This is a genomic window from Ruegeria sp. AE4 (genome assembly GCF_056542185.1).
Genome location: NZ_JBQFZK010000004.1, coordinates 55143 through 169663, shown reverse-complemented (window position 1 = coordinate 169663; position 114521 = coordinate 55143). Strand labels below are relative to the sequence as shown.

The 114521-nt window shown below is 57.9% G+C and carries 110 protein-coding genes, 2 tRNA genes, 1 pseudogene and 1 riboswitch (2 of these 114 cut by a window edge); of the genes and pseudogenes, 66 read left to right on the top strand and 47 right to left on the bottom strand.

From position 1 onward, the window contains the following. Positions 1 to 799 carry the 5' portion of a shikimate dehydrogenase gene (locus ACR0EK_RS08850; protein WP_267364724.1) on the bottom strand. It extends 35 nt beyond the left edge of the window, so 799 of the gene's 834 nt are visible here — the first part of the coding sequence; its start codon is at positions 797 to 799; its stop codon lies off the left edge, out of view. Beyond that, complete coding sequence (locus tag ACR0EK_RS08845; protein WP_480967754.1) at positions 796 to 1395, bottom strand: Maf family protein; 600 nt, start codon at positions 1393 to 1395, stop codon at positions 796 to 798. Before ACR0EK_RS08845 ends, ACR0EK_RS08850 begins: the two co-directional genes overlap by 4 nt. Before the next feature lie 404 nt (positions 1396 to 1799). Here ACR0EK_RS08845 and ACR0EK_RS08840 point away from each other — a divergent pair, with 404 nt between their 5' ends. From ACR0EK_RS08840 to ACR0EK_RS08810, 7 genes are all read left to right on the top strand, one after another. Next, complete coding sequence (locus ACR0EK_RS08840) at positions 1800 to 2249, top strand: CopD family protein (protein ID WP_480486911.1); 450 nt, start codon at positions 1800 to 1802, stop codon at positions 2247 to 2249. Between the two features lie 122 nt (positions 2250 to 2371). After that, positions 2372 to 3643 (top strand): transcription termination factor Rho, encoded by a 1272-nt coding sequence (gene rho / locus ACR0EK_RS08835; protein ID WP_267364726.1) that lies wholly within the window; start codon positions 2372 to 2374, stop codon positions 3641 to 3643. Positions 3644 to 3674: 31 nt separating this feature from the next. Beyond that, positions 3675 to 4961, top strand: coding sequence for a tRNA uridine-5-carboxymethylaminomethyl(34) synthesis GTPase MnmE (gene mnmE / locus ACR0EK_RS08830; RefSeq protein WP_480967753.1), 1287 nt, complete (start codon positions 3675 to 3677; stop codon positions 4959 to 4961). 12 nt (positions 4962 to 4973) lie between these two features. Continuing rightward, positions 4974 to 6842: a tRNA uridine-5-carboxymethylaminomethyl(34) synthesis enzyme MnmG gene (gene mnmG / locus ACR0EK_RS08825; protein ID WP_480967752.1), complete on the top strand. Its 1869-nt coding sequence runs from the start codon at positions 4974 to 4976 to the stop codon at positions 6840 to 6842. Further along, entirely contained in the window at positions 6839 to 7459 is a 621-nt protein-coding gene (gene rsmG / locus ACR0EK_RS08820) for a 16S rRNA (guanine(527)-N(7))-methyltransferase RsmG (protein ID WP_480967751.1), read from the top strand. The genes mnmG and rsmG overlap by 4 nt, the downstream gene beginning before the upstream one ends. After that, positions 7452 to 8255, top strand: a complete 804-nt coding sequence (locus tag ACR0EK_RS08815; protein ID WP_209506882.1) for a ParA family protein — start codon at positions 7452 to 7454, stop codon at positions 8253 to 8255. The genes rsmG and ACR0EK_RS08815 overlap by 8 nt, the downstream gene beginning before the upstream one ends. A gap of 20 nt (positions 8256 to 8275) precedes the next feature. Continuing rightward, positions 8276 to 9172: a ParB/RepB/Spo0J family partition protein gene (locus tag ACR0EK_RS08810; RefSeq protein ID WP_480486918.1), complete on the top strand. Its 897-nt coding sequence runs from the start codon at positions 8276 to 8278 to the stop codon at positions 9170 to 9172. Here ACR0EK_RS08810 and ACR0EK_RS08805 read toward each other — a convergent pair. The 4 genes from ACR0EK_RS08805 to rph are packed head-to-tail and all read right to left on the bottom strand — an operon-like array spanning position 9162 to position 11986. Continuing rightward, positions 9162 to 9515 (bottom strand): YbaN family protein, encoded by a 354-nt coding sequence (locus ACR0EK_RS08805; protein ID WP_480898696.1) that lies wholly within the window; start codon positions 9513 to 9515, stop codon positions 9162 to 9164. The genes ACR0EK_RS08810 and ACR0EK_RS08805 overlap by 11 nt on opposite strands. A 2-nt stretch (positions 9516 to 9517) precedes the next feature. After that, on the bottom strand, positions 9518 to 10672 hold the full coding sequence (gene hemW, locus ACR0EK_RS08800; RefSeq protein ID WP_480898693.1) for a radical SAM family heme chaperone HemW: 1155 nt from the start codon (positions 10670 to 10672) through the stop codon (positions 9518 to 9520). Then, the gene (gene rdgB / locus ACR0EK_RS08795; RefSeq protein WP_480546076.1) at positions 10662 to 11276 is read right to left on the bottom strand and encodes an RdgB/HAM1 family non-canonical purine NTP pyrophosphatase; all 615 of its coding nucleotides are present in this window, start codon (positions 11274 to 11276) and stop codon (positions 10662 to 10664) included. Before rdgB ends, hemW begins: the two co-directional genes overlap by 11 nt. Next, on the bottom strand, positions 11273 to 11986 hold the full coding sequence (gene rph / locus ACR0EK_RS08790; RefSeq protein ID WP_267363729.1) for a ribonuclease PH: 714 nt from the start codon (positions 11984 to 11986) through the stop codon (positions 11273 to 11275). The genes rdgB and rph overlap by 4 nt, the downstream gene beginning before the upstream one ends. 112 nt (positions 11987 to 12098) lie before the next feature. Between rph and hrcA the strand changes: the two genes are divergently transcribed. Then, entirely contained in the window at positions 12099 to 13163 is a 1065-nt protein-coding gene (hrcA, locus tag ACR0EK_RS08785) for a heat-inducible transcriptional repressor HrcA (RefSeq protein ID WP_480898691.1), read from the top strand. Positions 13164 to 13173: 10 nt separating this feature from the next. Then, complete coding sequence (locus ACR0EK_RS08780) at positions 13174 to 13737, top strand: nucleotide exchange factor GrpE (protein ID WP_480494021.1); 564 nt, start codon at positions 13174 to 13176, stop codon at positions 13735 to 13737. A gap of 56 nt (positions 13738 to 13793) precedes the next feature. Here the strand turns inward: ACR0EK_RS08780 and mutS are convergent, their stop codons facing one another. Continuing rightward, entirely contained in the window at positions 13794 to 16409 is a 2616-nt protein-coding gene (gene mutS / locus ACR0EK_RS08775) for a DNA mismatch repair protein MutS (RefSeq protein WP_480898887.1), read from the bottom strand. 160 nt (positions 16410 to 16569) lie between these two features. Here mutS and ACR0EK_RS08770 point away from each other — a divergent pair, with 160 nt between their 5' ends. Both ACR0EK_RS08770 and ACR0EK_RS08765 read left to right on the top strand, forming a co-directional pair. Further along, positions 16570 to 18825, top strand: coding sequence for an NADP-dependent malic enzyme (locus tag ACR0EK_RS08770; RefSeq protein WP_480898885.1), 2256 nt, complete (start codon positions 16570 to 16572; stop codon positions 18823 to 18825). Positions 18826 to 18828: 3 nt separating this feature from the next. Continuing rightward, positions 18829 to 19701, top strand: coding sequence for a ribokinase (locus tag ACR0EK_RS08765; protein WP_480546075.1), 873 nt, complete (start codon positions 18829 to 18831; stop codon positions 19699 to 19701). Here ACR0EK_RS08765 and msrA read toward each other — a convergent pair. From msrA to ACR0EK_RS08745, 4 genes are all read right to left on the bottom strand, one after another. Further along, positions 19698 to 20369, bottom strand: a complete 672-nt coding sequence (gene msrA / locus ACR0EK_RS08760) for a peptide-methionine (S)-S-oxide reductase MsrA (protein ID WP_480898690.1) — start codon at positions 20367 to 20369, stop codon at positions 19698 to 19700. The two genes, ACR0EK_RS08765 and msrA, sit on opposite strands and share 4 nt — an antisense overlap. Before the next feature lie 256 nt (positions 20370 to 20625). Further along, positions 20626 to 20907 (bottom strand): SCP2 sterol-binding domain-containing protein, encoded by a 282-nt coding sequence (locus ACR0EK_RS08755; protein WP_480913727.1) that lies wholly within the window; start codon positions 20905 to 20907, stop codon positions 20626 to 20628. 79 nt (positions 20908 to 20986) lie between these two features. Then, entirely contained in the window at positions 20987 to 21391 is a 405-nt protein-coding gene (locus tag ACR0EK_RS08750; protein ID WP_480967761.1) for a DUF1810 domain-containing protein, read from the bottom strand. 32 nt (positions 21392 to 21423) lie between these two features. Further along, entirely contained in the window at positions 21424 to 22650 is a 1227-nt protein-coding gene (locus ACR0EK_RS08745; RefSeq protein ID WP_209506894.1) for an argininosuccinate synthase, read from the bottom strand. A gap of 178 nt (positions 22651 to 22828) precedes the next feature. Between ACR0EK_RS08745 and ACR0EK_RS08740 the strand changes: the two genes are divergently transcribed. Together ACR0EK_RS08740 and ilvA are read left to right on the top strand one after the other, a co-directional pair. Next, positions 22829 to 23554 (top strand): hypothetical protein, encoded by a 726-nt coding sequence (locus tag ACR0EK_RS08740; RefSeq protein WP_480967750.1) that lies wholly within the window; start codon positions 22829 to 22831, stop codon positions 23552 to 23554. Between the two features lie 58 nt (positions 23555 to 23612). Continuing rightward, complete coding sequence (gene ilvA, locus ACR0EK_RS08735; protein ID WP_480871286.1) at positions 23613 to 24839, top strand: threonine ammonia-lyase IlvA; 1227 nt, start codon at positions 23613 to 23615, stop codon at positions 24837 to 24839. On the opposite strand, the gene ACR0EK_RS08730 is transcribed toward ilvA, so the two are convergent. Further along, a complete protein-coding gene (locus ACR0EK_RS08730; RefSeq protein WP_480898681.1) occupies positions 24836 to 25165 on the bottom strand; it encodes an Hpt domain-containing protein in 330 nt (109 codons plus the stop codon). The two genes, ilvA and ACR0EK_RS08730, sit on opposite strands and share 4 nt — an antisense overlap. Positions 25166 to 25327: 162 nt before the next feature. Here ACR0EK_RS08730 and ACR0EK_RS08725 point away from each other — a divergent pair, with 162 nt between their 5' ends. Further along, positions 25328 to 26602 (top strand): PP2C family protein-serine/threonine phosphatase, encoded by a 1275-nt coding sequence (locus ACR0EK_RS08725; protein ID WP_480898678.1) that lies wholly within the window; start codon positions 25328 to 25330, stop codon positions 26600 to 26602. Here the strand turns inward: ACR0EK_RS08725 and ACR0EK_RS08720 are convergent. Beyond that, a complete protein-coding gene (locus tag ACR0EK_RS08720; RefSeq protein ID WP_480898676.1) occupies positions 26599 to 27042 on the bottom strand; it encodes an NUDIX hydrolase in 444 nt (147 codons plus the stop codon). The genes ACR0EK_RS08725 and ACR0EK_RS08720 overlap by 4 nt on opposite strands. A 76-nt stretch (positions 27043 to 27118) precedes the next feature. Here ACR0EK_RS08720 and hslO point away from each other — a divergent pair, with 76 nt between their 5' ends. The 8 genes from hslO to ACR0EK_RS08680 all read left to right on the top strand — a co-directional run bounded on the left by hslO (position 27119) and on the right by ACR0EK_RS08680 (position 36359). Further along, positions 27119 to 28105 (top strand): Hsp33 family molecular chaperone HslO, encoded by a 987-nt coding sequence (gene hslO / locus ACR0EK_RS08715; protein WP_480482504.1) that lies wholly within the window; start codon positions 27119 to 27121, stop codon positions 28103 to 28105. Continuing rightward, positions 28098 to 28694: a CoA pyrophosphatase gene (locus ACR0EK_RS08710; RefSeq protein WP_480898673.1), complete on the top strand. Its 597-nt coding sequence runs from the start codon at positions 28098 to 28100 to the stop codon at positions 28692 to 28694. Before hslO ends, ACR0EK_RS08710 begins: the two co-directional genes overlap by 8 nt. Continuing rightward, positions 28691 to 29845, top strand: coding sequence for a CCA tRNA nucleotidyltransferase (locus ACR0EK_RS08705; RefSeq protein ID WP_480898670.1), 1155 nt, complete (start codon positions 28691 to 28693; stop codon positions 29843 to 29845). The genes ACR0EK_RS08710 and ACR0EK_RS08705 overlap by 4 nt, the downstream gene beginning before the upstream one ends. 191 nt (positions 29846 to 30036) lie before the next feature. Beyond that, positions 30037 to 31875: an ABC transporter ATP-binding protein gene (locus ACR0EK_RS08700; RefSeq protein WP_480967749.1), complete on the top strand. Its 1839-nt coding sequence runs from the start codon at positions 30037 to 30039 to the stop codon at positions 31873 to 31875. Further along, positions 31872 to 33704 carry an ABC transporter ATP-binding protein gene (locus ACR0EK_RS08695; protein ID WP_480967748.1) on the top strand — a complete coding sequence of 611 codons (1833 nt, stop codon included), beginning with the start codon at positions 31872 to 31874 and terminating at the stop codon, positions 33702 to 33704. Before ACR0EK_RS08700 ends, ACR0EK_RS08695 begins: the two co-directional genes overlap by 4 nt. A gap of 39 nt (positions 33705 to 33743) precedes the next feature. Next, positions 33744 to 34973, top strand: coding sequence for a class I SAM-dependent RNA methyltransferase (locus ACR0EK_RS08690; RefSeq protein WP_480898663.1), 1230 nt, complete (start codon positions 33744 to 33746; stop codon positions 34971 to 34973). A gap of 21 nt (positions 34974 to 34994) precedes the next feature. Continuing rightward, positions 34995 to 35780: an ion transporter gene (locus ACR0EK_RS08685; RefSeq protein WP_480486945.1), complete on the top strand. Its 786-nt coding sequence runs from the start codon at positions 34995 to 34997 to the stop codon at positions 35778 to 35780. Between the two features lie 60 nt (positions 35781 to 35840). Next, positions 35841 to 36359, top strand: a complete 519-nt coding sequence (locus tag ACR0EK_RS08680) for a L,D-transpeptidase family protein (RefSeq protein WP_480486947.1) — start codon at positions 35841 to 35843, stop codon at positions 36357 to 36359. On the opposite strand, the gene ACR0EK_RS08675 is transcribed toward ACR0EK_RS08680, so the two are convergent. The 7 genes from ACR0EK_RS08675 to cysQ form a co-directional block, all read right to left on the bottom strand. After that, positions 36343 to 37794: a nodulation protein NodH gene (locus ACR0EK_RS08675; RefSeq protein ID WP_480967747.1), complete on the bottom strand. Its 1452-nt coding sequence runs from the start codon at positions 37792 to 37794 to the stop codon at positions 36343 to 36345. The genes ACR0EK_RS08680 and ACR0EK_RS08675 overlap by 17 nt on opposite strands. Before the next feature lie 6 nt (positions 37795 to 37800). After that, a complete protein-coding gene (locus tag ACR0EK_RS08670; protein ID WP_480967746.1) occupies positions 37801 to 39501 on the bottom strand; it encodes a DUF5927 domain-containing protein in 1701 nt (566 codons plus the stop codon). Beyond that, the gene (locus ACR0EK_RS08665; RefSeq protein WP_480967760.1) at positions 39498 to 40484 is read right to left on the bottom strand and encodes a glycosyltransferase family 2 protein; all 987 of its coding nucleotides are present in this window, start codon (positions 40482 to 40484) and stop codon (positions 39498 to 39500) included. Before ACR0EK_RS08665 ends, ACR0EK_RS08670 begins: the two co-directional genes overlap by 4 nt. Before the next feature lie 185 nt (positions 40485 to 40669). Beyond that, a complete protein-coding gene (locus ACR0EK_RS08660; protein WP_480967745.1) occupies positions 40670 to 41713 on the bottom strand; it encodes a glycosyltransferase family 2 protein in 1044 nt (347 codons plus the stop codon). Between the two features lie 7 nt (positions 41714 to 41720). Further along, positions 41721 to 42704 (bottom strand): UDP-glucose 4-epimerase GalE, encoded by a 984-nt coding sequence (gene galE / locus ACR0EK_RS08655; protein ID WP_480622657.1) that lies wholly within the window; start codon positions 42702 to 42704, stop codon positions 41721 to 41723. Positions 42705 to 42775: 71 nt separating this feature from the next. After that, positions 42776 to 43576 carry a 3-deoxy-manno-octulosonate cytidylyltransferase family protein gene (locus ACR0EK_RS08650; protein ID WP_480622656.1) on the bottom strand — a complete coding sequence of 267 codons (801 nt, stop codon included), beginning with the start codon at positions 43574 to 43576 and terminating at the stop codon, positions 42776 to 42778. Further along, on the bottom strand, positions 43576 to 44373 hold the full coding sequence (cysQ, locus tag ACR0EK_RS08645; RefSeq protein WP_480967744.1) for a 3'(2'),5'-bisphosphate nucleotidase CysQ: 798 nt from the start codon (positions 44371 to 44373) through the stop codon (positions 43576 to 43578). The genes ACR0EK_RS08650 and cysQ overlap by 1 nt, the downstream gene beginning before the upstream one ends. A gap of 122 nt (positions 44374 to 44495) precedes the next feature. On the opposite strand from cysQ, the gene ACR0EK_RS08640 reads away from it, so the two are divergent. After that, positions 44496 to 45320 (top strand): ABC transporter permease, encoded by an 825-nt coding sequence (locus ACR0EK_RS08640; protein ID WP_480909897.1) that lies wholly within the window; start codon positions 44496 to 44498, stop codon positions 45318 to 45320. On the opposite strand, the gene ACR0EK_RS08635 is transcribed toward ACR0EK_RS08640, so the two are convergent. Continuing rightward, positions 45317 to 45919: an alpha-ketoglutarate-dependent dioxygenase AlkB family protein gene (locus ACR0EK_RS08635; RefSeq protein WP_480967743.1), complete on the bottom strand. Its 603-nt coding sequence runs from the start codon at positions 45917 to 45919 to the stop codon at positions 45317 to 45319. The genes ACR0EK_RS08640 and ACR0EK_RS08635 overlap by 4 nt on opposite strands. Before the next feature lie 212 nt (positions 45920 to 46131). On the opposite strand from ACR0EK_RS08635, the gene dnaK reads away from it, so the two are divergent. The 13 genes from dnaK to radC all read left to right on the top strand — a co-directional run bounded on the left by dnaK (position 46132) and on the right by radC (position 57798). Further along, positions 46132 to 48039, top strand: a complete 1908-nt coding sequence (gene dnaK, locus ACR0EK_RS08630) for a molecular chaperone DnaK (RefSeq protein WP_480482473.1) — start codon at positions 46132 to 46134, stop codon at positions 48037 to 48039. Between the two features lie 74 nt (positions 48040 to 48113). Continuing rightward, positions 48114 to 49259 (top strand): molecular chaperone DnaJ, encoded by a 1146-nt coding sequence (gene dnaJ / locus ACR0EK_RS08625; RefSeq protein WP_480538354.1) that lies wholly within the window; start codon positions 48114 to 48116, stop codon positions 49257 to 49259. Positions 49260 to 49498: 239 nt separating this feature from the next. Further along, a riboswitch (TPP riboswitch) is annotated at positions 49499 to 49604 on the top strand. Between the two features lie 44 nt (positions 49605 to 49648). Next, on the top strand, positions 49649 to 50452 hold the full coding sequence (gene thiD, locus ACR0EK_RS08620; RefSeq protein WP_480898640.1) for a bifunctional hydroxymethylpyrimidine kinase/phosphomethylpyrimidine kinase: 804 nt from the start codon (positions 49649 to 49651) through the stop codon (positions 50450 to 50452). Further along, entirely contained in the window at positions 50449 to 51426 is a 978-nt protein-coding gene (thiO, locus tag ACR0EK_RS08615) for a glycine oxidase ThiO (protein WP_480898638.1), read from the top strand. The genes thiD and thiO overlap by 4 nt, the downstream gene beginning before the upstream one ends. Beyond that, positions 51410 to 51604 (top strand): sulfur carrier protein ThiS, encoded by a 195-nt coding sequence (gene thiS / locus ACR0EK_RS08610; RefSeq protein ID WP_209506920.1) that lies wholly within the window; start codon positions 51410 to 51412, stop codon positions 51602 to 51604. The genes thiO and thiS overlap by 17 nt, the downstream gene beginning before the upstream one ends. Before the next feature lie 2 nt (positions 51605 to 51606). Beyond that, positions 51607 to 52371 (top strand): thiazole synthase, encoded by a 765-nt coding sequence (locus tag ACR0EK_RS08605; protein ID WP_480486968.1) that lies wholly within the window; start codon positions 51607 to 51609, stop codon positions 52369 to 52371. Then, entirely contained in the window at positions 52368 to 52964 is a 597-nt protein-coding gene (locus tag ACR0EK_RS08600) for a thiamine phosphate synthase (protein WP_480486970.1), read from the top strand. Before ACR0EK_RS08605 ends, ACR0EK_RS08600 begins: the two co-directional genes overlap by 4 nt. Next, entirely contained in the window at positions 52961 to 53926 is a 966-nt protein-coding gene (locus tag ACR0EK_RS08595) for a HesA/MoeB/ThiF family protein (RefSeq protein ID WP_480538352.1), read from the top strand. Before ACR0EK_RS08600 ends, ACR0EK_RS08595 begins: the two co-directional genes overlap by 4 nt. An 18-nt stretch (positions 53927 to 53944) precedes the next feature. Then, the gene (locus ACR0EK_RS08590) at positions 53945 to 54880 is read left to right on the top strand and encodes an ABC transporter substrate-binding protein (protein WP_480486973.1); all 936 of its coding nucleotides are present in this window, start codon (positions 53945 to 53947) and stop codon (positions 54878 to 54880) included. After that, on the top strand, positions 54877 to 55551 hold the full coding sequence (gene tenA / locus ACR0EK_RS08585; RefSeq protein ID WP_480538350.1) for a thiaminase II: 675 nt from the start codon (positions 54877 to 54879) through the stop codon (positions 55549 to 55551). The genes ACR0EK_RS08590 and tenA overlap by 4 nt, the downstream gene beginning before the upstream one ends. Next, the gene (locus ACR0EK_RS08580; RefSeq protein ID WP_209506926.1) at positions 55548 to 56276 is read left to right on the top strand and encodes an ABC transporter ATP-binding protein; all 729 of its coding nucleotides are present in this window, start codon (positions 55548 to 55550) and stop codon (positions 56274 to 56276) included. The genes tenA and ACR0EK_RS08580 overlap by 4 nt, the downstream gene beginning before the upstream one ends. Beyond that, complete coding sequence (locus ACR0EK_RS08575) at positions 56273 to 57007, top strand: ABC transporter permease (protein ID WP_480898635.1); 735 nt, start codon at positions 56273 to 56275, stop codon at positions 57005 to 57007. Before ACR0EK_RS08580 ends, ACR0EK_RS08575 begins: the two co-directional genes overlap by 4 nt. Positions 57008 to 57042: 35 nt before the next feature. Then, on the top strand, positions 57043 to 57798 hold the full coding sequence (gene radC / locus ACR0EK_RS08570; protein WP_209506928.1) for a RadC family protein: 756 nt from the start codon (positions 57043 to 57045) through the stop codon (positions 57796 to 57798). A gap of 3 nt (positions 57799 to 57801) precedes the next feature. Here radC and ACR0EK_RS08565 read toward each other — a convergent pair whose 3' ends face one another. From ACR0EK_RS08565 to secA, 3 genes are all read right to left on the bottom strand, one after another. Further along, complete coding sequence (locus tag ACR0EK_RS08565) at positions 57802 to 59358, bottom strand: phosphate ABC transporter substrate-binding/OmpA family protein (protein ID WP_480898633.1); 1557 nt, start codon at positions 59356 to 59358, stop codon at positions 57802 to 57804. 24 nt (positions 59359 to 59382) lie between these two features. Next, a complete protein-coding gene (locus ACR0EK_RS08560) occupies positions 59383 to 60300 on the bottom strand; it encodes a hypothetical protein (RefSeq protein ID WP_480898630.1) in 918 nt (305 codons plus the stop codon). A 100-nt stretch (positions 60301 to 60400) separates the two neighbouring features. Further along, positions 60401 to 63118, bottom strand: coding sequence for a preprotein translocase subunit SecA (secA, locus tag ACR0EK_RS08555; RefSeq protein ID WP_480898627.1), 2718 nt, complete (start codon positions 63116 to 63118; stop codon positions 60401 to 60403). Between the two features lie 177 nt (positions 63119 to 63295). Between secA and ACR0EK_RS08550 the strand changes: the two genes are divergently transcribed. From ACR0EK_RS08550 to ACR0EK_RS08535, 4 genes are all read left to right on the top strand, one after another. Further along, on the top strand, positions 63296 to 64144 hold the full coding sequence (locus tag ACR0EK_RS08550; protein WP_480482443.1) for a peptidylprolyl isomerase: 849 nt from the start codon (positions 63296 to 63298) through the stop codon (positions 64142 to 64144). A gap of 5 nt (positions 64145 to 64149) precedes the next feature. After that, positions 64150 to 65376, top strand: a complete 1227-nt coding sequence (gene argJ, locus ACR0EK_RS08545) for a bifunctional glutamate N-acetyltransferase/amino-acid acetyltransferase ArgJ (protein WP_480967742.1) — start codon at positions 64150 to 64152, stop codon at positions 65374 to 65376. Beyond that, entirely contained in the window at positions 65373 to 65771 is a 399-nt protein-coding gene (locus ACR0EK_RS08540) for a (deoxy)nucleoside triphosphate pyrophosphohydrolase (RefSeq protein ID WP_480967741.1), read from the top strand. The genes argJ and ACR0EK_RS08540 overlap by 4 nt, the downstream gene beginning before the upstream one ends. Positions 65772 to 65881: 110 nt before the next feature. After that, positions 65882 to 66472 carry a hypothetical protein gene (locus ACR0EK_RS08535; protein WP_480967740.1) on the top strand — a complete coding sequence of 197 codons (591 nt, stop codon included), beginning with the start codon at positions 65882 to 65884 and terminating at the stop codon, positions 66470 to 66472. Between the two features lie 248 nt (positions 66473 to 66720). On the opposite strand, the gene ACR0EK_RS08530 is transcribed toward ACR0EK_RS08535, so the two are convergent. Beyond that, the gene (locus tag ACR0EK_RS08530) at positions 66721 to 67974 is read right to left on the bottom strand and encodes a class I SAM-dependent methyltransferase (RefSeq protein WP_480546051.1); all 1254 of its coding nucleotides are present in this window, start codon (positions 67972 to 67974) and stop codon (positions 66721 to 66723) included. A 161-nt stretch (positions 67975 to 68135) separates the two neighbouring features. On the opposite strand from ACR0EK_RS08530, the gene ACR0EK_RS08525 reads away from it, so the two are divergent. The 11 genes from ACR0EK_RS08525 (at position 68136) to ACR0EK_RS08475 (ending at position 80098) form a co-directional block, all read left to right on the top strand. After that, positions 68136 to 70109 (top strand): AMP-binding protein, encoded by a 1974-nt coding sequence (locus ACR0EK_RS08525; RefSeq protein WP_480546050.1) that lies wholly within the window; start codon positions 68136 to 68138, stop codon positions 70107 to 70109. A 234-nt stretch (positions 70110 to 70343) separates the two neighbouring features. Continuing rightward, positions 70344 to 71075, top strand: a complete 732-nt coding sequence (locus tag ACR0EK_RS08520; RefSeq protein WP_480773069.1) for a hypothetical protein — start codon at positions 70344 to 70346, stop codon at positions 71073 to 71075. Between the two features lie 99 nt (positions 71076 to 71174). Continuing rightward, a complete protein-coding gene (locus tag ACR0EK_RS08515) occupies positions 71175 to 71990 on the top strand; it encodes an ABC transporter ATP-binding protein (protein ID WP_480773070.1) in 816 nt (271 codons plus the stop codon). Positions 71991 to 72019: 29 nt separating this feature from the next. Beyond that, complete coding sequence (locus ACR0EK_RS08510) at positions 72020 to 73006, top strand: branched-chain amino acid ABC transporter permease (protein ID WP_267363929.1); 987 nt, start codon at positions 72020 to 72022, stop codon at positions 73004 to 73006. Between the two features lie 3 nt (positions 73007 to 73009). Then, complete coding sequence (locus tag ACR0EK_RS08505; RefSeq protein WP_209506939.1) at positions 73010 to 73267, top strand: hypothetical protein; 258 nt, start codon at positions 73010 to 73012, stop codon at positions 73265 to 73267. A 3-nt stretch (positions 73268 to 73270) separates the two neighbouring features. Next, on the top strand, positions 73271 to 74347 hold the full coding sequence (locus tag ACR0EK_RS08500; protein WP_480482437.1) for a branched-chain amino acid ABC transporter permease: 1077 nt from the start codon (positions 73271 to 73273) through the stop codon (positions 74345 to 74347). Positions 74348 to 74421: 74 nt separating this feature from the next. Further along, a complete protein-coding gene (locus ACR0EK_RS08495) occupies positions 74422 to 75705 on the top strand; it encodes an ABC transporter substrate-binding protein (protein ID WP_480474335.1) in 1284 nt (427 codons plus the stop codon). Between the two features lie 111 nt (positions 75706 to 75816). Next, the gene (locus tag ACR0EK_RS08490) at positions 75817 to 76650 is read left to right on the top strand and encodes an ABC transporter ATP-binding protein (RefSeq protein WP_209598951.1); all 834 of its coding nucleotides are present in this window, start codon (positions 75817 to 75819) and stop codon (positions 76648 to 76650) included. 19 nt (positions 76651 to 76669) lie between these two features. Beyond that, positions 76670 to 77887 (top strand): phenylacetate--CoA ligase family protein, encoded by a 1218-nt coding sequence (locus ACR0EK_RS08485; RefSeq protein WP_480506949.1) that lies wholly within the window; start codon positions 76670 to 76672, stop codon positions 77885 to 77887. Between the two features lie 122 nt (positions 77888 to 78009). Continuing rightward, the gene (locus tag ACR0EK_RS08480; protein WP_480898618.1) at positions 78010 to 79674 is read left to right on the top strand and encodes an ABC transporter permease; all 1665 of its coding nucleotides are present in this window, start codon (positions 78010 to 78012) and stop codon (positions 79672 to 79674) included. Positions 79675 to 79747: 73 nt separating this feature from the next. Further along, positions 79748 to 80098 carry a DUF2794 domain-containing protein gene (locus ACR0EK_RS08475; RefSeq protein WP_209598949.1) on the top strand — a complete coding sequence of 117 codons (351 nt, stop codon included), beginning with the start codon at positions 79748 to 79750 and terminating at the stop codon, positions 80096 to 80098. Here ACR0EK_RS08475 and ACR0EK_RS08470 read toward each other — a convergent pair. From ACR0EK_RS08470 to ACR0EK_RS08460, 3 genes are all read right to left on the bottom strand, one after another. Next, a complete protein-coding gene (locus ACR0EK_RS08470) occupies positions 80095 to 80832 on the bottom strand; it encodes a C40 family peptidase (RefSeq protein WP_480773072.1) in 738 nt (245 codons plus the stop codon). The genes ACR0EK_RS08475 and ACR0EK_RS08470 overlap by 4 nt on opposite strands. Continuing rightward, entirely contained in the window at positions 80829 to 82211 is a 1383-nt protein-coding gene (locus ACR0EK_RS08465) for a leucyl aminopeptidase family protein (RefSeq protein ID WP_480898614.1), read from the bottom strand. The genes ACR0EK_RS08470 and ACR0EK_RS08465 overlap by 4 nt, the downstream gene beginning before the upstream one ends. Positions 82212 to 82274: 63 nt before the next feature. Beyond that, positions 82275 to 82664: a hypothetical protein gene (locus ACR0EK_RS08460; RefSeq protein ID WP_480622696.1), complete on the bottom strand. Its 390-nt coding sequence runs from the start codon at positions 82662 to 82664 to the stop codon at positions 82275 to 82277. A 144-nt stretch (positions 82665 to 82808) separates the two neighbouring features. Between ACR0EK_RS08460 and ACR0EK_RS08455 the strand changes: the two genes are divergently transcribed. Next, complete coding sequence (locus tag ACR0EK_RS08455; protein WP_480898613.1) at positions 82809 to 83459, top strand: carbonic anhydrase; 651 nt, start codon at positions 82809 to 82811, stop codon at positions 83457 to 83459. A gap of 97 nt (positions 83460 to 83556) precedes the next feature. Continuing rightward, positions 83557 to 84093 (top strand): SRPBCC family protein, encoded by a 537-nt coding sequence (locus ACR0EK_RS08450; RefSeq protein ID WP_480898610.1) that lies wholly within the window; start codon positions 83557 to 83559, stop codon positions 84091 to 84093. 63 nt (positions 84094 to 84156) lie between these two features. On the opposite strand, the gene ACR0EK_RS08445 is transcribed toward ACR0EK_RS08450, so the two are convergent. From ACR0EK_RS08445 to ACR0EK_RS08425, 5 genes are all read right to left on the bottom strand, one after another. Beyond that, positions 84157 to 85074 (bottom strand): endonuclease/exonuclease/phosphatase family protein, encoded by a 918-nt coding sequence (locus ACR0EK_RS08445; RefSeq protein WP_480898607.1) that lies wholly within the window; start codon positions 85072 to 85074, stop codon positions 84157 to 84159. A 346-nt stretch (positions 85075 to 85420) separates the two neighbouring features. Next, positions 85421 to 86362, bottom strand: coding sequence for a class I SAM-dependent methyltransferase (locus tag ACR0EK_RS08440; RefSeq protein WP_480482420.1), 942 nt, complete (start codon positions 86360 to 86362; stop codon positions 85421 to 85423). Positions 86363 to 86575: 213 nt separating this feature from the next. After that, entirely contained in the window at positions 86576 to 87598 is a 1023-nt protein-coding gene (locus tag ACR0EK_RS08435) for an aspartate-semialdehyde dehydrogenase (protein ID WP_209598943.1), read from the bottom strand. A 103-nt stretch (positions 87599 to 87701) separates the two neighbouring features. Next, a complete protein-coding gene (locus tag ACR0EK_RS08430) occupies positions 87702 to 88733 on the bottom strand; it encodes a glycosyltransferase family 4 protein (RefSeq protein ID WP_480967739.1) in 1032 nt (343 codons plus the stop codon). Between the two features lie 21 nt (positions 88734 to 88754). After that, positions 88755 to 89927, bottom strand: coding sequence for an MFS transporter (locus ACR0EK_RS08425; protein WP_480482416.1), 1173 nt, complete (start codon positions 89925 to 89927; stop codon positions 88755 to 88757). 140 nt (positions 89928 to 90067) lie between these two features. Between ACR0EK_RS08425 and ACR0EK_RS08420 the strand changes: the two genes are divergently transcribed. Beyond that, positions 90068 to 91210 (top strand): DUF3095 domain-containing protein, encoded by a 1143-nt coding sequence (locus ACR0EK_RS08420; RefSeq protein WP_480898601.1) that lies wholly within the window; start codon positions 90068 to 90070, stop codon positions 91208 to 91210. A 4-nt stretch (positions 91211 to 91214) separates the two neighbouring features. Here the strand turns inward: ACR0EK_RS08420 and ACR0EK_RS08415 are convergent, their stop codons facing one another. Then, entirely contained in the window at positions 91215 to 91985 is a 771-nt protein-coding gene (locus tag ACR0EK_RS08415; RefSeq protein WP_480898599.1) for an HpcH/HpaI aldolase family protein, read from the bottom strand. Between the two features lie 188 nt (positions 91986 to 92173). Between ACR0EK_RS08415 and hpaR the strand changes: the two genes are divergently transcribed. Further along, complete coding sequence (hpaR, locus tag ACR0EK_RS08410) at positions 92174 to 92608, top strand: homoprotocatechuate degradation operon regulator HpaR (RefSeq protein WP_209506956.1); 435 nt, start codon at positions 92174 to 92176, stop codon at positions 92606 to 92608. A 601-nt stretch (positions 92609 to 93209) separates the two neighbouring features. Beyond that, positions 93210 to 93908 carry a fumarylacetoacetate hydrolase family protein gene (locus ACR0EK_RS08405; protein WP_480831938.1) on the top strand — a complete coding sequence of 233 codons (699 nt, stop codon included), beginning with the start codon at positions 93210 to 93212 and terminating at the stop codon, positions 93906 to 93908. Between the two features lie 3 nt (positions 93909 to 93911). Here the strand turns inward: ACR0EK_RS08405 and ACR0EK_RS08400 are convergent, their stop codons facing one another. Both ACR0EK_RS08400 and ACR0EK_RS08395 read right to left on the bottom strand, forming a co-directional pair. Continuing rightward, a complete protein-coding gene (locus ACR0EK_RS08400) occupies positions 93912 to 95123 on the bottom strand; it encodes a winged helix-turn-helix domain-containing protein (RefSeq protein ID WP_480898597.1) in 1212 nt (403 codons plus the stop codon). Continuing rightward, positions 95120 to 96145, bottom strand: a complete 1026-nt coding sequence (locus tag ACR0EK_RS08395) for a LacI family DNA-binding transcriptional regulator (protein ID WP_267366879.1) — start codon at positions 96143 to 96145, stop codon at positions 95120 to 95122. Before ACR0EK_RS08395 ends, ACR0EK_RS08400 begins: the two co-directional genes overlap by 4 nt. A 115-nt stretch (positions 96146 to 96260) precedes the next feature. Here ACR0EK_RS08395 and ACR0EK_RS08390 point away from each other — a divergent pair. Beyond that, positions 96261 to 96337: transfer RNA gene (locus tag ACR0EK_RS08390), tRNA-Arg, on the top strand. Between the two features lie 201 nt (positions 96338 to 96538). On the opposite strand, the gene arsJ is transcribed toward ACR0EK_RS08390, so the two are convergent. Genes arsJ through ACR0EK_RS08375 form a run of 3 tightly spaced genes read right to left on the bottom strand, consistent with a single transcriptional unit; the run spans position 96539 to position 99629 of the window. Then, positions 96539 to 97804 carry an organoarsenical effux MFS transporter ArsJ gene (gene arsJ, locus ACR0EK_RS08385; RefSeq protein WP_480967738.1) on the bottom strand — a complete coding sequence of 422 codons (1266 nt, stop codon included), beginning with the start codon at positions 97802 to 97804 and terminating at the stop codon, positions 96539 to 96541. Then, the gene (locus ACR0EK_RS08380; RefSeq protein ID WP_480506910.1) at positions 97801 to 98799 is read right to left on the bottom strand and encodes an ArsJ-associated glyceraldehyde-3-phosphate dehydrogenase; all 999 of its coding nucleotides are present in this window, start codon (positions 98797 to 98799) and stop codon (positions 97801 to 97803) included. The genes arsJ and ACR0EK_RS08380 overlap by 4 nt, the downstream gene beginning before the upstream one ends. Then, positions 98796 to 99629 carry an arsenate reductase/protein-tyrosine-phosphatase family protein gene (locus tag ACR0EK_RS08375; protein WP_480506911.1) on the bottom strand — a complete coding sequence of 278 codons (834 nt, stop codon included), beginning with the start codon at positions 99627 to 99629 and terminating at the stop codon, positions 98796 to 98798. Before ACR0EK_RS08375 ends, ACR0EK_RS08380 begins: the two co-directional genes overlap by 4 nt. Before the next feature lie 238 nt (positions 99630 to 99867). On the opposite strand from ACR0EK_RS08375, the gene ACR0EK_RS08370 reads away from it, so the two are divergent. Further along, positions 99868 to 99943: transfer RNA gene (locus ACR0EK_RS08370), tRNA-Thr, on the top strand. 54 nt (positions 99944 to 99997) lie between these two features. Continuing rightward, positions 99998 to 100428: pseudogene (gene tnpA / locus ACR0EK_RS08365) on the top strand (IS200/IS605 family transposase). Positions 100429 to 100485: 57 nt separating this feature from the next. On the opposite strand, the gene pncB reads toward tnpA, so the two are convergent. Next, positions 100486 to 101778: a nicotinate phosphoribosyltransferase gene (pncB, locus tag ACR0EK_RS08360; protein ID WP_480898592.1), complete on the bottom strand. Its 1293-nt coding sequence runs from the start codon at positions 101776 to 101778 to the stop codon at positions 100486 to 100488. Positions 101779 to 101942: 164 nt separating this feature from the next. Here pncB and ACR0EK_RS08355 point away from each other — a divergent pair, with 164 nt between their 5' ends. After that, entirely contained in the window at positions 101943 to 102476 is a 534-nt protein-coding gene (locus ACR0EK_RS08355; protein WP_480559275.1) for a hypothetical protein, read from the top strand. Here the strand turns inward: ACR0EK_RS08355 and pncA are convergent. Then, positions 102473 to 103066 (bottom strand): bifunctional nicotinamidase/pyrazinamidase, encoded by a 594-nt coding sequence (gene pncA, locus ACR0EK_RS08350; protein WP_480559277.1) that lies wholly within the window; start codon positions 103064 to 103066, stop codon positions 102473 to 102475. The two genes, ACR0EK_RS08355 and pncA, sit on opposite strands and share 4 nt — an antisense overlap. A gap of 97 nt (positions 103067 to 103163) precedes the next feature. Here pncA and trhO point away from each other — a divergent pair, with 97 nt between their 5' ends. Together trhO and ACR0EK_RS08340 are read left to right on the top strand one after the other, a co-directional pair. Then, positions 103164 to 104069, top strand: a complete 906-nt coding sequence (gene trhO / locus ACR0EK_RS08345; protein ID WP_480920465.1) for an oxygen-dependent tRNA uridine(34) hydroxylase TrhO — start codon at positions 103164 to 103166, stop codon at positions 104067 to 104069. Between the two features lie 65 nt (positions 104070 to 104134). After that, positions 104135 to 104647, top strand: coding sequence for a potassium channel family protein (locus tag ACR0EK_RS08340; RefSeq protein WP_480487029.1), 513 nt, complete (start codon positions 104135 to 104137; stop codon positions 104645 to 104647). A 3-nt stretch (positions 104648 to 104650) separates the two neighbouring features. On the opposite strand, the gene ACR0EK_RS08335 is transcribed toward ACR0EK_RS08340, so the two are convergent. Then, positions 104651 to 104980: a hypothetical protein gene (locus ACR0EK_RS08335; RefSeq protein WP_480487031.1), complete on the bottom strand. Its 330-nt coding sequence runs from the start codon at positions 104978 to 104980 to the stop codon at positions 104651 to 104653. Between the two features lie 187 nt (positions 104981 to 105167). On the opposite strand from ACR0EK_RS08335, the gene betB reads away from it, so the two are divergent. Together betB and ACR0EK_RS08325 are read left to right on the top strand one after the other, a co-directional pair. After that, the gene (gene betB / locus ACR0EK_RS08330; RefSeq protein WP_480898590.1) at positions 105168 to 106622 is read left to right on the top strand and encodes a betaine-aldehyde dehydrogenase; all 1455 of its coding nucleotides are present in this window, start codon (positions 105168 to 105170) and stop codon (positions 106620 to 106622) included. A gap of 119 nt (positions 106623 to 106741) precedes the next feature. Next, positions 106742 to 108109, top strand: a complete 1368-nt coding sequence (locus ACR0EK_RS08325; protein ID WP_480898588.1) for an MmgE/PrpD family protein — start codon at positions 106742 to 106744, stop codon at positions 108107 to 108109. Between the two features lie 58 nt (positions 108110 to 108167). On the opposite strand, the gene ACR0EK_RS08320 is transcribed toward ACR0EK_RS08325, so the two are convergent. From ACR0EK_RS08320 to ACR0EK_RS08300, 5 genes are read right to left on the bottom strand one after another with little or no spacing between them, the layout of a single operon-like run. Continuing rightward, positions 108168 to 110315, bottom strand: a complete 2148-nt coding sequence (locus ACR0EK_RS08320) for a hypothetical protein (RefSeq protein WP_480898586.1) — start codon at positions 110313 to 110315, stop codon at positions 108168 to 108170. Then, complete coding sequence (gene motA, locus ACR0EK_RS08315) at positions 110312 to 111181, bottom strand: flagellar motor stator protein MotA (protein WP_480484555.1); 870 nt, start codon at positions 111179 to 111181, stop codon at positions 110312 to 110314. The genes ACR0EK_RS08320 and motA overlap by 4 nt, the downstream gene beginning before the upstream one ends. 47 nt (positions 111182 to 111228) lie before the next feature. Further along, entirely contained in the window at positions 111229 to 111813 is a 585-nt protein-coding gene (locus ACR0EK_RS08310; protein WP_480484556.1) for a MotE family protein, read from the bottom strand. Next, on the bottom strand, positions 111810 to 112292 hold the full coding sequence (locus tag ACR0EK_RS08305) for a hypothetical protein (protein WP_480538299.1): 483 nt from the start codon (positions 112290 to 112292) through the stop codon (positions 111810 to 111812). The genes ACR0EK_RS08310 and ACR0EK_RS08305 overlap by 4 nt, the downstream gene beginning before the upstream one ends. A 9-nt stretch (positions 112293 to 112301) precedes the next feature. Further along, on the bottom strand, positions 112302 to 112799 hold the full coding sequence (locus tag ACR0EK_RS08300; RefSeq protein WP_480870884.1) for a flagellar basal body-associated FliL family protein: 498 nt from the start codon (positions 112797 to 112799) through the stop codon (positions 112302 to 112304). A 118-nt stretch (positions 112800 to 112917) separates the two neighbouring features. On the opposite strand from ACR0EK_RS08300, the gene fliF reads away from it, so the two are divergent. Both fliF and ACR0EK_RS08290 read left to right on the top strand, forming a co-directional pair. Continuing rightward, entirely contained in the window at positions 112918 to 114501 is a 1584-nt protein-coding gene (gene fliF / locus ACR0EK_RS08295) for a flagellar basal-body MS-ring/collar protein FliF (RefSeq protein WP_480898583.1), read from the top strand. Further along, positions 114501 to 114521, top strand: partial view of a FliH/SctL family protein gene (locus ACR0EK_RS08290; protein WP_480898580.1) — the 5' portion only. 576 nt of this gene lie beyond the right edge of the window; 21 of the gene's 597 nt are visible here — the first part of the coding sequence; it begins with the start codon at positions 114501 to 114503; the stop codon falls past the right edge of the window. The genes fliF and ACR0EK_RS08290 overlap by 1 nt, the downstream gene beginning before the upstream one ends.

Here is a 114521-nt window from a genome sequence, read left to right as displayed (position 1 = left end):
CTTCGGGGCGGACCCCAAACCATCGTTCAAACCCGGGAACGGCCTGATGCAGCAACATCCCAAGACCATCGACTGTGGTGCATCCGGCCTCCTCGGCAGTTTGCAGCAGGCGGGTTTTCAACGGGGCATAGACCAGGTCCGTTACCACGGCACCAGGCTGCAACCCATCCAACGGCACGCGCAGCTCTGGCTGGCCCTGCATCCCCAGTGAGGTCGTATTGACCACCAGTTCGGCATTTTCGATGACATTCCCCGCCTGAACCCAATCTACCACGCGAATGCGTTGGCCGAACTCTTCCTTCAGATGATCCGCGCGGGCGCGGGTTCGGTTGGTCAGCAGGATTTCCGGCACCCCGGCATCAGACAAGGCCTGCAAAACGGCACGGGCAGCACCCCCGGCACCAAACACAACCGCCGGGCCATCTTTCGCATTCCAGTCAGGTGCGCCACTGCGCAGGTTTTCCATAAACCCGTACCCGTCGGTGTTATCTGCATGTATCGAACCATCAGTTCGGAACACCAGTGTATTTGCAGCACCAATCACGGTTGCACGGTCAGAAACATGATCTGCGATCTTCAACGCCGCTTCTTTGTGCGGAACGGTCACGTTGGCCCCGACAAAGCCCGCTTTGGGCAGGGTTCGCAGCACTGTCTCCAAATCTGCAGAGGCGACGTCCATCGGGATATAATGCCCGGCAAGCCCATAGGTCTTTAACCAATGCCCGTGCAGCTTGGGAGAGCGCGAATGCCCGATGGGATGCCCAATCACTCCGGCCAAAGGAACCCGATTGTCCGTCATTGCTCGATCATCCCTTTGACAGCCAGAAAGTTGAGAAGCTCTAACAGGGGCATACCCAAAACGTTAAAATAGTCGCCGTCAATGGTGGCGAACAGGCGAACGCCTTCTTCTTCCAGCTTGTAGGCTCCGACGGCATGGCGAATGCTGTCCCAGTTCCGCGTAACATAGTCTTTCAGATAGGCATCGGAACTGGCCCGCATCCGCAAACGCACCTGCCCCACATGCCGCCAGATCGGTTCACCATCCTGATAGATCACAGCTGCGGACAAAAGCATGTGCCGCTTGCCGCGCATGGCTTTCAGTTGGGCCAGCGCCTGTTCCGGGGTTTCGGGCTTTGACAGCAGCAGCCCTTCGAAATCCAGCACCTGATCACACCCGATCACCATGGCGCCGGGGTTCTTGTCGCTGACCTTACGCGCTTTGATCTCAGCCAGCGTATCAGCAATATCGCGTGGTGAGGCATCCTCTGCCAGCAACGCCCTTTTGACCGCCTCTTCATCCACGCGCGCCGTTTGAACTGCAAACGGCACACCTGCGTTCCTTAGCAATTGCGCGCGAATAACAGATCCCGAGGCCAATAGAATGGGGACAGACATGTGGAAAACACCGTGTGCAAATTGATGAGAGTTCTGGAGTGTTTTGTATGGTTTTCCGGTTGACACGCAACCCCGGGAATTTTGTGGCAAAGATCCCCGAGTCGCTCAAATCTCATCCTGTCGGGACAAGGATAACTCCAACTCTTGGGATAACAGATCTATCCAGCGATACCCATCGGGTTATCCACAGATCAGATACGATGATTCAATATTAACTTATTGATTTAGATAACAATTTATTTATATCAACAGAATCACTGGCGATCTCAGATATTCTGTCCCCTTGGGGAAAACGCTAGGGTAAGAAAGTAATCCACGGATTTTTGGCACCCTACAAAACCATCATCCTTTTTCTTTTCTTTTTTTTTTATTAGGGAGAGTTCCGAACAACGTTCGGAGCCGGCATGACAGACCTTCTTTTCACGATTTACCCGTGGGTGAAGTCATTACATATCATGGCCGTGATCTCATGGATGGCCGGCTTGTTCTACTTACCCAGACTGTTTGTTTATCACGTCGAAAAAGCGCAGACCGTAGAGGGCGCGCAAGACATCTTCTTTGAAATGGAAGACAAGCTGCTGCGGGTGATCATGCGCCCCGCGATGGTTGTAACCTGGGTATGCGGGCTGATCATGGTGTTCACACCGGGGATCGTCGGATGGGATTTTGCATGGCCCTGGGTCAAAGGTGCGGGCGTGATCGCGATGACCTGGTTCCACCATTGGCTTATGGCCCGAAGGAAGGATTTCCTGGCAGGCCAGAATAAGCTCACTGGGCGGCAGTATCGCATGATGAACGAGGTTCCGACCATTCTGATGGTTGCCATCGTTCTGGCGGTCATTCTGAAGTTCTGAACGCCTGTTTGACTCCGAACGTCGCTGCGCTTATGTAGATCACAACACGCCCGTCCGGGCGGCGTATTTTCCGTACTGAAATTCCACTTCAAGCCGCGTTCTCAGCGGTGAAGGTATGTATCATGTCCAATGAATCCCTGAATCTGGCCGACCTGAAAGCCAAAAGCCCCAAAGACCTTCTGGCCATGGCCGAAGAGCTGGAGATCGAAAACGCCTCGACTATGCGTAAGGGCGAAATGATGTTCCAGATTCTGCGCGAACGTGCCGATGATGGCTGGACCGTCGGCGGTGATGGCGTACTGGAAGTGCTACAGGACGGGTTCGGCTTTCTGCGCTCGCCCGAGGCGAACTATCTGCCGGGCCCTGATGATATCTATGTCTCGCCCGATATGATCCGTCTGCACTCATTGCGGACCGGGGACACGGTCGAAGGCGAGATCAAGGCGCCGGATGAGAATGAGCGTTATTTCGCGCTAACCAAAGTCACCATGATCAACTTTGAAGATCCCGAAAAGGCCAAGCACAAGATCCTGTTCGACAACCTGACGCCTCTGTACCCGGATGAGCGTCTGAAGATGGAAATCGAAGACCCCACCATCAAGGATAAGTCAGCGCGCGTGATCGATCTGGTTGCGCCGATCGGTAAAGGTCAGCGTTCATTGATCGTGGCACCGCCGCGGACCGGTAAAACCGTGATCCTGCAGAACATCGCGCATTCGATCGAACAGAACCATCCGGAGTGTTATCTGATCGTCCTGCTGATCGACGAACGCCCGGAAGAAGTGACCGACATGCAGCGCTCGGTTAAGGGTGAGGTTGTGTCGTCAACCTTCGATGAGCCCGCAACGCGTCACGTGGCCGTGTCGGAGATGGTCATTGAAAAGGCCAAGCGTTTGGTCGAACATAAACGAGATGTTGTTATTCTTCTCGACTCGATCACAAGACTTGGTAGGGCGTTTAACACCGTTGTTCCGTCCTCGGGTAAAGTTCTGACCGGTGGTGTGGATGCGAATGCGTTGCAGCGGCCCAAGCGTTTCTTCGGTGCGGCCCGGAATATTGAAGAGGGCGGATCGCTGACCATCATCGCCACGGCGCTGATCGATACCGGCAGCCGGATGGACGAGGTGATCTTTGAAGAATTCAAAGGTACCGGTAACTCGGAAATCGTTCTGGACCGCAAGATTGCAGACAAACGCGTGTTCCCGGCGATCGACATCCTCAAATCCGGTACACGGAAAGAGGACCTGCTGGTCGACAAGGGCGATCTGGCCAAAACCTTCGTTCTGCGCCGTATCCTCAATCCGATGGGCACCACCGACGCAATCGAGTTCCTGTTGTCGAAGTTGAAACAGACGAAGACAAACGGCGAGTTCTTCGATTCGATGAACACCTGACACAGGTCTTAGACCCCAGCGAGGCCTTCGAATGGATACGATATTCGCCTTGGCCAGCGCGCAAGGCAAAGCAGGGGTGGCGGTCATTCGCCTCTCTGGCCCCGAAGCGCACTCCGCAGCCGCATATCTGTGCGGCGCGGAACTGCCCAAGCGGGGAATGGTCTTGCGCACCCTGCGGGATCAGGATGGATCACGACTGGATGATGGTCTGGTTCTGACCTTTCAGGCACCGGCAAGTTTCACCGGTGAAGACGTGGCAGAACTTCAGATCCACGGCAGCACGGCCTCGGTCAATGCGGTTCTGCGCTGTTTGTCGAACACCGATGGGCTGCGACTGGCGGACCCGGGTGAGTTTACACGCCGGGCCCTTGAAAATGGCAAGATGGATCTGACACAGGTCGAAGGCCTGGCAGATCTGATTGACGCGGAAACCGAGGCACAGCGTAAGCAGGCCCAAACCATTCTGGCCGGTGAGCTTGGCACGCTGGCCGAACGCTGGCGGCGCGATTTGATCCGCGCGGCATCGTTGCTGGAAGCTGTCATAGATTTCGCTGATGAAGACGTCCCCACCGACGTCACACCGGAAGTCCGCGATTTGACAAGCGGAGTTCTGGCAGATCTTCGTCGAGAAGCTGATGGGGTAAAGATCGCCGAGCGTATACGTACCGGATTTGAAGTGGCTATTGTCGGTCTTCCTAATGCAGGAAAATCAACCCTGCTGAATGCGCTTGCGGGGCGCGAGGCTGCGATTACTTCGGAATACGCAGGCACAACCCGCGACGTGATTGAGGTTCGAATGGATCTGGCTGGTTTGCCGGTGACATTGCTGGATACGGCCGGGTTGCGGGATACTGAAGATCACGTCGAAAATCTTGGGATCGAGCTGGCTCGAAAACGGGCAGATGCGGCGGACCTGCGTGTTTTCCTGGCTGAAGCACCGGAAGATCTCAGTGTGGCCATGCAGGATGGTGATATCCACGTTCTACCCAAAGCGGACTTACGAGAGGGCGCTGCTGAAGGTGTTTCAGGAAAGACAGGACAGGGGATTGACGCGCTTGTAGGCCAGATTTCGTGGGTTTTGAGTGATAGAACCACAACACATGGTATTGCCACGCGTGAGCGCCACCGCGTTGCGATGAACAAGGCATCGGATTCACTTGCTGCTGCGATCACGGTTCTGGAATCAGGCCCGGACCTGTATGATATCGCTGCGGAGGAGTTAAGAACCGCCATACGGGCACTTGAATCTCTGGTTGGCAGAATAGATGTCGAAACACTGTTGGATGAAATCTTCTCCAGCTTTTGTTTGGGAAAATAAGGATTGTTTCACGTGAAACATTCAAACTTTGATGTCATCGTGGTTGGGGCTGGTCATGCCGGTACGGAGGCTGCGCACGCCGCTGCCAGGATGGGTGCGAAAACCGCTTTGGTGACTTTATCCGCGACCGATATCGGTGTCATGTCCTGCAACCCGGCCATCGGCGGGTTGGGGAAAGGACATCTGGTACGAGAGATTGACGCGCTAGATGGTGTAATGGGCCGTGTCGCTGACCAGGCGGGTATCCAGTTCCGACTGCTGAACCGGAGAAAAGGTCCAGCTGTTCAGGGTCCCAGAACGCAGGCTGATCGCGCCTTGTACCGGGCGGCGATGCAAAACGAAATCAGCAATCAGGAAAACCTGTCCGTTATAGTTGGGGAGGTTGTAGACTTTCTGATGAACGGACACCGTGTCGCCGGTGTCGTGCTCGGAGATGGGTCGGAAATTCACGCCAAAGCCGCTGTTCTGACTTCCGGAACCTTTCTGCGCGGCGTCATCCATATCGGCGACGTGTCACAGGCTGGCGGACGGATGGGAGATCGCCCGTCAATAAAACTGGCCGAGAGGTTGGATAGCTATAACCTTCCGCTGGGACGCTTGAAAACCGGCACACCGCCGCGTCTGGATGGGCGTACGATCGACTGGTCGGGTTTGGAAAAACAAGACGGGGATGAGGACCCAACCTTGTTTTCTTTCCTGTCAACATCGGTTGTCGCGCCTCAGATTTCCTGCGGTATTACACACACCAATGCAAAGACGCATGAGATCATCGAAGCAAACCTCTCAAAATCGGCGATGTATGGCGGCCATATCGACGGCATAGGTCCAAGATATTGCCCTTCGATCGAAGACAAGATTGTGCGCTTTGCAGATAAGGACTCGCATCAGGTTTTCCTTGAGCCCGAAGGCGTTAATGACCACACGATTTATCCCAACGGTATTTCAACGTCACTGCCTCAGGACGTGCAGTTGGAATATGTTCGGTCGATCAAAGGGCTTGAAAAGGCAAATATTCTGCAACCGGGCTATGCGATTGAATATGATTATGTGGACCCTCGTATCTTAACCGCGTCCTTGTCGCTACCCGACGTTCCGGGACTATATCTGGCAGGGCAGATCAACGGAACCACAGGATATGAGGAAGCCGCAGCACAAGGGATGGTCGCCGGCCTCAATGCGGCGCTGGATGTACTGGGCCGCGAACCGGTCATTTTCACCAGATCAGACAGCTATATCGGCGTGATGATAGACGACCTGACGACCCGTGGTGTGGCTGAGCCGTATCGAATGTTTACCTCCAGGGCTGAATTCCGTCTGTCTTTGCGGGCAGACAATGCCGATCAACGGTTGACACCGATTGGGTTGGAACTTGGTTGTGTCGGAGAGAAGCGACAGGCACATTTTGAAAAGAAAATGAGCCAGCTTGATGCCGCGAAATCCAAGTTGACCGCACGCACATACACACCCAAGGAAGTTCTTTCGGCTGGGATCAACGTCAACCAGGATGGAAATCGCCGAGATGGAATGGCGATTCTGGCATTTCCGGATACATCCTTCGAGGATATGTTCCGTCTGATACCTGATCTACAAGATGTTGACGTGGCGATCCGGCTTCAAATCGAACGCGACGCGCTTTACGCAAACTATATCGATCGGCAAAAGCGCGATGTTGAGGCCATGAAGCGGGATGAATCCTATGTTATCCCACGTGGGTTTGACTACTTTGGCTTGGATGGGCTGTCTTCTGAGATGAAGCAAAAACTGTCGCAGGCCAAGCCGTCGAACATAGCGCAAGCAAGCCGTGTCGAAGGTGTTACTCCGGCTGCCTTGACCCTTGTCCTGGCGAAATTGCGCCGCGATCAACGAGCACGCCAGGTATGACGGTCGATTATTCCAAGTTTGATGGCTTGAATGTTTCACGTGAAACATTTGAGCGTCTGAAAACCTATGTTGATCTGGTGAACCGCTGGAACCCCAGGATAAATCTTGTTTCGCGCAATAGCCTGGAATTCATTTGGGATCGGCATATTCTGGATTCTGTCCAGGTTTTTCGATGCGCTGAAACGTTTGACACCTGGGTGGACCTTGGCAGTGGCGGCGGGTTCCCCGGGATGGTGTGCGCCATTATTGCGGCCGAGGAAGTTCCGGCCGCCAGTTTCTCTCTTGTGGAAAGCGACCAGCGAAAATCGGCATTTCTGCGTAACGTTGCCCGTGAATGTGGCGTGTCGTGTAAAGTGATTTCCAAGCGGATTGAGGTGGTTGAACCCCTCGGCGCAAACATCGTTTCGGCGCGCGCGCTGGCGGATTTGCGTACATTGTTATCATTTTGTGACAGACATTTAGGTGAAAACGGGACCGCGCTGTTGCCCAAAGGTGCAAACTGGAAAAAAGAGCTGGATGAGGCGCGTGAGGAATGGAATTTCGATGCTGAGGCCATTACAAGTTTAACTGAACCTCAGGCCGTTATCCTTAAGATCAAAGGAGTATCACGTGGTTGATCTGTCTCGACCGTCCGGACCCCGGATAATAGCGGTTGCCAATCAGAAGGGCGGAGTAGGGAAAACAACCACAGCGATCAACCTGGCGGCCGGACTGGCCGAAGCTGGTTGCAGGGTATTGGTGGTTGACCTCGATCCACAAGGGAACGCATCCACCGGATTAGGGGTCGAAGATCGGGATTGGACCACTTATGACCTCATTCTGGACGACGCGCCTTTGGAGGCAGTGGTTCAAGAGACGGAGATCGAGAACCTTTTGGTTGTCCCTGCAACGGTTGACCTGAGCTCGGCGGATATCGAGCTGATTTCCAACGAAAAACGCAGCTATCTTTTGCATGATGCGCTGCGTCAGACGGCGGTGGACGCGTTTGAGCTGGATTTCATCCTGATTGATTGCCCGCCGTCACTGAACCTCTTGACGGTAAACGCGATGGTTGCCGCCCATTCTGTCCTAGTGCCGCTGCAAAGTGAGTTCTTTGCGCTGGAGGGTCTTTCGCAATTGATGCTGACAATTCGGGAGGTTCGGCAAACCGCGAATCCAGACCTGAGAATCGAAGGTGTTGTGTTGACCATGTATGACAACCGCAACAACTTGTCCCGCCAGGTCGAAAAGGATGCGCGTGACAATTTGGGCGAGATGGTTTTTAAAACAAAGATACCCAGGAATGTGCGGGTCAGCGAGGCGCCATCCTATGCGCTGCCGGTATTGCAGTATGACTCGGGATCACTTGGTGCGATGGCGTATCGGCATCTGGCCCGTGAGATCATGCATAAGAACAACAAGACCGCAGCATGAGCGGTGGAGAGGAGGCCGACATGAGCACCAGGAAAGCGAAATCCAGAGGGTTGGGCCGCGGATTATCCGCACTCATGGCGGACGTTAATCCAGAGGCGGGCAACCGAGTACCATCTGACGTGCGCAGACCTGATCTGAAGGTTCCGATTGAAAAGCTGAAGGCAAACCCAAATCAGCCGCGACGCACATTTCAGCCCGAACAATTGGATGAGCTTGCCGCGTCGGTTCGGGAAAAAGGTATCATCCAACCCTTGATCGTACGTCCAACAGGGGTCGGAGAATACGAAATCGTCGCTGGTGAACGCCGGTGGCGGGCTGCTCAGATGGCGCAGCTGCACGAGATCCCTGTGATTGTGCGCGAATTCGATGATACCGAGGTACTGGAAGTTGCGATCATCGAAAACATCCAGCGCGCTGATCTGAACGCGGTGGAAGAGGCCGCCGGATACAGGCAGTTGATGGATCGCTTTGGCCACACGCAGGAAAAGCTTGCTGAGGCTTTGGGGAAAAGCCGCAGCCATATTGCGAACCTGTTGCGGCTTTTGTCTCTGCCAATTGACGTGCAAACTCTTGTAATTGAAGGGAAATTATCGGCTGGTCATGCGCGGGCGCTGATTACGGCGGAAAATCCCTCGGAATTGGCAAAACTGATCGTCAAGGATGGTTTGTCTGTGCGCGCGACCGAAGCGCTGGTCAAGAAACAGCAGCAGGGCGACACTGCACGACCTGCTCCCAGATCCAGAAATCTGGATGCCGGAAAAGATGCTGATACGCGCGCGCTGGAAAAAGACCTGTCCGCTATTTTGGCCATGAAAGTCTCGATCAACCACAAGGCGGGAACGGAATCCGGTCAGGTTGTTCTGACGTATGAAAACCTGGATCAGCTTGACGATCTTTGTGCAAAGCTCAGCCGTTAGGGCGCGTCCAGATAAATATCAGGACGCCGCCCAGAACAATGACCTGAAGGATCAGCACGAAGGGCGGAACGGATAAGAGCAAAGACACTCCTAAAACGGCGGCGACCGACAGGGTTGCTGCCGTTTTTGCGGCCGGGCGTATTGCGCCCGAACTCTGCCAATCCAGTATCATTGGCCCGAAAATCCGGTGCGACAGAAGCCAGTTGTGCAACCGTGAAGAGGATCGCGCAAAGAAAAACGCTGCCAGCAACAAAAACGGAACCGTTGGAAGAAGAGGCAGAACAACCCCAATCGCGGCCATCGCAACGCAAAGCAATCCCAGCCCCGCCCAAAGATACTGCATATCTAGCCCATCAATTCCCGGATTACAGCATTCAGCACGGCGCGCCCCGCTGGTGTTGCTCTGAGTCTGTTGTTATCACGTTCAATCATATTAATGCCGACCAGATGGTCCACGGTTTCGTCTGGAAGTGGACGGTCCGACAGGGCCTCCCACCTATCTACATCTAGTCCTTCTGAAATCCTTATGCCCATCATAAGGTATTCGTTCGCCTGATCTTCAAGCGAAAGGACATAGCGTTTCTTTTCTCCGCAACCCTTCGTGGCGGCGTCAAGCCAACGTTGCGGGTTCAGATGGGTCTCGGTCGCGTGTTTTTGACCATCCACAGTAATCCGCCCATGAGCGCCGGGACCAATGCCGACATAATCCCCGTAACGCCAATAGACCAGATTGTGCTGCGACTCTGCACCGGGGCGGGCGTGGTTGGACACCTCATAGGCGGGCAGGCCGTGTTTCTCGCCAATCTCTTGTGTTGCAAGGTACATGTCGGCCGCACTGTCATCTTCGGGCAAGCCGCGCAGTTTTCCGACAGCATACCGGTCGCCAAAAGCGGTGCCGTCTTCGATTGTCAGTTGATACAGCGACAGGTGATCCACGGCCATGGACAAAGCTTCGTTCAACTCGGCCCGCCAGGCATCCAGCGTTTGGTGCTGTCTGGCATAGATCAGGTCAAAGCTGACCCGTTCAAAACAATCACGGGCGATGTCAAAGGCGGCGCGTGCCTCGGCCACAGTGTGAATCCGCCCCAAGCGGCGCAGGTCTTCGTCGTTGAGCGCCTGCACGCCCATCGAGATCCGGTTGACGCCTGCGTCACGATAGGCCGCGAACCGTCCGGCCTCGACCGAACCGGGATTGGCCTCGAGAGAGATTTCCATGTCATTGGCGGGGCGCCACAGGGCGCGGGCGGTTTCAATCACGGCGGCAACGGTTTCCGGGTCCATCAGCGACGGGGTTCCACCACCGAAAAAGATCGTGTTCAGCACCCGATCCGGGGTTTCGACGGCCGAGCGCCGCAATTCGCTCAGATAGGAGTTAAGCCATTGTTTTTGATCGATAGTTTTGGAAACATGGCTGTTGAAGTCGCAATAGGGGCATTTGGCCTCGCAAAAGGGCCAATGCACGTACAGGCCAAAGCCCCCGTTGCGCCAATCATCCGCCAAAGCAGCCTTTCACGAACTTCTCAACCGCGCGACCGCGATGGCTGATCTTGTTCTTTTCCCAGCGATCCATCTCGGCAAAGGTAATGTCGTATCCTTCGGGAACAAACATCGGGTCATAGCCGAATCCACCTTCGCCGCGGATGGGCCAGACCAAATGACCGGGGGCAATGCCTTCAAACACTTCATCATGCCCATCAGGCCAGGCCAGCACCAGTGTGCTTCGGAATTGCGCTGTGCGGGGATGGGGGGCGTTCTTTGCCTCAAGCTCAGTATGGGCGCGGGTCATCGCCATCAGGAAGTCGCGACCGTTGCCGGTTTCGGCCCAATCAGCGGTATAAACACCCGGCGCGCCATTCAGGGCGTCGATGGTGATTCCGGAATCGTCTGACAGGGCAGGCAGCCCGGTGGCTTTTGCGGCGGCGTGGGCCTTGATCCGGGCGTTGCCGACAAAGGTGTCCTCGGTCTCTTCCGGTTCGGGCAGGTCCATATCCGCCGCACCCACAACCGTCACGCCAAAAGGTTCGAGGAGATGCGCCATCTCCTCAAGCTTGCCTTTGTTGTGGGTCGCGACCAACAGCCTGTCGCTGTCAAACTTACGGGTCATGCGGTGGCAGCTTTCTGGGCTGCGGCCAGCTCGGCAACGCCTTTTTCCGCCAGATCCACCAGCTGATCCATCTGGGCGCGGCTGAATACAGAACCTTCGGCACTCATCTGAACCTCGATCAGTTTGCCTGACCCGGTCATGATAAAGTTGCCGTCGACACCGGCCTCGCTGTCTTCCGGATAGTCAAGGTCCAGCACAGGCTGGCCCGCATAGATCCCGCAGGAAACGGCGGCGACCGGATCAACCAGCGGATCTGAAATCACGTCACCTGCTTTCATCAGTTTGTTGACGGCCAGTCGCAGCGCAACCCAGCCGCCGGTGATCGAGGCACAGCGGGTGCCGCCATCGGCCTGGATCACATCGCAATCAACGGTGATCTGACGTTCGCCCAGTGCAACCCGGTCGACGCCGGCGCGCAGGGCGCGACCAATCAGGCGCTGGATTTCCACCGTACGCCCGCCTTGCTTGCCCGAGGCCGCTTCACGCCGCATCCGAGTATTGGTGGCGCGGGGCAGCATACCGTATTCGGCGGTGACCCAGCCTAGCCCCGAACCCTTGATGAAAGGGGGTACGCGATCTTCGATCGTAGCGGTACACAGAACATGTGTATCGCCCATTTTGATCAGGCAGGAACCTTCGGCATGTTTGGTGAACCCCGTTTCAATTGAAACGGCGCGCATTTCACTTAAGTCTCTTCCAGAGGGTCGCATGGGAAATCCTTTGTTTGCTGGGTTGGGGATACCGCCCCGCAGCGTTACGATGCAACCCCGATTGACCTTTCATTTGCCTGCTATTTAATGATGAACCAGCAGGGGAAAACGCATGAGTGAAGCGAGCAAAATTCTGGACGAGATGAACGACCGGTCGCGCGAGGTGTTCCGGTTGATCGTTGAAAGTTATCTGGAAAGCGGAGAGCCGGTTGGAAGCCGCACCCTGACGCGTACCCTGTCTGAAAAAGTCAGTGCCGCAACCGTGCGCAACGTGATGCAGGACCTTGAGTTTCTGGGTCTTCTGGACAGCCCGCATATCAGCGCGGGTCGGGTACCGACGCAGCAAGGACTGCGTATGTTCGTGGACGGTTTGCTTGAGGTTGGCGATCTGGGCGTCGACGACAAGCAAAAACTGGAAGAGACTTTAGGCTCTAACACGGGTGATGTTGGCGGAATGCTGGATCGGGTCGGGTCAGCTCTGTCACACGTAACACAAGGTGCGTCGCTGGTTCTGACGCCAAAGCATGAAGCCGAAATCAAACATATCGAGTTTGTCTCGTTAGGGCATGACAAGGCTTTGGTGGTGCTGGTCTTTTCTGACGGCCATGTTGAAAACCGCCTGTTCACACCGCCGCCCGGCCAGACGCCCAGTTCGATGCGCGAGGCTGCGAATTTTCTGAATGCGCTGATTGAGGGGCGCACACTCAGTGAAGTGCGCCGTCAGATGCAGAAACAGATTCAGGCGCGCAAGCAGGAAATAGATGCGCTGGCGCGCGAGCTGGTCGAAAGCGGGCTGGCGGCCTGGGACGGAGACGGAGCCGACTCGGCCCGTTTGATCGTGCGGGGGCGGGCGAATCTGTTGAACGAACCCGGTCAGGCCGGAGAGTTGGAGCGTATTCGCAGCCTGTTCGATGATTTGGAGCGCAAGCGCGACATCGCGGATTTCCTCGAATTGACGGAAGACGGCGAGGGTGTGCGCATTTTTATTGGGTCTGAGAACAAACTTTTCTCACTTTCGGGTTCCTCTTTGGTGGTGTCTCCATATATGAACGCTGATCGAAAGATAATCGGTGCGGTCGGGGTCATCGGACCCACGCGTCTGAATTATGGACGGATCGTGCCGATCGTGGATTATACGGCGCAACTGGTCGGCAAGCTGATATCCGACCGGAGCTAGAGGGTAAGAGATGGCAGAGCCCAAGAACGAAGATTTTCTGGACGATATCATGGCGGCAGAAGCGGAAGAGCTGGCCGAGGAGTTTGCTGAGATCAGTGACGAGGCGTTGGAGCTGGACGAGCTGCGCGCTGAGCGGGATGAGTATAAAGACAAATTCATGCGCGCGCTTGCCGACGCCGAGAACGCGCGCAAACGCGGTGACAAGGCGCGCCGCGATGCCGAACAGTATGGCGGTTCCAAGCTGGCCCGCGATATGCTGCCTGTTTACGACAACATGAAGCGCGCGCTTGAGGCCGCGACCGACGAGCAGAAAGAGGTTGCCGCCGGACTGCTGGAAGGCGTCGAACTGACCATGCGCGCTCTGAAGGATGTGTTCCAGAAACACGGGATCGAAGTGATCACACCCCAGGTTGGCGACCGGTTTGATCCGAATGTGCACGAAGCAATGTTCGAGGCCCCGGTCCCGGGCACGCGGGCAGGGGACATCATCCAGGTGTCCGCCGAAGGTTTCATGCTGCACGACCGACTGTTGCGTCCGGCTCAGGTCGGGGTCTCTTCAACGCCAGCAAGCTGATTGGCTTTTCAAAGCCAAGCCTTCGGCGAGAGTATTTTTGAAAAGATGAAGGGCGGTCAGGATCTGGCCGCCTCTTTCAATTTGTAGATCAGATCCAGCGCCTCGCGCGGGGTCAGTTCGTCGGGCAGGACACCCTCCAGCATCTCGGTCACCGGCGAGGTTTTCGGTGCGGGCGGGGGTGGCGGCGCGGCTGCCGAGAACAGCGGCAGGTCGTCAATCAGCGCCTTTTGCTTACCGCCTTCGCGTTCGGTTTTTTCAAGCTGGTCCAGAACCACCCGGGCACGTTCGACGACAGAAGCGGGTAAACCGGCCAGCTGCGCAACCTGCACCCCATAAGACCGGTCAGCCGCGCCCTTGTGAACCTCGTGCAGGAAGATGACTTCGCCATCCCACTCTTTGACCGCTACGGTGGCGTTATCGACACCTTCGAGTTTGCCGGCCAAAGCCGTAAGCTCATGATAATGCGTGGCAAACAATGCGCGACATCTGTTGGCCGCGTGCAGGTGTTCCAATGTGGCCCAGGCGATGGACAGGCCATCATAGGTGGCGGTACCACGACCGATTTCGTCCAGAATGACCAGAGCGCGGTCATCGGCCTGATTCAGGATGGCGGCGGTTTCGACCATTTCGACCATGAAGGTCGACCGCCCCCGCGCCAGATCGTCCGAGGCTCCGACGCGGCTGAACAGCTGACTGACGACGCCAATATGCGCCTCTTCGGCCGGAACATAGCTGCCCATTTGGGCAAGCAGTGCGATCAGGGCGTTCTGGCGCAGAAAGGTTGACTTACCGGCCATGTTCGGACCCGTCAGTAACCATATCGCTGCGCCGTTTTCGACGGTCAGATCGCAATCATTGGAAATGAATGCATCGCCGCTTTGCTGCCGGAGGGCGTGTTCCACAACCGGGTGTCGACCGCCCTGCACATTGAATGCGCGAGAGGCATCAACCCTTGGACGGCACCAGTTTTCACCCCGCGCAAGATCAGCCAGAGCGGTCGTCAGGTCCAGTTCGGCAAGCCCGCGGGCGGCTTGATTCAATCGGGAAGCGAGGTCCAAGATAGCGCCAGAAAGCCTTTGATAGAGCCGCTTTTCAATCTCCAGCGCCAGATTCCCGGCGTTCAGGATACGCGTTTCGATCTCGGACAGTTCGACGGTTGTAAACCGCACCTGATTGGCTGTCGTCTGGCGATGGATATAGGTTTCGCTAAAGGGTGTGTTCAGCATCTTTTCGGCATGGGTGGCCGTGGTTTCGATGAAATAGCCCAGCACATTGTTGTGCTTAATTTTCAGCGAGGTGATGCCGGTGTGTTCGACATATTTTCGTTGAAACTCGGCGATGACGGACCGGCCTTCGTCGCGCAAGGTGCGGGCCTCGTCCAGTTCAGCGTCAAAACCTGGCGCGATAAAGCCTCCGTCGCGGGTCAGAAGCGGGGGCTCGGCCACCAACGCCTCGTCCAGCAAGGTCAGCAAGTCATCGAAACCAACAAGGTTCTGAAGCGCGGTTGCCAGCAACACCGGTAAATCCTGACCGGTGCAGATTTCGGCAATCGTGACCGCCTGGGTCAGGCCATTGCGAATGGCTGTCAGGTCACGAGGCCCGCCACGTTCTAATGACAAACGCGACAGAGCGCGGTCCAGATCCGGGGTTTTGCGCAAGGCTTCGCGCAGATCAGACGCGATCAGGCTGTCACCAGCGGCGAAACTGACTGCGTCAAGCCGGGCATGGATCACATCCAGATTTCGAGAAGGGCTTGAAAGCCGCTGTTCCAGCAATCGCGCGCCACCGGGGGTAACGGTCCGGTCAACGACAGAAAGAAGCGATCCTGCGCGCCCGCCGGACAGCGAGCGGGTCAGTTCCAGATTGCGGCGCGTTGCAGCGTCGATCTGAACGACCCGATCCTCAGATTCTTTCAGCGGTGTTTGCAGCAGGGGCAGCTTGCCCTTTTGCGTAATCTCCAGATAGTCGATCAGCGCGCCCATCGCGGACACTTCGGCGCGGCCGAAATTGCCGAACGCGTCCAAGGCGCCCACGTGAAACAGCCCGCAGATGCGCTTTTCCGCCGCCGTGCTGTCGAAACTGGCGCGCCCGACCGGGGTCAGTGAAATCCCCAGATCAAGCAGCGTTTCGTTCAGCTTTTCCTGCGCCCCATCGGCCACGATCAGTTCAGAGGGCGCAAGCCGGGCAAGTTCGGGGCTGAGCCGGACCGAGGTCAGGGGAATCACGTGAAACGCGCCCGTTGAAATATCAGCCCAGGCAAGCGCGGCCTCGTCCCGGACCTCGGCATAGGCAGCCAGAAAGTTGTGCCGGCGCGCCTCAAGCAGCGCATCTTCGGTCAGTGTTCCGGGTGTGACCAGTCGCACGACATCACGCTTTACGACCGATTTAGAGCCTCTTTTCTTCGCTTCAGCCGGGCTTTCCATCTGTTCGCAGACCGCAACGCGAAAGCCCTTGCGGATCAGTGTCAGAAGGTATCCTTCGGCCGAATGCACCGGCACGCCACACATCGGGATGTCTTCGTCATTGTGCTTGCCACGCTTGGTCAACGCGATATCCAGCGCTTCGGCAGCGTTGACGGCATCCTCGAAAAACATCTCGTAGAAATCACCCATGCGATAAAACAGCAGGGCATCCGCGTGGGCTTGTTTGATTTCGAGGTATTGCGCCATCATTGGCGTGACTGTGGACAAATCGGCCCCCTTTTGGCGTATTCCGGGCGCGACCTTACAAATCCCGCATCTTCTGTAAAAGCCGAAAACTCATTCTCGTTGAGGCGGGCGTTCTCCTGCGCTATGAGGCGTCAGCCCTGAAGTCATGGAAACGACATTTAAGATGCCCAAAGCGAAGATCACCAAAGAAGAGGCATTGGCCTTTCACCTGGACCCCACCCCCGGCAAGTGGGAGGTGCAGGCCACCGTCCCCATGACAACGCAGCGTGACCTGTCGCTGGCCTACAGCCCGGGCGTGGCCGTTCCCTGCGAGGCCATCGCGGAAAACCCGGAAACGGCCTATGACTATACCAACAAGGGCAACCTCGTGGCCGTAATCTCGAACGGAACGGCAGTGCTGGGCCTTGGTAACCTTGGTGCGCTGGGCTCGAAGCCGGTGATGGAAGGCAAATCGGTCCTGTTCAAACGGTTCGCCGACGTGAACTCGATCGATATCGAGCTGGACACCGAAGACCCGGATGAATTCTGCCGTGCAGTGCGTCTGATGGGGCCAACCTTTGGCGGCATCAATCTGGAAGACATCAAGGCGCCCGAGTGTTTCATCATCGAACAGCGACTGAAGGAAGAGATGGACATCCCCGTCTTTCACGATGACCAGCACGGCACGGCCGTGATCTGTGCGGCGGGCCTGCTGAACGCGCTGCATATCTCGGGCAAGAAGATCGAGGACGTGAAAATCGTTCTGAATGGCGCAGGTGCCGCGGGGATTGCCTGTATCGAACTGCTCAAGGCAATGGGCGCGCGGCATGAAAACTGCATTGTCTGCGATACCAAGGGCGTGATCTATCAGGGCCGGACAGAGGGCATGAACCAGTGGAAATCGGCCCACGCGATCACGACCGACTTGCGCACATTGGAAGACGCGATGAAGGGGGCGGATGTGTTCCTGGGTGTTTCGGTGAAAGGCGCGGTCACGCAGGATATGGTTGCCAGCATGGCCGACAATCCTGTCATCTTTGCGATGGCCAACCCCGACCCCGAGATTACTCCGGAAGAAGCGCACGAGGTTCGCGTGGATGCGATCGTTGCCACCGGGCGCAGCGATTATCCAAACCAGGTGAATAACGTTCTGGGCTTCCCCTACCTGTTCCGCGGTGCGTTGGACATTCACGCCCGCGCCATTAATGATGAGATGAAGATCGCCTGTGCCCACGCACTTGCCAATCTGGCGCGCGAGGATGTGCCGGATGAGGTCGCAATGGCCTATGGCAAATCGCTGACTTTTGGGCGGGACTATATCATCCCCACCCCGTTCGACCCGCGTTTGATCCATCGCATCCCACCGGCCGTTGCAAGGGCGGGGATGGACACCGGTGCCGCGCGCCGTCCGATCATCGATATGGACGCGTATGAGTTGAGCCTGAAATCCCGGATGGACCCGACCGCCAGTATCCTGCGCGGTTTGAACGCCCGTGCGCGTCAGGCGCAAAGCCGGATGATTTTCGCCGAAGGCGACGATCCCCGGGTATTGCGCGCTGCGGTCATGTATCAGCGGTCGGGATTCGGCAAGGCGCTTGTGGTGGGTCGGCCAGACGATGTTAAGACCAAACTGGAAGCCACGGGCCTGGGCGACGCTGTGCGTGAAATCGAGGTCGTGAATGCGGCCAATACCACGCATCTCGAAACCTATTCGAGCTTCCTGTATCAGCGCCTGCAGCGTAAGGGGTTTGACCGCAAAGATATTCACCGTCTGGCCGCACGGGACCGGCACGTGTTTTCCTCGCTGATGCTGGCCCATGGGCATGGTGACGGTCTGGTCACCGGCGCAACCCGCAAGTCCGCGCATGTGCTCGACCGGATCAACCATGTGTTTGATGCAGATGCGGCCAATGGTGCCGCCGGTGTGACAGCTTTGCTGCATAAAGGCCGGATTGTCCTGATTGGCGACACTTTGGTACATGAATGGCCCGACGAAAACGATCTGGCGAATATTGCCGAGCGTTCGGCCGCAGTTGCCCGGCATATGGGGCTGGAGCCGCGCGTGGCTTTTGTCAGCTTCTCAACCTTTGGCTATCCGGTGTCAGAACGTGCTGAAAAGATGCACCGTGCTCCGGCTGTTCTGGATCGGCGCGGCGTCGACTTTGAATACGAGGGTGAAATGACGGTGGACGTCGCCCTGAACATCGAACAGCAAGCGGCCTATCCGTTCTCGCGCCTGACCGGTCCGGCGAATATCCTGATCGTTCCGGCCCGGCATTCGGCATCAATCTCGACCAAGCTGATGCAGGAAATGGGTGGAGCGACCGTGATCGGCCCGATCCTGTCAGGCATCGACAAGCCGATCCAGATCTGCTCGACCGTCTCGACTGCGAACGATATTCTGAACATGGCCATTCTGGCCTCTTGCGACATCGGATAAGTCATGACGATCTGGAATCTCGGCTCGATCAACGCGGATATGGTCTATGACCTGCCGCATTTGCCTGCGCCGGGGGAAACTCTGGCCGCCCGCGGGCTGGATCGGTTCCTGGGCGGCAAGGGGGCCAACATGTCGGTGGCCGCTGCGCGTGCGGGATCACGCGTTAGTCACATTGGTGCCGTGGGGCCCGATGGGCGCTGGGCCAAGGATCGACTGACAGAATATGGTGTGGATACGCGCCATATCTCTGAGGTGGATGTTCCCACGGGCCACGCCATCATTGCGGTGGATGCCGAGGGTGAAAACCTGATTATCCTGTATCCCGGGGCCAATCATGCATTGGAACCTGCCCATCTGGGGCAGGCGCTGGCCTCGGCAAACACCGGTGATCTGCTGATTTTGCAGAATGAAACCAATGCCCAGGTCGAAGCGGCGCAGCTGGGGCGCAAGCTTGGCCTGACCGTCTGTTATGCCGCAGCCCCGTTTCAGGCACAGGCCGTTCAGGGCGTTCTGCCCTATCTGGATTTCCTGATCCTGAATGAGGTGGAGGCCGAGCAACTGCGTCAGGAAACCGGTCTGAGCATCGCTGATCTGCCCGTTCGGCATGTCATCGTTACCCTCGGCTCAAAAGGCGCGAGGTACTTGCAGCAGGGCAACGATCCGGTCGAGTTTCCCGCGCATAAGGTGCGGGCGGTGGATACCACAGGGGCAGGCGACACCTTCACCGGCTACGTGCTGGCAGGCATGGATCGCGGAATGCCAATGGAGCAGGCCATTTTGCAGGCAAACCGCGCCGCAGCCCTGATGGTCATGCGGCACGGAACGGCGGATGTCATTCCCGATCTGAAAGAAGTGCGTGACGCATCCTTTGACTAGGACCCTGCAAATGGGGCATCCCCGCCCCAAAGCTGCTTGACGCGCGCGTCACGACCACAGGCTTTGCGATACGCTTTGTAGGCGTTGTGCTGGCGCTTTGGCCCAAAGCGGGTAAGGACCAGTTTGTTGCCTTTGTAATAATCCTGATGATACGCCTCGGCGGGGTAAAAGGGTCCTGCGCTCAGAATCGGCGTGACAATGGTCTGCTCCAGCGCTTGCTGCGCGTCTGCTTTGGCTTGTTCTGCCAAAGCCTTTTCGCCTTTGTTAGAGACGAATATCGCAGTTCGATAGCTGTCGCCCCGATCGCAGAACTGGCCACCTGCGTCTGTCGGGTCAACCGAGCGGAAAAACATGTTCAGAAGTGACGCGCGAGAGACCCGCGCCGGATCGAACGTGATCTGAACCGCCTCGTAGTGGCCGGTTCCCCCTTTTGAAACCTGATCATATGTCGGATCCGCGGATGTGCCACCGGTGTACCCTGACACCGCCCCGATTACGCCGGGCACGGATTCGAAATCGGATTCCACGCACCAGAAACACCCGCCAGCCACCGTCAGCGTTTCGGTTCCTGCAGCCGGGGCGGGCAGCGCGCGCAACAGTGCAGCCAATGCAATCAGTGTAAACAGAAGGGCTGGTCTGACGGTTTCAAAATAAGCAGTCCGCATCATGTCAGGTCTCCTTTTAAGATGAGATTGACGCGGGTTCGACCCCCTTGCAATTGCCTGTCATGCAATGTCACGCGCTGGTGAGACTAGTTTATCGTCTGCGATCACGTGTAGGCGGCCCACTTGAAGAGCGGGTGAAACCTCCGCTCATTTGCGACGGATCCTGCGCGACAGGTATCCCAATGCGGAACCGCGGCACACCACTGGTGGAACCGCCAGTCTGGCTGGCCTCGGACCAAAAGCCAGCTTTACGGCAAATTCAGCCCAGCAGTTGCCCCAGCTTCATCGCAACACCCATATTGCCCGAGATCTTGAGCTTGCCCAAAGCAACGCCGGTCATCGGGTTCAGCTTTCCGGTCAACAGCTTGGTCAGGTTCTCCTGCGAAATACGGATTGTGCAATCCGTGTCCCGATCCTGCGTCGTTGCCTGGTTTTCTGCCAGAACAATCACACCATCCGCGCCGCAATCGAATTTGAGCGAGCCATCAAAGCTTTTGCCGCTCAGCCCTTTTTGAATTCCATCGGCGATGTCCTGAAGCATTCGGGGTCCTTTCACGGTTTCCGAATGCGTAATGCGTCAGGTGCCGATCAGGCAAGGCTGACCCAACTGGAACTTCTGATCACGATGCGCCGAGGATCTGAACCGTCCGGTCACAGGGCTTACCGCTATAAAAGGCATCCAGAACAGCACGAAACTCGGGCGGAGCATCTGCCACAGACGAAAACAATGTCATCGAAGACCGCAGCTTTTTTGCGTCAATCCCACCCAGAATGTCGCGGGCATCGCGCCCTGTGTGCAGCAACATCAACGAGGCCGTCTGCCTAAGCCGGTCGCGCAGTTCCGGGTGGTTCAGATAGTGTGTCGCCTCGTCCAGATCTTCAATGCCGTAAAGCTGCGCCATATGGGACTGGCCCAGCTCGGCCAGTTGCGGAAACACGAACCACATCCAGTGGCTGGTTTTCTGCCCCTGTTCAAGTTCGCGCAGGACATCGGCCCAAACCGTGTCCTGCGCCTCGATGAACATATCGAGCTCGTCGTCGGTATCGTCGTCGTCGATCACTTGGACAGGCGCTTGTTGCGCGCAGCCAGCAGTTTCAGACGCAGCGCATTCAGCTGGATAAAGCCTGCCGCATCTTTCTGATCGTACGCACCTGCATCCTCTTCGAAGGTCACATGTGCCTCAGAGTACAGCGAATGATCCGACCAGCGGCCCACGGTCGAGGCCAGACCTTTGTACAGTTTCACACGAACGGTGCCGGTGACATGCTCTTGCGATCTGTCGATGGCGGCTTGCAGCATCTCACGCTCGGGGCTGTACCAGAAACCGTTATAGATGAGTTCCGCATATTGCGGCATCAGCTGGTCTTTCAGGTGCATCGCGCCGCGGTCCATGGTGATGGATTCAATGCCACGATGCGCTTCCAGCAGGATGGTGCCACCGGGTGTCTCATAGATACCGCGCGACTTCATGCCCACGAACCGGCCTTCGACCAGGTCCAGACGGCCAATACCGTGCTTGCCGCCATATTCGTTCAGCTTGGTCAGGATCGTGGCCGGGCTCATCGCCTCACCGTTGATGCTGACCGCGTCGCCTTTTTCAAAGCCGATCTCGATAAATTCAGGCTCATTCGGGGCGTCCTCGGGGTGGACGGTGCGCTGGTAGACATAGTCGGGGGCCATATCGGCGGGGTCTTCCAGAACCTTGCCCTCGGACGAGGTATGCAGCAGGTTGGCATCGACCGAGAACGGCGCCTCACCACGCTTGTCCTTGGCAATCGGAATCTGGTTCTGCTCGGCGAATTCAAGCAGCTTGGTACGGCTGGTCAGATCCCACTCGCGCCAGGGGGCGATCACCTTGATGTCTGGGTTCAGCGCATAGGCCGCCAGTTCGAACCGCACCTGATCGTTGCCTTTGCCGGTTGCACCATGGGCGACAGCATCAGCACCGGTTTCGGCAGCGATCTCAATCAGGCGTTTCGAGATCAGCGGCCGCGCGATCGAAGTGCCCAGCAGGTACAGACCTTCATATTGCGCATTGGCACGGAACATCGGGAAGACGAAATCGCGGACGAATTCCTCGCGGATATCCTCGATATAGATGTTCTCGGGCTTGATCCCCAGCAGTTCGGCCTTTTGGCGCGCGGGCTCCAGCTCCTCGCCCTGACCCAGATCGGCAGTGAAGGTCACGACCTCACAGCCATACTCGGTCTGCAGCCATTTCAGAATGATCGAGGTATCAAGGCCACCGGAATAGGCCAGAACAACTTTCTTGGGCGCGGACATCTGACTTCCCTTTATGCGTAGAACGATTGGCCCCTAGCGGGTTTTGGACGCGGGGGCAAGTTGGTGCGCGTTGACGAAGGCCGGGAAATGAGGTGAAACGGGTGCAGAGAATAACAAGCATTGGTTGAAGAGGCGGTTTCAAATGTTGGGATGGCAGATTTTCTTGCATTCTGTGCGGATGGTATTTGGAAACATCAAGCAGGTGCTACAGATAACGGTTGGCCCTGCTCTAATTGCGACAATCATCATCGTGGGCGTGTTTTTGGCGCTTGGTATTCCGCTTGAGGCGCTTGAAGACAACACAGGCGCGTTGCCGCCAGGTGCAACCGCAGGTTCAGCCATTGTCTTTGTGGTCGTTTTACTGGCGGTAATGTCCGTTACCATGTTCTGGATCGCGGTGTCATGGCACCGCTTCATCCTGATGGAAGAATATCCCACGGGAATACTCCCGACATTCCGCTTCGACAGGATTCTGGCCTATTTCGTTCGCTTTCTGATGTTGGGAATTTTGATGGCCATTGCATTCCTTCCGATGGGCTTTGTTATGTCAGCACTGAGTGGCGGCTCAATCGGATTCGCGCTTGTCGCTGTTTATGCCATCTTTCTGGTTGTCTGCTTTTATCGCCCTTCTATCGTCTTGCCAGCGGCAGCTATCGGGCACCCGGCGACTCTGGCAGATGTATGGAACAGCACTCAGGGTGCATCGGGGGCTATTATTGTTCTTTTGATCGTGAATTTTCTGTTCCAATTTCTGGTTCAGCTAATATTCACCGGGTTGGCGTTTATTCCTCTGTTAGGCATCTTACTGACATTGTTTTTTGGAATGCTGATCCTGCCGATGATCAACGTCAGCATTCTGACCACGATGTACGGCGTCTTTATCGAAAAACGCCAACTCTCCTGAGCGGCGTACACATATGTATTCCTTGCCCTTATCACGCTGATGGGGCAGGGAAGCGGTCATGACCGACTTCATGACCCGCGCCCGCGCCGCCGAAGAGGCGATGCGCTCTGTCTTCCCGGCAACGCCGTTGCAGCGCAATGCCCACCTGTCCGACCGTTATGGGGCGGATATCTGGCTCAAGCGCGAAGACCTGAGCCCGGTGCGCTCCTACAAGATTCGCGGTGCCTTTAACGCCATGCGCAAGCAACAGGGGCAGAACCTGTTCGTCTGTGCCAGCGCGGGCAATCACGCGCAGGGCGTGGCCTATATGTGCCAGCATATGGGGGTCCGGGGCGTGATCTTCATGCCGGTCACGACGCCTCAGCAGAAGATCCAGAAAACGCGTATCTTTGGCGGGGACAACGTCGAGATTCATCTGATCGGTGACTATTTCGATGACACACTTGCTGCCGCTCAGGCATGGTGCACGCAGCAGGGCGGATATTTCCTGTCACCTTTTGACGATGCCGATGTGATCGAAGGGCAAGCCTCGCTGGCGGTTGAAATCGAAAGGCAGATGGGCGGTGCGCCCGATCACGTTGTGCTTCCCGTGGGTGGAGGCGGCATGTCCGCCGGTGTCGCTACATGGTTCGGGGACCGCACCCATTGCCTGTTCGTCGAACCGGCCGGAGGGGCCTGTCTGCGCGCAGCCCTGGCGGCGGGGCATCCTGTTTCGCTGGATTATGTGGATACCTTTGTCGATGGCGCGGCGGTCGGGCGGATCGGTGAAAAGCCGTTCGAGTTGTTGAAATCACGCCACCTGTCGGACGTTCTGGTCCTGTCCGAGGATCGTATCTGCGCCACCATGATCGAGATGCTGAATGTCGAAGGCATCGTGCTGGAACCTGCGGGGGCGCTGGCGATCGAGGCAGTAGGTGATATCCAAAGCTTTGTGCGCGGAAAGACCGTGGTCTGCCTGACATCCGGCGGCAATTTCGATTTCGAACGCCTTCCCGAGGTCAAGGAACGTGCGCAGCGGTATTCCGGTGTGAAAAAGTACTTCATCCTGCGCCTGCCGCAGCGACCCGGCGCCCTGAAGGAATTCCTGAATATTCTCGGCCCCGAGGATGATATCGCGCGGTTCGAATACATGAAGAAATCGGCGCGCAATTTCGGCTCGGTTCTGATCGGGATCGAAACCCGCAAGCCCGAAAACTTCATGCGCCTGTTTGCCCATCTGGACGATGCCGGGTTCACCTATACCGACATCACCGAGGACGAGACGCTGGCACAGTTCGTGATCTAGGTCAGGTTCTCATTCAGCTCGGCTTGAAACATGGTTTTCGAGCTGTCGAAAGCGGCCAAAAGCGCTGGCAGATCAACCTCGGCCCCTTGCCCTGCTGCGGCCTGCCGTTCCCCATCCTGGCAGAGTTTCGAGAATTGATCGAACCCCAGGCTCAACGCGCTGCCTTTCAGGAAATGCAGGTTCTGCTCCAGCTCGGCCCGGTTGGTGTCGCGGCGCAGGCGGATGATCACGTCCTGCACTTCTTCCAGAAATATCTCGACCACCTCATCGAATTCCTCGGGGCCGACTTCATCCCGCAATTGTCTGACTCTGGCCCAGTGGATCATGATGCACACCAGCTAATGAATGGTCATGGTTCTGAATAGACGCGCCCGGTAAAAAGCAGGTTAACGGGGCCACTCTTCGGCAATTGCCACTCTTCACCGGATGTTAAATCTGTCGGCGATAGGGTCGTCAAATGTGACGAAACTCATAAGAGAAAAGGGTAAATGGTGCCGGGGGCGAGTCTTGAGGAAACCAGACCTGATCTGGATTTCGGCGCGATCCGCACGGTGCTGGTCGTGGATGACAGCCGCCTGCAACGGCGCATTCTGGTGGCCTCGCTCAGGAAATGGGGGTTCGAGGTGATCGAGGCCGATACAGGCCATGCCGCTTTGGCACTTTGTGTCGATAATCCGCCCGATCTTGTGCTAAGCGACTGGGTCATGCCGGGGATGAGCGGCCTTGAATTCTGCTGTGCGTTTCGGGCATTGGAAACGGATCAATACAGCTATTTCATCCTTCTGACATCCAAAAGCGAAAAGCAGGAGGTCGCGCGCGGTCTGGATGCCGGGGCAGACGATTTTCTGATCAAGCCGCTTGAGGCGGACGAACTGCGCGCCCGAATTTCAGCCGGTGCGCGCATTCTGGACATGCAGCGCGAGCTCTCACAGAAAAACCGCCTGATCGAATCCGCGCTCGAGGAACTCAGGCTGGCGCATGACGCGATCGACAAGGACCTGATGCAGGCGCGGAAAATTCAGGAATCGCTGGTTCCCGAACTGACCCGGACATTCGGCAAATCGCGGGTCAGTCTGTTGCTGAAACCTTGTGGTCATATCGGCGGTGATCTGGTGGGGATGTTCTCGCCCGGGGTGAACCGGCTTGGGTTCTACAGCATCGACGTATCCGGGCATGGCATCACCTCGGCCATGATGACGGCGCGATTGGGGGGGTATCTGTCCAGCAAGCATTTCGATCAGAACGTCGCAATGGAGCGGAGGTTCGACAAGTTTTATGCACTTCTTCCGCCGAAATACGTGGCTGAAACGCTCAATTCCCGCCTGATGGCCGATGAAGGTATCGAAGAGTATTTTACGATGATCTACGCCATCGTCGACCTGCGCAACGGGCATCTGAAAATGGTGCAGGCCGGGCATCCGCACCCGCTGCTGCTGCGGCAGGATGGCCGCGCCGAGTTTCTTGGTGACGGAGGCTTGCCCATAGGATTGATCGAAGATGCGCGCTTTCAACAAATCGAGACGCAGATGCAGCCCGGCGACAAGCTGCTGTTGTACTCGGACGGGTTTACCGAATGCCAACTGGCTGGCGGCGGTTTGCTGGAAGAAGACGGTTTGCGTCACATGGCACAACAGAGCATGTCGGAAAGGGGCGGGTCAGAGTTTCTGGACGATATGTTCTGGCGTTTGACGCAAGTGATGTCACCCAAAGACGGTATCGGGGATGATGTCTCGGCCGTCTTTTTTGAGTATAACGGACCTTAAAGCGACCCGAGATGCAATTCGGCAAAGTGCCGGTCACCGCCATTTCCCAGTAAACTGACGGCGTCGGCGGTTTCCATCCACAGCGCTTCGTGAAACGCCTCAGTCGGCGGGCCTATGCGGCGCACGGGGCGGGCGCGATAGATCAGGCAGACCTTCTCGGCCCACAGGTCATATTCCGGCATATAGGTGAAGCGCCGAAAGGCGCCGATCCGCCGGGGTGCCGCAATAAGCCACCCGGTTTCTTCAAAGACTTCGCGATGCAGGGCGGTAACGGGTGATTCGCCCGGATCAATACCCCCGCCGGGCAATTGCAGGTCGGGTCCGGGTTCTGTCTGGCAGGTCAGCAAAAGGTGACTTCTGCGGGGCAAAAGTGCGTACACACCGACCCGTCGCGTGTATTTCCGCCCCGGCTCTGGGGTTTCACCGAACCGCCTGATCATGTATGGCCCCTTACAACCCAATCTGTTCGACCTATATGGTGCCGGTATGCCAACCTGTGGCGCGTAAGGAAACCCCATGTCTCTTGGAACGAAAATCGCGTGGGACGATACCGTCCTGCCCTTTCAACTCGATGTATCGGATATGCGTGGCCGTGTGGCTCGTCTGGATGGTGTGCTGGATGGCATCCTCAAGCAGCATGACTACCCCGAACAGGTCGAGGCGCTGGTGGCCGAGATGGCCCTGCTGACCGCATTGATCGGGCAGACGGTTGCGCTGCGCTGGAAACTGTCGTTGCAGGTGCAATCCAAGGGGCCTGTGCGCATGATTGCGACCGACTATTACGCACCCAAGGCCGAAGGCCAGCCGGCGCAGATCCGGGCCTATGCCAGCTTTGACCGTGACCGGCTGACAGATGCGACACCCTTCGATCAGGTGGGCGAAGGGTATTTTGCCATCATGATAGATCAGGGCGAAGGCACACAGCCATATCAGGGCATCACTCCGCTGACCGGGGCCTCTCTCAGCGCCTGCGCCGAGGCCTATTTTGCACAGTCTGAGCAGCTGCCAACCCGGTTCTCGCTGAGCTTTGGCAAATCGACCGAGCCCGGCGTGGATGAACACTGGCGTGCCGGCGGCATCATGTTGCAGCATATGCCCAAAGCCTCGCCATTTGCCGCCTCGGGTGAGGGCAATGGCGAGATCCTGACCGCCAGCGATCTGGTCGACGGTGAAGAGGGTGAAAACTGGGGTCGGGTCAATATCCTGCTGGACACGGTCGAGGATCTTGAGCTGATTGGTCCCTCGATTGCGCCGACTGATTTGCTGGTCCGGTTGTTCCACGAAGAACAGCCACGGGTCTTTGATGCGCAGTCCGTGCAGTTTGGTTGCACCTGCTCCGAAGACCGGGTGCGGCAGAGCTTGTCGATCTATTCGGCAAAGGACCTCGAAAAGATGACGACGCCCGAAGGTCAGGTCACCGCCGATTGCCAATTCTGCGGCGCACATTATGTGCTCGATCCGTCAACGGTTGGCTTTGAAGCCGAAGACCGCAAGGGTGCTTGACCCGATTGAACAGATCCGGGCGGCGCTGCGCCGTCCCGGTCACGGGTCCAGCGACTTTGACCTGAACCCGGATACCGTCCTGCCGCCCGGGCGTCGCCTGCGCCCGGCGGGGGTTCTTGTCGCAATCTCGCTTGCAGATGACACCCCTCGGGTGATCCTGACGAAACGGTCCTCGGCCCTCAAACACCATCCGGGTCAGATCGCGTTTCCAGGCGGCAAACAGGACGAAGGGGATGCGGATGTCACGGCAACGGCCCTGCGCGAAGCACAGGAAGAGATCGGCCTTCCTGCGGACCTTCCCGAAATCCTGGGTTATCTGCCGACGCATGAAACAGTCACCTCTTTCACGGTCACACCCGTGGTGGCCGTTCTTCGAAAGGGATTTCAACCTGTTCCGGAACCCGGCGAAGTCGACGAAGTCTTTTCGACCCCCCTTGCGCATCTTTTGAATCCCAAGAATTATCTGGTGGAATCGCGCCGTTGGCGCGGACAAAAACGCAGATATTACACAGTTCCGTACGGCCCTTATTACATATGGGGTGCGACGGCCCGCATATTGCGCGGGCTTGCAGCGCGGGTGAATGAATGATGCAGATTGAGGAGCTTTGGGTCAGCGAACCGGCGACCCAAAAGGTATGCGCCGCCCTGACCTCATCCGGGGCGCAGGCGCTTTTTGTGGGTGGGTGCGTGCGCAATGCGCTGCTGGGCGCGCCGGTGTCGGATATCGACATTGCCACTGATGCCCGGCCTGAACGGGTTGTCGAGATGGCGCAGGCTGCCGGCCTCAAGGCCATCCCCACCGGTATCGACCATGGCACGATTACAGTGGTCAGCGCCGGTATCCCGCACGAGATCACCACTTTCCGGCGTGACGTCGAAACCGATGGTCGCCGCGCCGTCATCGCCTTTTCCGATCACGTCGAAGAAGATGCTGCGCGGCGCGATTTTACCATGAATGCACTTTATGCAAGGCCCGATGGCACTGTGTTAGACCCGCTTAACGGGCTTCCCGACCTTCAGGCCCGGCTGGTGCGGTTCATCGGTGAGGCTGAGGACCGCATTCGCGAAGACTATCTGCGGTCACTGCGCTATTTCCGGTTTCACGCATGGTATGGCGACCCGGATGCCGGTTTCAACCCGGACGCGCTGGCTGCCATTGGTGCCAATCTTGACGGGCTGACCTCGTTGTCGCGGGAACGCGTCGGGGCGGAACTGCTGAAGCTGCTGGGCGCGCCTGATCCGGCCCCGGCCATTGCGACGATGCGCAGCACGGGCGTATTGGCAAAGTTGCTGCCGGGCGCGGATGACCGGTCACTGGCACCTCTGGTCGCTTTGGAACATGCGGCAGGTGCCGAACCGAACCCCGTGCGCCGTCTGGCGGCCATCGCGACACCCGATGACGCCGCAACCCTGCGCCTGAGCCGTTCGCAACTGCAACGCCTTACCGGAATGCGGAGCGAAGCGCAGTCAACCACCAGCGTGGCTGAACTGGGCTATCGGTATGGTGACGAAGGCGGGTTGAACAAAACCCTTCTGCGGTGCGCGTTTTTCGAACAGCCCTGGTCCGAAAGCTTCAGACAGGACCTGCACGCAGGCGCAGCCGCGCGTTTCCCGATACAGGCCAAAGACCTGATCCCCGGGTTTACCGGCCCGGCGCTGGGCCAAAAGCTGGCCGAGCTTGAAAGCCGGTGGATCGCGTCGGGTTTTGCGCTGTCGCGCGAGGACTTGCTTGCAAGTTAATGTTTAGTCTCAAAAGGGGATGACAACTTTGGTCCATTGTGGTTAGGTGCGCCCGTCACATGGATGGAGGAATGCGAATGTATTACGGGATCTGGTTCGGCTAAAGCCGGGACACTTGCCCCGTAAAGGGTGGTGTTCAGGCGCCATCTGTCTTCGCACGTCTTTATCTCTGCTCAATCGGAGCACACTCCATGTTTCGCTATTTCGAAAACCTTGTTGACCCTTTTGTCGCCTATCATGAGGCTGACACGCCGCCGACCCGGCTGTGGCCGTTTCTGCTTGACTATTCGCGCCCGTTCTATCGGGTGTTTGTCTGGGCTGCGCTGATTTCCATTATCGTCGCCGGTGTCGAGATTGGGTTGATCTATTATATGGGTCGTGTCGTCGACCTGTTGGGTGGCACCCCGACCGAGGTGTGGCAGAACCACGGGACCGAGCTGCTGTTGATCGCGGCCTTCGTCCTGTTTCTGCGCCCTTTGTTGCATCTGGTCGACGTACTGATCCTGAACAACACGATTCTGCCGAACTTTGGCACTCTGATCCGCTGGCGCGCCCATAAGCACGTACTGCGTCAGTCGGTTGGCTGGTTCGAGAATGATTTTGCCGGACGGATTGCGAACCGGATCATGCAGACACCGCCCGCGGCGGGTGAGGTGATCTTTCAGGTCTTTGATGCGATTTCCTTTTCATTGGCCTACCTGATCGGGGCGGCAATCCTGCTTTATGCGGCGGATGCGCGTCTGCTAATCCCGCTGCTGATCTGGTTTGCGTTCTACGCGATGCTGGTGCGCTGGACGGTTCACCGTGTCGGGCCGGCGTCCAAGGCGGCATCCGATGCGCGGTCAACCGTTACGGGCCGCGTCGTGGACAGCTATACAAACATTCATTCCGTCAAGATGTTCGCGCACGGCCCGCAAGAGCTGGACTATGCCCGCGAAGCGATCGAGGAAACCCGCCGGACATTCCAGATCGAGATGCGGATCTTCACCATCATGGATGCGGTTCTGGTCACCCTAAACGGGGTGCTGATCGTGGGTGTCGTGGGCTGGGCAATTGCCTTGTGGATGCAGGGTTCCGCTTCGGTTGGTGTCGTCGCGGCAGCAACCGCACTGACCCTGCGACTGAACGCCATGACCGGATGGATCATGTGGGCGCTGACCAGCTTCTTCCGCCAGCTTGGTATCGTGGCCGAGGGGATGGAGACCATTGCCCAGCCCATCGACCTGCTTGACGCGCGCGAAGCCAAACCCCTGCGGTTGACCAGAGGAGAAATTCAGATCCGGGATCTCTCGCACCATTACGGTCGCGAGGCTGGTGGGCTTGACCACATCAACCTGACCATTCAGCCCGGTGAAAAGGTCGGTCTCATTGGGCGGTCGGGTGCCGGGAAATCGACTCTGGTAAAACTGCTTTTGCGGTTTTACGACGTCGAACGCGGTGCCATTCTGATCGATGATCAGAACATTGCGGGCGTCACGCAGGACAGCCTGCGCAGCCATATCGGCATGGTCCAGCAAGACAGTGCGCTGCTGCACCGGTCTGTGCGTGACAACATCCTTTACGGTCGCCCGGATGCGACCGAGGCGCAGATGATTACCGCAGCCAAACAGGCCGAAGCGCATGCGTTCATCCTTGACCTGCAAGACCCGCAGGGGCGCACCGGGTATGACGCGCATGTGGGTGAGCGGGGCGTAAAGTTGTCCGGTGGTCAGCGGCAGCGGGTAACGCTGGCCCGGGTGATCCTGAAAGACGCACCAATCCTTTTGCTGGACGAGGCGACATCGGCGCTGGATTCCGAGGTCGAAGCGTCAATTCAGGAAACGCTCTACGGAATGATGCTGGGCAAGACCGTGATTGCCATCGCGCACCGGCTCAGCACCATTGCGCAAATGGACCGCATTCTGGTGATGGACGGGGGCCGCATCGTCGAAGAGGGCGCGCATTCTGATCTATTGGCGCAGGGTGGCCTTTACGCGCAGTTCTGGGCGCGGCAATCTGGCGGCTTCATGAACCCGGAGGCCGCTGAATGAAGATTGCCGATCTCATCTATCCGTTCAGGACCACTGAAACGCCCCCGCCGCAGACATTGGGGGCGTTCATTCGCTGGAGCCTTTCGGGCGCCTGGCCCATGCTGTTTGTCGCCGCGTTCTTTTCGGCGCTGGCTGGCGCGATGGAGGCTGGAACAGCGTGGATTCTGGGGCGTGTGATCGATGTGGCAACATCCAGCGGGCCCGAGCATTTCATGACCGCCGGGAATATGTGGATGATCTTTGGGGCGGTGGTGTTCTTCATGCTGCTGCGCCCGATCCTGTTTGGGCTGTCTTCAATTTCGAATAACTATATCGTGATGCCAAACATCACACCTTTGGTGCTGGCCAAGCTGAACCGCTGGACGCTGGGCCAGTCTGTCACCTATTTCGACGATGATTTCGCCGGGCGCATTGCCCAGAAACAAATGCAGACGTCGAACGCCATGGCCTCGGTCGTGTCCGAAACGATCAGTGCGATAGTGTTTGCATTGGCGTCGCTGGTGGGATCTTTGCTTTTGTTAGGGTCTATTCATCCTTTGGTGATGCTGCCTTTTGCGGCCTGGTTGGTGGTCTATTTCCTGCTTGTGCGCTGGTACCTGCCGCGTATTCGCATGCGCTCGGCCGCACGCGCCGGGGCGCGGGCGATGGTTTCGGGGCAGGTGGTTGACACGATCACCAACATCAAAACCGTCAAGCTTTTTGCACACTCGGATTTCGAAGATCAGGCCGCGCGGCATTCAATGGTCGAGCTGCGGAAAAAATCACTGGCGTTCGGCAAGCTGTCGGCCAGTTTCCGGTTCGTCCTGATGGCGCTTGCCGGCATTCTGCCTGTTCTCCTGCTGGGGGCGACGCTGTGGTTGTGGCAGTTCGGAATGGCAACCGCAGGTGACATCGTTGCTGCGGGCGCGGTGTCGGTTCGCATTTCGCAGATGACCGGATGGGTCAGCTTCACGTTGATGGGCCTCTATGCCAATGTGGGCGAGATTGAAAACGGGATGAAGACGCTGGCCAGACGGGACAGGGTCGAAGATGCGCGCAGCGCGAAGGATCTTGATGTGACCGAAGGGTCCATCACGTTTGAAGATGTCAGTTTTGCATACGGCCGGGATGTGGGCGGTGTTACGGATCTGACGCTGACTGTGAAACCGGGCGAGAAGCTGGGAATTGTCGGCGCCTCAGGGGCGGGTAAATCAACGCTCGTTTCGCTGCTTCTTAGGCTCTATGACAGGGAAAACGGCGCTATTTGCATCGACGGGCAGGACGTGTCGCAGGTCACGCAGGACAGTTTGCGCCGCCAGATCGGCATGGTCACGCAGGAAACGGCGATGTTCAACCGGTCTGCCCGCGAAAACATCCTCTATGGTCGCCCGGACGCGTCCGAGGCCGAGTTGATCGAAGCAGCAATCAAGGCCGAAGCGCATGACTTCATCCTGAGCCTCAAGGATGGCCATGGCCGCACCGGCTATGACGCTCATCTGGGCGAGCGTGGCGTAAAGCTCAGCGGTGGCCAAAGGCAACGGATCGCCCTTGCACGCGCCATTCTCAAGGATGCGCCAATTCTGGTTCTGGACGAAGCAACCTCAGCCCTTGATTCCGAGGTCGAGGCGTCGATTCAATCGGCGCTTCATCGGGTGATGCAGGGCAAAACCGTTCTGGCCATCGCCCACAGATTGTCGACGCTCAGCGAGATGGACCGGATCATCGTTCTGGATCAGGGGCAAATCGTGGAAACCGGAACGCACGAGGATCTTTTGGATCAGGGCGGGCTTTATGCCCGGTTCTGGCATCGGCAATCTGGTGGTTTCATTCAGGCGGAAGCTGCCGAATAAGGGTTTTGTTGAACCCAAAGCCCGGCTATCAGGCCCCTCATGACGCAGAAATACACAATCACCCGGCTCGGCCATCAGGGCGACGGCATCGCTGATGGGCCCATTTACGCTCCGCGCACCCTTCCGGGTGAGGTTGTCAGCGGCACCCTTGTTGATCAGGTGCTGACCGATATCCGCGTCGAAGTACCGTCTGATGTCCGGGTGAAAGCCCCGTGCCGCCATTACAAAGCCTGCGGCGGCTGTCAGCTGCAACACGCCTCCGACGCGTTTGTCGCCGACTGGAAGCTGAGCATTGTCCGCAACGCCCTGTTCGCGCAGGGGCTTGAGGCGCCGATGCGTCCGACACACACATCTCCCGAACACTCACGCCGACGCGCCACGATTGCCGTCAGGCGGACCAAGAAAGGTACATTGGCCGGGTTCCATGGACGTGCATCGGATACGATCACCGAAATCCCGGATTGCCTATTGCTTGACCCGGCCCTGATCGCCGCAATTCCCGTGGCCGAGGCGCTGGCGGTTCTGGGCGGCAGCCGCAAGGGCGTCTTGGCCGTCACGCTCACCCTGTCCGAAGGCGGGCTGGATGTGGCCGTCAAGGGCGGCAAGCCCCTGGATGGGCCGCTGGAACTGGCACTCGCGCAGGAAACCGAAAAACATGGTCTGGCGCGGCTCAGCTGGGATGGTGAAGTGATCGCAATGCGCCACGCTCCGGTTCAGCGCTTTGGGGCCGCCGCCGTCACGCCACCACCCGGTGCCTTCCTTCAGGCGACCAAGGACGGAGAACAGGCTCTATTACAGGCCGTTTCCGAGGCAACACGGGGTGCGAAACGGATTGTTGACCTGTTTGCGGGCAGCGGCACATTCTCATTGCCTCTGGCAGAAAAAGCCGAGGTTCACGCGGTCGAAGGTGCCACGGACATGGTGCAGGCGCTGGATCAGGGCTGGCGCAGGGCGCAAGGTCTGAAACGCGTGACGACCGAGGCCCGCGACCTGTTCCGTCGTCCATTGATGCCGGATGAACTGAAATCGTTTGACGCAGTCGTTCTGGACCCGCCCCGCGCTGGTGCCGAGGCACAGGTGGCCGAGCTGGTACAGGCCAGACGCCCGGTGATTGCCTATGTCTCGTGCAACCCCGTCACCTTCGCGCGCGATGCAAAAATATTGGTTAACGCTGGCTATACCCTTGAATGGGTGCAGGTCGTTGACCAGTTTCGATGGTCGTCACATACGGAACTTGCTGCGCGGTTTACCCTGAACGCCGCATCTTGATCAGACAGGAGAAAGCGACCCATGGGTTTCAGACAGCGTCTGCTGAACATCATCGAAGCGCCTGCATTCGGGCAATTCATAACGGCTGTCATCATCTTTAACGCAGTGCTTTTGGGGATGGAGACGTCGCCGACCCTGATGGAAGCCGCCGGGCCGCTGATCGTGATGCTGGACAAGCTGTGCCTTGCGATCTTTGTGGCGGAAATCGCCATGAAGCTGACCGCGACCGGACGCAGGTTTTTCACAAACGGCTGGAACAATTTCGATTTCCTGATCGTCGGCATTGCGCTTGTTCCCAGCGCCGGAGGTCTTTCCGTTCTGCGAGCCCTGCGAATCCTGCGGGTATTGCGCGTGATTTCCGTTGCGCCAAGACTGCGCCGGGTGGTTGAAGGGTTCATCTCGGCCCTACCGGGAATGGCCAGTGTTTTCCTGCTGATGGCAATTCTGTTCTATATCGGTGCCGTGATCTCGACCAAGCTGTTCTCGGCAACCTTCCCGGATTGGTTCGGCGATCTTGGCCTGTCGGCCTATACACTGTTTCAGATCATGACGCTTGAAAGCTGGTCGATGGGGATCGTCCGCCCGGTGATGGAGGTTTATCCCTATGCCTGGCTGTTCTTCGTCCCCTTCATTATGGTCACAACCTTTGCGGTGGTGAACCTATTGGTGGGTCTGATCGTAAATTCCATGCAGGACGCGCACCATGCAGAGGATGAGGTCAAAACTGATGCGTATCGTGATGAGGTTCTGGAACGCTTGGAGAGCATCGAGCGGCATCTGACCGAAAACTTGAACATCAAAAAGTGATTTCAGTTTTCGCGTTTTTTGGCATAATAAGCCCCAAAAAAACAAAGCAGGCAGTGAAACATGGATCGTCGAGCATTCGGATTGGGGGCGGTAGCAACGCTGGGCCTATCGGCTTGTGCATCAGCCCGACCAAATTTTCTGACTTATGATGGGCCCGAGGTCACCTCGCTGGTGGTCAACAAGGGCGCGCGCAAACTTTATTTGTTGCACCACGAAAAAGTCCTCAAGGAATATGATGTGGATCTGGGATTTGCGCCGCAGGGCACAAAAACCAAACGCGGAGACGGCCGCACGCCCGAAGGAAGTTACCTGATCGATCGGCACAACCCCAACAGCCGGTATCACCTGTCTATCGGGATATCGTATCCCAACTCTCAGGACATCGCCAAGGCTAAGGCTGCGGGAGTTGATCCCGGTGGGGACATCTTCATTCACGGGCAGCCAAATCTACGATCCGAGTTCAAACGCGCCAAGAAAACTCCGGATTGGACCGCGGGATGCATCGCGGTCAAGAATGACGAGATCGAAGAAATCTATGCGATGGTCAACCGAGGGACGCTGATCACCCTGCGCCCTTAGGGGGCACAGGCGCCCACGCTGCAATCCCGAATGTTTCATAGTCGTGCTGGTAGACCTCGGATGCCAGCGCTTCAAGCTGTTCGTCATAGATCTGATCCAGCGTAAACGGAACATCTTGCGCGCACGGGCCGGGAACCGGCGGATTGGGGTGGCCTGTTGAGCAGGCCAGATCCGGCAGAGCCGTGGTCAGCTCTTCTTCCCGCAGAATCAGGTCCGGCATCAAAAAGCTGGCAATACCATCCAGCGTGCGGGACTGGCTGCACCACGTCCCGTCAACGCGGATCGGCGTCTGACCGTTGAGGTTCATGCGCAGGAACCCGAGGAACGCCAGAAACGCATCCCGATGCTGTTCGACCGAGTAATTGGTGTCGCGCACCTGCCCGGGGATCGGCAGGTCAAGGCGGTTGCGCAGGTAATTGCGAACCATCTTGTAACTGCCAAGCCCGGTATCCAGAATGTACTGGCAAAACGCCGAATGCGCCCGTGCCAGCGGGTGGCGCAACACGGTGAACTTCCGGTGTCCGGGGTGGTCTTGCATCCAGGCGCGGATTTCCTTGCGGTTCCGGTTTGTGACCAGATCGTCCGCAGAACAGCCATCCAGCTCGGCCATCCATTGCGAGATAACAGGCTCTATTCCGCCGCGAATGGGCAAATACATCAAATTTGATGTGGCTGCGGCAATATACTGCGGTACCGCCGCCCCTCGGTTTGGCTCGAAACGGGTGGGCTGGTGCAATCCGAACCTGTCCAGCCTGGACAGAGCGTCTTGCATCTCATCGGGGTTGGTGACCTTCGATACGGCAGGTGCCGGGTTTTGCGGTTTCAGAGTATCGTCCAGCTTGCTCAGCCGCGCCTCAACCCCCAGCCATGCGGCCAGACCGTTCAGAACGTCCAACTCGGCCAGGTCGTCATAGGTGATAAAAAAGGCAGTCTGACCGGTCTTCTGTAAATGCTGCCGCAACATGTCTTGATGGCCGTGGACCTGATCGAGATACTCAGAAAACTCAGCGCCGTCGAATGCAACCTGGGCATCGACGCGGCGCTTCACGTTCTTCAGCAGCCATTGCTGCGTGGTGCGCGCGATTTTCAGGGACAGAAAACTGTCCAGCGGATTGCGTGTTAGAATGATCTTGGCACAGCGCGGATCATTCAGCACAGGCTTCAGAATGCGCGGATCGTGGTCCTGGAAATACCGAAAACCGTTCAAGCCACCCGGTGCCAACCGGATTGCCTTCAACAGTCGCATCGGATCTGCATCGCGGTCTTCCAGCGACAGACCCAGAAGGGTATCGGACTTCAGGTTGCCGGCAAAATGCGGGTTAAAGGCTTCGCCATGACAGGAAACCCCGTCCAGCGCGTTCAGATTGGCCTCAAGAAGGTTCGACCCTGTGCGCATGGCAGCCAGAACAACGAAGTAATCAAAATTGGCTGGCATGGGTAATTACTGCACCAGATAGGGTTTGCGATAGGGTTTCGTCTGATGGCCGAACACATCGTCCGAAGGGAAATCGCCCATCAGGTAAGGGTGCATACCCTGATTCTTGAGGTTTTGCAGGAACTTCCCGAAGCCGGACAGATCGACCATTGTGGGCGCTTCTGTCAGGTGACTGGCTTGATGCGCGCCAATCTCATCCAGGATCGCCTGCAAGGGCTCCATCGGCGCTTCAATGAAATCGGCCAGAGACCAGCTGCGCATCCGCGCCTTGGTCCAGACCGAGGTCAAAACCTCAAGCTGTTTGGTTTCGATCTGTTGCAGACGCGCGGCCTCGCTCCGGATGTCCGAGAAATTCAGGTTCGACCGGAACAGCGGAATTGCCCAGGCCCCTGTGATGACCGAGATTTGCGCATTCTTGTCCCGCGCCAGAAACCAGTTGATGTCCTGCGTGTCGCGGGGGCTGAACTGGAAACACTGGCGTTCGCCGCGTGTGTTCCAGATCAGGTTCGACAGAAAGGCCGTTGGATTGTAATCCCGCAGCAAAGCACAATCGCTGAGCGCACCGTTTGTGATGGTTTCACCCTTTGCAAATTCCGCACGCTCGGGTCCAAACAGATGCCCATGCACGCGTGTGCCAGTGGCCGCGGCCAGCCAATCTTCGAAATCTTCAAACAGTTCGGAAAAGCCCTGAAATACGGAATAGGGTGACGAGGTAAGGCCGTTTTCACTGCCGTGCCGGGGAAACCGGCTTTGCATGTAAAGCCCGTCACGCCCCCTTGTCCGCCGCTCGACCGCCTTGGAAAACACGCGGTCTATCTTGCCGGGATTGGGTTCGGCCGGTTTCATCGCACTTGCTTGATCGGTCAGAAACGCCTGATACAGCCGTTCCGCACGGGGCCAGATCTTGCGGGCAACAAAACAGTCTGACCGCCGCAGCAATTGCAGATGATCGTCGTAGAAGATGTGCGGGCGGCCCTGATAGTCGAACTTGGACAGGGTCAGGGATCGGCTCTCGATATGTGTGGAATACAGCCGCGCCAATGTCTGGAAATAGCTTTCATCCGGAATCCACACATGGCGGAAGTAGCTGTCATATTGTTTGCGCTTGGGGTCCTGCAGAATGGCAGACAGTGTTTGACGGGTCAGGCACCACCACTGGCTGCCCATATGCGGGACGAGACCGTCGGGGATTTTCCTGCGAAACCCGACCGCGCGCTGAAGCTTTACATATGCGTCGAACAATCCGCGCTGTTTTCGCCAGGAAAACGGGAACCGTAGCGTAAACCTCTCATGATCCAACCCGCCGATTGTCCAGCTGACATCAGACGTTGTCGCGCTTTCGATGAAATCGACACGAGGCCGGTCGGCCAGGTAATCGATCAGCTCCTGAACCGGGCGCAGCGGCAGGCAGGCCCCCGACGACAGGAAGACGTGGCGCGTTTCCGGAAATTGCTCCAGCATCAGTTCGGACGCGCTTTGTGAGGCAGCAACGATGCCCCACCCGCCCCAGTCGCATTGATGCCGGTCAGAAAATGCGATCCGGGGGTTGTCGGAACAGGACGCGACGCATCGCGCAAATTCTTCACCGGGCACCTTGCGATCCACATGGATCACAACCGGGCATCCGGCAGCGGTCCAATGACGCGCGACCTGTTCGGCCCGGTCCAGCGAGGTATGAACCAGCATGACGACGCCCAGACCGCTCATGCCCAGTTTCCCTTTGACATCAGGCCCAGAATCTCAAGCTGCCGCCAGTTGATATAGGCCTCGGACCACTCGCACCAGAATACGGGCTTGTCTTCAAGCTGTGCGGCATAGGCTTTGTATTCGCCCGAACCGCTATAATGCTGGCGGCGTTGCAATTCTTCACGCGCCTTGTCGCCAAGGGTGTCGACCAGCTTGGCATGAAGCAACGAACCGCTGGCCTTTTCCCCACCCCATTCATCGTACACCTGATTCAGCCCGCGCGGCAAAAGCGAGTGGGTCGAGCTGACATAGACATACCGCCGATCCCATTTGACCAGCGGGATCTTGTTCAGTGCCGGGGCTTTGGATGGCTTGTCGCGAAAGAACACACGCGCCCGCGCACCCCCCTGAATCCACAGGTTCTTGTAATCCGGGTTCTTGGTGATCGTGTAATTCCCCGGATCGAACCACCGCGCAATCTCAAAGGGATCCTGCCCCTCGCGATAGGTTTCGGCATCCACGGGTCCTTCGGGGTACATGTCGATCAGCATGGTGCCGAAGCTGCGTACGGCACTTCCGTCCAGCCAGTCTGTCAAGGCGCGGATCGGGCGGGTGTCGCAGAAGGGGTAGATGAAAAACTCATCCGGGTCGACGCTCAGAACCCAATGTCCATGCGCGTATTTGCGCAGAATGTAATTTGACCAGTCCAGACCATAGCTGGCACGTTTGTAGCTGGTAGTCGTCCGCCAGACCGATACATCGGACTGCTGTTTCAGGAATTCGAAACTGCCGTCATCGCTGTCATTGTCGATGAACAGAAAATGGTCGATGCCCAGTTTGCGGTAATATTCCAGAAAATAGGGCAGGCGAATTTTCTCGTTTCGCACAACGCTCATCAACAGGATATCGTCACGGCGGATGGCAGACGTGTTGTTGCTGGCGGGCTTAAGTTCGCGCCGACGTCTGAGGCAGCGCAGAATACGGCGCTTGCGCCGCAATCTCATCTTGTATGAATCAAACAGGCTCACGCGACTGCCCAACCTTTATTATGACGCGAGCTTTCCCCGAACCCGCCGCGACCGCTGGTGCGACAGGACATTGTCGGTTTATGCCACTTCTACCTCTTCTGAGGCAACTTTTTTAAACCCCGGAAGTGGTAAAGGTGCCGTTGATCCCTTTGGATTTGTTTTCAACACCAGCCGCCGTCACGCATCAGCCCCATCTCCAGCAACTGCGACCAGCCGGTATAGCGCACCGAGTGCGGGGTCCACATGTCTGGTTGACTGAGTATCTGATCGTAATACGTGCCGAACTGGTTCGGGTCATGAAAATGCTGGCGGCGCAGCTTTTCAGTTTTGGATTTTTCAATAATGTCCGGCAGAAATTTCGTGTGCAGGAGAACGCCGGACGGGGTGTCGCCGGCTGGCCCGTCATACACTGCGTTCAGGCGGCGGGGCAGGGCGGAATGGCACGAGTTTACATAGGCATATCGCCGCGACCAGCGCATCAGCGGGATCTTGTTCAGCGTCGGGGATCGCTGCTGTGTCTGGGCAAAAAACACCCGCTCGCGTGCGCCGCCCTGAACCCACAGGTTTCCCATCGGGCTTTGCCGCTGCGCGCGATACGGTCCTGCGTCAAACCAGTTCAGCACCTCGATCGGGTCCGTTTCCGGGTCATAGGTTTGTCTGCCCAACGGCCCTTTTGGATACAGATCCAGCATCAATGCGCCAAACCCGGCCCGCCCCTGCCGGTCCAGCCATTCTGTGAGCTCATGCAGGGAATGGCGGTCGTGCCGGGCATAAACCAGCAACTCATCCGCGTCGACCATCAGGCACCAGTGGCCATGGCCGTAACGCATCTGTAGCCAGCTGAGCCAGTCCAGCCCAAAGCGTGATCCGCGATAGCTGGACCGGGTCTGCCAAAGGGAAACATCCGGTTGATCCTGCAGAAATTCAGCCGATCCGTCATCGCTGCCGTTGTCGACGATCAGAAAATGGTTCACGCCCAGCTGGCGATAGTGACGGAAGAACCACGGCAGGCGGGTAATCTCATTGCGCAAGGTGGTAAAGGCCAGCACGTCGCCGCCCCGTATTCTGCTTGTCTGATCTTTCAGGCAGGTCAGTTGATGTCGGCTGCGCATCGAGCGCCAAAGAAGGCGTCGCCGTTTCCAGCGCAACCGGTATTCCTGTTGCCAACCGATATCAGGAAGTGTCTGAACCGTATTGGACGTCACCGGGGCCTCATTTCTCGTAGTGGCCGTTCTGATGCCAGCGCCAGGCATCCGCAATCATCGTCTCTAACGTTGACCTTTTCGGCTTCCATCCCAGTTCGGTTTGGGCGCGGACAGAGCCGGACACCAGCTTGGTGCAATCGCCCGCCCGTCGGGTACCGACCGAATACGGTACCGGACGGTTGGTAACGGATTTGGAATGCTCGATCACCTCAAGCACGGAAAACCCCGAGCCGGTGCCCAGATTGAAAACACGGCTTTCTTTTCCCTGTTCCAGCCAGCCCAGCCCCAGAACATGTGCGTCGACCAGATCACAGACATGGACATAATCGCGGATACATGTGCCGTCCGGCGTATCGTAATCGGTGCCAAAAACGGTCAAACCCTCGCGCTTGCCATCAATCGCATCCAGCATCAGGGGGATCAGGTGAGTTTCTGGCCGGTGAAATTCGCCCACTTCGCCTTCGGGATCGGCACCAGCAACGTTGAAATACCGGAAAATGACATGGCGCAGCCCATGGGCCGCTTCGAAATCCCTCAGGATGTCCTCGATCGCGCGCTTCGATGCACCATAGGCATTCAGCGGGTGTTGGGCGGTGGCCTCGTCCAGCACCACATTGTCATGTTCGCCATAGGTGGCGCATGTGGACGAGAACACGAAATCCAGACAGCCCGCCGCAACCGCAGCCTCGACCAGCGTCAGCGATCCGGTCACATTGTTCGACCAGTACAAACCGGGCTGCTGCATCGCGTCGCCCACTTGGCTGAGCGCCGCAAAATGCATCACCGCAACCGGCTTGTGTTTGGCAAAAACCTCGTCCAGGCGTGCCCGGTCCAACAGGTCGCCCTGTTCAAACGGCCCGTATTTCACCGCATCCTGCCAGCCGGTGACCAGATTGTCATAGGTCACGGGAACATAGCCCGCCTGCGCAAGCGCCTTGCAGGCATGCGACCCGATATATCCGGCACCACCGGTCACGAGGATTGGTTTCATGAAGCGTCCTTTGGAACCAGATTGCCTGTCATCGAGATATGGGAACCGCGGGGCGTCATGGGCAAAACCGGCTACTCCAGCCCCATCGCAGCCATCATCTCTTCGATCTTGGGCACGTCCTGCGGGTTGTTCAGCTCCCAGAACTGACGGCTCTTGGCGTCAACCTCGACGCACAGAACCTTGCGGCCATTTTCCATGAACCTGAGTTGTTCAAGACCTTCCAGCTTTTCCAGAGGGCCTGTTGGCCAGCCCGGATAGGCCGCCAACGCATCGGGCCGATAGGCATAGACGCCGACATGGTGAAACACCGGCGTGGGTTCATCCCCGCCATAGGTTTCTGAGGTGAAAGGCACGACCTCTTTCGAGAAATACATCGCGCTGTTGTCGCGCCCGAACACGGCGGTTGTTCCGCCAACACGGCCATGTTTGCGGTCATTCAGCAGGCTGTTCAAAGCGTCCCCGTCGCAACGCAGGACGGGTGTGGCCACGCCAGCATCGGGTGCCGCGCGCAGCCCTGTGATCAGGTCCTCGACAAACCAATGCGGTGTCAGGGGTGCATCGCCCTGAAGGTTGACCACGATGTCATATCCGCTGCCCAGAACCTTGTGCGCCTCAGCACAGCGTTCGGTGCCGTTCTGGCAGTTTTCCGAGGTCATCACCACCTCGGCGCCAAAGCCTTCGGACAGCTCGCGGATGCGGTCGTCATCGGTTGCGACCACAACCCGGTCCACGCCCGCGACAGAAGTGGCCGCCCGCCAGGACCGTTCGATCAGTGTCATCGAAACGCCGGTCGCGCCGGTCAGCGGCACCAATGGCTTGCCCGGATAGCGGGTCGAGGCATAACGGGCGGGGATGGCGATCAGAACTGACATCAGGCCTCCTTCAACTTAACACCCGGAGCGTACGCGATAAAAAACGGGTTCGCATAGCCCTCTTTGCCATAGAGAAGCGGCGCGTGATCGTCAAACCGCACAACCTGGCCTCCGGCCCCGGCCAGTACCGCGTGCCCTGCCGCCGTGTCCCACTCCATCGTGCGCCCGACCCGCGGATAAAGATCCGCCTCGCCCGTCGCAACCAAACAGAACTTGAGAGACGATCCCGCGCTTTTGCTGTCCTTGACCTGATACTTGTTGATGTAATCCTCGGTGGCCTGATCCCGGTGCGATTTTGAGGCCACGACCAAAAGCGCGGAATTGTCCGGGTTAGAGACTGATACTGGGGTCAGGGTGCCGGGTGCATCCTTGTCAAACGCGCCCGTTTCCTCGACTGCCTGACCATCGGCCTGCGTATAGAACATGCGGCCCCGCGCCGGGGCATAGACCACGCCCCGTGTCGGTGTTCCGTTCTCGACCAGCGCGATGTTGACGGTGAAATCGCCACGACGGTTGATGAATTCCTTGGTGCCATCCAGCGGATCGACGATCAGAAAGGTATCCCCTTTTTCGGAATGCGAGGCGGCCTGCTCTTCGGTGATTAGCAGGATATCGGGGAACGCCTGACGCAACCCGGCTGAAATCAGCGCATCGGCTGCCTCATCCGCCTCGGTCACAGGGCTGGAGTCTGATTTGACTTTGACGTCGAAATCGTCTGCCTCGTAGATTTCCATGATCCTGTCGCCAGCCTCAAGGGCCAGACGCCGGATGACGGGAATAAGCGCGTCGTAGGTCACAAAAATGCTCCGTTCCTGTGGTTTGTTGATCCAAACTCGTGACCGACTTATGATGCGACGGTTACCGAACGGCAAGATATTCATGCCAGGTTAGGGACGACGAGGCAGGAAAGACCCTTTTAGTGTTCTATTTCAAGCGCAATCAAACGCTGTTGGGCAGTGCACTGACGACTGCGGAACTGGTGTTCCACGCGGTGGTGCGGAACGTGCGCGCGCAGCATCCGAATGCGGTGATCGCGATCCTGCTCAACGTTGTGCAATTGCTGGTGATGATGGTCACGTTCTATCTGCTCATGTCGCTGATGGGCCGGGGCGGGGTCGCCAGGATCAGGGGCGAATTTCTGCTGTATGTCCTGTCGGGCGTGTTCCCGTTCATGTTGCACATACAATCGATTGGCGCGATTTCCGGGGTTGGGTCATCCAATAATCCGATGATGCTGCATTCGCCGATGAACGTTATGGTCACGATTCTCGCGGCGGCCTTCAGCACTTTCTATAAGTTCCTGTTGGCCATGTTCATCATCCTGTTCGTCTACAGTGTCGCGGTTGCTCCGCTTGAGGTGCAGAACCCCGGCGGCGCCTTCGCAATGCTGGTGCTGGCCTGGTTTACCGGCTGCGCGGTGGGGCTTGTGTTCATGGCGTTGAAACCGTGGGCCCCGACGACCGTTTCGATGCTAACCAATATATATCGCCGTCTGAACATGGTGTTTTCCGGCAAGATGTTCATTGCGAACGCATTGGGTGGCGGGCTGTTGATGATGTTTGCCTGGAACCCGCTGTTTCACATCATCGACCAGACCCGCGGGTTCGTGTTCCGCAACTATTATCCAAGAAACACCAGCTGGGAATACGCGGCCTGGGTTGGAATCGCCCTGTTGATGATCGGTCTTATGGGTGAATTCTTTACCCGTCAGCACGTCTCGAAAAGCTGGAATGCGCGCCGCTAGCGCGCGACCCGCAGCGTAAGGTTTATGCGCCCGCCTTTGGGCAACAGGCGCGAGGATCCGAACCTGATCCGATCCACACCGTGATAGGCAAGCCGCGCCGGACCACCCATGACAACCACATCCCCCGAGCTCAGCCAGATCGACTCGGTCTTGCCGCCGCGCGTCGTGCTGCCAATCCGAAACAAGGCATCGTCGCCCAGCGAAACCGACAGGACGGGCCATGAAAAATCTGCCTCGTCCTTGTCCTGATGCAGGCCCATTTTTGCGCCTTCCCCGTAATAGTTGACCAAACAGCAATCGGGCGCTCGCTCGGTGCTGACCAGATCACGCCAGATATCCAGAATGGTGGCGGGGATTTCCGGCCATATTCCACCTTTGGGGTGCTGATCCTGATATCGGTATCCTGCATTGTCGGTCACCCAACCCAGATCACCGGCCGAGGTCATCCGAACCGACATCTCCTTGCCCGAGGGGGTAACAGGCCGGAACAGGGGCGCAGCTTTCAGAATCGGGCGCAAATCCGCGATCACCCGCGACTGGGCCTCAGGATCAAGATAACCTTTCCTGATATCGAACCCCCGCAAAACCAATCGCGCCATTCCAGAAACCCCAATCCTTTCCAATTCCTTGCCAAAAAAGGCATCAGAATCCCTAAAACCTGCGTTCTACGGTGCTTGCAGGCCTCTGGTCTCGCCCTTATATACGCCGGGACGCGCGATGGTAGTGCTGTCGCGCACATCAGATCGGGGGCGGGATGCCGAAACGGGTCCTGTCGTCGAGACATCGCCTTGAAGAGAAAGGGATTGCAAAAATGGGAAAAGTAATCGGGATTGACCTCGGGACCACAAACTCGTGCGTGGCCATCATGGACGGTTCGCAGCCGAAGGTTATCGAAAACGCCGAAGGGGCGCGGACCACGCCCTCGATCGTCGCCTTCACTGAAGATGAGCGACTGGTCGGTCAGCCTGCAAAGCGTCAGGCGGTCACCAACCCCGACAACACGATCTTTGGCGTCAAGCGCCTGATCGGTCGTCGTGTGGATGATGCCGAAGTCGAAAAAGACAAGAAAATGGTGCCCTATACCATCGTTGATGGTGGCAATGGCGACGCATGGGTTCAGGCCCGCGGTGAAAAATACTCCCCAAGCCAGATTTCGGCCTTCACTCTGGGTAAGATGAAGGAAACCGCGGAAAGCTATCTGGGTGAGGAAGTCACGCAGGCGGTCATCACCGTTCCCGCATACTTCAACGACGCACAGCGTCAGGCCACCAAAGACGCCGGTAAAATCGCCGGTCTGGAAGTGCTGCGGATCATCAATGAACCGACAGCTGCCGCTCTGGCCTATGGTCTGGACAAGCAGGAAACCCAAACCATCGCAGTCTATGACCTTGGTGGCGGTACCTTCGACGTGACCATTCTGGAAATTGACGACGGCCTGTTCGAGGTCAAATCGACCAACGGCGACACCTTCCTGGGTGGTGAAGACTTTGACATGCGCATCGTCAACTACCTGGCGGATGAGTTCAAAAAGGAACACGGTGTCGATCTGTCTGCTGACAAGATGGCCTTGCAGCGTCTGAAAGAAGCCGCCGAAAAAGCCAAGATCGAACTCAGCTCGACCTCGCAGACCGAGATCAACCAGCCGTTCATCTCGATGGGTTCGAACGGTCAGCCGCTGCACATGGTCATGAAACTGACCCGTGCCAAGCTGGAATCTCTGGTCGGTGATCTGATCAAGAAGTCGATGAAGCCGTGCCAGGCTGCTCTGAAAGATGCCGGTCTGTCGGCCGCTGACGTGGACGAAGTTGTTCTGGTCGGTGGTATGACCCGGATGCCGAAAGTGATCGAAGAGGTCACGAAGTTCTTCGGCAAAGAGCCGCACAAAGGCGTGAACCCGGACGAAGTGGTTGCCATGGGTGCCGCCATTCAGGCCGGTGTTCTTCAGGGCGACGTCAAGGACGTGGTTCTGCTGGACGTAACCCCGCTGTCGCTGGGCATCGAGACGCTGGGTGGCGTGTTCACCCGCCTGATCGACCGCAACACCACGATCCCGACGAAAAAGTCTCAGGTCTTCTCGACCGCCGAGGACAACCAGAACGCCGTGACCATCCGCGTGTTCCAGGGCGAGCGTGAAATGGCTGCGGACAACAAAATCCTCGGTCAGTTCAACCTCGAAGACATCCCGCCCGCACCGCGTGGCATGCCCCAGATCGAGGTGACCTTCGACATCGACGCCAACGGCATTGTCTCGGTTTCGGCCAAAGACAAAGGCACCGGCAAGGAACAGAAGATCACTATCCAGGCATCGGGCGGTCTGTCCGACGAAGACATCGAAAAGATGGTCAAGGACGCCGAAGAGAACGCGGAAGCCGACAAGGAACGCCGCGAGCTGGTCGACGCCAAGAACCAGGCGGAAAGCCTCATCCACTCGACCGAAAAGTCGATGGAAGAGCATGCCGACAAGGTCGACCCGACCACGATCGAAGCTATCGAACTGGCGATCGCCGCACTCAAGGACGAGCTGGAAACCGACAATGCCGACAAGATCAAGTCTGGCATCCAGAACGTCACCGAAGCAGCGATGAAGCTGGGTGAGGCCATCTACAAGGCGCAGTCCGAAGAGGCCGAGGACGAGCCTGCCGCGGCAGATGCCGCACATGGTGATGACGATATCGTCGATGCCGAGTTCGAAGATCTGGACGACGACAAGCGTAACTAACGGGTAACCGGGCCAATGTAGGCCGGTCCGGATGCCGGGCCGGCCTATTTACGTTGAGGCAGAAGGAAATACTGATGTCAAAACGCGACTATTACGAAGTGCTCGGCGTGTCCAAGGGCGCTTCGGCGGATGAGATCAAGAAAGGCTTTCGCACGAAAGCCAAAGAGCTGCATCCGGACCGCAACAAGGACAATCCGGATGCCGAGGCGCAGTTCAAGGAAGCCAACGAGGCTTATGACGTGCTGCGCGATGCCGACAAAAAGGCGGCCTATGACCGCTTTGGCCATGCGGCGTTCGAAAACGGCATGGGCGGTGGTGGCCGACCTGGCGGCGGCTTTGGGCAGGGCGATTTCTCCAGCGCGTTCTCGGATGTGTTCGACGACCTGTTCGGCGATTTCATGGGTGGGCAACGTGGCGGTGGCGGTCGACGCGCCGCGCGCGGCTCGGACCTGCGCTATAACCTGCGCGTATCGCTGGAAGAGGCGTATTCGGGTCAGCAGAAAACCATCAATGTACCGACAGCCGTGGCCTGTTCCTCCTGCGAAGGAACCGGTGCAGAAGGCGGGGTCGAGCCGACAACCTGCCCCACCTGTTCCGGCATGGGCAAGGTACGGGCGCAACAGGGTTTCTTTACGGTCGAACGAACCTGCCCCACCTGCTCGGGTCTGGGTCAGATCATCAAGAACCCCTGCAAATCCTGTAAAGGTGCAGGCCGCGTCGAAAAAGATCGCGCCTTGTCGGTCAACATCCCCGCTGGTGTCGAAACCGGTACCCGTATTCGTCTGGCAGGTGAAGGCGAGGCCGGAATGCGCGGTGGCCCTCCGGGCGACCTCTACATCTTTGTGGAAGTGTCTGATCACAAATTGTTCGAACGCGACAGCGTGAACCTCTATTGCCGTGTACCGGTCAGCATGGCCAAGGCCGCGCTGGGCGGATCGATCGAGGTTCCGACAATCGATGGCGGCCGTGGGCGGGTGCAAATCCCGGCAGGCAGCCAGTCGGGCCGGCAAATGCGCCTGCGCGGCAAAGGTATGCCCGCGCTGCGCGGCGGCGGTGTTGGCGACATGTTCATCGAACTGGCCGTCGAAACCCCGGTCAACCTGACCAGCCGCCAAAAAGAACTGCTGCGCGAGTTTGATGACCTGGGCGAAGATAACCACCCGGAATCAAAAAGCTTCTTCTCATCCGTCAAATCCTTCTGGGACGGTATGAAAAGCTGACAAACAGAGTTACGGGGGCTCTGCCCCCGCCGCCCGTTCCGGGCGCCTCCCCCGGGATATTTCCGGCCAGATGAAGCAGGGATCCTTTATTCATCTGGCTCTAAATATCCCGGAGCGCGAGGCAGAGCCTCGCAAAATACTCCCTAAAGACATTCAATTGGCCTTATCAGATGACCAAAAGTGGCAATGCATTTGCCAAATTGGGTCTTGATTCCAACCGCTGACCCTGAAATTGTCCGCGACAACCGTTGGGGTGTCCTGTGAAAGGGCTGAGAGGCGCGACCGCGCTAACCCATCGAACCTGATCCGGGCAATTCCGGCGTAGGGAACGGTCTTATGAACACAGACGTTTTCCCCACCTCGTTGCCCAAAGAAGATGGAGCAACGACATGGCGGCAATTGCCCTGACCATTGCAGGATCTGACAGCGGCGGAGGCGCCGGGATTCAGGCCGATCTGAAAGCGATGTCGGCGCTGGGTGTATTCGGCGCAAGCGTCATTACCGCTGTTACGGCGCAGAACACGCAAGCCGTCACTGCGGTGCATGGGGTTCCGCTGGATGTCATTGCTGCGCAAATCGACGCGGTGCTCAGCGATCTGGATGTGACGGCCATCAAGATCGGTATGCTTGCCACGCCAGAGATCATTCACACAGTGGCCCGAGGCCTGGAAGCGTTCAAAGGTCTCGTCGTTCTTGATCCTGTCATGATCGCAAAATCCGGAGATGCGTTGTTGGCGCAGGAAGCGGTCCGGACACTGCGCGAAGTGATGGTGCCAGCAGCGACTGTGCTGACACCCAATCTGCCCGAAGCGGCATGTTTGCTGGATGCGAAACCGGCGCAATCACCGGACGAGATGGCCGCACAAGGCAAGGCCCTGTGTGCTCTGGGCGCGGGTGCGGTTTTGATGAAGGGCGGGCATGGGTCGGGCGATGTCTGCCACGATCTGTTGGTCGACCCCTCAGGCGTCGTGGCCGCATTTCAGGCCCCGCGTCAGAACACGAAAAACACCCACGGAACCGGATGCACTCTGTCGTCTTCGATCGCCGCCGGTCTGGCCAGGGGTCTGCCGCTGAGGGATGCGATCGCGCAGGCGCATAATTATCTGCAAGGGGCCATCGCGCGGGCGGATGAGCTGAAGATTGGTGCCGGGCACGGTCCTGTGCACCACTTCCACCGGATCTGGCCCGCATGACACTCTGGTCGGTTATAGGTGCGGGCGTAACGGGTCTGGCCGTGGCCAGCGAGCTTGTGTCACGCGGGGCAAAGGTGCAGGTTTTCGATCCGGGCGGCCCGCCCGGCCCGCATGGGTGTTCCTGGTGGGCCGGTGGGATGCTGGCCCCTTGGTGTGAATTTGAAAACGCGGAAGAACCGGTGCTGCGGCTGGGGCAGGAAGCAATCGAATGGTGGGCGCAGCGAACGCAGGTAAACAGACATGGAACTCTTGTCGTTGCCAATGCGCGCGACCTGCCCGACCTGCGCCGGTTTGCACGCCGGACCGAAGGGTTCAGCGAGGTTGATCGTGCGAAAATACTCGAATTAGAGCCTGATCTGAGCAAGTTCGGCAAAGCTCTGTATTTTGAAAACGAAGCTCACCTTGATCCTCGTCAGGCGTTGCGCGATCTGCATCGTCACCTGCAAGGCGCAGGCGTGGAATTCCACCGAAAGCTGGCTCCGGTGCAACTGGACAACGCCATAGACTGCCGGGGCTTGCACGCGCGCGAATATCTGCACGACCTGCGCGGCGTGAAGGGTGAGATGCTGGTTCTTCGTTGCCCCGATGTGAACCTTTCGCGTCCGGTGCGGCTGTTGCACCCGCGGATGCCGCTTTACATCGTTCCGCGCGGGGATGGCGTCTACATGCTGGGCGCAACTATGATCGAATCCGAGGACAGCAGCCGCATCACCGCGCGTTCGATGCTGGAACTGCTCAGCGCGGCCTATGCCGTGAACCCGGCCTTTGGCGAGGCCGAGGTGCTGGAGATCGGTGTCGATCTGCGCCCCGCTTTCCCGGACAACCTGCCGCGTATCCGGCGATTGGGCCGGACAATTTATGCCAACGGGCTTTATCGCCATGGCTATCTGCTGGCCCCTGCACTGGCGCGGGGTGTCGCTGATCTGGCATTGGACAACACACATTCGGAGATGGTCGATGAAGATCGTGCTTAACGGCGAGACGCGCGATGTGCGCGCGGAAACCCTGTCGGATCTGTTGCTGGAATGCGGCTTCTCGGGCCGTGTGGCCACCGCCGTGAACGAAGATTTCGTGCCGTCAAGCCTGCGTATTGCGCACAAACTGACCGACGGCGACCGGGTCGAAGTGGTCGCACCAATGCAGGGGGGCTGAGGATGCGAATGTTCTACGGCATCGAACTGCCGAACCCCTTGATGCTGGGCACCGCCCAATATCCCAGCCCTGCCATTCTGGAACAGGCCTTTCGCGAAAGCGGTGCGGCGGTTGCCACGGTATCGCTGCGGCGGGAATCCGGCGCGGGTCAGACATTCTGGCAGATGATCCGCGAGCTGGGTGTTCTGATCCTGCCAAATACGGCTGGCTGTCATACGGTGAAAGAGGCGGTGACAACAGCCCATATGGCGCGCGAAGTGTTTGATACCAAATGGATCAAGCTGGAACTGATCGGCCACACCGACAGTTTGCAGCCGGATGTGTTCCAGCTGGTCGAGGCCGCGCGCATCCTGACCGAAGACGGGTTTGAGGTGTTTCCCTACACCACCGATGATCTGATCGTGGGCGAACGCCTGCTCGAAGCGGGGTGCGAAGTGCTGATGCCGTGGGGCGCGCCTATCGGGTCCGGGCGAGGGCTGAACAACGAATACGCCCTGCGGTCAATGCGGGCCGAGTTTCCTGACACGCCGCTGGTGGTGGATGCCGGGATCGGCCTGCCCAGCCACGCGGCCCATGCGATGGAACTGGGCTATGACGCCGTTCTGCTGAACACCGCTGTGGCCCGTGCCGGTGATCCCGTTTTGATGGCCAAGGCGATGGCGCAGGCAATCCATGCCGGACAACTCGCCCATCAGGCAGACCCGATCGAGGCGCGTGATATGGCCGAACCTTCGACCCCTGTTGTTGGAAAGGCATTCCTGTCATGACGCTGGACCGTTTCTATCCGATCTTCGATCACGCGGACTGGTTGCGGCGGATGCTGCCCCTGGGTGTCAAGCTGGTGCAGCTACGTATCAAGGATCAGCCGGATGAGGTGGTGCGCGATCAGATTGCCGCCTCGCGCGATCTGTGCCGCGACTACGGGGCGGTTCTGGTGATCAACGATTACTGGCAGCAGGCCATCGATCTGGGTTGTGACTGGGTTCATCTGGGGCAAGAGGATCTGGATGATGCTGACCTGAAAGCCATCAGAAAAGCGGGTCTAAAGCTGGGTGTTTCCACTCATGACGATGATGAGCTTGAGCGGGTTCTGGCCATGGATACTGATTACGTGGCGCTGGGTCCCATCTATCCGACCATCCTGAAAAAGATGAAATGGCATCAGCAGGGCCTGCCCCGCGTGACCGAATGGAAGGCGCGGGTTGGCGACATTCCTCTGGTCGGTATTGGCGGCATGAGCGTCGAGCGCGCAGCAGGGGTGCTGGCAGCGGGGGCCGACATTGTCTCGGCCGTCACGGACATCACGCTGAACACCGACCCCGAAGCGCGGGTGCGTGCTTGGATCGAGGTCACGAGATGAGCCGCTATGTCCGCCAAACGCTGCTGCCCGAGGTTGGGGCCGAAGGACAGGCCCGCCTGACTGCGGCCCGTGTTCTGGTGGTCGGCGCAGGTGGTCTGGCCGCGCCGCTTCTGCCGCTATTGGCCGGAGCCGGAGTGGGGCATATCACGATTGTAGATGGTGATATCATTGATCTGTCGAATCTGCATCGCCAAACGTTGTTTTCAGAAGAAGATTGCGGGCAGTCAAAGGCTGAACGCGCCGCTGACCGATGCCGTGCGTTGAATGCCGAAATCGATGTGATTTCCAGGAAACAGGCTCTAACTGGGGAAAATGCGCCCGATCTGGTGTCGCAGGCAGATATCATTCTGGATTGTGCCGACAGCTATGCGGTCAGTTATTTGCTGTCGGATACCTGTCTGGCACAAGGCAAGCCACTGATCAGCGCCTCGGTACTGGGGCTTTCGGGTTATGTGGGCGGCTTCTGCGGCAGCGCGCCTTCTCTGCGAGCCGTTTTCCCCGATGCGCCGGATAGCGGCGCAAGCTGCGCCACGGCGGGTGTTCTAGGCCCCGTTGTCGGTGTGATCGGGTCCATGCAGGCGCAGATGGCGCTGAACCTGATCTTGCGGCTTGACCCGTCCCCGCTTGGGCAGATGGTGCAATATGATGCGCGAACCCTGCGCTGCACCGGGTTTCGTTTTGATGACGCGCCGGAACCGAACAGCTGTTTCCGCTTTCTCTCTGCCAGTCAGTTGAAGGAGACAGACCAGATTGTCGAACTGCGTGACCCGGACGAAGCGCCGGTTCCAGCTCACCCGAATGCGACGCGCATTTCACCCGAAGAAATTCAAATAATAGATTCTAAAAAAGGGCAACGCCTTGCCCTTTGCTGTGCCACCGGGCTGCGCGCATGGCGCGCTGCCGAGAAAATTCAACCGATTTGGCCGGGCGAGATTGTCCTCGTCGCGGCCTCAGCCTCCTGAGAAAAGGAAACGTGAGATATGAAAAAGCTGATGACAGCCCTTGCCCTTCTGGCCGCCGCGCCGGCCTGGGCCGAAGACAAGATGACCGTCCTGCTGGACTGGTTCATCAACCCCGACCACGGGCCCATCATCGTGGCGCAGGAAAACGGCTATTTCGCCGAGCAGGGATTGCAGGTCGAAGTCGTTGCCCCCGCCGACCCGTCCGCGCCGCCGCGTCTGGTTGCTGCCGGTCAGGCGGATCTGGCGGTATCCTATCAGCCGCAGCTGCATTTGCAGATCCACGAAGGGCTGCCGCTGAAACGGGTCGGCACGCTGGTCGCGACGCCCCTGAACTGCCTGCTGGTTCTGAAAGACGGCCCGATCAAATCGCCCGCTGACCTCAAGGGCAAGAAAATCGGCTTTTCCGTCGCCGGTGTGGAAGAGGCCATCCTCAGCACCGTGCTTGGCAAATACGAAGTCGCGCTGGATGATGTTGAAATGATCAACGTGAATTTCTCACTCTCGCCCTCGCTGATGACCGGTCAGGTGGACGCGGTGATTGGCGCCTATCGCAACTTCGAACTGAACCAGATGGATATCGAAGGCCGCCCCGGCACCTGTTTCTATATCGAGGAAGAAGGCGTGCCGTCTTATGACGAACTGATCTATGTCGCCAACCCCGATACGATGGACAAAGACAAGATCGCCCGTTTCCTGGCCGCGACCGAAAAAGCGACTCAGTACATCGTCAACAACCCGGAAAAAAGCTGGGAGGTCTTCTCGGCCACCTCGCCCGAGCTGCAGGACGAGTTGAACGCGCGCGCATGGGTCGACACGCTGCCGCGCTTTGCTCTGCGTCCCGCCGGGTTTGACGCTGGCCGTTATGCCCGGTTCGAAGCGTTCCTGAACGACAGCGGCATGATCGATACTGTCCTGCCCGTCAGCGACATAGCCATCGACGTCACCGCGCAATGAGCGATTATGGCAAAGCCTTTGCGCTGATGCGCGATGCGGCGCAGGGGCCGTGGCGGGATTACACCCGCCACGCTTTTGTCGAAGCCCTGAAAGACGGCACCCTGCCACGTCCGGCGTTCCTGCACTATCTGCGTCAGGACTACGTGTTCCTGATCCACTTCTCGCGCGCCTGGGCGCTGGCCGTGGTGAAATCGGAAACACATGCTGAAATGCTGGCGGCGTCGCGTACCGTGAACGGCCTGATCAGCGAAGAGATGAAGCTGCATATCGGCATTTGCGAAGCAGAAGGCATCTCGCAGTCCGATCTGTTTGCAACGCCGGAACGGCCCGAAAATCTGGCCTATACCCGCTTTGTCCTCGAGGCGGGCTATAGCGGTGATCTGCTGGATCTTCTGGCAGCACTTGCACCCTGCGTCATGGGATATGGTGAGATTGGCACCCGCCTGTCTGCGGAGGCAACATCAACATCCTATCGCGGCTGGATCGATACCTATGCGGACGAGGGCTATCAGAACGCCTGCGCCGCCGTGGGCGAGTTGCTGGATTCGGCTCTAACAAGGCGGATTGGGGCGGATTTTCAGTCTTCGCCCCGCTGGGATCGTTTGTGCCGGACGTTCCGCACGGCCACGGAATTGGAGGTCAATTTCTGGCAGATGGGTCTGACCCCATGACCCCGGCGCCCGATCTGACCATCAGCGGCACTGCTACGATCGACGGCGCGATTCTGTTCGCACCGCTGACCCTGACGCTTGACGCTGGGGCTTGGACCTGTCTGCTGGGCGGATCGGGTGTTGGCAAAACCACGGTCTTGCGGCTGATTGCCGGGCTGGAAACCGGGGCTGAATTCTCGGGCCGGATCACCGCCAGCGATGGCCAGCCGGTTTCAGACCGGGTCGCTTATATGGCGCAGGACGACCTGTTGCTGCCTTGGGCGAGTGTTGCGCAAAACGTCTCGTTGGGCGCGCGACTGCGGGGCGAGAAAGTTGACCTTGACCGGCGCGACCGCCTGATCGAGCGGATGCGGTTGCAGGACCATATGACCAAGAAACCGCCCGAGCTTTCGGGTGGGCAGCGTCAGCGCGTGGCACTGGCCCGCACCCTGATGGAAGACCGGCCGATTGTGTTGCTGGATGAACCCTTTTCCGCCCTTGATGCCCGAACCCGTGCCGATATGCAGGATCTGGCCGCCGAGGCGCTGAAAGGCCGCACTGTCCTTCTGGTGACCCACGATCCGGGCGAGGCCGCGCGTCTGGGGCAATCCATCGTCGTCATGACACAGCACGGGCTGACGCCCTGCGACCCGCCGGTTGCTCCAGCCCCGCGCAGCGTGGATGATCTGCAGACGCTGGAAACACAAGGCGCGCTTTTGCGGCTGTTGCGGGAGGGCGGGGTATGAAGTCCCTCTCTGTTCTGGCAGCAACCCTGTTTGCCCTTGCCATCTGGCAGGGGATCGTGACCCTGACCGGATTGCCAAAATTCATCCTGCCCGGTCCCGCAGTGGTTGCCGAGACCTGGTGGCAGAACCGCTGGCTGATTGCAGAACACACCTGGATCACAGCCATCGAGGTCATTATCGGCCTTGCCTGCGGCACGCTGCTTGGCGTTGTCACTGCATTGCAGCTGGCCAATTCCCGCGTCGCACGAGTTTTGGTGCAGCCAATGCTGGTGTTCACGCAGGCCCTGCCGGTCTTTGCACTGGCCCCGTTGCTGACCCTGTGGCTGGGTTATGGCCTGTTGTCCAAGGTCGCGATGGCGGTCCTGATCATCTATTTCCCGATCACGTCGTCCTTTTTTGACGGTTTGATGCGGACACCGCAGGGGTATCTGGACCTTGCACGCACGATGCAGGCCAGCAAGCGCACTGTGTTGTGGCACATCCGTATCCCTGCGGCGTTGCCGTCTCTGGCCTCGGGGATGCGGCTGGCGGCGGTGTATGCGCCGATCGGTGCCGTGATCGGTGAATGGGTCGGTTCATCGCAAGGTCTGGGATATCTGATGCTGCTGGCCAATGGCCGTGCCAAGACGGACCTGATGTTTGCGGCGATGCTGACTCTGGGCGTATTTTCGATCCTTCTGCACATGATTGTCCGCCGCGCCACCGCGCGTATGGCAGGAGAGGCTCATTAACCTTTCGGAAAGTGATTCTGCGTCAGGGTAAACGCATGACACAGGACGCCTTTGCCGAAGCCCCCATGCTGTTTGATACGGACGAAGCGCCAGCGCAGCCGCTGCCGAATGGTCGGTTACCCTCCTACATCAAAGACCATCGCAAGCGGCTGCGCGAACGGTTCATGGCGGGCGGATCCGCAGCGATCCCGGATTATGAGTTGCTGGAGCTGGTTTTGTTCCGGTCCATCCCTCGGCAGGATGTGAAACCATTGGCGCGGGCATTGATGAATGCCTTTGGCGATTTCAACCGTGTGTTGACAGCGCCCGAAGAACGGCTGCGGCAGATCAAGGGCGTTGGTGATACGGTCATCACCGATCTGAAAATCCTCGAAGCCTGCGCGCATCGGATGGCACGGGCGCGGGTGATGCAACGACACGTAATATCCAGCTGGGACGCGCTGCTGGATTATTGCCACACGACAATGGCGCATCGCGAGACCGAGCAATTTCGCGTTTTCTATCTGGATCGCAAGAACGTCCTGATCGCGGATGAGGAACAGGCCAAAGGCACCGTGGATCACGTGCCGGTCTATCCGCGCGAAGTGGCGAAACGGGCGTTGGAACTGAATGCCTCGGCCCTGATATTGGTGCACAACCATCCTTCGGGCGACCCAACGCCGTCACAGTCAGATATCGACATGACCAACCGCATTCAGGATGCCTGCTCCGCCCTGGGGCTGACCCTGCATGACCACCTGATCATCGGCAAATCGACCGAGCTCAGCTTTCGTTCCGAAGGGTATCTCTAGCGGCTACTGCACCCAAATCTCGACCCGCCGGTTGACCTTGCGGCCCCATTCGGTGTCATCGCAGGCCATGGGCATCGCTTCACCAAATCCTTCGGCGGTGACCGTGATACTATCAGGGATCGGGGCTTCAAGCGCGGCGATAACCGCGTTTCGCACGGTTTGCGCGCGCCGTAGGGCGATGCGGGCATTTGAAACGGCACCCCCGTCCCCATCGCTGAAGCCTGCAAACACCACCTTGCGCGCCTGCAACGTACCCGCGTCCAGCATTTGCGCCAGTTGCTGAATATTGGCGCGCGACTGCGCGTCCGGGCGGGACGATCCGGGTTCGAACCGGACCGACAGGGACAGGCGCGACAGCGGGCGCAAGGTCTCGATCATGCGTTGCAATTCCTCAAGCCCAACCTCAGTTCCACCAGTGACGACCGCATTGGCAAGCCGGTCCCCCTGCACGCCAACCGGCAGGGTTTCAGCCGATTGATCCACATATCCTGCGTCACGTATGGCCATCTGCGCCTCGGGGCTTTGGCTATAGGCCAGAAACTGCCGCGCAATCCGGGGCAGGCGTCGTTCCGGCAGATACAGGAACATGGGCATATTCAGCGGGTAATCTTCAGTCTTGATCGACTGGCGGGTCGCGGCCAGCGGATGCCCGCACCCGCCGGTCAACGGCAAAGCGCGGGTGCCATGGGCCGATGCCTTGCTGGCGATCCCGATGGAGAACGGATCCTTAGCCACGGCCGCGGTCAGGTCATGTATGCGTTTGTGGTGGATCGCCGTATCGGTCAGGTCCACACCGGCGGTTTTCAGAACCTGATCCTCGACCGCCTGCGCCAGCCCCGACCCGGCCTCTGGCACATGCAGTGCAATAGGGGCATCCGGCCCACCCAGCTGCGCCCAGTTGCTGACCTCTCCGGACAGAATGCGGGCCAGGTCCGCCAGCGAAACCTGCCGCATCACGCTGTCGGGGGCCACGACCGGGACCATGGCATCCAGTGCAATGACCCGCGACCGACGGGCGCGCTTCAGATCACCCAACCCCGCAGCCTCGGCAGCCTCCCGCTCGGCCTCGCGCATCTCGCGCAGGGCCATCACGATATCCGCCTGGTCCGCGATCAGGTCACTGAACCCGCGATCGGTGGTGCCCACGTCAAAGAAAAACCGTGCCAGCGGCGCCGACCGGCCTGCCTGATGCAGCTCGTAAACAAAGGTGTCCTCATCCACGCGGGCGGGGGTCGCGGTCAGGTCTTCCTGACGGGCAAAGCCGATGATCAGGGCGGGCAGCACCGTTTCGGCCATCACCGATGATCCGGAAAACTGCACCTCGGCGACGAAATCGATCAGGTTGGGGCAGGCGGGGCCCTCGCATGTGACGCCAGAACCATCCACGGTCAACGTCCCGAATTGCGTATCGACGCGATAGAACTCACCGTCAAAGCTCAGCAGATTGCCAGTCACTTCGACCTTGCCATCATGCGAGGTCAGTGTGATGTCCTGCCCAAAAGCACCGGTCGCCGCCGTCACGGAAAACAGCGCAGCCACCGCCACACGGAAAAATGTCATAAGAGGTTCAAGCCTGCCTGCGGATTACTTTGCCGCGATTGTCAGGTCTGAGAGCAGATTATTCAACACCAGAAACTCGCCTGCGCGCGAACAATCCGGCAGAGTCACGGACATGTCGCGCGACCGCAGGCGGCGGTCCGACAACAACTCCAGCGACTGCACGTTCAGCGTGTGGCCGCAATTTGCATCGGTCACTTCGGCCTCGACGGTCAGGTCAATCGTGCCGGACTGATCCGACGTACTGGCCGGGAAAGAATACACTTCGATATTCTGCGTCACACCGGAACCGGACTGACCCAGACGCATAACCTTACCGGCGCCTTCGGCAGATGCGTCATCCCAGACATGGCCATCCGCGCCATAGCTGGCACCAAATTCCAGCGCATGAATCTGCAACTCGGTATCACCCTGCCATTGCAAGACAACACGATCAAAACCGGCGATTTCGGGAACGTGAGTGGTGGCGACAGTGCCTGTTTCATCTTCGAAAGAAAACAGGAAGATCGCGTATTCCGAAAGAGCCGGGATCGCCATGTCCAGCGCGCCGCTGGCATCCGTCATCTGGCTAACAGTCAGGCCGCTATGGTGAATTTCAATCCGCTCGTTCTTGTGGCACGGCGCTTTCAGCGACAGGTGTGCCAAGGCACCGGGTGCTGCGTTTGCGTGCGCGCTGATCCGGCAGTTCGATGTCTTGGGGGCAGTGGGTACAGCGCGGGGTGCCGGTGTAACAGTGACCGGATCGGCATCTGATACGGTGGCCGAAGTCAGAACGATACTGTCCAGTCCCGACAGAATCGAAGACTGATCGGCAACAGAGGCCACATCGACACCGCCCTGCGCGCGGTTCTGCTGCGCAGCCGGTCCGTTCTGCATCAGATAGCCTATGCCCAGGGCACAAGCGACCGTTCCGCACATGGTTACGTAGTTGCGAACTACAAACAAGACACCCTCCCCAGTTGAAGGAGCAGCTTGCACTCTCGCCACCAATCGCGGCCAATTTGTGGCCGCGAGACGGACTCATTGTGATTAAAGGGTGTTAACGTCAGGTCAATCTGCCGTGGCAGTGTTTGAACTTCTTGCCGGATCCGCAGGGGCACAGGTCGTTTCGCGACGGGTTACCCCAGGTCGACGGATCACTCTCATCAAACCCCGGCAGGGCATCGCCTGACGCCGCCGCTTCGGCCTTGGCCTCGGCCTGGCTTGCGGCCTTGTCCACGGCCTGCTGGGCCTGCGCCTGTTGCGCCGCCATCTGCGCCAGCATTTCCTTCTGCTCTTCTTCGGTCAGTGGACGCACGCGCGACAATTGCTGTGTCACGGTTTCCCGCAAACCGTCCAGCATGGATTCGAACAGCTGGAAGCTTTCGTTTTTGTATTCGTTCAGCGGATCGCGCTGGGCATAGCCGCGGAACCCCACGACCGAGCGCAGATGTTCCAGCGTCAGCAGATGCTCGCGCCATTTGCTGTCGATGGTCTGCAACAGCACCTGCTTTTCGATGTTGCGCATGTTTTCGGGACCAAAGGCAACCGCCTTCTGGGCCATCATCTCATCCGCGGCCTTGATCAGGCGCTCGCGCACATGCTCGTCATCCACACCTTCTTCGGCAGCCCAGTCCTGAACCGGTGCATCGATGGTCAGCTTGTCTTTGATCGCCGCATGCAGACCGTCGGTATCCCACTGATCCGCATAGGATTTCGGCGGCATGTATTCGTCAATCAGATCGTCGATCACCTGCTCGCGCATATCCGAGACGATCTCGGACAGGTCATTGGCCGACATGATCTCGCGGCGCTGGCTAAAGATCACCTTGCGCTGATCGTTCATCACGTCATCGAATTTCAGTACGTTCTTGCGCATGTCGAAGTTGCGGCCCTCGACCTTGGACTGCGCGCGTTCCAGCGACTTGTTCACCCACGGGTGAATGATCGCCTCGCCTTCTTTCATGCCCAGCGTGGTCAGCACCTTGTCCAGCCGTTCCGAGCCAAAGATGCGCATCAGGTCGTCTTCAAGGCTCAGGTAGAACACTGTACGGCCCGGATCGCCCTGACGGCCCGAACGGCCGCGCAGCTGGTTGTCGATGCGGCGGCTTTCATGGCGTTCGGACGCCATCACATAAAGGCCCCCTGCGGCCAGAACCTTTTCTTTTTCTTCCGCGTGGCGCGCCTCTTCTGCGGCGCGCAGCTCCGACGGATCAGCCTCGGGGTTGTCCGCCATCGCTTGCAGCACCTTCATCTCGACATTGCCGCCCAGCTGAATGTCGGTGCCGCGACCGGCCATGTTGGTGGCGATGGTTACCGCGCCCAGACGGCCGGCATCGGCGACAATCTGCGCCTCCTGCTCGTGCTGGCGGGCGTTCAGAACGTTATGGGCGATGCCTTCCTTGGTCAGCATCTGGCTCAGCAGTTCCGATTTCTCGATCGAGGTCGTCCCCAGCAGAACCGGCTGGCCCTTTTCCTGCGCCAATTTGGTCTCTTCGATCATCGCGCCATATTTTTCCATGGCGGTGCGATAGACCTGATCATCCTCGTCCACACGGGCAATCGGCTTGTTGGTCGGAACCTCAACCACGCCCAGGCCGTAAATCTCGGCAAATTCCTCGGCCTCGGTCAGGGCGGTCCCGGTCATGCCGCCCAGCTTGTCGTAAAGGCGGAAATAGTTCTGGAAGGTCACACTGGCCAGCGTCACGTTCTCAGGCTGAATCTGCACGTTTTCCTTGGCTTCGATGGCCTGGTGCAGACCCTCGGACAGGCGGCGGCCCGGCATCATGCGGCCGGTAAACTCGTCGATCAGAACGACATTGCCGTCGCGCACGATGTAATCCTTGTCGCGCTGGAACAGCTTGTGCGCGCGCAGACCCTGATTCACGTGATGCACAACGGTCGTGCTTTCCGGGTCATACAGCGAATGGCCTTCGGGAATCAGACCGGCAGCCAACAGTTGCTGCTCCAGAAACTCGTTACCCTCATCCGTGAAGGTCACGTTGCGGGCCTTTTCGTCCAGCGTGTAGTGTTCGTCGGTCAGGCTCGGGATCAGCGCATCGATGGCGGTATACAGGTCCGAGCGGTCCTGCGCCGGGCCCGAGATGATCAGCGGCGTCCGCGCCTCGTCGATCAGGATCGAATCGACCTCGTCCACAATCGCGAAATTGTGGTGCTTCTGGTAAACCTGTTCCAGATCGGCCTTCATATTGTCGCGCAGATAGTCAAAACCCAGCTCGTTGTTGGTGGCATAGGTGATGTCGCAGGAATAGGCGGCCAGTTTTTCCGCGTCAGGCTGGCCCGACCAGATCACGCCGGTGGTCATGCCCACGGCAGCAAACACCTTGCCCATCCATTCCGCGTCGCGCTTGGCCAGGTATTCGTTCACCGTGACCACATGCACGCCCTTGCCGGTCAGCGCGTTCAGATACGCCGGTAGGGTCGCGACCAGTGTCTTGCCCTCACCCGTCTTCATTTCCGAGATGTTGCCCTGATGCAGGAAAACACCGCCCATCAGCTGCACGTCAAAGGCGCGCAGCCCCAGTGCGCGGCGTGCACCTTCGCGCACGTTGGCAAAGGCTTCGGGCAGCAGATCGTCAAGACTTTCGCCATCCAGCGCGCGTTTGCGCAGGTCTTCTGTCTTGTCGATCAGGCCCTGATCAGACAGTTTCTCGAACTCGGGTTCCAGCGCGTTGATCTTTTCGATCAGGGGGCGGGTCGCCTTGATCTTGCGGTCGTTCGGTGTTCCGAACACCTTTTTGGCGAGCGTTCCGAGTCCCAGCATGTTCACTCCAGCGGATCTGTTCTTGTCTTGGTTTTTGACAGGCTTGCCCACCTTGCGCGCAACCCATAGATACGGGGGGTGAAAGGCGGCCCTGTCCAAGGCTTCAAAGCGATGTAAGCGGCAGGTTCCAGAGTGTCAACGCTGCGCCCTGCCGCGGCAAGGAAATAGGATGATTCAATGCCCAAAGGCCTCACTTTTCTGCCATCGCTGGCTCTGACCGCCATGATGGCCTTGCCGCTGGCCGCTGAAACCCAGCCGGATGCATCCACTGTGGTGGCGCGTGTGAACGGGGATGAGATCACTTTGGGTCACGTGATCGCTACCGTTGCCGCCCTGCCGCCGCAATACCAGCAAGCCGAAGATGATGTATTGTACGACTTCGTGCTGGAACAGCTGATCCAGCAGCAATTGCTGGGGCAACAGCAGGACGGGCTGAACAAACTGAACACGCTGCGGCTGAAAAATGAAGAACGCTCTCTTCTGGCGGTTCAGACCGTCACAGCCCTGACCGATACCGTTGTCACGGACGAGGCCATTCAGGCAGCCTACGACGCGCAGTACAACGATTTCGCGGGTGAAGACGAATTCGATGCCAGCCACATTCTGGTCGAGACCGAAGAACAGGCCAACGACCTCAAGGCGCAGCTTGATGACGGCGCCGATTTCGCCGAACTCGCGCGCGCGCATTCCACCGGTCCGTCCGGCCCCAATGGCGGCGCGCTGGGCTGGTTCGGCAAGGGCCAGATGGTACCGGAATTCGAAACAGCCGTGGTCGCGCTCGAAAAAGGGCAGGTGTCCGATCCGGTTCAGACGCAGTTCGGCTGGCATGTGGTCAAGCTGAACGACAAGCGCAAAACCGAAGCGCCCGCGCTGGACGCCGTGCGCGAAGAGCTTGCGCAAACCGTTCAGCAGGACGCCATTCAGGCGCGCATCGATGAACTGACACAGCAGGCCCAGATCGACCGCCCCGCTCTGGAAGGTGCCGGGCCCGAAGTTCTGCGCCAGCTGGACCTGATTCAGGAGTAATCCCCGTGGCCAAGATCACCAAGGTTTCGCCGCTGGCGCCAGCGTCCTTCCCTGATTTGCCTGCAATTGACGGTGTGCGGTTCGCCACCGTCGCGGCGGGCGTGCGATATCAGGGCCGCACGGATGTCATGCTGGCCGTGCTGGACCCGGGCACATCTGTGGCCGGGGTCTTTACCCGTTCAGCCACGCGTGCCGCCCCGGTTCTGGATTGTCAGGACAAGATCGGCGGGCCCAACGATGGCCCGGCGGCGATCCTGGTGAACTCGGGCAATGCCAATGCCTTTACCGGGCATTATGGTCAGACCTCGGTGGCCGAGGTGACGCAGGCCGTCTCGAAGGCGACAGGTGTTCCGGTCGAGCGGGTCTTTACCTCCTCAACCGGCGTGATTGGTGAACCGCTGGCGCATGACCGCATCATTGCCAAGCTTGAAACGCTGAAGGCGGGTCTTAGCCGTCACGCGATCGAAGACGCCGCACGCGCGATCATGACCACGGACACCTTCCCGAAAGGGGCCGTGGCGCAGGTCGAAATTGATGGCAAAACAGTCTCTATTGCGGGGATTGCCAAGGGGTCCGGCATGATTGCGCCAGATATGGCGACCATGCTGGTCTATATCTTCACCGACGCGCAGGTCGAACAATCGGCGTTGCAGGCGATGCTGGGCGCGCAGACAGACCGGACGTTCAACTGCATTACCGTGGACAGCGATACATCCACCTCGGACAGCCTGCTGCTGTGCGCCACCGGCGCTTCGGGTGTGGACGCCACCGGCAACGCGGCCTTCGCCGAGGCGCTGGAGGCTGTGATGCTGGATCTGGCCCAACAAGTGGTGCGCGATGGCGAAGGTGCCACGAAATTCGTCGAGATCCGCGTGACAGGGGCCGCAACAGACGCTGACGCCAAGATCCATGGCCTTGCCATCGCCAACTCTCCGCTGGTCAAAACCGCCATCGCGGGCGAAGACCCGAACTGGGGCCGTATCGTCATGGCCATCGGTAAATCCGGTGCCGCGGCGGATCGCGACCTGCTGAGCATTTCGTTCGGCGACATTCTTGTGGCCGAAAAAGGCTGGGTCAGCCCCGATTACAGCGAAGACGCAGCCGCCGCTTATATGAAAGGTCAGGATCTGGTCATCGCCGTAGATCTGGGTCTGGGCGCGGGCAAATCCACCGTCTGGACCTGCGATCTGACGCACGGATATATCGAGATCAACGCGGATTACCGCTCGTGAAAACCGTGCTGGTCTCTGCAGTCGCCCTGATCGATATCGAGGGCAGGGTGCTGCTGGCCCAACGCCCCGAGGGTAAATCCATGGCCGGTCTTTGGGAGTTTCCCGGCGGCAAGATCGAGCCCCGCGAAACCCCCGAGGCCGCCCTGATCCGCGAATTGCACGAGGAGCTGGGCATCGACACCTGGGCCTCGTGCCTTGCCCCCCTGACCTTCGCCAGCCACAGCTATGATGATTTCCACCTGCTGATGCCTCTGTTCGCCTGCCGCAAATGGCAGGGCATCCCACAGTCGAAAGAGGGGCAGGCGCTGAAATGGGTCCGCGCAAATGACCTGCGCAATTACCCCATGCCGGCCGCGGATGTGCCCCTGATCCCGATCCTGCGGGATTGGTTGTAGGGGCTCAAAAGGCGTCAGGCGCAAACGGCCCGAATTTCGGCTTGGCGGATTTATTTGCCGATTTGTGGTAGTGTTCGAGTGCTTTCTCAACGGTGAAGGAGTACCTCGTTATGATTGCAAGTCGAGTTGGAAAGCTTTGGGTGTCCAGGATTGTTTTGATTTTGGCCTTATTTGTTTTGGCGGTTCATAGTGCCAAAGCAGATGATGCGAAGACTGCAGTATCGGTCATGATCGAAGAGCAGGCCCGAATTGATCGCTATGTCGAACTCGATTTTGCACGGCAAGATATTTTGTTTCACCAGACGAGCACGATCCTGGCCCTATACGGTGATTATAACTCCTACACCAAATCGGACGGCACTCAGGCCAATGGCTCTGACATGACGCGATTCAGAAATCGGGTCACTGAATACGTGCCCGCTGCCATTGTGGATTTCCGCCGAAAGTCCCAAAGAGACAAATCAATTTCAGGGGATGAGGCAAGCAAGGCGGAAGCCGCCGAAGCCCTGATGGAAGAGATGCTTTTGGCCGCAGGCGAAATCATTGAACTTTGCGACGCCAACAAGCCCTATGAGGCAAGCCTCGTTTACCGCGATAAGACAATGCCCTTGAACACGAAACTTTTAGGGTTGCTGTACACGTTGCGCTCAACATCTGTTGGTCGTTTTAAAAAAGCAGCACTAAAAGCTAAGTATCAGTAACCGCGCCAACCTGCCGAAGGTCGTATTCTGTTTGCCGGTACGCCATCCCTGTTGAACACGGGACCTGTTTGGTACGGTAAAGCCCAAGGCTACCGGATACCACTTATAGGTCAAAGCTAATCTGGATATCTGTATAATGTAAAAGATGATGCGGCTGCTAAATACAGACGGTCATCGGACGGCGCGGCATTCCCGCACCGTCACAAGAAACCAATAGCGCCAAACGCCAGACGCAAACCGCATTTCTGTCAATGAAGCGGTAGCTTGTCGTGGTTCGGGTTTTTGAACAGCAGCACGCCATCAATTTCGATCTGTGGCCGACCTTCGATCAACCTGTGAATCACGGGGCGGTCCATTTCGAGCGTCCATCCCTTTGTCAGGAAAAACTCCTGCAAAGCGCCTTCAAGATAGCGAGAGTGCGTTCCGATAAACACGCGCTTTACAAGATTTTCTATGCCGTCGAAGTTGCTCTGCACAAAGTCCAGCTCCGAGCCCTGAATATCGATGTGTAGCAGATCGACAGCTTCGCCATTAGACAGGGTTTCAAGCGTATAACAATTCAGCTCTGTATAGTCACCTTTGGCGCGGGATTCGGCCAGAACCTTTTCGTCCGGATAGAAAATCGGCTCTGCGCCCCAGTTTTCGTGCGCCTCTTCGTATTTTGGGAAAAGCGCGATGCCCTCTTTGCTGGCGGCCACCCCATTGACAAGGCGGTACTCACTTGGGTTGAAGCCGTTCAGTTGAAACGTGCGCTCGGCGTTTTCCAGATGAGAGCTGTCACCTTCGATACCGATCAGGTCGACGCTTAACCCTCTCTTTTTGGCGACGAAGCCCATATTATTTAGCCAGCATCCCCAACCGCAACCAAGTTCAATAATCCGGTAAGTACCTGAGGCCTCTTTCACAGACAGAAGTGTTGCCGCCCATTCTGCGATGTCTGCATGCCAATTACCCGGATCGGGAATAGGTTCTACCTTGCCTGCCAGGGGTTCCAGGATGCTGGACATCACGCGTGGTTCAATTCTGACGCCAAGAAAGTTGGTCACCACCCCGTCTGTTGCTTTCGGATTGGGTTCGGCGAACTCACGAATTAGATCCAAAGCTGGAAAATCGCAAACATAGTTGTAAAGAGGGTGCCCGGCACCTGCTTGGTATTCCTGATTTTGCGCTGGAGTATGAGTTTGCGCGCGAAAATGCCGCCTGAAAAATCGCCTGAGTCCCAACCTTCTGTCCTCAAATGAATTGTAAGTCGCCTCACTTTGAATAGATAGCTGGTAATGTCCAGCTATCCGTGGCGAAAAACGGAAGCTGTGGTTGTCGCAGGTTTGTGATTTCAGAGACAATTTTCGCGTCGTTCTGAGATTAATAGATGGCGCAGTTGCTCTCTCTTCTGGTTGTGCCTCTTCGCAATTTTCGTCCTGTTCGTCGAACCCGCATAACAACCTGTGCAGCGCATAACCGTTCAATAGCCCGACATGTTCATATTGTACAAAACGTAACATCACCCCTCTGCACCTGTTACAATTCGTAAGAATTGAGAAAACATCAGGAAAAAGTTGACGCTGATCGTGCGGGTGTCCCAAATCGGGGCACTGGCATCCGGGGGCTTTCCCGGATCCGCCATTTCCGGCTTTGAGGAGGCCGGATGGGGAGGAGAAAAAGATTGGCTCAGACGCAGTCGGGCGCCGAAGGGTTGCACTCCCTTCCGGCGCTTCTACACCGCAACGCGACCCAGTTCGGGGATGCCCCGGCCTATCGGGAAAAAGAATTTGGGATCTGGCAATGCTGGACCTGGGCTGAAGCGGCCAAGGAAATTCGCGCGCTCGCCCTTGGATTTCTTGAAATTGGCGTTGAGCGCGGTGACCACATTGCCGTGATCGGACGCAACCGGCCAGCACATTACTGGACCATGGTCGCAGCACAGATGGTCGGTGCAGTTCCGGTGCCTCTGTATCAGGACGCAGTCGCCGAAGAGATGACCTATGTGATGGAGCATTGCGGCGCGAAATATGTCGTCTGCGGTGATCAGGAACAGGTCGACAAGGTCATCGAGATTCAGGAAAAAGTGCACCAGATCAAGCACATCCTCTATACCGACAAGCGGGGGATGCGGAAATACGACCACAGCCAGATGAACGCGCTGGAAGACCTCATGGCCGAAGGTCAGGCAGGACATCAGCGGTTTGATGCAGAGCTGGACAAGCGCATCTCTGAGATCACCTATAACGACACCTGCGTCATGCTTTATACCTCGGGCACAACGGGCAAGCCCAAGGGGGTGGTTCTGTCGAACCGCAACGTGATCGAAAGCGCCAAGAATTCAGCGATCTTCGACCATTTGACCCGCGATGAAGATATCCTTTCCTATCTTCCAATGGCATGGGTCGGGGATTTCATCTTTTCCATCGGTCAGGCCTATTGGTGCGGGTTCTGCGTGAACTGCCCGGAAAGCGCCGACACGATGATGACCGACCTGCGCGAAATCGGGCCGACCTATTTCTTCGCCCCACCACGCGTGTTTGAAAGCCAGCTAACCAATGTGATGATCCGGATGGAGGATGCGAGCAAGCTGAAGCAGCGCATGTTCCATCACTTCATGGCGCATGCCAAAAAAGTGGGTGGCAAGTTGCTGGATGGCAAACCCGTCGGCTTTGGCGACCGGATGAAATACGCGCTGGGTAACCTGTTGGTCTACGGGCCGCTCAAGGATACGCTGGGTTATGGCCGGTTCCGGGTTGGCTATACAGCGGGTGAAGCGATCGGACCGGAAATCTTTGATTTCTATAGATCTTTGGGCATCAACCTGAAACAGCTTTATGGCCAGACCGAAGCAACCGTGTTCATCACCGTACAGCCGGATGGCGAGGTTCGGGCCGACACGGTTGGCGTGCCCGCGCCGGATGTCGAGATCAGGATCGACGACAAGGGCGAGATCCATTACCGCTCGCCCGGCGTGTTTGTCGAATATTACAACAACCCGGATTCCACGGCATCGACCAAAGATGCCGAAGGCTGGGTGGCAACGGGTGATGCCGGGTTCATCGAGGAAAGCAGCGGCCATCTGCGGATCATCGACCGCGCCAAGGACGTGGGCAAAATGGCCGACGGGTCCATGTTTGCGCCGAAATATGTCGAGAATAAACTGAAATTCTATCCCGATATTCTCGAGGTCGTTCTGTTCGGAAACGGCAAGGATCGCTGCGTGGCCTTCATCAATATCGACCTGACAGCGGTCGGCAACTGGGCGGAACGCAACAACGTGGCTTACGCCTCCTATCAGGAACTGGCAGGCCATCCGCGTGTGTTAGAGACGATCAGGGCGCATGTGGAAGAGGTCAACAAATCGGTAGCAGCTGATGAAATGCTGTCCGGTTGCCAGGTGCATCGCTTTGTCGTTCTGCACAAAGAACTGGACGCTGATGATGGTGAGATGACGCGCACCCGGAAAGTGCGGCGTGGGTTTGTCGAAGAGAAGTTCCACGACATCATTGCGGCGCTTTATGACGGGTCCGAAAGCGTGTCGACCACGACCGAAGTGACCTATGAAGATGGGCGCAAGGGATCGATCAGCGCGACGCTGAAAATCGTGGATGCGCCGGTTGTACCGGGTGCGCAGCACAAGGTGGCAGCGGAATGATAATGCGTAGTCGGAACTTAATATCCCCGCCGATAGTCTTGAATTCCCCACTCGCCTTTCGCGGTAGTTTGCTTGAAGTTACTGTCTTAAGAGAGAAATTCTTAAGAGGTTTTTGTCAAAGTGCTTCCCCGTGTGATTTTGATCATTGGCCTACTGATGATTGTGAGTTCTCTGGGGCTATTGAGCTTCGGAGTCACATCTCGGCCACCCACTGCGAATTCAAGCAGAGAATTAGTGGTAAGCAAAGCAGAGGAAAGCGAGGCATCGGTTGCCCCGGGCACTGGCGCCGCACAAATTGCGAAACTCAACGCGCGGAACGTTCAGTTATCGTTCAATTCGGAGGGCGAAAACGCTCCTACGCTGATCTTACGCAACAGCCAAACTTCGGAAGTTATCGGAGCTCTTCCAGAATACTATTTGGTCTGGGAAGACCTGATCCGGCGTTGCTGGAAGAGCATCGCGACATCATCTCAGTTCAACAATGTCGGGCTCACGTCAAATTCAGACACCGAACTCGATTACGATGTCCGAGGCTCCCGTCGTCTGTGGTATTCAAAGGACCAGGCATTCGTCGTGAGGGAAGAAGTTTTCGGCGGACAGACGGTCGAGCAGTTGAGGCGAGGCTGCACAGTACTAACCAACCCTCAGGTGTCAATAAACGCAGATGTGGTCAAAAAACTAACAAATCTCTACAATATATGGTGGGACGAAGAACGGTTCGGTGCGAATTCTGTCGAAATTCCTGTTGCTGGAACTCGGAAAAAGGAAGATTTTCGGCACGCCGTTCAAACCAACTTCGGGTCGCGTCGGGGCTGTGCAATGAGAATAGAGTTCGATGGCTGGGTGACAATACTCAATCCCAAGGCTGTGTTTCATTTGGCCGAATCCGGTATCGGAAAGTGCGACCGCCCCTCGTTCGGTTCAGGGAAGATACCGGTGCATCGCTTGCCACAGATCACGAAGTAGTTTTCTCGACCTGCGAAAGGTCCACTTTCCCCGGCGGCCTGAGATTTTCTCGGGATTGTTTCTACGTAATCCGAGCAGTAGCGATCGGAGGATAGGGTAATGAAGGACTCCATAGGATATGTCACCGAAGACGGTCGCAAGATCGGCGGCGTGGTGATGGAAATGAAGAACATCACCCTGCGCTTTGGCGGCGTCGTGGCGATCAAGGACATCTCGTTCGATATTCGCGAAGGCGAAATTCGCGCCATCATCGGGCCGAACGGGGCCGGAAAATCATCCATGCTGAACGTTATCTCGGGGTTCTATGTCCCGCAGGAAGGCGAGGTCTGGTTCCACGGATCAAAACGCCCAGCGATGCGGCCCTTTGAGGTGGCGCAGCAGGGAATCGCGCGGACGTTCCAGAACATCGCCCTGTTCGAGGGGATGAGTGTTTTGGACAACGTCATGACCGGGCGTTTGAACTTCATGCAGACCAACATCTTCCAGCAGGCCTGGTGGAAGGGAAAGGCCGAGGCGGAAGAGGTTGAAAACCGTGAGGCGGTCGAGAAGATCATCGATTTCCTTGAAATCCAGCACATCCGCAAGACGCCCGTTGCGCGCCTGCCTTATGGCCTGAAAAAACGCGTCGAACTGGCCCGCGCACTGGCGGCAGAACCAAAGCTCTTGCTGCTGGATGAACCGATGGCGGGCATGAACGTCGAAGAGAAAGAGGACATGAGCCGCTTTATCCTCGACGTGAATGACGAATTCGGCACCACCATCGCCCTGATCGAACACGATATGGGCGTGGTGATGGACCTGAGCGACCGCGTGGTCGTGATGGATTACGGCAAGAAGATTGGTGACGGTACACCCGACGAGGTGCGCAACAATCAGGAAGTCATCGACGCCTATCTGGGGGTCAGCCATGACTGAGACCAAAGCAGATATCCGGGGAGGCACATATGCCTGAGCAGTTAATCTTTGCCACGGAGGTCATCCTTAACGGTCTGATGGCCGGGGTGCTTTATGCGCTGGTCGCGCTGGGCTTTGTGCTGATCTACAAGGCATCCGGGATTTTCAATTACGCGCAAGGGGTTATGGCCCTGTTTGCGGCGATGACACTGGTCGGGATCATGAACGGGCAGGTGCCTTTCGCGCATTTGATCAACGCGACCTTCGGCACTCATGTCTATAACTTCGGCTGGAACATCCCCGCCCTGCTGGCGATCATCCTGACAATGGGCGTGATGGTTCTGCTGGCTTGGTGTGTGCAGCGCTTTGTCATGCGGCATCTGGTTGGGCAGGAGCCGATCATCCTGTTCATGGCCACGATCGGTCTGGCCTATTTCCTTGAAGGCGTGGCCGACCTGATGTGGGGCTCCGAGATCAAGACGCTGGATGTGGGTCTGCCGCAGGGCATCAACCTGTGGATAGACGAGGTCACCTTTAACATCTTCGGCTATGGCTTCTTCATCGACAACCTCGACATCGTGGCAACCGTGATTGCGGCGCTTCTGGTGGCGGCGCTGGTGGCCTTCAGCCAGTACACAAAGCAGGGCCGGGCCATGCGTGCTGTGGCAGATGACCATCAGGCGGCACTTTCGGTCGGGATCTCGCTCAACTTCATCTGGGTCATGGTCTGGTCGGTGGCCGGGTTCGTGGCGCTGGTCGCGGGGATCATGTGGGGCACCAAATCGGGCGTGCAGTTCTCGCTGTCGCTGATCGCACTCAAGGCGCTGCCGGTGTTGATGCTGGGCGGGTTCACTTCGATCCCCGGTGCCATCGTCGGCGGACTGATCATCGGTGTGGGCGAGAAGCTGTTCGAATTCTCGGTTGGCCCGCTGGTCGGCGGTGCGACCGAGAACTGGTTCGCCTATGTGCTGGCGCTGATCTTCCTGGTGTTTAGACCGCAGGGTCTGTTCGGCGAGAAGATCATCGAGAGGGTGTAACGCATGACCAAGCTGATCGCCATCATCAACGTAATCGCATGGGCGGGGTTCTGGGCCTTTGGCTATATCGCGCTGACCTCGAATGACCTGACTGACAGCCAGTTGACGATTGCCGCGATCCTGGCCTTTGCCGGTCTGATCATGGGTGTTCTGGCCTACCTGAAACTGGTGCGCGCCTCTGAGGCGAGCGGATATGCCAAAGGGTCCAGCCAGCTGGACGCCGCGACCCGAAACCGGGCGCAGGAAGAATGGGGAAAGTAACAGATGTTCTATCGTGAGGCCGGAGATTTCAAAACCTCCTACGTGGATGACAGCCAGACTTTCCCGATCAAGTTCGACCGGTACCGGTACTATGTCGTTCTGGCGGTGGCGTTCGGGATCATTCCGTTCATCATCAACGACTATTGGGCAAACGCCCTGCTGCTGCCCTTTCTGATCTATGCCATCGCGGCGATCGGATTGAACATACTCGTGGGCTATTGCGGGCAGGTCAGCCTTGGTACAGGCGGTTTCATGGCGGTGGGTGCTTATGCCTGCTACAAGTTGATGACCGCATTTCCAGATGTCAGCATGTTCATTCATGTCCTGTTGGCTGGTGGTATCACAGCGATTGTAGGCGTCTTGTTCGGCCTGCCTTCCCTGCGGATCAAGGGGTTCTATCTGGCGGTGGCCACGCTTGCGGCACAGTTCTTTCTGGTCTGGCTCTTCAACCGGGTGCCGTGGTTTTACAACTACTCGGCCTCGGGTCAGATCAACGCGCCCGAGCGTGACGTGTTCGGCATCATCATCTCGGGCCCGAACGCCCCGGCCTGGGCGACCTACCTGTTCTGCCTGATCTTCCTGACCTTCAGCGCGATTATTGCGCGCAACCTGACCCGCGGCACGACCGGGCGGACATGGATGGCGATCCGCGACATGGATATCGCCGCCGAAATCATCGGGGTGAACCCGTTGAAAGCCAAGATAAGCGCTTTCGCTGTCAGCTCGTTCTTTGTGGGCATCGCAGGGGCCTTGTTCTTTGCCGTCTATCTCGGCGCGGTCGAGGTGGGCGAAGCATTCGGCATTCAGAAGTCATTCCTGGTGCTGTTTATGGTGATTATCGGCGGATTAGGCTCGATTTTCGGGTCTTTTGCCGGGGCGGCCTTCCTCGTGCTTCTGCCGGTTCTGCTCAAACTGGTTGGCGTCGATCTTCTGGGTTGGCCGACCGATATCGTTGCCCATCTTCAGCTGGTGATCGTGGGCGCGCTGATCATCATGTTCCTGATCCTGGAACCCCACGGTCTGGCACAGTTGTGGCGCGTGGCGAAAGAGAAACTCAGACTCTGGCCGTTCCCGCATTGAGGGCTGGCCCAATCATAAAGACGGGTGATCAAGCCCGAACTCAATATCGGATCAATCAAGGGAGGAGACACCCGATGAACAAGAAACTGGCAACCGTGGCGCTGAGCGCCCTGATGGCGGCAGGACCCGCGATGGCGGATCTTGTGTTCCCGTCGCTCAGCTATCGAACCGGGCCCTATGCGGCCGGTGGTATTCCATTCGCGGACGGTTACGCCGACTATTTCACGCTTCTGAACGAGCGGGACGGTGGCATTGGCGGTGTACCAGCAAACGTGATCGAATGCGAAACCGGGTATAACACCGAAAAAGGCGTGGAATGCTATGAATCCACCAAAGGTGAAGGCGCGCTGGTGTATCAGCCGCTGTCGACCGGTATCACCTATCAGCTGATCCCCAAAGTGACCGCAGACGGCATTCCGCTGCACACGATGGGGTATGGCCGGACCTCGGCTGCGAACGGCAAAGTATTCAGCCACGTGTTCAACTATCCGGCCAACTATTGGAACGGTGCGTCCGGTGCGATCAACTATCTGCTGGATGAAAATGGCGGTGACCTGAGCGGCAAGAAGATTGCGCTGGTCTATCACAACTCTGCTTACGGCAAGGAACCGATCCGGACGCTGGAAACTCTGGCTGAAAAGCATGGGTATGAGCTGTCCTTGCTGCCGGTTGATCACCCGGGCCAGGAGCAGAAGTCGCAATGGCTGCAAATTCGCCGCGAAAAGCCTGACTATGTCATCATGTGGGGCTGGGGCGTAATGAACCAGGTTGCGGTTCAGGAAGCGGCCAACATCCGTTTCCCGATGGAAAACTTCATCGGTGTCTGGTGGTCTGGCGCGGAATTCGATGTTCAGCCTGCTGGCGAAAAAGCGACCGGTTACAAGGCGCTGACCTTTACCGGCCTTGGCATGGACTATCCTGTCTATGACGACCTGAAAAAGTACGTCGTTGACTCGGGCAAGGCTGCGGGTGCCGGCGATCAGCTGGGTACAGTTCAGTACAACCGTGGTCTTTACGCCGCCATGCTGGCAGCCGAGGCTGTGAAAACGGCGCAGGCGATGCACGGAACCGCTGATATCGACGCGTCGATGATGCGCGACGGCATGGAAGCACTGGAAATGACCAACGCCAAGATGGAAGCGCTTGGCATGTCCGGATTCGGCCCTGAATTCTCGGTCTCCTGCGAAAACCACGGCGGCCCCGGCCTTGTCGGTGTTGTGCAGTGGGATGCGGCGACTGGCGCCTGGAACCCGGTACAGGACTTCAAACCGACAGATGCCGAAGTTATCGGCGCGTTGATCGATGAAGATTCCGGTGCCTACGCAACCGAAAACAGCATCTCGCCACGTTGCGAGTAAGGCATGTTGCGCCACGGATGTGATCCGGGGCGTTCAGACAACCGGAGCGGCGGGTCACCTGCCGCTCCTCACGAACAGCCCCGGAACGGGCAGGCATGAGGAAACGCGCTGATGCTGGATGCGGCACAAACCACTGACGTGCAGGCGGAAACCCTGCTTGAGGTCAATAATATCGAGGTAATCTACAACCACGTGATCCTCGTGTTGAAAGGCGTCAGCCTGAGTGTTCCAAAGGGCGGCATCACAGCATTGCTGGGTGGCAATGGCGCGGGCAAGACAACCACGCTCAAGGCCGTTTCGAACCTGCTGCATTCCGAACGCGGTGAAGTCACCAAAGGTTCGATCAAGTATCGCGGCCAGAACGTGCATGAAAGCGATCCGGCCGATCTGGTTGAAAAGGGTGTCATTCAGGTGATGGAAGGCCGCCATTGTTTCGAGCACCTTACCGTCGAGGAAAACTTGCTGACCGGTGCTTATACCAGAAAAGACGGGGCGGCTGCGGTCCAGCAGGACCTTGAGATGGTTTACGCATATTTCCCCCGGCTCAAGGAACGCCGCCGGTCGCAGGCAGGCTATACTTCGGGTGGGGAACAGCAGATGGTTGCCATGGGGCGGGCGTTGATGTCGCGGCCCGAGACGATTTTGCTGGACGAACCTTCAATGGGTCTTGCTCCGCAGCTGGTCGAAGAGATTTTCAGTATCGTGAAGGACCTCAACGAAAAAGAGGGCGTGTCCTTTCTGCTAGCAGAGCAGAACACCAACGTCGCCCTGCGCTTTGCGCATTACGGCTATATTCTTGAATCCGGGCGTGTCGTGATGGACGGCCCGGCCGCAGACCTGCGCGAAAACCCGGATGTGAAAGAGTTTTATCTGGGTATGTCCGACGAGGGCCGCAAAAGCTTTCGTGATGTGCGGTCCTATCGTCGTCGCAAAAGGTGGCTGTGAGCGGATGGAGGATATGGCGATGACCTATTTCGACGCACTCGAAACACGCTCGGCAGACGAACGCGCCTCGGACCAGGCCAAGGCACTAGTGGAGCAGATCAAACGCGCGATGTCGGCCCCTGGATTTGCGTCGCATCTGTCAGAATCAGACACTAATAAGGTAAAGTCAGCAGAAGATTTGCAGACATTGCCCGTTCTGCGGAAATCGGATTTGACCCGGGCACAGGCCAAACGCTCCCCGTTTGGCGGATTTACGGTAAAACCCGCGCGGCATTTCCATCATGTGTTCCAGTCGCCCGGGCCGATCTATGAGCCGGGCAGCACTGATCACGACTGGTGGCGCATGGGCCGTTTCCTGAATGCCGCGGGTGTTGGCGCAGGGGACATCGTCCAGAACTGTTTTGGGTATCACCTGACCCCGGCCGGTATGATCTTTGAAAATGGCGCACGGGCTGTTGGCGCGGCTGTTCTGCCCGCAGGAACCGGACAAACCGAGTTGCAGGTGACTGCCGCCCGCGACGTTGGCTGTACGGCCTATGCAGGCACGCCGGATTACCTGAAGGTCATTCTGGACAAAGCCGACGAGATGGGCGTTTCACTGCATTTCTCGAAAGCCGCCGTTGGCGGTGGGGCCTTGTTCCCGTCTCTGCGACAGGAATATGCTGACCGGGGTATCTCGTGCCTGCAATGTTACGCGACAGCGGATCTGGGCAATATTGCTTATGAAAGCGCCGCGATCGACGGGATGATCATCGACGAGCACGTGATTGTCGAGATTGTGACACCTGGAACCGGAACTCCGGTGGCACCGGGTGAGGTGGGTGAGGTCGTGGTGACCTCTCTCAACCCCGATTACCCGCTGATCCGCTTTGCGACGGGCGACCTTTCCGCCGTGATGCCGGGGATTTCCCCCTGCGGTCGCACGAACACCCGGATCAAAGGTTGGATGGGGCGTGCAGATCAGACGACCAAGATCAAAGGTATGTTCGTGCGTCCGGAACAGGTTGCCGCTTTGGTCGACAAGCATGAGGAAATCGTCAAGGCTCGTGTCATCGCCACCCGTCAGGGCGAGATGGATTCGATGACTGTCCAGATCGAAAGCACAGGCGGGGATGATACGGCATATGCCAGATCGGTGGCCGAAGTGCTGAAACTGAAAGGCGCAATCGAAGTCGTGGCCCCCGGCTCGCTGCCCAAAGACGGGTTGGTGATCGAGGATCAGCGCGTCTACGAATAGTGGTGAATAACAGGTCTGCGGCAGTTTGTGCCGCAGATTTGTTGACCGACGCACTGGTGTTTCCGAGCATTTTGGTCGATTAAAGGCGTACCCTAAGCCTTTGCCAATCAAAAGCCGGGATAATGGCCCAGATCGACTATTCAGAAAACGGATCACGCAATCGCGGTGTACGCGGCACACGGCTGTTGGCCGCAGTTGCCTATCTTGTGGCTGCCGCATGCCTGTTGCCCATGGTGGCCGTGGTTCTGGCGGCAGTGACGGGCGGGACAGATACGATCTCGCACCTGATGGAAACGGTGCTGCCCAGCTATACTGTGACGACCCTGATCCTTGTGGTGCTGGTCGCGGCGGGTACGTTCAGTATCGGCACGGGCGCTGCCTGGCTGGTGACGATGACCCGCTTTCCCGGTGTCAGGATCCTTGAGATCGCGCTGGTCTTGCCCTTGGCTTTTCCGGCATATGTGCTTGCCTATGCGTACACCTTTATTCTGGATCATCCGGGTATCGTTCAAAGCACTTTGCGGGATGTAACGGGTTGGGGGCCGCGCGACTATTGGTTCCCTGAAATCCGGTCGACCGGGGGCGCTGCGGTGATGCTGATTCTGGTGCTGTACCCTTATGTCTACCTGCTGGCGAGGGCTGCGTTCCTGCAACAAAGTGCTTCGGCGTTTCTGGCTGCTCGGGCGCTGGGCAACAATCCATGGCTGGCGTTTCGGCGCGTCTCGCTGCCGATGGCGCGCCCGGCAATCGCCGGTGGTGTGTTACTGGCCATCATGGAAACCATCGCCGATTTCGGAACCGTGTCTTATTTCGGTGTGCAGACCTTTGCGACCGGGATTTACACCAGCTGGTTTTCAATGGCCGACCGTGCGGCGGCGGCGCAGCTGGCCTGGTGCCTGCTTGTCTTTGCACTGATCATGGCTGTGGCCGAACGCACCCAGCGCGGTAAGGCAAAATACTATCAGGCCGGAAAGAAACATGCTGCCCAACCGGCGGAACACCTGACCGGTCTTCGCGCTGTCGCGGCATTCCTGTTATGTACGATACCCGTTATCTTCGGGTTTCTGTTGCCCGTTATCATACTGGTCGAGATGGGTTTGGAATCGGAACAGAACCTGCTGTCGCGGCGCTATATCGGTTTCATCCAGAACTCGCTGATCCTTGCTGGCACGGCCGCGGTCGTCACTGTCTTTGCGGCGATCTGTGTCGGGTTCTTTCAACGTCTGAGACCCGGGCGCGCGTCGTCGGCGACGGCCTACATGGCGCGGCTGGGATATGCCGTGCCCGGTGGCGTCATCGCAGTCGGCTTGATTGTACCTTTCGCCAGCTTTGACAACGCGCTGGATGCCTGGATGCGGCAGACATTCGATGTGTCCACGGGGTTGTTGGTTACCGGTTCAATCTGGTTGCTGGTCGCCGCTTATATGGTGCGATTCCTTGCCGCCGCGCTCAGCGCATATGAGGGGGGTCAAAGCACGGTTCATGCCAATATGGATGCCGCGGCCCGGTCGTTGGGGCAAACCCCGCTGGGAACATTGCGGCGCGTTCACCTGCCCATTTTAACGCCGTCGCTGCTGACCGCGCTGTTGATTGTCTTTGTGGACGTGATGAAGGAATTGCCTGCCACCCTGATCATGCGCCCGTTCAACTTCGACACACTGGCCGTACAGGCGTACAGGCTTGCCTCGGATGAGAGGCTTGAGGGCGCCGCCGTGCCGTCGCTGGTCATTCTGGCGGTCGGCCTGCTGCCGGTAATCCTGATCTGCCGTCAGGTTGGTCGGCGGTAACACTTGTGTTGTAAAAGCCGGGCAACAGCGCATCAGGCTTGATTCAAACATGATTTCCGGCAAGGCTGGCGGTATGAACATGCAGCCTCCCAACCGGTTTTCGGCAAACGCAGCGCAGATGCCCGTGGCCTTTGACCGGCATGAGATGTCGCAAATCCTGTCCGTTTATGGACGGATGGTCGCCGCTGGAGAGTGGCGAGACTATGGTATCTCAAACCTGCGCGATATGGCAGTGTTCTCGATCTTCCGTCGCACCGCTGAGCACCCGATCTACCGCGTCGAAAAGCACCCGCGCCTGAAGTCCCGGCAGGGGATGTACTCAGTCATAGGTATGGATGGCCGCATCCTGAAACGCGGCCATGATCTGCGCGCGGTACTGCGGGTGCTGGAACGCAAGCTCATCCGGGCCGTAAACCCGGATTAGAGCCTTTTTCGCGCTGTAACAGGCCCGTCGCCCTGATCCTGAATGCGCTGAATCGCCCGGTCCATTGGCTCGTACACAACCGCCATATGGCTGGCGTTCGCATGTAAAATCATGTTGTCGCCCGAAACCCAGGCCACGTGCCCTTTCCAGAACAGCAGATCCCCACGCTGCGCAGGTGATTCAGCTGACAGGACAGCGCCCAAGGCTTGTTCCTGATCGCCGCTGTCGCCGGGGCAGGGAATACCGCAGGCCAGCAGCGCGGTTTGAACAAGCCCTGAACAATCGATGCCGAACCGGCTGTTTCCGCCCCACAGATAAGGCGTGCCCAGGAACAGCTCGGCCACGGCAACCGGATCACGCGGCTTTTCTGCAATTGGGGCCGTGTGAACCTTTGGGACAAAACCCAACTCGGTCTGCACAAACCGATCCGTTTCGGCAGTCGCATGGATTTTACTTCCGAAACTCAGGGATACGAGATCGCGGCTTTTGATATCGGGGGCTACGTAGGCATGTGTTGCGGGCGCGTTGATCCAATGTGTTGCAGGCATATCCTCGGACAGGTTGTCTGTTTCCAGCCAACCAGCATATCCGTCTTTTTCCGCGACGATCCTGCTCCACCCGCCGTTGTTTTCTGCGACGTGAACCGTGTCCCCCAAAAGCAACTGCCGGTCACGCGGTCCGTCAGGAACACGTAACAGGTCGACGACCGGTTTGGATATGCGGTGCTTGGTCATAACCCCAATACCTCCGGTAAGGCCGACAGCACTGCGCGTGTTCCCTGACCCAGACCGCCTTTTGTGCGGCCGGGTTCATTGCTGGGTTGCCACGCGTAGATGTCAAAATGGATATAGCGGCTGGACCCTACGAACCGGCGCAGAAACAGCGCGGCGGTGATAGACCCGGCAAACCCGCCCGAGGGGGCATTGTCCAGATCGGCAATGCCGGGTTCGATCATCGCCTCGTAGGGTGTGTGAAAGGGCATTCTCCAGACCGGATCAGCAGACGTTTTGGCCGCTTGTGCCAAGGCCACGGCGCAGCTTTCGTCGTCGGTGTAAAACGGTGCCAGATCAGGGCCCACGGCCACGCGCGCCGCACCGGTCAGCGTCGCCATCGAGATCACCAGATCGGGACTCCCTTCATCCGCCAAAGTCAGCGCATCAGCCAGAACCAGACGCCCTTCGGCATCGGTGTTGTTGATTTCAACGGTCAGGCCCTTGCGTGAGGTCAGGATATCACCGGGGCGAAAGGCATTGCCTGACACCGCGTTTTCAACGGCCGGGATCAGAACCTGCAGTTGCAGGGGAAGGTTCAGCGCCATGATCATCCGGGCAAGTCCCAGCACATTGGCCGCGCCGCCCATGTCTTTTTTCATCAGGCCCATGGAAGCGCCCGGTTTCAAATTCAGCCCGCCGGTGTCGAAACATACACCTTTGCCCACTAGTGTCAGTCTGGGGCCACTAGTGCCCCAGTTCAGCTCGATCAGCCGGGGGGCCTGCGCCGCGGCCCGCCCTACCGTGTGAATCATGGGAAAATTCTGATCCAGCAGCGCATGGCCGGTGATCACCTTGCAAGACGCGCCGAACTCATTCGCCAGAACCTCGACCGCTTGCTGTAACTGATCCGGTCCCATGTCCGAAGTGGGCGTGTTGACCAGATCGCGCGTCAGAGCCTCGGCATTTGCCATGGCCTCGATACGGGCGGCGTTGATGCCATCAGGCACAATCAATGCCGCTGACCCTCCGGTCTGGGACGCGTATCGATCAAAAGCATAGGCGGTCATCAGCCAGCCAAGACACTCCATCTCCAATAAATCCGCAGGAATGCCCGAAGCAATGCCGTAGGTGCCTTCCGGCAGGGCCATGGCCGCCGCGGCAAGGGGGAACCGTTTGCGCACACGTTTTTCTTCGGTTCCGTAACCGGCCAGCGCGAATTCAATTGCGCCGTTCGTGGCTGGCACAAGCAGGACCTGCCCCAGCGCACCGGAAAACCCGTTTGCTGCGACCCAGGACTGCACGCGCTCGGGCTGATCCAGAAGCCAGCCGTCCAAATCCGGCTGCGCGATCACATGAAGCGGTACGGAAGGGTCAGAGGATGGGGCGAAGGACAGTGTCATGGGCGCCTCGGCAGATTGTTTCTGTGCACAGACTAGCCGCGCATAATCTGCCCGCAACCCCTGTCAGACGGAAAGATCCTGTTGATCCCAGACGGCTGTCAATGACCGCTCACCAACGCGGATCAGACGTCCCAGCGTTGCGCCTGCTGCTACCGCGTCACCGGCATCGACGGCCTGCGCCACGTCCCCTGCAACCCTGGCCAGAACCGTCATCCCGACCTGTTCGGAAATCGCGACCAGCGACCTTGCGCATTTGCGCAGGTCGGCCCACTTGCGCTGACGCCAAAAGCGTTCGCAGTTCGACAGGCGCACTGCCAGTTCTTCGATGGTGCGGCACAGCACATCCAGCGCGTTCTTGTCGCCCAGTTGACGGTAAAGGCCACTTAATTGATCCGAATCCAGACGGACGGATTCCTTGTGTTCAAGCGTGATTATTTTTTCCACCACATTCACCCTAATTCTGACGCCCCCACGGCGCAGGTTTGATACTGGTGGCAAATTCCTTTGCAAAACCTTGCAGAGAAATCGGATAATTGCTCGAATTTTCCTAGAATTCGGTTTAGAGGATCGATCAGCGACAAGAACGGGGACACCGTAATGGAATTTGCCAAACCTTTGCCGAGCTATCTGGTCACGCGGTATCACGGCTGGAAAGCGACCACGTATTCGGAAAACCAGGTCTGGTTCAAGCGGCTGGCAGATGAAGGGCAGCGGCCCCGGGCGATGGTGATCTCCTGCTGCGACAGCCGGGTCCATGTGACTTCGATGTTCGGTGCGGATCAGGGCGATTTCTTTATCCACCGCAATATCGCCAATCTGGTGCCTCCCTATGCGCCGGACGGCGATCATCACGGTACCAGCGCAGCAATCGAGTATGCCGTCACTTCTCTCAAGGTTGCGCATCTGATGGTTCTTGGCCATTCGCAATGCGGTGGCGTTCAGGGCTGTATCGACATGTGCAAGGGTCAGGCGCCGCAACTGGATGCAAAAGAAAGCTTTGTCGGCCGCTGGATGGACATTCTGAAACCAAAATTCGAACTTGTCGCTGATATCGAAGACAGCCTCGAACAAGCCCGACAGCTGGAACGCCAATCGGTTGTCGCGTCGCTTGAAAACCTGATGACGTTCCCGTTTATCTCGTCATCGGTCGAACAGGGCACTCTGAGCCTGCACGGGTTGTGGACCGATATCGGCGCTGGCGGGTTAGAGAGTTACGATCCCATACAGAAGAAATTCGTTCCGGTCTGACGACAGTTCATAGTGAATAAACGATGAGGAATACGGCTCTGATTCAGAGCCGTTATTTCGTATACTCCATTAATGACGTTTGAATTTGGAGCTTGCTATGAAGATGCTTAAGCGATTTCTCGCAGGGTTGTGCCTCCTTGTTTTACTGTTCATCGCAGTCTCTTACGTGTTGTCCGGCAAGGCGGAAGTGTCCCGCAGCATCACCATCGACGCCCCGGCCGCAGTGATCTTTCCGTTTGTGAATTCCATGCAAGCGACTGAGAAATGGTCACCCTGGCTGTCACGCGATCCGGAGACGAAACTAAGCTACAGTGGCCCCGAGGAAGGCGTCGGTAACAAGTTGAACTGGAGCTCGGATCACGCACAGGTCGGTACGGGGTCGCAGGAAATCGTCGAAAGCGTGGAAAATCAACTGGTCAAAACAGATCTGGACTTTGGGCAGATGGGCACGGCGTCGGCTTCGTTCACTCTGAAACCCGATGGTGACGCAACCAATGTGACTTGGGGGTTCGAATCCGATCTGGGGCTCAACCCCATGTCCCGCTGGATGGGGGTGATGATGGATAAATGGGTTGGCGGCGATTACGAGCGGGGGTTGAATAATCTGAAAGTGCTGATCGAAAATAACACCTAGACCCTTCTTGGGATCGCGACATACGTTCTGGTATGTCCACCAAGGCAGCGGGGACCTCGCGGATCAATCCAAACGAAACCGCGCGAATTTGCCGAAATGGTCGGATCCCATGAACGGGCGCAGTTCGACTGTTCCGGTTGTTCCCTTCGGGAACAAAAGGTTGTCGATTGGCAACGGTAGGTGCCAGCTGCCAAGATCATGAGTGTTCAGGACGGCCCCAAAACTCTGGTTGTCTGCTGCCGCCGCGATCCGCCGGACGCTTGCACCCCAAGGAACCATGTTGAAATCCCCGGCTATCAGAACCGGGCCATCCAGATCCGCAATGCGTTCCGCAATGATCCGGCTTTGGGTTGATTGGTCATAAGGAAAAGGCCAGTTCAGGTGGATCGAAACGATCCAGACCAAAGACCCGTCCGGAGCTTCGACTTGTATTCCGACAAGACCATGACCTTTCAGGCAGAACCCGGACCCTTCGACAATCCGCAAAGTTGTCAGGATGGCAACGTTTTGTTCGGGACGAAACTCACAGATCACCTTTTCGGGGTAATGCTCGAACAGGTTGCTCATGTATTCGCGGTTGTGACTCGAGACTTCCTGCAACGTCACGATCTGAGCATCGGATGCAACGATGTCGTCGGCCAGCGAATACCGGGGCCACGCCCGGCTCATAAGGTTCTTTTGATACAGGGTCAGACACGGACCGTCGCAGTCCTTGGGCGGGGCGGCGAAACTGGTTGCGATTGATCCGACAGCAACGGCGCCAAAGGCCAGGGTGACCAAAGCAAGGTATCTGGCGCGCATATACAGCAGGATCGCGGCACACGGCAAAAGCAGAACGCCGGCTTGTGGGCGGAAAAGCGCAAAGGAATCTCCGACCGCCAGGAATTGCCCGGTAAACCCGATGAGGATAAGCCCAACCAGAATGCCTGTACATCCTAAGATCAGGTATCTTCCAATTCTGCGTTTGGTCGAATTTCCCATGCTCTGCCTCTGATGCCCTGTGCAGGGCACCACCTGTTGTCTGCTCTGTCTCATCCGTTGCGTTCAGATCCGTGCTTAGCTGGCAAGCACGCCTGAATTTGTCAACTGGTCGGGGGAATGTTCCGAATTCAGGACCGGTATTTGAACATTTCGTTCGGACTGATGAGCCTAAAGGTTCCACTAGAGAGGAACGGGTGATGAAAGTGGGTCTGTGTAAGTTACCGGAGGTCCGCTTCGAGCCCAGATGCAAGGTTTTGTCGTCCTTGCTTTCTGATTAACGGTTGCCACCCGAGGTGCCGAAAATTCTCGGGTCTATTCAACACAATTTCATTGCGCGTTTCTTAAACTAACGCAGCACTGGCTTTGTAGACTTAGTGATTATCAAGCCTATAGAAGTTGTAACGTACCCCTTCATCAGCAATCGCATGTGCTTGGTGCCAGAGTACTGTCTTGGATCCCCTTTGCGCCTGTCCACGGTTAAATCAAGTGGATCGTCGCCTAAGCGAATATCCAACGGCTCCACTTTGTGTCCTTTGGATTGAAGGCGTTTCACAGCATCTTCAATGTCACGTAGGCGATAGATTGCGGTCTTTCCGCCTTTTGACGTCCGGGTGTTTGATGATAGGTTGAATTCCGTTGTATGCACAGCGACCCCACCGGGACGCAGGCAGTCCATCTGTTTCTCCAAAAAACGAACTCCGAGTTCGAGAGAACCGCAGTGCTCGAAAGAACACGTGGACCAGGTAAAGTCGTACCCTGAGATATCGCTGGGAATATCGTTCATATCAATGGGGCGAAATTTGACGCTCTTCTTAAATAATTCCTTTGAGCAGATCTCAGAGAAAAGTAAATCTTCGACTGATGCGCTCCATTGGCCAGTTGTCTCCCAACCTTCATTACCCTTGTTGTTGTCAGCCAGATCACTCGCTAGAACTTCGCAGCCCTTCGCTGCGAGGTAGGCAGGGATTCTTTCCTTACCAACTGCGAAACCCAAGCCCTTGATTCCGGGCTGGAGTAGGTCGCGTTCGCGCAAAGCTTGTAAAATGAAAGCCAGCTCCCAATACTTGCGATGGTGAGTATGAGGAAGATTGAGTTCTTCAATGCAGGCGGCAAACTCATTCGAGTTTAGGCGTCCTGTTCGAGCGATTTCTGAACCTAACGGGCCTTGGCTCAATGGGCTATTAGATGAGACGTAGCTTACTTTTGGGTCGCGCTCGAAATTTTCGATACGGATTTTGGGAGTTGGACGTAAGATTGCTTCTAGCTTATCGAAAAAGGCTCGAGCCACGGCGGTTCACCATTTAATTAACCGAGATAGTGTTTTAGTAAGTCCAACGCTTTATCGGATCAGAAAAGTTGAATATTGTAGTTTGAATATATTATCAACATTCCAAATGCTTGATGCACAAAGCCAGTCTTGTTCCGCAAGTTTGGCTTTCTAAAAAGAAACCCGCTGATCAAACAGCGGGTTTCTTTTTTAGTTTTTGCAAAGGCTGGATTGTCAGCCCTTTTTCAGGACCTCACGGCCCAGCAGTTCGGCGATCTGAACCGCGTTCAGGGCGGCACCCTTGCGCAGGTTGTCGCTGACGCACCACAGGTTCAGACCGTTTTCGATAGTCGAATCCTGGCGGATGCGGCTGATGAATGTGGCAAAGTCGCCTGCGCATTCGATGGGCGAGACGTAGCCACCCGCTTCGCGCTTGTCGATCACCATGATGCCCGGCGCTTCGCGCAGGATATCGCGGGCTTCGTCTTCGTCCAGAAATTCCTCGAACTCGATGTTCACGGCCTCGGAATGGCCGACGAAAACGGGAACGCGGACGCAGGTGGCCGTAACCTTGATCGACGGGTCGACGATCTTCTTGGTCTCAACAACCATCTTCCACTCTTCCTTGGTCGAGCCGTCTTCCATGAAGACGTCGATTTGCGGAATGACGTTGAAGGCGATCTGCTTCTGGAACTTTTTCGGCTCAACTTCGGTGGTAGGGTTGTAGATGGCCTTGGTCTGATCCCAAAGCTCATCCATACCTTCCTTGCCGGCACCCGAAACCGACTGATAGGTCGATACAACAACGCGCTTGATCTTGGCACGGTCATGCAGCGGCTTCAGCGCGACAACCATCTGCGCGGTCGAGCAGTTGGGGTTGGCGATGATGTTCTTGTTCTTGTAGTCGTGGATCGCCTGCGGGTTACATTCCGGCACGATCAGCGGAATGTCCGGGTCATAGCGATAGAGCGACGAGTTATCGATCACCACACAACCCGCCGCAGCCGCCTTGGGAGCGTAGACCTTGGTCGCCTCGGACCCCACTGCAAACAGCGCCATGTCCCAACCGGTGAAATCAAACGTGTCCAGATCTTTGGTCGTAAGGGTCTTGTCGCCAAAGCTTACTTCGGTACCCAGCGAGCGACGGCTTGCCAGGGCGGCAAGTTCATCAACCGGGAACTGGCGTTCAGCCAGAATGTTCAGCATTTCGCGGCCCACGTTGCCCGTGGCGCCGACGACTACGACGCGATAGCCCATTTCATGTCTCCAAAGTTAAGGACGCGCGTTCATAGCCGCGTTGCAGCGAAGAAAAAAGGGCTATCAGCGGGGTTTTCAACGACTGATGCCGAATTCAAGCGGTTCAATCGTTCAAAAGTCGTTCATAAAGCGCAACCAGCGCCTTTGCTTCGCCCTGAATGTCGAAATGCTGCTCGACATGGGCGCGGGATGCCTGGCCTGCTTGTGACAGGGAATCATTACTTTTCAGCATTTGGGCAATCGCCTCGACCAAGGCGCGAACGTCATCGGGGGTCACCACCTTGCCAAAGGATGGATCAGTAATGATCTCGGAGAACGCACCGACATCTGTGGCTACAACCGGAACACCGCAGGCCATTGCTTCGAGTGGAGTCAAACCAAATCCCTCCCACCTTTGTGGCGCAACAAACAGATCCAGAACCTGATACCATTCAGCAATCTGATCTACTGTCACCTCGGGCTTGAAAAGGATGCGATCCGACAAGCCAGCCTTTGCGACCTTATCCTTCAGTTCGGCCAGAAATGCGGTGTGTTTCTCGGTTGCCCGGCCCATGACGATGCCTGACACTGTGTCGAACCGCCCGCACACGTCAATCATGGCGTCGACAAAGGCATCCGTGCCTTTTTGGTGTCGGATACGGCCATAACACCCCAAAAGTTGCCCATCTGGCAGCCCCAGCCGGGCACGGACAGTGGCCTTGTCTGAAGGCGGAATAAAGTCCTCCAGGTTGATGCCATGCATCACCACCTGCGAGTCTCGCTCAAGATACCCTGCGGTTTTGCGCGAGGTTGCAACGACCGCATCCATCTTTCCGATCAGCCATTTGGTATAGCCTGTGTGCGGCCTTTGGGACGCGCTTGTGAACAGCATTTTGAGCTTTAACCGGAACACATCGCGCAGGATGAGCCCCAGCAACATCTCGGTGTTGCGGCGTGCGTGCCAGACCCGCCTTTTACGACGCGACAGGAAAGGCAGTCGACCCAGCGGGATGTGCGGCGTGTCGGCGGGCAGACCCGGTCCAGTGGCGGCGATGTCGATCCATTGCGCCTGCAGCGGAACCAGCCGTGCGATGGTCGCTGTTACGCCCGAAAGTCTACGTTTTAGATTTGGGGCTATGACAATGGGGTCTTTCAACAGGCTCTCCTGATGGCTGCGTCAATCCACACTATCCCGGCTGAATAGATAGATCACGCAACCAATGGCAAGGGTGACCGCAAAAAACCCGAATATTGCGGTGTAGGGTGCCGTTGATCCGTCTTGCACGGTGGCTGCGTGAATACGTCCGGTGACGAATTGAGCAATGCCAACGCCGCCGATGCCGAAAAGATTCAGCAATGTCACACCACGCCCCACCAGATGCGGAGGCACAAAGGCCCGACCATGGGCCATGATGACCGGAAAGCTGGCACCGGTAAAGCCGATTACGGCCATCAGCAGGACAGACAGCCATGTTGCATCCTCGATCCACAAGCAGAGCAAGCCCAACGCAGCTGCGCCCAGTGCGTTGCCAGCGAAAACCACCCATTTCCGGGTACCAAAAACGCGGTCCAGCGGTCCGTAGACAAAAGTGCCCGCAATCATAGCCGCACCCATGATCAGCGTTGCAGTGCCGATCTGAGTGGCACTTAAGCCAAAGACATCGTTCAGGTAAGGCCCGGCCCAAAGCCCTCGCAGCGCAGCAGAGGGGGCGTAAGCAACCAGCATCAAGGGCAGGATCAGCCACAGGGCAGGCTCCTTCAGCAGATCCAGCAGGGATCCCTTGTGTTCTGTTTCGACCTTCGCCGGGTCGTGAACAGTCAGCCACAGGCCCAATGCGATTGCGGCGGACACTGTGGCCAGCCCGACCATCGTTGCCCGCCACCCCATCCATTCCACGGCAAGCGCGGTTGGATAAGAAGCCACCAGATTTCCAACGGACCCTGCGCCCAACATCACGGCGGCCAATGTGGCAAACCGCGCCGGGGGGTATTCACGCGCAAAGATATAGTAGGAGGCCATTAGGACCGGAGAGCACCCGACACCGATCAGGCCCATGGCTATGCTGATGTGCAGGGGCGTTGTTGCGGCTGCAAAAACCGCCGCTCCACCTGCCCCGCCCACCAGAAGCAGCGCGGCGGACGTGAGGCGGGGACCAATCCTGTCCAGCGCCCATCCGACCGGGATCTGCATGACGGCGAATACAATAAACCAAAGACCGGAAGCAAAGGCCAAATCTTCGGGCATGGCACTGATATCACGTTCCAGATCCAGGCTGAGAACCGCAAGGAAAGCGCGGAAAAATTGGCTGAGCACATAGCCCAGGCATAAAACCACCAAACCTGCCTGCATCTTCAGCCCTTTCCTGCTCGTCCGAGGAAAATGCTTGGCACGCCGTGATGCAACGCACAAGCCTGTGTATTATGTTTCAAAGTCAGGACATGGCTCGCCTTCCGGCTATCTTTGTCAAAACATTGATTCCGAGGGGGAGCATGAAAGACCTCCAGTTCACATTTTACGAAAACCTTCCCTTGCAGCGCGATTTTACCCGTCTGTCAGACCCTGCGCAGTTTTCAAAACTGCCCGATGATTGGGTTCTGGGTGTTGCTGACATTGTCGATTCAACAGGCGAAATCGCGCGGGGCCGGTACAAGACCGTCAATACTGTGGGCGCTGCGGTAATTTCGGCCATGATCAATGCAATGGACGGCGCGCTGTTTCCATATGTCTTTGGCGGCGATGGGGCTGGGTTTGCTGTTCCACCCGGAAAAGCTGAAACCGCCCGGACTACGCTGGCGGATTTGCGGCGCTGGGCGGATGAAGAGTTCTCCATGCCATTACGGGCGGCGCTGGTATCGGTGGCTGATATTCGCAAAGCGGGTAAGGATCTGCGTGTTGCGCGCTATGCACCCTCTGCCGGAGTGGATTACGCCATGTTTTCCGGCGGCGGTCTGGCCTGGGCCGAGGCCGGGATGAAAGCCGGGCAAAATATGGTCACACCCGCAGTACCAGGTGCACAGCCGGATCTGACAGGCCTGTCTTGCAGGTGGTCCAACAGCCCGGCCCGTCACGGTCAAATCGTTTCACTGGTCGTACAGCCCACACCGTCAGCAACCGAACGGGACTTTGCCGATCTTGCGCAATCCGTCTTGTCCGCGTCGGAAGCGCTTGAGCGTGCTGGCCATCCGGTGTCGGAAAAGGGTCCGCCCATGACATGGCCTCCACCCGGCCTTGACATCGACGCACATGTGTCGCGCAACGGGCGTCATGTGATTTTGCACAAGCTCGTCCTACTGGTTCAAAACCTGTTGATCGCGGTATTGTTCAAAACTGGCCTGCGGATGGGACGCTTTGAGCCGGACCATTACAGACATATGGTCAGTAGTAATGCCGATTACCGAAAGTTTGATGACGGGCTGAAAATGACGCTCGACTGCGATCCGGACACATTGCGCCAAATCGAACACCTGCTTGAAGAGGCGCGTCGCCGTGGGAAAATCAGATACGGTTTGCACGCACAGGACGAGGCGATGATGACATGTATCGTCCCCTCGGCCACCCGGGATGACCATGTGCATTTTGTTGATGGAGCCTCGGGCGGCTATGCGCAGGCCGCTGCGGCCATGCGCACTTGAGTGTCTAGGAAGGTTTCCATTGCGCGGCCAACGCGCGTGCCGCCTGTGCCAGCAGCATCACATCTATACCGACCGCCAGAAATTGGGCGCCCATGTCCAGATAGGCCTGACGCGCTTCGTCATTGGTGGCAAGGATGCCCGGCGCTTTGCCTGCGGCCTTGATCCGGGCCAGGGCGTCCGCGATGACCGCACGCACCTCGGGTGCGGCGCTGTTGCCCTTGTACCCCATGTCGGTTGACAGATCAGCGGGGCCAATGAAAACGCCATCCACACCTTCGATTTGAAGAATGTCATCCAACGCGGCCACTCCGGCGCGGGTTTCTACCTGCAACAACAGGCAGATTTCCTGATCTGCGGTCTGGATATAGTCGCTTGTCGACCCATACATCGTGGCGCGCGATGCCGCTGCGCCAACACCCCGCACCCCGTCCGGTGGATAGCGGCAGGCACGGACCAGATCCTGCGCCTGCGCGGCGCTTTCGACAATCGGAACCAGTACTGTTTGGGCACCAGCATCCAGAACCATCTTGATCAGCCAGGTCTCTCCAACAGGGACCCGAACAACGGGATGAGATGCGCTACCGGCCAAAGCTGTCAGTTGATCCCGGATCGAGCGGATCTCATTTGGCGCATGTTCACCATCGATCACCAGCCAATCGAAACCCGCGGTTCCCATGATCTCGGCGGTGACGGATTCAGCAAAGCTCATCCAGCAACCAATCTGCTGTTCACCCTTTATTAGAGCCTGTTTGAACATATTCTTTGGGGCTGACATGCTGAAACCTTAAATTTGAGCCGGTGCAGGTGAGAAGGACATGAAATGGACCTCGGTCGCATCATCAACGGTCGTTCCTAATTGTCCAGCCTGAAATCGGCCCGCATAACGTGCGAATACGGGAGTGGGCGCTGCTGCTGCGTGTCGGGTTGCTTGCTTATATCCCGGATTTCGGTGATAATTTTCTTATGACCGACGATCTCCCTCTGACGTCGCGATCTTTGCCCATTGCGCTTTTGCGGGCGCGGGAAAAGGTTATGGGACCCATTCGAGCAATGCTGGCTGACGCTGGTGTCACGGAACAGCAGTGGCGGGTGTTGCGGGTGTTGAATGAAGAAGGCCCGCAAGAGCCGACCCACATCGCCGATCGCGCCTGCCTGTTGCTGCCAAGCCTGACGCGCATTCTGCAAAAGCTGGAGACCCGCGGACTGATCACGCGGCGCAGCCATCCGGCAGACCGACGGCGTCAGGTTGTTGAGATCAGCACAAAAGGGGTTCAGATCATTCGTGCCAATCTGGCTGCAAGCACGGCACAGGCGGAACGTATTCGATCTCAGCTTGGACCGGACAAGCATGAGTTACTGCTGGATCTGCTGAACGAGTTGAAGGACCTCGAATCCTGATTATTGGCACTGCATCCGGTGTCGTCGGCAGTGACCCCGCCGGAAACTGTAGGGGGAGTCTCCGACGGGGCGGCCAGACCCGGACTGGTCGTTGGTGCCTGGCCCAAGACCGGTTACGTCAAACCTGACGGTCCGGCCTGTGCTTCGGAGTATATGAAAAGCCTATAATGTGGCTCTGAACAGGGTCTTTCGGCCCTTGGGGGAGGGGCCTTGCACCTATACTCTCCGAAACTGATTTAGGCAGTTGCCGACCGGTAAATGGGTCAGCCTATGGTTTGCCGACGTCACTTTGGTGAAATGCTTTACCAAAGCTGCTGTTCTGAGTTTTGGCACCGCACCGAAATCGGAGCGGTCCTGACTACCTGAGGATTTTGCCCGGCTTTTGACTGAGCCAAGAGTTGTTTCTACCTGTTTGTGTACTGGTGAGACCATAAAAACTGATGAAACCAATTTTTGACACGGCGTCAGTCAATCAGGTCAGAATTGAGCCGTTTCACGCTGAAACACCACTTCGAGATTGGCGAAATACAGCGTGTTTTCCGGGCTTGCTGGAGGGTCTGGCAGACGTAATATGGCAGCTACGCAACCTTCAGGGATTATCATGCCAAACAGCCTTTTTTCGCTTCCGGACCCGATCACCATCCCCGTTGTCGGCGCGGCAGCCGGATATCCCATTGGACGGATCTTCTGCGTCGGTCGAAATTATGCCGCCCATGCCGCAGAAATGGGGAATGAGGTGGATCGCGAGGCACCTTTCTACTTCACCAAATCCGCCCCGAACGCCGTACTCTCGGGTGCGACGGTTCCTTATCCTGCCGGGACCCAGAATTACCATCATGAGATGGAATTGGCATTGGCCATTGGAAAGCCCGTGTTTCGCGCCACCAGTGCGCAGGCGTGGGAAGCCGTTTATGCCTATGGCTGCGCCCTGGATATGACGCGCCGTGATCTGCAAATCCGCGAGCGCAACAAGCAGCGGCCCTGGGATCTGGGAAAGGACGTCGAAAACGGAGCGGTCTTTGCCCCGTTGACGCCAGCTGCCGACTGGATCCCGGAGGATGACAAACGCATTCAGCTAAGCGTAAACGGAGAGTTGCGCCAGAACGCGACCCTGGAGGAGCTGATCTGGAAGATCGACGAGATTGTCATGCACCTGTCCGGCTTTTACCGCCTGCGCCCCGGTGACCTGATCCTGACCGGTACACCGGCTGGTGTTGGCCCAGTCGTTGCAGGGGATGTTCTGACAGGTGAGATTGATGGGCTGGAGCCGGTCAAGTTGACTCTGTCAGACGCAGAATAGACCCTAAATAGGTTCTTTCAGCCAGTCCTTGGCGAACGTTACATGTTCCACACCAGCAAGTCGCCGCACCCGGTCCAGCTCGGCGTTCAGGCGTCGGGTACGGGCATCTGACCAGCGCAACCCGCGCTCGGGCCAGAGCGCTTTGACGTGCAGCAGATCACGATCGCGGTGGGCCTTCATATCGATACGGCCAATCATACGGTCGCCTTCGAGCAGCGGAAAAACGTAGTATCCATAAGTTCGTTTGGCCTCGGGGACGAAAACCTCGATGCGGTAATGAAAGCCGAACAGCCGCTCGGCCCGGTTGCGGTCGCGCAGCATGGGGTCAAACGGGCTGAGCACGCGAATGCGGCCTGGTGGCTGCGGTACTTCGGTCGTCAGATCTGGGCGTGCGAATGTCTTGCGCAAGCGCCCATCGGCACAGGTAACCTCGATTTCTTCAATGTCGCCACTTTCCAGCGCCGCTGCGCACCAGTCTTTTGCCTCAGCCGCGTTGACGGTGTCCCAGAAAGCCGCCAACTCTCCGGATGTTGCAAATCCCAGGCGGTCCAATGCGGCGTTGCACAGCCAATCCAGCGTCGCCTCGGCATCACAGGGCGTGCTGCCGGGGCAGAGATGTGTTTCAATCACGCGCTCTGTCAGATCATAGCGTTTCTGGAACCCATCCCGACCGACGACAGTGAGGGCACCCGAGCGCCACAGATACTCCAACGCGGTTTTCGATGGGTGCCAGTCCCACCACCCGCCCGAGCCCTTCTTTTCATCCTTGCCAACATCCGAGGACGACACCGCCCCATGGTCGCGGATGTGTTGCAGCACTGTGTCAAACTGCTGTTCGAACCCATCACGCCGCCAGTCCTTCCACCGCGCCTTCAACATATCCGCATCCCGCTGAAAGCGCAGATGCCAATGCTGATAGAACTCCATCGGAATGACCGCCGCATCGTGCGTCCAATGCTCGAATAGCGCATTGTCCCTTTCATAGAGCCTTTTAAGATTGGCGCTGCGATAGGCGGGCCGGCGAGAGAACAGGATCATGTCGTGGGCACGGGCAACGGTGTTGATGCTGTCAAGCTGAACGAACCCAAGCCGGTGGATCAGGTCCAGAAGCGCGGAACCTTTGGCCGAGCCCGAGGGTTGTTCACCCAACGCGTGTCGGTCCATGAAGATGGCCCGTGCCGTCCGGTTGTCGAGCCTTTTCAGGGATGTGTTCATCGCCGTTTCAGCGTGTCACCATAACTGATCGTGGGGGTCAGAGTAACGCGTGTCTCGATCTCGGTATCAGGATTTTCCAGACGTTCGGCGATGATCTGGGCAGCTTGACGGCCGATTTCCAGACGACAGGCATCCATCGTCGCGAGTTTTCGGGGCAGGCCCTGCAAAAGCTCGACATTGTTAAAGCCTGCCAGGCCGATCTGTCCCGGAATATCGATACCCTGCTCCAGCAGGTACAGCAGACCACCGGCCCCGATCATATCGTTCGAGTAATACAGAAAATCCAGCTCGGGCGAGCGTTCCAGCATGGCCTGGGTCATCTCGCGCCCTTTGGCCAGGGCCGATCCACCGGAATAGAACTCGCGATCCTCGATCTCGATCCCGTGTTTGCCCAGCACTTCGGTAAAGCCTTCGAACCGCTTCCGTGCGCGGTGATCCAGCGGCATCTTGGTACCCATGAAACCGATATGTTGATATCCGGCCTTCAGGATAGCCTGCGCCATTTCGCGCCCCGCGCGGCGGTGTGAGATCCCCACCATCGCATCCACCGGCTTGCCATCCGTGTCCATGATCTCGACCACAGGAATACCCGCCGAATCCAGCATGGCGCGCGCGGCTTCGGTATGTTCAAGCCCCGCAATGATCACGCCAGAGGGCCGCCACGAGAGCATCTCGTACAGCACTTTTTCCTCTTTCTCGGGCAGATAATCGGTTACCCCGACCACGGGTTGCAATTCGGTGTCTTCCAACACCTGGTTGATGCCCGTCATCACCTCGGGGAAGACCATGTTCGAAAGCGAAGGGATGATCACCGCGATCAAATTAACCCGGCTGGACGCCAATGCGCCCGCGATCTTGTTGGGGACATAGCCAAGCTCTTTGGCGGCGGCCAGAACGCGGGTGCGGGTGGCATCAGACACATCCCCCCGGTTACGCAGAACCCGGCTTACCGTCATCTCGGATACTCCGGAAGCCTCCGACACATCACGAAGGGTAAGCGGGCGTTTGGTTTCACTGTTCACGGGAGGCACCTGCGTTGTTGTTTTGTCCGATGGTAGCGTGAACAGGTCGGTGTGTACAACAATTGTGCAAAGGCGATGACAACCCGGAAAATCCCGGTTACAGAGAGCCTGGCACGGCCCCGTGGCTCAACTGGATAGAGCAGCCCCCTCCTAAGGGGCAGGTTGCAGGTTCGAATCCTGCCGGGGTCACCAAAAATACAGGATAATATATCGGATACCGGGATTCAGCGGCCAGCGGTGTCGTCATGGTTTACTGAACATTGCGAAGGCATATGCCGAAACATGTAAAATTCGCGCCGTTCGATTTTCTATAACCTTGCGCAGCCCCGCCGATCAGATCGCCACCAATCATGGCGAGGGCGATTCAGTCTGTGAGGTATCGTTCAAAAACGGTCACGTCAGTGCGTCGGAGGTTTGGTCTGTCAGTTGGCCTGAAGTCAGCGCAGCAAGGGCCAACATTACGGACGCGGTGCCGAGGACCATTGGCAATCCTCCGATCTGATAAGTCAGGCCGGACAGAACCGTGCCGATCAGCCGGCCTGTTGCATTTGCCATGTAATAAAATCCGACATCCATTGTCACGCGTTCGGACCGGGTGAAAGCCAGGATCAGATAGGAATGCAGCGATGAATTCACCGCAAATATCGCTCCGAAGATCAGCAACCCAACCACAAGCGTTGTGGTCAGCCAGGTTTCAGGCCCATTTGACAGCGATACGGCGAATGTTAGAGCCGCAGGAACGCAGAAAAGGACAATCGCCCAATTACGTGCCGCGCGGATCAAATCGCCTTCGGTTCGATCCGCCGCACGAAGGATCTTTGGCGCGTAGGCCTGCACTGCGCCATAGAGGATGACCCACAGTGCCATGAATGTTCCGATCATGAAGAACGCGGAACGGTTGCCGTCGTCGGTGCCGTCCGACAGGGCGGCATAGAAATAGATCGGGATGCCGACCACGAACCAGACATCGCGGGCACCGAACAGAAAGACCCGCGCTGCGGATAGCCAGTTCACATTGGCGGATTTTGACAATATTTCCGAGAATTTCGCCCCTTTTCGCCCCTTCGGCAGGCCCGCTGGCATGAACAGAATAACTGCGAACAGGATCAGTGCCAGAACCGCCGCCATGGCCAGAATTGCCGTCATGAATCCCAACGTGGCCAGCATGGCCGCGCCCAACAGGAAACCCAGCCCTTTGACGGCATTTTTTGATCCGGTCAGCACAGCGACCCACCGAAACAACCCGCCGCCCTCGGCCGGGGCCAGCAGCTTGACAGATGATTTCGACGACATCTTGGCCAGATCCTTGGCCACTCCGCTTGCCCCCTGCACCATCATCACAAAGCTGACCGAGGCGGTAACGGTCCAGTGCGGATCAAGCTGCGTCATGGCAAGCAACGCCACCACCTGCAGCCCCAATCCCGCATAAAGGGTGGAAGTTAACCCGAACCGGGCGGCAATCCAGCCTGCGGCCAGGTTTGTGACGATCCCTGCGATCTCATAAAGCACGAACAGATAGGCCAGCTGAACCGGCGTGAAGCCCATGGTGTGAAAGTGCAGCAGCACCAGCATCCTGAGCGCCCCGTCGGTCAGCATGAAGGCCCAATAGACCGCCGTGACCGCGATATAGGCCGACAGTCCTTCGGTGCGTTGCGTCACAATGATGCTCCGACCATCAGCGCGACATCCACCAGCCGATGTGCATAGCCCATCTCATTGTCGTACCACGCATAGATCTTCACCTGCGTCCCGTTTATCACCATGGTCGAGGGCGCATCGATGATCGAGGAGCGTTTGTCATTGGTGTAATCGGTGGACACCAGTGGGCGGGTCTCATAACCCAGAATGCCCTTCAGTTCGCCCTCGGCAGCGGCTTTGAAGAAAGTGTTGACCTCTTCCACTGTGGTTTCACGCTCAACCTCGAACACACAATCGGTGAGCGAGGCGTTCAGCAACGGCACCCGAACCGCATGGCCGTTCAAACGACCTTTGAGTTCCGGATAGATCAGAGTGATGGCCGTGGCCGAGCCGGTCGTGGTCGGGATCAGTGAGTTGAGGGCCGACCGTGCGCGCCGCAAGTCTTTTGCGGGCCGATCAACGATCGTTTGCGTGTTGGTCACGTCATGGATCGTGGTCATCGACCCGTGGCGAATCCCTAGATTCTCGTGGATCACCTTGACCACTGGTGCCAGGCAATTTGTCGTGCACGAGGCCGCCGTCACGATCCTATGCGCCGCGGGGTCGTAGGTTCCGTCATTTACACCCATGACGATATTGGCTGTCGGGCCGTCCTTGACCGGAGCCGAGACGACGACCTTCTTCACCCCGGCATCAAAATAGGGGGCCAGCTTGGCCTCGGTCTTGAACACGCCCGTACAGTCGATCACCACGTCAACACCGTCCAGAGGCAGCGCGCTCAGGTCTTTGGTGCCAATGAACGGCAGGCGGGTTTCGTTCACGGTGATGCTGTCGGCATCAAAGCCGAATTCTGCATCCCATCGTCCATGCACGGTGTCAAACTCCAACAAATGCGCGTGCATCTGGGGATCGCCGACAGAATCGTTGATCCAGGCGATACTTGCGCCCTGTTCCAACAAGGGCTTCAGGGCCAGTTTCCCCATTCGGCCAAGGCCGTTCAAAGCGTAAGTCGTCATGGTGCATCCTCAAGTGGCGACCGCGCGATTTCATCAACGGCGGATTGCAGTGCGATCCGGTCCAGGCTTTCAACCGGCAGTGATGTAAAGGCTTGAATCCGACGCTTCAGCGCGCCGTACGCGTTTTGAAAGGCCAGGCTTTTTTCGGCATCGGTACCTTCTGCCTTGACCGGATCTGCCATGCCCCAGTGACCGCTGATTGGCTGGCTTTCCCAGGCGGGGCATTCTTCGTTCGCAGCCTGATTGCAGACCGTAAAGACGAAATCCATTTCAGGCGCGTCCCGCCCCGAGAACTCGGATACATTCTTTGAGCGGAGCGCCGAAGTATCGTGCCCCTTGTCTTGCAGAACCTGAATTGCAAACGGGTTGAGTTCGGAAAACGGCCGTATGCCGGCCGAATAGACAGTGAACCGATCCCCGCCGATATCCCGCAAAAGGGATTCGGCAAAGATCGACCGGGCAGAATTACCCACGCAAATGAATAACACGTTGAATTTTCGGTCAGCCATGGTTTCACGTCCTTTGGCTAAGGGCATGCAAAGATCGGGTCGGCCACGGCAGCAATCCACGAGCAGGAAATCGAACATGTGCTGCACGTTCTTCATTTCAACCGAATAGAGCAGTGATGTCCCGGAGCGTTCCTGCTTGACCAGCCCAGATCGCAGCAACGCGTTGAGATAGTTCGACAAGGTGCTGGACTTGATCCCCAGTTCCGACGCCAGTTCCCCCGCCGGAACGGCGTCGGGATACCGTCGCATCAACATGCGAAACACGGTGATACGTTGTGGGTGGCCAAGGATGGCCAGTTGATCGATTACTTCTGTTGTCATATTTCATGAATTATGGAATTATAGTTATGGAGTCAAAACGACTTTTGCGTCGTTACAAAAATTTCACAAACTGGAAGCTCGCCCCAATGGATTGATCATTGGCCCAATACCTCGACGACAACATCTGGTGAAAAGAGAGGAAAGGCCCGAACGGACACAACTGGTCTTGCAGGCTTCAGGTTGACAGTTTAAATGAGCCATCTCATCCGGCAGAGACCAGTTTCGGATGACTCAAGGCGCCGCTGTAGCTCAGCTGGTAGAGCACGTCATTCGTAATGATGGGGTCGGGGGTTCGAGTCCCTTCAGCGGCACCACAAGTTTCAGTATCCACGCTTTGACGCAAACCCTTCGACTTCCGGTCGGGCCCGATTCAGTGCGGAGAATCGTGTTATGATATTGGCAAGCACTGCGTTTTCTATCACCGTACCATATCGTCTGGTCGACCAAGTATCGCTATAAGGTGCTGACCGGTGCGGTGCGCCTGCGGGTGCGCGCCATCGTCCGTCAGGTCTGCCACGAGAACGAGGTCGACATCTTGCGCGGGGTGTTGTTGAGCGATCCCGTGCATTTGTTCGTGTCGGTGCCGCCGAAGATTGCCATCTCGGGTCTGGTGCGCAAGATGAAGGGCCGTTCGTCTCACAAGGTGCAACGGGAAATTCCCGCGCTGCGCAGCCGCTACTGTGGACGCCGGTTCTGGGGCTGGGGGTATTTCTCAACCATCGACGGCGCCATCACCGAGAACATCGTGCTGCAATACCTCGAAAACCATATCGCCGATCCTGCCGACGCCAATCTGTAGTCGTTTAGTCCCGGCATCATATGAATTGAGGATAAGTGTTTGATATTGTGCCTTGGCTTAGACGATCACTTCGATCGCCTTTTGCGTTCCGACATCAAACACCCGCTTGTAGCGTTCGATCTGGTCCTTCGGGCCCATCGCCTTTTCCGGGTTGTCCGACAGCTTTACCGTCGGGCGTCCATTGGCGGATACGGCTTTGCAGACCAATGAGAACGGCGCCAGCGCGTCATTTGGAACCAGACCGCGGAAATCGTTGGTCAGCAAGGTACCCCAGCCAAAGGATACTTTGGTGCGGTCAGCAAACTGCGCATGCAATTCCTGGATTTTGTCCACGTCCAACCCGTCCGAGAAAATGATCCGTTTCTGGGTCGGGTCTTCACCGCGTGCGTTCCACCAGTCGATGGCCACCTCGGCCGCAGCAGTCGGATCACCGCTGTCGATGCGAATACCGGTCCAGCCCGCCAGCCAGTCAGGCGCGTTGTCCAGAAACCCCTTGGTACCGTAGGTATCGGGCAAGATGATGCGCAGGTTGCCGTCATGTTCGTCATGCCAGTCGCTGAGAACGTCATATGGGGCCTGCGCCAGCGCTTCATCCGTATCCGCCAACGCGGAATAGACCATCGGCAGCTCATGCGCGTTGGTGCCGATGGCCTCAACCTCACGCCGCATCGCGATCAGGCAGTTCGAGGTTCCGGTAAACGCGGGGCCCAGTCCTTCGATCATCGCCTGCACACACCAGTCCTGCCACAGGAAGGAATGCCGTCGTCGTGTGCCGAAATCGGCGATCCCCAGACCGTTGATCGTGCTCAGCTTTTCGATCTTTTCCCACACGCGGGTCATCGCGCGGGCATATAGCACCTGTAGCGCAAACCGGCGCATGTCGTTCAGCACAGCACGCGAGCGCAGTTCCATCAGCACCGCCAGCGCCGGAATTTCCCACAACATGACTTCGTGCCATTTGCCTTCAAAGGTCAGTTCATACTGATCGCCTTTGCGTTCAAGGTGGTAGGGCGGCAGGCGCATATTCTCGAACCATTCCATGAAATCGGAACGGAACATCTGGCGTTTTCCATAGAACATGTTGCCCCGCAGCCAGGTGCTTTCCCCCCGGCTGAGACTAAGCGAACGGATATGATCCAGCTGTTCCCGCAGCTCGCCTTCATCGATCAAACGGGCCAAAGGCACGTGATTCGACCGGTTGATCAGGGAAAACACCACATTTGTTTGGGGCTTGTTTCGAAACACTGACTGGCACATCAGCAGTTTGTAGAAGTCTGTGTCGATTAAAGACCGGACAATCGGGTCAATCTTCCATTTATGATTGTAGACGCGGGTCGCGATGTCGACCATGGGGAACTCCTGCGATTTCCGTAGTTAGATCAATCGACAACGGGAATGGCAAGAGTCGCTGATTTGGTGACAATGCCAGCATGACGTCACAATACGGGCATATTGTGCATTGTTTTCGCCGGTTAGTGAGAGAAGGGGATGGAAAGACGAAACTGAGTTTGTGAATGGGTCTCGAGTACGATTTTGATATTGTTAATGTAGCACTGAACGAAATTGACCCGGAGAAGCTGGGGTCAGACTCTGATGTGGAACGCCAGGTGTGTGCGGTGTTTCGCGACATCAGAACAGCAGATGCGCTACGGGGAACATCGCCGAAAATCCGCAAGATTTTCCTGGATGCCGGGTTCAGCCTCGAGTCGCGGAACAGCGGCATCGTGCCCGGTGTGTTTCCGGCCGAAGATCAGGTGGACCGGGTCAGGATTCTGCGTTCTCTGTTTGAGAACATAAAATCGCGCGGCGTTCAGGGGGAGTATTGCGGCGAATTCAACCTGTGGGATTTTCTGCATTACATTCGGATGGCGCAGCCCATGGCCGGGATCGTGCGTACGCGTCAGGTGCGCAAACAGCCGCCACAGCAACAGCAACCCGTTTCGGACCGTCGGCGTTCTATTTCGGGGCGTATCGGGCTGGCGTTTGGGCTGGCCGTTGTTTTGTTTGTGACGATCAAACTGCTGGCAGCTGCCGGGGCGACACCTTAGGCCAGCGTAACACCGGCGTCGCGCATGGCCTGCTCGGCGGCAGCCAGTGATCCGTCCATGTCAATCGCGCGGCAGGCATCCATCCGGACTGTGACATCAATGCCCAACCGGGCAGCGTCTACAGCCGAATAGTGAACGCAGAAATCGGTCGCCAATCCAACCAGTGTCAAACGGGTGATGCCTCGGGTCTCAAGATAGCCTTTCAGGCCTGTTGGCGTCTGATGGTCATTTTCGAAGAACGCGGAATAACTGTCGATGCCACTGCGAAACCCCTTGCGCAGGATCAAATCGCCATCGGTGCGCAACTCGGGGTGAAACGCAGCACCGTTTGAGCCCTGAACGCAATGGTCCGGCCACAGCACCTGCGGGCCATAAGGCATGTCGATCAGCTCGAACGGGTTTTTGCCTTTGTGCGAGCTGGCAAAGGAAGAATGCCCCGCCGGATGCCAGTCCTGCGTCAGGATCACGGCGTCGAACTCCTCCATCATGGTATTGATAGACGCGACGATTTCGTCTCCTCCGGCCACTGCCAAGGCACCGCCCGGGCAGAAATCGTTCTGGACATCGATGACAAGCAGGGCATGGGTCATGGCGGCCTCCGTATAACTGCCTTATCGGTAGGGGGCAGGGGCCGGGGCGTCAATGCAATCCCTTGCGACTCCGGGTTTGCGGGGGTAGATCGCGCATATGTACACGATCGCTGCCCTCTATCACTTTACCCGATTCCCAGACCCCGTCACACTGCGCGAACCGTTGCTTGACCTGTGCCGCGCGCAGTCCGTCACGGGAACGCTGTTGCTGGCGCAGGAAGGTATCAACGGCACCATCGCAGGTCCACGCGCCGGGATCGATGCGGTATTGGCACATATCCGGGCCTTGCCCGGTTGCTCGGATCTGGAGTGGAAAGAGGCGACCTCGGACCATCCGCCTTTCGGCAAGATGAAAGTGCGGCTGAAGAAAGAGATCGTGACCATGGGTCAGCCGGATGTCGATCCGCGCGCCCGTGTCGGCAACTATGTCGATCCGCAGGACTGGAATGATCTGATCCGTTCGGACGATGTCGTGGTGATCGACACCCGCAATGACTACGAAGTGGCGATCGGCACGTTTGAAGGCGCAATAGACCCTGAAACAGCCAGCTTCCGCGAATTTCCTGCCTGGTGGGAGGCAAACAAGGACCGCTTTCACAACAAGCGCGTTGCCATGTTCTGCACCGGCGGCATCCGGTGCGAGAAGTCTACCAATTACCTATTGGGGCACGGGGTCGATGATGTCTATCACCTCAAAGGTGGCATCCTGCGCTATCTTGAAGAGATGCCATCCGAAGACAGCTCGTGGCAGGGTGAATGTTTTGTGTTCGACAATCGTGTCTCGGTAGGGCACGGCCTTGTTGAAGGACCGCACAAGCTGTGCCATGGCTGCCGTCGCCCGATCCTGCCCGAGGATATGAAACGCCCCGAATATGAACATGGTGTGTCCTGTCACCAATGCATCGACGAGACCTCCGAGGCCGACAAGATGCGCTTTCGTGAACGGCAAAAACAGATAGTGCTTGCGCGCAAGCGGGGCGAGCCGCATTTGCGGCAGGACTGAAAGCGGGTTGCAGGCCCTTGCTTTAGGTCGGATGATCACCGTCAGACTAGGCTGAGAGGGCGTTCATGCACCGCAAACCCACAACTCTGGAAGAATGGAAATCGACCCTGATTGCTGCATTGGGGCTGGTTCTGACAAGTTTTCTTGCCTGGTTCGGGCTATCGCGTCTTAACGAAACCGCTGCGGGTGACATGATCGGAACAATCGCGTCGGTTGGCCTGCTGATCTGGCTGGTGTCGCAATCCTGGTACTACATGACACAGGTGAAATCGCCGCGACGGCTTTTGTTCCTGATGGGCGTGTCATTCATCCAGGTCGTCCCGTTCCTGTTCGCCGCCGTCTACGGGGCTTTTGGGTACAACGACAACTGTGTGGTCGGGGCGCAGGGTCCGGGGGATGTCCTGTATTTCTCATATGTCACCTTCACCACGGTCGGGTATGGCGACATGTCCCCGACCGGCCTGTGTCGCGGGCTTGCCGTGTCCGAGGCTGTGACCGGTTACATTCTGCTGGGTATGTTTGTTGCGGCTGCGGTTGCGCTTTATACCCGCAATCATGCGCCAGAAGACCCTAAGTAAGGGTTATCTGTTGTGATCAATCCAGCGGGACATCATTTTCTTGTCCCGAAAACACTCGGACGGGATCGGGCGGTGCTTGCTGCGTGAGATCCGTTCGGCGAATGCCACCTGCTTGCCCGTCGGGTAATCGTCGAATTGCGAGGTGCCGCGCGGTTTGTGGGCCGAAATCCAGTCGGACAACAACCGCCTGTCGCGCTGCGCCTCGACCGGGATCTCAAGCGCTGATTTCTCGGCAATGGCGCGCGCATATCGCATCTGCCGGTCTGTTACCGGAAGCAGATGGTAGTCGTTGTTTGGCCCGTTCAGTGCCACGTGGCGCATGTGCTGGGTCATCGGTTTGTCCTCTGACTATGTGGAACATATATAGAACATTAACCAAAAATTTCAAGGTTTGTGAGCGATGGCAGGCGTTATCTTGCCGCTTGGATGATTTTATTGACTGGCCAGTCAATAACCTTTAGGGCCGATTCCAGACGACCAAATGCCCCGTCCAGACGGGTGTTAAAGAAAAGGACACGGTATGAAGTTTCAGCCCAAGGCCAGCCATTTCATTGACGGCACCTATGTCGAGGATAACGAAGGCGCGGCCATTGACGTGATCTACCCCGCCACCGGCGAGCTGATTGCCCGCCTGCATTCGGCGACACCGGCGATTGTGGAAAAGGCTCTGAGCAGTGCGAAAACGGCTCAGGCAGCCTGGGCCGCACTGACCGGAACAGAACGCGGTCGCATTCTGCGCCGCGCGGCCGACATCATGCGCGACCGCAACTACGACCTGTCGGTTCTGGAAACCCATGACACCGGCAAACCGCTTCAGGAAACCACGGTGGCAGATGCCACATCAGGTGCGGATGCGCTGGAATATTTCGGCGGGTTGGCCGCCTCTCTGACCGGCGAGCATATTCCGCTGGGCGGTGGCGATTTCGTCTACACCATCCGTCAGGCGCTGGGCGTTTGCGTCGGCATCGGGGCGTGGAACTATCCCACGCAGATTGCCTGCTGGAAAGGTGCCCCGGCGCTGGCCTGCGGCAACACGATGGTCTTCAAGCCCTCGGAAACGACGCCTCTTTCGGCGTTGAAAGTGGCCGAGATTCTGGTTGAGGCCGGCGCACCCAAAGGTGTCTACAACGTGATTCAGGGCTATGGCGACGTGGGGGCCGCGCTGGTCACCGATCCGCGTGTGGCCAAGGTCTCGCTGACCGGATCGGTGCCGACAGGCCGCAAGGTTTATGCCGCGGCGGCTGACGGTATGAAGCACGTGACCATGGAACTGGGCGGCAAATCTCCGATGATCGTCTTTGACGATGCCGACATCGAAAACGCGGTGTCCGGCGCGATCCTTGGCAACTTCTATTCATCGGGCCAGGTCTGTTCCAACGGCACCCGCGTCTTTGTGCAAAAAGGGATCAAGGATGCCTTCCTGAAACGCCTGTCCGAACGTCTGGCCAACGCCAAAATCGGCGATCCGATGGACGAGAACGTCAGCTTTGGTCCGATGGTCAGCGAAAACCAGTTGAACATCGCGCTGAGCTACGTCGACAAAGCCAGGGCCGAGGGCGCAAGGCTGGTCTTTGGCGGCAACCGGATCGAAGGCGGCGGTTTCTACATGCAGCCGACCGTTTTTGCTGATGTGACCGATGACATGACCATCGCGCGCGAGGAAATCTTTGGCCCCGTCATGTCGGTGCTGGATTTCGACACGGAATCCGAGGTCATGGCCCGTGCCAATGACACCGAATTTGGTCTGGCCGCAGGCGTCTTCACCAATGACCTGACCCGCGCGCACCGTGTTGTGGCCGGGTTCGAGGCGGGAACCTGTTATATCAACACCTATAACCTTGCCCCGGTCGAAGCCCCGTTCGGCGGATCGAAAATGTCGGGTGTCGGACGCGAGAATTCGAAGCTGGCGATCAACCATTTTTCGGAAATGAAAACGGTCTACGTTTCCATGAATGACGTCGAAGCCCCTTACTAGGGTCGCTTCTTCGTTCGTTTTCCTCTGTTCCCGACATTTGGCGTCGGGAACAGAGTACAAGCCCGCCCTTACCTGTGGCTGACTTTCCTGTACCGGCCCCGCCCGACAGGAGAGCTCTCATGGCGCATAACCCGCAGACAAATACATTTTCCAGGGTTGCCGATTTCACGCTGACCCGCGCAGCCTCGGACATGCCTGAAAGCGCACTAGAGGCTGCGGCGCTGATGATGCTCGACACGATGGGGATCCTGATCGCATCCGGCCCGATGCAGGCAGGCGTGATCGCGCGGGACACGGCGGCATTGCTTTATGCCAGTACCGATCCTGCATATGGCGCACGGATGTTGTTCGATGGCCGCACCGTCAGCATGGCGGGTGCTGCCTATGCTGCCGCCACGCAAACCGACAATCTGGACGGTCACGACGGATATAACCCCACCAAGGGCCATATCGGGGTGGTCGTGTTGCCAGCGCTGGCCGCACTGGCCGAACATTGCCCGAATCTGACCGGACCCGAGGCTTTGGCGGCGGTCGTTGCCGGGTACGAGGTGGCCGGGCGCGCGGGCCTGTCGCTGCACGCAAGTGTCAGCGATTACCACACATCCGGTGCCTGGAACGCGCTTGGCGTGGTTGCGATGGCGGCGCGCCTGCGCGGATTTTCTGTCGACCAGATGCGGCAGGCGATGGGAATTGCCGAATATCACGGTCCACGCAGCCAGATGATGCGCGAGATTGCCAACCCCACAATGCTGCATGACGGGTCGGGTTGGGGCGCGATGGTGGGGCTGTCCGCCGCTGTTCTGGCCGAACGCGGCTTTACCGGCGCGCCCGCCATCACAATCGAGGCGGAAGAGGTCACACCCTACTGGGAGGATCTGGGCACCTTTTGGCAGGTCGAACATCAATACGTGAAACCCTATCCGATCTGTCGCTGGGCCCATGCCGCGATTGATGGCGTGCGCGCTGTCATGATCGCGCATGACCTGACCAGCACGCAGATCGAAACTTTGCATATCAGCAGCTTTCATCAGGCGGCCTGCCTTTTTGCGGGACTGCCCGAAACAACTTCGCAAGCGCAGTATTCCCTGCCATTTGCCGTGGCAGTTCAGGCCGTTTACGGGCGCATCGGCGTTGAACATATCTCAGGGTCTGGCCTGTCTGATCCTGCGGTCGCCAATCTGATGTCCCGCATCACGGTCGCGGAAAGCGAACACCACAGCGTCCGGTTTCCCGAAGGGCGCTGGGCAGACGTCACGATCACGGCAACGGATGGCCGTGTTCTGAAATCCGGGGATATTCATGCCCGCGGCGGCCCCGAGGCCCCCATGTCACGGGACGATGTCATCGCCAAGTATACGCAGTTTGCGGCCCCCGTGCTTGGACAAGATCGTGCCGACCGCATCCGTCAAGTGATACTTAGTTGGCCGGACAAAAGCGCGCGGTATGCAGACCTGACACCGCTGATTTTTGATCCACCAGAACCGTGAACCGCGCCCCGACCCGCCTGCAACGATCCGGGCAACTGGACCGGTTGGCTGTGAAACCTCACTCCACCCTGACCGTGTTCAGCATTTCGACGATCCTCTGCCGCGTTGCCAGACTGTCCTCCAGCAGGCTTCCCGCATCCGCCAACGGCTTGCCTGACACGCGAATCGGCGGGGCCAAAAGGGCCTCGGAGGTTTGGTTGAGGCTTGCGTACTTTCCGTCAGAGGGCCCAATCCTTTCCTCCGGTAACCCGGCCAGCCATAGGTATCGGTTTGCTTCTTCCTGTTGCCCGCGGTTCTGCATGAGTTCGGCCACCGCCGCATAGTCCTGCACCTTGTCCAACGCCTGCGCCTGCAGGACGAGCGCCTCGTCCGAGGTATCATTGGCCAGCTCAAGCATGGCCTGTTGCGGGCGGTCCGACAACAACGCCGCACGGGCGCGCAGACGGGCACGCTCTGACCGCCGGGCCCGATCCTCAGGCCTGTTTGCCAGCGCAACGGCCTGATCGGCAAAGCCAAGCACGGCCAGGCGTTCGGCCAGTGTAATCACGGTATCCGTGGATAGCGCCGCCGCCCGACCCGACTGCTGCACCAATGAGACCTGACGCAAAAAGGTAAGGTCGTCTGAGCGTTCTGCCAGCAGTTGCAGGTGACGGTTGAAAGCGCTGTTGCTGTCCGAACCGTCTGGCAAAGACTGGATCACATCGAATGCGCTGTCGAAATCCTGGCTCAGACCCAGGGCAATCGCATGGGTGCGGTTCATCATCGGGCCCAGTTCAGATCGCCGGAACTCGATCGCGTAAGACGCGGCCAGTTCAAGTTCCCTTGAAGACACAGTCTTGCGGTCGGACCACCGCTTTTCCACCAGCCGCGCCAAAGCCAAAGGCGCCTCGGACTTGGCCCCGGCCGAGGTCGCGACTTCGGTCAACAGCGCCTCTTCAAGGGCGCTGTCGCCTTCGGCTTCGGCGACGCCAGCACGGGCCAGCGTGGTGTTCGGGGACGGCTTCTGTTCAACCCGGTCGACCGAACGCATGATTCTTCGCGCGGCCTCCAGTTCCTGCGCGTCTGTCAGGATATCCGAAAGTCGCGCGCCAAGGTGGCGGCGAAGATGCTCTGGCAGCTTTGCAAAGCTGTGTTCGATGGCTTCAAGATGTGCATCAGGTGCCAGCTTTCCCTCAGATAGCACGGCCCAAAGTGCGACGTCGCTGTTGCACCGTTGCTGGCCCCTGAATGGATTTGAAACCTGTGCTGGCCGCTCATCCACCAGCCGTGCAATCCCTTCAACACGTCCAGCCTCATCAGGTGGGGGGGGCAATAACTGCAAAACCTTCAGCGCCTCGGCCCCAAAGCCGTTATAGGCATAGAGCTTTGCCAGCTTCAGCGCGCTTTCCGCGTCAAGACGGTCGAACTCTTTGTATAGGGCGGTGCGCAAGGCGGACACCTGCTCTGGAAACGGGCGCGTCCCGGACCATGTCGTGAACCCGAGTTCAGCCGTTGAGATACAAACCGGGTTGTTATCGATCTGCTGCAAACCAGAGTTCAGAATGTCCTGCAGATCATCCAGAACCGAGGTCACGCGGATGTTCGATGTCAATCCGGGTAACAGCGTCACGGACTCGGACGAGGCAGAACGGCGCGGTCCGACAGGTGCCAAATTCAGGTCCAGCAGCTCACGATCCGCCCCTTGCACCAGACGGGTCGACAACTGATCCCTGATCCCGTGCGTCTTCCCGGTCAGAAGCGGCAGGTCCAGCTGGGAAAGAAGCTTGTGTTCCGCGGGAGAAGCTTTCGGCGCTGCCGGTTTTTTTCGGGTCGGCGGAGGGATTTCCGCAAGCAAGGGCGGCAGAGCTATTGCTGGTGCAATGTCCAAAACGATCATCGAGTTTCGAAACAGGAACGCCGACGCCGTGCAGTCGCACCCGAATTCCAGCTCAAGCGCACTACCGGGTTGCGCCTGCGACAGCGCGGCCAGCCGATCTGATGTCAACCGCCCGAACACCGAACCCGCCCGAAATGTGACATCCTTCAGGTCAATTGCCAGCTTGGCGCCGTTCTTGCGTTGGCTCAGAACCCAGCCCGTATCCGGTGGAACGGTGAAAACCAGCCGGGTGTAGCCGTCATGTTCACCGGACCGCACAGTCACCTCTTCAGAGGTTGCGGCCGTTGCAAGTGTGATCAATGCTGCAACCAGTATCGCGGTTTGCCTCATGCCGCGGCCCGTTTGAGCTCTTTCAACGCATCCTCAAGCTCAGAGAAATCAGGGCGGTTATGCGTTGGTGTGTTCTGGCGTCCGACCTCAATGCACATAGCAGCATTGTGGTTGTGCAAGTTTGCAACCAAAACTTCCTTGATCAACTGATAGAAGTGGTTGTCTTCCTCGACAACGGATTTCAGCTTGGCCGCAAAGGGACCAACCAGACCGTAGGCCAGAAAGACACCCAGAAACGTACCCACAAGGGCGCCGCCGATCAGTTTTCCCAGAACTTCCGGTGGCTGATCAATGGACCCCATTGTCTTGATTACCCCCAGAACGGCGGCGACAATTCCAAGCGCGGGCAGGCCGTCGGCCACGGTTTGCAAGGCGTGGCTCGAATGCAGGGCATGGTGGAAATTCGCTTCCATCCGTTTCTCAAGAACCTCTTCGACCTGATGCGGATCGTCGTAATTCATCGCCGCGGACCGCATCGTGTCGCAAATCAGATCAACCGCTTCCTTGTCGGCCTGAATTCTGGGGTAGGACGAAAACAGGTCCGAGCTGCCGGGGTCTTCGATATGCTGTTCCACCTCTACCGGATTGGCGCGGGCAATGCGGATGAGGGAAAACAGCAGGCACAACAGGTCGCGGTAATCCTCGGGCTTCCATTTCGGGCCTTTAAAGACCTTCCCCATGTCCTTGATCGTGTGTTTCACGCCGCCGATGTCGTTGCTGATCAAAAAGGCACCAACCGCGGCACCACCGATCATCATCATCTCAAACGGAAGCGACTTTAGAATGATGGTCATCTTGCCGCCAGCGGCCAGATAGCCGCCGAAGACCATCACGAAAATGACGACAATTCCAACTATTCCAATCATCTGAGATCTCCGGCTATGTGTGTTGCAACTGCGGGGAACACGGGCGACTATTCCTGAGGGGCCGAGGCGTTTCGGCCCGCCATGACAACGCTGATCGTATAGGCCGCTTCGGGGCTGAGCCCCGCCAGAACCCCGGCTGCCGCATCCGGTGACATGCGTGACAGAAACCCGGCGGCAAAGGTCGGGTCCATGGTTTCGAACAGCGCAGCCGCGTCTTTCGGCTTCATGTTCTGATAGACATCGGTCAGGCGCGTCAGGTCGTTTTCCGCCGCCCTGTCCGCCAGCGCCAGAGTGGTGCGCAACGACTCCTCGGCCTCCTCAAGCGCGGCCATGCGCATCTCGATAGCCTGACCCGCGATTTCCAGAGCGTTTTCCCGCTCGCGCAGCATGTCTTCCTTTTGTTTGACACGCTCTTCCCGGCGCAAAAGCTCTGTCAGCAAAACCTGCATGTCACGGGTGTCGGACGGGACGGGTTCATCGTGTTCCGCCTCAGGTTTGGCTGGTTTGGCAAAGGCGGGTCCGGCTTCCAGTCCGATGCGGATAGCGGCCGAGCCGATCATCAGCAATGAGATCACGGCAAGCACCCCTCCGCGGGGCCGCGCGTTGGGAGTGTTGATCCGCGGGCGGCTCATGCCTGCGCCTCGCCTTGCTTGCGGTCATGCCGGAAGAACATCAGCCCCTCAGGTGCGCGTGCCTGTTCTTGGGGCGCAGCGGCTTCGCTGGCCTGCGGCTCGGGTTTGCCTTCGTGCTTCACGCTCTCCGGAACTTCGGTGATGGTACTTGTCTCTGAAACCTCTGCCTCGGGTTGGGGATCAGCGTCTTTTTCGGGCACGACGTCGTGCATTGACGCCATCATGAGTTCCAGCCGCTGTGCCACCGTTTCGGCGCGCCCCGTCAGCGCCTTAAGCTGGTCGCCTGACTGATCAGAGGCGTTGCGCGCATCATCCAGTGATTTCCGCAACTCTTCCGCCTGGGTCGACAGCACCGCCACCGCGCCGCCGACGCCTTTTTCAAGATCGGCAAAACGCTTGAGACGGCGCGACAGCACAAAACAATACAGACCCGCACCCATGGCGCCGGCGACCAGCAAAATATCCGCAATCAGCTCCAATTTCGCCTCCTAGTTCAGAACAAATTCCATCACCAGCACGTCGCGCACGCGACCTTCGCCAACGACAATCTCGATGCGGCGTAGCAGGTGGCCCCGGATGCGCATCAACGCCAGTGAATCCTCAAGATCCATTAATTCGACGGCCCGCAGATACCCGTTCAGGACATCCATGATTCGCGGTCGCATTTTTTCCACGTCAGTCATGTACGGGGCGTTAACCTCAAGCTGTGCGTGAAACTTCAGATGCCGCGCGCCGCCGGAATTCACCGAAACGATCACCGGCGGCAAATCGAGAAAGGCAACATCCGCCAATGCCTTGGCCGGTTCTTCCTTTTCCAAGTCATGGCTTTCCGCCTTCTCGGCCTTGTTCCCCAGCGGCAGCAGCCCGGACGAGGTCAGGAAATACCCACCGGCGGCACCGGCGATGGCCAGAATCACCCCGACGATCATTCCTTTTTTCCCCTTCTTTTCCGGGGCTTCCGCCTGTTCAGCCGTTGCGTCGGTCATGACGTCCTCATTCCTGTGATCTGTCCTGTCATAACCTCGCAGGGACTAACCGATTGTTAAGGGCAATCGTCCAAACAGAGGATGCGCCGGGCAGAATGTCGGCGAGTCGGAGGTGAGCGTGCAGCAGATCGGAACTGTCTGGGCAAGTTTGGACAGGCGTAAACAAATCGTCGTTGCCGGTGCGGTTGTACTGGTGTTTCTCGGGATCCTCGGAATGTCGCGCCTTGCGACAGCGCCTTCGATGACCCTGCTTTACGCGGGTCTGGAAAGCGGGGCCGCCGGGGATATCGTGCGTGCGCTGGATCAGCGTGGCGTGGCCTACGAGATTCGGGGCGGATCAATTTACGTTTCGGGCGCACAGCGGGACGAGCTGCGGATGACTTTGGCCAGCGAAGGTCTGCCTGCCAACGGCACCAAGGGCTACGAACTGCTTGATTCTCTGAACGGTTTCGGCACCACTTCCCAGATGTTTGATGCCGCCTACTGGCGCGCGAAAGAGGGTGAACTGGCGCGTACAATCGTGGGCAGCCCGCATGTCAGCCAGGCCCGCGTTCATATCGCCAATGGCTCTGCCAATCCGTTTCAGCGCAGCGTCGCACCGACGGCTTCGGTCTATCTGGTGCCCTCGGGGGGCGAGATCACCGGCGATCAGGCCAAGGCTATCCGGTTTCTTGTCGCCTCGGCCGTTAGTGGTCTGTCGCCTGAAAGCGTGACTGTGATCGATTCGAACGGGTCCGTGATTGGCGGGCAGGACACCGCCGTGGCCGCCGATACGGCAGATGACAAAGCCCGGCAGTTGCGGGAACGGGTTCTGCGTCTGGTCGAAGCACGCGTTGGTACGGGGAATGCCGTTGTCGAGGTCAGCGTCGATACCGAAACCAGGACGGAATCCCTGCGTGAGCGGCGCTTTGACCCCAAGGGCAGGGTGGCGATCAGTACAGATGTCGAGGAACGCTCCGACAGCGCGCGCAACCAGTCAGCCGATGTCACCGTGGCCTCAAACCTGCCCGACGGCGATGGCGCGGGGGGGGACGAATTGAATTCGACCGCGACCCAGACACGTGAGAGGGTGAATTACGAGGTTTCCGAAACCGAGCTGGAGGTGCACACCGCCCCCGGTGCGATCAAACGCCTGACGGTTGCCGTTCTGGTCAACGGAACGCGGGCGGTGGATGCCTCGGGCGCTGAATCCTTCACACCGCTGCCGCAGACGGAACTCGACGCACTTGAAGAGCTGGTGGCCTCGGCTGTGGGATTTGACGCCGCGCGCGGGGATGTCATCACTCTGAAATCGCTGGATTTACCGACGGTCGCGCCACAAGGCACGCTGGTTTCCTCTTCGCTTTGGCAAAACATCCATCTGGACGCCATGTCACTGATCCAGATGGCAGCGTTGGCGCTGGTGTCGCTGGTGCTGGCGTTGTTCGTGATCCGTCCGATCCTGATGAAACCTGCGATGGTCCCGGCGCTGTTGCCAGCTGCGGAGGGGGGGGCTCCGCCCCCGTCGGTCCTGACCGGTGAAATCGCGGCGGACGGAACGGCAGAGTTCACGCCGCTGCCCCAACAAGGGACCGTTCCCGTGCTTGGGGTCAGTGCCATCGGGGACCCGGTTGATCGGTTGCGCGCAATGATCGGCGACAAGCAGGAAGAAACGGTCGAGATCCTGCGCAGTTGGCTTGAAGAAGGTGAGGAGCGCGTGTGATGTCCATCGCTCATCTGCTT

Bases quoted from the DNA above. Each gene is read 5' to 3' on its own strand.
- ACR0EK_RS08845 (WP_480967754.1), bottom strand. From the start codon at position 1,395: ATGTCTGTCCCCATTCTATTGGCCTCGGGATCTGTTATTCGCGCGCAA.
- ACR0EK_RS08840 (WP_480486911.1), top strand. From the start codon at position 1,800: ATGACAGACCTTCTTTTCACGATTTACCCGTGGGTGAAGTCATTACAT.
- rho (WP_267364726.1), top strand. From the start codon at position 2,372: ATGTCCAATGAATCCCTGAATCTGGCCGACCTGAAAGCCAAAAGCCCC.
- mnmE (WP_480967753.1), top strand. From the start codon at position 3,675: ATGGATACGATATTCGCCTTGGCCAGCGCGCAAGGCAAAGCAGGGGTG.
- rsmG (WP_480967751.1), top strand. From the start codon at position 6,839: ATGACGGTCGATTATTCCAAGTTTGATGGCTTGAATGTTTCACGTGAA.
- ACR0EK_RS08810 (WP_480486918.1), top strand. From the start codon at position 8,276: ATGAGCACCAGGAAAGCGAAATCCAGAGGGTTGGGCCGCGGATTATCC.
- ACR0EK_RS08805 (WP_480898696.1), bottom strand. From the start codon at position 9,515: ATGCAGTATCTTTGGGCGGGGCTGGGATTGCTTTGCGTTGCGATGGCC.
- rdgB (WP_480546076.1), bottom strand. From the start codon at position 11,276: ATGACCCGTAAGTTTGACAGCGACAGGCTGTTGGTCGCGACCCACAAC.
- rph (WP_267363729.1), bottom strand. From the start codon at position 11,986: ATGCGACCCTCTGGAAGAGACTTAAGTGAAATGCGCGCCGTTTCAATT.
- hrcA (WP_480898691.1), top strand. From the start codon at position 12,099: ATGAGTGAAGCGAGCAAAATTCTGGACGAGATGAACGACCGGTCGCGC.
- ACR0EK_RS08780 (WP_480494021.1), top strand. From the start codon at position 13,174: ATGGCAGAGCCCAAGAACGAAGATTTTCTGGACGATATCATGGCGGCA.
- mutS (WP_480898887.1), bottom strand. From the start codon at position 16,409: ATGATGGCGCAATACCTCGAAATCAAACAAGCCCACGCGGATGCCCTG.
- ACR0EK_RS08770 (WP_480898885.1), top strand. From the start codon at position 16,570: ATGCCCAAAGCGAAGATCACCAAAGAAGAGGCATTGGCCTTTCACCTG.
- ACR0EK_RS08765 (WP_480546075.1), top strand. From the start codon at position 18,829: ATGACGATCTGGAATCTCGGCTCGATCAACGCGGATATGGTCTATGAC.
- msrA (WP_480898690.1), bottom strand. From the start codon at position 20,369: ATGATGCGGACTGCTTATTTTGAAACCGTCAGACCAGCCCTTCTGTTT.
- ACR0EK_RS08755 (WP_480913727.1), bottom strand. From the start codon at position 20,907: ATGCTTCAGGACATCGCCGATGGAATTCAAAAAGGGCTGAGCGGCAAA.
- ACR0EK_RS08750 (WP_480967761.1), bottom strand. From the start codon at position 21,391: ATGTTCATCGAGGCGCAGGACACGGTTTGGGCCGATGTCCTGCGCGAA.
- ACR0EK_RS08745 (WP_209506894.1), bottom strand. From the start codon at position 22,650: ATGTCCGCGCCCAAGAAAGTTGTTCTGGCCTATTCCGGTGGCCTTGAT.
- ACR0EK_RS08740 (WP_480967750.1), top strand. From the start codon at position 22,829: ATGGTATTTGGAAACATCAAGCAGGTGCTACAGATAACGGTTGGCCCT.
- ilvA (WP_480871286.1), top strand. From the start codon at position 23,613: ATGACCGACTTCATGACCCGCGCCCGCGCCGCCGAAGAGGCGATGCGC.
- ACR0EK_RS08730 (WP_480898681.1), bottom strand. From the start codon at position 25,165: ATGATCCACTGGGCCAGAGTCAGACAATTGCGGGATGAAGTCGGCCCC.
- ACR0EK_RS08725 (WP_480898678.1), top strand. From the start codon at position 25,328: ATGGTGCCGGGGGCGAGTCTTGAGGAAACCAGACCTGATCTGGATTTC.
- ACR0EK_RS08720 (WP_480898676.1), bottom strand. From the start codon at position 27,042: ATGATCAGGCGGTTCGGTGAAACCCCAGAGCCGGGGCGGAAATACACG.
- hslO (WP_480482504.1), top strand. From the start codon at position 27,119: ATGTCTCTTGGAACGAAAATCGCGTGGGACGATACCGTCCTGCCCTTT.
- ACR0EK_RS08705 (WP_480898670.1), top strand. From the start codon at position 28,691: ATGATGCAGATTGAGGAGCTTTGGGTCAGCGAACCGGCGACCCAAAAG.
- ACR0EK_RS08700 (WP_480967749.1), top strand. From the start codon at position 30,037: ATGTTTCGCTATTTCGAAAACCTTGTTGACCCTTTTGTCGCCTATCAT.
- ACR0EK_RS08695 (WP_480967748.1), top strand. From the start codon at position 31,872: ATGAAGATTGCCGATCTCATCTATCCGTTCAGGACCACTGAAACGCCC.
- ACR0EK_RS08690 (WP_480898663.1), top strand. From the start codon at position 33,744: ATGACGCAGAAATACACAATCACCCGGCTCGGCCATCAGGGCGACGGC.
- ACR0EK_RS08685 (WP_480486945.1), top strand. From the start codon at position 34,995: ATGGGTTTCAGACAGCGTCTGCTGAACATCATCGAAGCGCCTGCATTC.
- ACR0EK_RS08680 (WP_480486947.1), top strand. From the start codon at position 35,841: ATGGATCGTCGAGCATTCGGATTGGGGGCGGTAGCAACGCTGGGCCTA.
- ACR0EK_RS08675 (WP_480967747.1), bottom strand. From the start codon at position 37,794: ATGCCAGCCAATTTTGATTACTTCGTTGTTCTGGCTGCCATGCGCACA.
- ACR0EK_RS08670 (WP_480967746.1), bottom strand. From the start codon at position 39,501: ATGAGCGGTCTGGGCGTCGTCATGCTGGTTCATACCTCGCTGGACCGG.
- ACR0EK_RS08665 (WP_480967760.1), bottom strand. From the start codon at position 40,484: ATGAGATTGCGGCGCAAGCGCCGTATTCTGCGCTGCCTCAGACGTCGG.
- galE (WP_480622657.1), bottom strand. From the start codon at position 42,704: ATGAAACCAATCCTCGTGACCGGTGGTGCCGGATATATCGGGTCGCAT.
- ACR0EK_RS08650 (WP_480622656.1), bottom strand. From the start codon at position 43,576: ATGTCAGTTCTGATCGCCATCCCCGCCCGTTATGCCTCGACCCGCTAT.
- ACR0EK_RS08635 (WP_480967743.1), bottom strand. From the start codon at position 45,919: ATGGCGCGATTGGTTTTGCGGGGGTTCGATATCAGGAAAGGTTATCTT.
- dnaK (WP_480482473.1), top strand. From the start codon at position 46,132: ATGGGAAAAGTAATCGGGATTGACCTCGGGACCACAAACTCGTGCGTG.
- dnaJ (WP_480538354.1), top strand. From the start codon at position 48,114: ATGTCAAAACGCGACTATTACGAAGTGCTCGGCGTGTCCAAGGGCGCT.
- thiD (WP_480898640.1), top strand. From the start codon at position 49,649: ATGGCGGCAATTGCCCTGACCATTGCAGGATCTGACAGCGGCGGAGGC.
- thiO (WP_480898638.1), top strand. From the start codon at position 50,449: ATGACACTCTGGTCGGTTATAGGTGCGGGCGTAACGGGTCTGGCCGTG.
- thiS (WP_209506920.1), top strand. From the start codon at position 51,410: ATGAAGATCGTGCTTAACGGCGAGACGCGCGATGTGCGCGCGGAAACC.
- ACR0EK_RS08605 (WP_480486968.1), top strand. From the start codon at position 51,607: ATGCGAATGTTCTACGGCATCGAACTGCCGAACCCCTTGATGCTGGGC.
- ACR0EK_RS08600 (WP_480486970.1), top strand. From the start codon at position 52,368: ATGACGCTGGACCGTTTCTATCCGATCTTCGATCACGCGGACTGGTTG.
- ACR0EK_RS08595 (WP_480538352.1), top strand. From the start codon at position 52,961: ATGAGCCGCTATGTCCGCCAAACGCTGCTGCCCGAGGTTGGGGCCGAA.
- ACR0EK_RS08590 (WP_480486973.1), top strand. From the start codon at position 53,945: ATGAAAAAGCTGATGACAGCCCTTGCCCTTCTGGCCGCCGCGCCGGCC.
- tenA (WP_480538350.1), top strand. From the start codon at position 54,877: ATGAGCGATTATGGCAAAGCCTTTGCGCTGATGCGCGATGCGGCGCAG.
- ACR0EK_RS08580 (WP_209506926.1), top strand. From the start codon at position 55,548: ATGACCCCGGCGCCCGATCTGACCATCAGCGGCACTGCTACGATCGAC.
- ACR0EK_RS08575 (WP_480898635.1), top strand. From the start codon at position 56,273: ATGAAGTCCCTCTCTGTTCTGGCAGCAACCCTGTTTGCCCTTGCCATC.
- radC (WP_209506928.1), top strand. From the start codon at position 57,043: ATGACACAGGACGCCTTTGCCGAAGCCCCCATGCTGTTTGATACGGAC.
- ACR0EK_RS08565 (WP_480898633.1), bottom strand. From the start codon at position 59,358: ATGACATTTTTCCGTGTGGCGGTGGCTGCGCTGTTTTCCGTGACGGCG.
- secA (WP_480898627.1), bottom strand. From the start codon at position 63,118: ATGCTGGGACTCGGAACGCTCGCCAAAAAGGTGTTCGGAACACCGAAC.
- ACR0EK_RS08550 (WP_480482443.1), top strand. From the start codon at position 63,296: ATGCCCAAAGGCCTCACTTTTCTGCCATCGCTGGCTCTGACCGCCATG.
- ACR0EK_RS08535 (WP_480967740.1), top strand. From the start codon at position 65,882: ATGATTGCAAGTCGAGTTGGAAAGCTTTGGGTGTCCAGGATTGTTTTG.
- ACR0EK_RS08530 (WP_480546051.1), bottom strand. From the start codon at position 67,974: ATGTTACGTTTTGTACAATATGAACATGTCGGGCTATTGAACGGTTAT.
- ACR0EK_RS08515 (WP_480773070.1), top strand. From the start codon at position 71,175: ATGAAGGACTCCATAGGATATGTCACCGAAGACGGTCGCAAGATCGGC.
- ACR0EK_RS08510 (WP_267363929.1), top strand. From the start codon at position 72,020: ATGCCTGAGCAGTTAATCTTTGCCACGGAGGTCATCCTTAACGGTCTG.
- ACR0EK_RS08505 (WP_209506939.1), top strand. From the start codon at position 73,010: ATGACCAAGCTGATCGCCATCATCAACGTAATCGCATGGGCGGGGTTC.
- ACR0EK_RS08500 (WP_480482437.1), top strand. From the start codon at position 73,271: ATGTTCTATCGTGAGGCCGGAGATTTCAAAACCTCCTACGTGGATGAC.
- ACR0EK_RS08495 (WP_480474335.1), top strand. From the start codon at position 74,422: ATGAACAAGAAACTGGCAACCGTGGCGCTGAGCGCCCTGATGGCGGCA.
- ACR0EK_RS08490 (WP_209598951.1), top strand. From the start codon at position 75,817: ATGCTGGATGCGGCACAAACCACTGACGTGCAGGCGGAAACCCTGCTT.
- ACR0EK_RS08485 (WP_480506949.1), top strand. From the start codon at position 76,670: ATGACCTATTTCGACGCACTCGAAACACGCTCGGCAGACGAACGCGCC.
- ACR0EK_RS08480 (WP_480898618.1), top strand. From the start codon at position 78,010: ATGGCCCAGATCGACTATTCAGAAAACGGATCACGCAATCGCGGTGTA.
- ACR0EK_RS08475 (WP_209598949.1), top strand. From the start codon at position 79,748: ATGAACATGCAGCCTCCCAACCGGTTTTCGGCAAACGCAGCGCAGATG.
- ACR0EK_RS08470 (WP_480773072.1), bottom strand. From the start codon at position 80,832: ATGACCAAGCACCGCATATCCAAACCGGTCGTCGACCTGTTACGTGTT.
- ACR0EK_RS08465 (WP_480898614.1), bottom strand. From the start codon at position 82,211: ATGACACTGTCCTTCGCCCCATCCTCTGACCCTTCCGTACCGCTTCAT.
- ACR0EK_RS08455 (WP_480898613.1), top strand. From the start codon at position 82,809: ATGGAATTTGCCAAACCTTTGCCGAGCTATCTGGTCACGCGGTATCAC.
- ACR0EK_RS08450 (WP_480898610.1), top strand. From the start codon at position 83,557: ATGAAGATGCTTAAGCGATTTCTCGCAGGGTTGTGCCTCCTTGTTTTA.
- ACR0EK_RS08445 (WP_480898607.1), bottom strand. From the start codon at position 85,074: ATGGGAAATTCGACCAAACGCAGAATTGGAAGATACCTGATCTTAGGA.
- ACR0EK_RS08435 (WP_209598943.1), bottom strand. From the start codon at position 87,598: ATGGGCTATCGCGTCGTAGTCGTCGGCGCCACGGGCAACGTGGGCCGC.
- ACR0EK_RS08425 (WP_480482416.1), bottom strand. From the start codon at position 89,927: ATGCAGGCAGGTTTGGTGGTTTTATGCCTGGGCTATGTGCTCAGCCAA.
- ACR0EK_RS08420 (WP_480898601.1), top strand. From the start codon at position 90,068: ATGAAAGACCTCCAGTTCACATTTTACGAAAACCTTCCCTTGCAGCGC.
- ACR0EK_RS08415 (WP_480898599.1), bottom strand. From the start codon at position 91,985: ATGTCAGCCCCAAAGAATATGTTCAAACAGGCTCTAATAAAGGGTGAA.
- hpaR (WP_209506956.1), top strand. From the start codon at position 92,174: ATGACCGACGATCTCCCTCTGACGTCGCGATCTTTGCCCATTGCGCTT.
- ACR0EK_RS08405 (WP_480831938.1), top strand. From the start codon at position 93,210: ATGCCAAACAGCCTTTTTTCGCTTCCGGACCCGATCACCATCCCCGTT.
- ACR0EK_RS08400 (WP_480898597.1), bottom strand. From the start codon at position 95,123: ATGAACACATCCCTGAAAAGGCTCGACAACCGGACGGCACGGGCCATC.
- ACR0EK_RS08380 (WP_480506910.1), bottom strand. From the start codon at position 98,799: ATGACGACTTACGCTTTGAACGGCCTTGGCCGAATGGGGAAACTGGCC.
- ACR0EK_RS08375 (WP_480506911.1), bottom strand. From the start codon at position 99,629: ATGACAACAGAAGTAATCGATCAACTGGCCATCCTTGGCCACCCACAA.
- pncB (WP_480898592.1), bottom strand. From the start codon at position 101,778: ATGGTCGACATCGCGACCCGCGTCTACAATCATAAATGGAAGATTGAC.
- ACR0EK_RS08355 (WP_480559275.1), top strand. From the start codon at position 101,943: ATGGGTCTCGAGTACGATTTTGATATTGTTAATGTAGCACTGAACGAA.
- pncA (WP_480559277.1), bottom strand. From the start codon at position 103,066: ATGACCCATGCCCTGCTTGTCATCGATGTCCAGAACGATTTCTGCCCG.
- trhO (WP_480920465.1), top strand. From the start codon at position 103,164: ATGTACACGATCGCTGCCCTCTATCACTTTACCCGATTCCCAGACCCC.
- ACR0EK_RS08340 (WP_480487029.1), top strand. From the start codon at position 104,135: ATGCACCGCAAACCCACAACTCTGGAAGAATGGAAATCGACCCTGATT.
- ACR0EK_RS08335 (WP_480487031.1), bottom strand. From the start codon at position 104,980: ATGACCCAGCACATGCGCCACGTGGCACTGAACGGGCCAAACAACGAC.
- betB (WP_480898590.1), top strand. From the start codon at position 105,168: ATGAAGTTTCAGCCCAAGGCCAGCCATTTCATTGACGGCACCTATGTC.
- ACR0EK_RS08325 (WP_480898588.1), top strand. From the start codon at position 106,742: ATGGCGCATAACCCGCAGACAAATACATTTTCCAGGGTTGCCGATTTC.
- ACR0EK_RS08320 (WP_480898586.1), bottom strand. From the start codon at position 110,315: ATGAGGCAAACCGCGATACTGGTTGCAGCATTGATCACACTTGCAACG.
- motA (WP_480484555.1), bottom strand. From the start codon at position 111,181: ATGATTGGAATAGTTGGAATTGTCGTCATTTTCGTGATGGTCTTCGGC.
- ACR0EK_RS08310 (WP_480484556.1), bottom strand. From the start codon at position 111,813: ATGAGCCGCCCGCGGATCAACACTCCCAACGCGCGGCCCCGCGGAGGG.
- ACR0EK_RS08300 (WP_480870884.1), bottom strand. From the start codon at position 112,799: ATGACCGACGCAACGGCTGAACAGGCGGAAGCCCCGGAAAAGAAGGGG.